105 protein-coding genes, 1 tRNA gene, 1 other RNA gene, 1 pseudogene and 1 riboswitch (2 of these 109 only partly in view) are annotated in these 115,343 nt (G+C 57.5%); of the genes and pseudogenes, 28 read left to right on the top strand and 80 right to left on the bottom strand.

The window, feature by feature from the left end; all coding sequences use genetic code 11:
- From A6764_RS04105 to A6764_RS04050, 12 genes are all read right to left on the bottom strand, one after another.
- Positions 1 to 306, bottom strand: the beginning of a protein-coding gene (locus A6764_RS04105; RefSeq protein ID WP_029098235.1) for a cytochrome c oxidase assembly protein. The gene continues 597 nt to the left of window position 1, outside the view; only the first 306 of its 903 coding nucleotides appear in the window; its start codon is at positions 304 to 306; the stop codon falls past the left edge of the window.
- Positions 307 to 541: 235 nt separating this feature from the next.
- Positions 542 to 859: a cytochrome C oxidase subunit IV family protein gene (locus A6764_RS04100; protein WP_029098234.1), complete on the bottom strand. Its 318-nt coding sequence runs from the start codon at positions 857 to 859 to the stop codon at positions 542 to 544.
- A 3-nt stretch (positions 860 to 862) separates the two neighbouring features.
- On the bottom strand, positions 863 to 1,489 hold the full coding sequence (locus A6764_RS04095) for a cytochrome c oxidase subunit 3 (RefSeq protein ID WP_029098233.1): 627 nt from the start codon (positions 1,487 to 1,489) through the stop codon (positions 863 to 865).
- A complete protein-coding gene (gene ctaD / locus A6764_RS04090; protein ID WP_065067281.1) occupies positions 1,489 to 3,333 on the bottom strand; it encodes a cytochrome c oxidase subunit I in 1,845 nt (614 codons plus the stop codon). Before ctaD ends, A6764_RS04095 begins: the two co-directional genes overlap by 1 nt.
- 42 nt (positions 3,334 to 3,375) lie before the next feature.
- Positions 3,376 to 4,419, bottom strand: a complete 1,044-nt coding sequence (coxB, locus tag A6764_RS04085; protein WP_029098231.1) for a cytochrome c oxidase subunit II — start codon at positions 4,417 to 4,419, stop codon at positions 3,376 to 3,378.
- Between the two features lie 298 nt (positions 4,420 to 4,717).
- A complete protein-coding gene (locus tag A6764_RS04080) occupies positions 4,718 to 5,644 on the bottom strand; it encodes a DMT family transporter (protein WP_065067283.1) in 927 nt (308 codons plus the stop codon).
- A 257-nt stretch (positions 5,645 to 5,901) separates the two neighbouring features.
- A complete protein-coding gene (locus A6764_RS04075) occupies positions 5,902 to 6,258 on the bottom strand; it encodes a hypothetical protein (RefSeq protein WP_413541968.1) in 357 nt (118 codons plus the stop codon).
- A gap of 153 nt (positions 6,259 to 6,411) precedes the next feature.
- Positions 6,412 to 7,869 carry an MDR family MFS transporter gene (locus A6764_RS04070; protein ID WP_065067284.1) on the bottom strand — a complete coding sequence of 486 codons (1,458 nt, stop codon included), beginning with the start codon at positions 7,867 to 7,869 and terminating at the stop codon, positions 6,412 to 6,414.
- A gap of 23 nt (positions 7,870 to 7,892) precedes the next feature.
- Positions 7,893 to 8,069 (bottom strand): hypothetical protein, encoded by a 177-nt coding sequence (locus tag A6764_RS04065; protein WP_176703294.1) that lies wholly within the window; start codon positions 8,067 to 8,069, stop codon positions 7,893 to 7,895.
- 81 nt (positions 8,070 to 8,150) lie between these two features.
- Positions 8,151 to 8,774, bottom strand: a complete 624-nt coding sequence (locus A6764_RS04060) for a SurA N-terminal domain-containing protein (RefSeq protein WP_029098227.1) — start codon at positions 8,772 to 8,774, stop codon at positions 8,151 to 8,153.
- Between the two features lie 125 nt (positions 8,775 to 8,899).
- Positions 8,900 to 9,304: a hypothetical protein gene (locus A6764_RS04055; RefSeq protein ID WP_035299407.1), complete on the bottom strand. Its 405-nt coding sequence runs from the start codon at positions 9,302 to 9,304 to the stop codon at positions 8,900 to 8,902.
- A gap of 175 nt (positions 9,305 to 9,479) precedes the next feature.
- On the bottom strand, positions 9,480 to 10,328 hold the full coding sequence (locus tag A6764_RS04050) for a patatin-like phospholipase family protein (protein ID WP_065067285.1): 849 nt from the start codon (positions 10,326 to 10,328) through the stop codon (positions 9,480 to 9,482).
- A 257-nt stretch (positions 10,329 to 10,585) separates the two neighbouring features.
- Here A6764_RS04050 and A6764_RS04045 point away from each other — a divergent pair, with 257 nt between their 5' ends.
- On the top strand, positions 10,586 to 11,446 hold the full coding sequence (locus A6764_RS04045; RefSeq protein ID WP_065067286.1) for a DegV family protein: 861 nt from the start codon (positions 10,586 to 10,588) through the stop codon (positions 11,444 to 11,446).
- 141 nt (positions 11,447 to 11,587) lie between these two features.
- Here the strand turns inward: A6764_RS04045 and A6764_RS04040 are convergent, their stop codons facing one another.
- The 14 genes from A6764_RS04040 to A6764_RS03975 form a co-directional block, all read right to left on the bottom strand.
- The gene (locus A6764_RS04040) at positions 11,588 to 11,713 is read right to left on the bottom strand and encodes a hypothetical protein (RefSeq protein WP_255309696.1); all 126 of its coding nucleotides are present in this window, start codon (positions 11,711 to 11,713) and stop codon (positions 11,588 to 11,590) included.
- Between the two features lie 130 nt (positions 11,714 to 11,843).
- The gene (locus A6764_RS04035) at positions 11,844 to 12,113 is read right to left on the bottom strand and encodes a hypothetical protein (RefSeq protein WP_065067287.1); all 270 of its coding nucleotides are present in this window, start codon (positions 12,111 to 12,113) and stop codon (positions 11,844 to 11,846) included.
- Positions 12,106 to 13,524, bottom strand: coding sequence for a radical SAM protein (locus tag A6764_RS04030; protein WP_065067288.1), 1,419 nt, complete (start codon positions 13,522 to 13,524; stop codon positions 12,106 to 12,108). The genes A6764_RS04035 and A6764_RS04030 overlap by 8 nt, the downstream gene beginning before the upstream one ends.
- A gap of 3 nt (positions 13,525 to 13,527) precedes the next feature.
- Positions 13,528 to 14,304: a prolipoprotein diacylglyceryl transferase gene (locus A6764_RS04025; protein ID WP_065067289.1), complete on the bottom strand. Its 777-nt coding sequence runs from the start codon at positions 14,302 to 14,304 to the stop codon at positions 13,528 to 13,530.
- 163 nt (positions 14,305 to 14,467) lie between these two features.
- Positions 14,468 to 15,214, bottom strand: a complete 747-nt coding sequence (locus A6764_RS04020) for a DUF418 domain-containing protein (protein ID WP_065067290.1) — start codon at positions 15,212 to 15,214, stop codon at positions 14,468 to 14,470.
- 96 nt (positions 15,215 to 15,310) lie between these two features.
- A complete protein-coding gene (locus tag A6764_RS04015) occupies positions 15,311 to 18,304 on the bottom strand; it encodes a VWA domain-containing protein (RefSeq protein WP_264622406.1) in 2,994 nt (997 codons plus the stop codon).
- Positions 18,294 to 20,153 (bottom strand): VWA domain-containing protein, encoded by a 1,860-nt coding sequence (locus A6764_RS04010; protein ID WP_264622405.1) that lies wholly within the window; start codon positions 20,151 to 20,153, stop codon positions 18,294 to 18,296. The genes A6764_RS04015 and A6764_RS04010 overlap by 11 nt, the downstream gene beginning before the upstream one ends.
- 19 nt (positions 20,154 to 20,172) lie before the next feature.
- Positions 20,173 to 21,054 carry a DUF58 domain-containing protein gene (locus tag A6764_RS04005; protein WP_065067291.1) on the bottom strand — a complete coding sequence of 294 codons (882 nt, stop codon included), beginning with the start codon at positions 21,052 to 21,054 and terminating at the stop codon, positions 20,173 to 20,175.
- Positions 21,051 to 22,034 carry an AAA family ATPase gene (locus A6764_RS04000; protein ID WP_065067292.1) on the bottom strand — a complete coding sequence of 328 codons (984 nt, stop codon included), beginning with the start codon at positions 22,032 to 22,034 and terminating at the stop codon, positions 21,051 to 21,053. Before A6764_RS04000 ends, A6764_RS04005 begins: the two co-directional genes overlap by 4 nt.
- A 29-nt stretch (positions 22,035 to 22,063) precedes the next feature.
- Positions 22,064 to 23,806 (bottom strand): hypothetical protein, encoded by a 1,743-nt coding sequence (locus A6764_RS03995; RefSeq protein ID WP_264622404.1) that lies wholly within the window; start codon positions 23,804 to 23,806, stop codon positions 22,064 to 22,066.
- Positions 23,807 to 23,812: 6 nt separating this feature from the next.
- Positions 23,813 to 24,703, bottom strand: coding sequence for an ABC transporter permease (locus tag A6764_RS03990; protein ID WP_029098216.1), 891 nt, complete (start codon positions 24,701 to 24,703; stop codon positions 23,813 to 23,815).
- Positions 24,700 to 25,626, bottom strand: coding sequence for an ABC transporter ATP-binding protein (locus tag A6764_RS03985; protein ID WP_264622403.1), 927 nt, complete (start codon positions 25,624 to 25,626; stop codon positions 24,700 to 24,702). The genes A6764_RS03990 and A6764_RS03985 overlap by 4 nt, the downstream gene beginning before the upstream one ends.
- Complete coding sequence (locus tag A6764_RS03980; RefSeq protein WP_065067296.1) at positions 25,623 to 27,992, bottom strand: DUF7408 domain-containing protein; 2,370 nt, start codon at positions 27,990 to 27,992, stop codon at positions 25,623 to 25,625. Before A6764_RS03980 ends, A6764_RS03985 begins: the two co-directional genes overlap by 4 nt.
- 205 nt (positions 27,993 to 28,197) lie before the next feature.
- A complete protein-coding gene (locus A6764_RS03975) occupies positions 28,198 to 29,160 on the bottom strand; it encodes a proline dehydrogenase family protein (RefSeq protein WP_065067297.1) in 963 nt (320 codons plus the stop codon).
- A gap of 206 nt (positions 29,161 to 29,366) precedes the next feature.
- Here A6764_RS03975 and A6764_RS03970 point away from each other — a divergent pair, with 206 nt between their 5' ends.
- A complete protein-coding gene (locus A6764_RS03970) occupies positions 29,367 to 30,767 on the top strand; it encodes a MocR-like pyridoxine biosynthesis transcription factor PdxR (RefSeq protein WP_264622402.1) in 1,401 nt (466 codons plus the stop codon).
- A gap of 97 nt (positions 30,768 to 30,864) precedes the next feature.
- On the opposite strand, the gene A6764_RS03965 is transcribed toward A6764_RS03970, so the two are convergent.
- From A6764_RS03965 to A6764_RS03955, 3 genes are read right to left on the bottom strand one after another with little or no spacing between them, the layout of a single operon-like run.
- Complete coding sequence (locus A6764_RS03965; RefSeq protein ID WP_065067299.1) at positions 30,865 to 31,287, bottom strand: YvaD family protein; 423 nt, start codon at positions 31,285 to 31,287, stop codon at positions 30,865 to 30,867.
- Positions 31,284 to 31,664, bottom strand: coding sequence for a DMT family transporter (locus A6764_RS03960; protein WP_035299388.1), 381 nt, complete (start codon positions 31,662 to 31,664; stop codon positions 31,284 to 31,286). Before A6764_RS03960 ends, A6764_RS03965 begins: the two co-directional genes overlap by 4 nt.
- Complete coding sequence (locus A6764_RS03955; RefSeq protein WP_035299387.1) at positions 31,661 to 32,239, bottom strand: TetR/AcrR family transcriptional regulator; 579 nt, start codon at positions 32,237 to 32,239, stop codon at positions 31,661 to 31,663. Before A6764_RS03955 ends, A6764_RS03960 begins: the two co-directional genes overlap by 4 nt.
- 170 nt (positions 32,240 to 32,409) lie before the next feature.
- Here A6764_RS03955 and A6764_RS03950 point away from each other — a divergent pair, with 170 nt between their 5' ends.
- Positions 32,410 to 32,991, top strand: coding sequence for a GNAT family N-acetyltransferase (locus tag A6764_RS03950; protein ID WP_083989826.1), 582 nt, complete (start codon positions 32,410 to 32,412; stop codon positions 32,989 to 32,991).
- Positions 32,992 to 33,033: 42 nt separating this feature from the next.
- Here A6764_RS03950 and A6764_RS03945 read toward each other — a convergent pair whose 3' ends face one another.
- From A6764_RS03945 to A6764_RS03935, 3 genes are all read right to left on the bottom strand, one after another.
- On the bottom strand, positions 33,034 to 33,801 hold the full coding sequence (locus A6764_RS03945; RefSeq protein WP_065067301.1) for a MerR family transcriptional regulator: 768 nt from the start codon (positions 33,799 to 33,801) through the stop codon (positions 33,034 to 33,036).
- A 97-nt stretch (positions 33,802 to 33,898) separates the two neighbouring features.
- Positions 33,899 to 35,200: a ribonuclease H-like domain-containing protein gene (locus A6764_RS03940; RefSeq protein ID WP_264622401.1), complete on the bottom strand. Its 1,302-nt coding sequence runs from the start codon at positions 35,198 to 35,200 to the stop codon at positions 33,899 to 33,901.
- Positions 35,190 to 37,457: a DEAD/DEAH box helicase gene (locus tag A6764_RS03935; RefSeq protein ID WP_218059934.1), complete on the bottom strand. Its 2,268-nt coding sequence runs from the start codon at positions 37,455 to 37,457 to the stop codon at positions 35,190 to 35,192. The genes A6764_RS03940 and A6764_RS03935 overlap by 11 nt, the downstream gene beginning before the upstream one ends.
- A 386-nt stretch (positions 37,458 to 37,843) precedes the next feature.
- On the opposite strand from A6764_RS03935, the gene A6764_RS03930 reads away from it, so the two are divergent.
- Positions 37,844 to 38,326: a hypothetical protein gene (locus A6764_RS03930; protein ID WP_065067303.1), complete on the top strand. Its 483-nt coding sequence runs from the start codon at positions 37,844 to 37,846 to the stop codon at positions 38,324 to 38,326.
- 15 nt (positions 38,327 to 38,341) lie between these two features.
- Positions 38,342 to 38,665 carry a hypothetical protein gene (locus A6764_RS03925; RefSeq protein WP_065067304.1) on the top strand — a complete coding sequence of 108 codons (324 nt, stop codon included), beginning with the start codon at positions 38,342 to 38,344 and terminating at the stop codon, positions 38,663 to 38,665.
- Positions 38,666 to 39,112: 447 nt separating this feature from the next.
- Here A6764_RS03925 and A6764_RS03920 read toward each other — a convergent pair whose 3' ends face one another.
- From A6764_RS03920 to A6764_RS03900, 5 genes are all read right to left on the bottom strand, one after another.
- Entirely contained in the window at positions 39,113 to 40,075 is a 963-nt protein-coding gene (locus tag A6764_RS03920) for a DUF2167 domain-containing protein (RefSeq protein ID WP_065067305.1), read from the bottom strand.
- A gap of 333 nt (positions 40,076 to 40,408) precedes the next feature.
- On the bottom strand, positions 40,409 to 41,263 hold the full coding sequence (locus tag A6764_RS03915; protein WP_065067307.1) for an SDR family oxidoreductase: 855 nt from the start codon (positions 41,261 to 41,263) through the stop codon (positions 40,409 to 40,411).
- Between the two features lie 141 nt (positions 41,264 to 41,404).
- Positions 41,405 to 42,316, bottom strand: a complete 912-nt coding sequence (locus tag A6764_RS03910) for a glycine betaine ABC transporter substrate-binding protein (protein WP_029098204.1) — start codon at positions 42,314 to 42,316, stop codon at positions 41,405 to 41,407.
- Positions 42,317 to 42,318: 2 nt separating this feature from the next.
- Positions 42,319 to 43,167, bottom strand: coding sequence for an ABC transporter permease (locus tag A6764_RS03905; RefSeq protein WP_029098203.1), 849 nt, complete (start codon positions 43,165 to 43,167; stop codon positions 42,319 to 42,321).
- Positions 43,160 to 44,389 (bottom strand): quaternary amine ABC transporter ATP-binding protein, encoded by a 1,230-nt coding sequence (locus A6764_RS03900; protein ID WP_029098202.1) that lies wholly within the window; start codon positions 44,387 to 44,389, stop codon positions 43,160 to 43,162. Before A6764_RS03900 ends, A6764_RS03905 begins: the two co-directional genes overlap by 8 nt.
- A 250-nt stretch (positions 44,390 to 44,639) precedes the next feature.
- On the opposite strand from A6764_RS03900, the gene A6764_RS03895 reads away from it, so the two are divergent.
- Positions 44,640 to 45,185, top strand: coding sequence for a GbsR/MarR family transcriptional regulator (locus tag A6764_RS03895; protein ID WP_029098201.1), 546 nt, complete (start codon positions 44,640 to 44,642; stop codon positions 45,183 to 45,185).
- A gap of 225 nt (positions 45,186 to 45,410) precedes the next feature.
- Positions 45,411 to 46,072, top strand: a pseudogene (locus A6764_RS03890) (formate--tetrahydrofolate ligase); the annotation flags it as partial.
- A gap of 158 nt (positions 46,073 to 46,230) precedes the next feature.
- Here A6764_RS03890 and A6764_RS03885 read toward each other — a convergent pair.
- The 8 genes from A6764_RS03885 to A6764_RS03850 all read right to left on the bottom strand — a co-directional run bounded on the left by A6764_RS03885 (position 46,231) and on the right by A6764_RS03850 (position 57,553).
- Complete coding sequence (locus A6764_RS03885; protein WP_065067308.1) at positions 46,231 to 47,241, bottom strand: LLM class flavin-dependent oxidoreductase; 1,011 nt, start codon at positions 47,239 to 47,241, stop codon at positions 46,231 to 46,233.
- Between the two features lie 206 nt (positions 47,242 to 47,447).
- The gene (locus tag A6764_RS03880; protein WP_065067309.1) at positions 47,448 to 49,025 is read right to left on the bottom strand and encodes a SagB family peptide dehydrogenase; all 1,578 of its coding nucleotides are present in this window, start codon (positions 49,023 to 49,025) and stop codon (positions 47,448 to 47,450) included.
- A gap of 21 nt (positions 49,026 to 49,046) precedes the next feature.
- Complete coding sequence (locus tag A6764_RS03875; RefSeq protein ID WP_065067310.1) at positions 49,047 to 50,990, bottom strand: TOMM precursor leader peptide-binding protein; 1,944 nt, start codon at positions 50,988 to 50,990, stop codon at positions 49,047 to 49,049.
- Positions 50,987 to 52,945: a putative thiazole-containing bacteriocin maturation protein gene (locus tag A6764_RS03870; protein ID WP_065067311.1), complete on the bottom strand. Its 1,959-nt coding sequence runs from the start codon at positions 52,943 to 52,945 to the stop codon at positions 50,987 to 50,989. The genes A6764_RS03875 and A6764_RS03870 overlap by 4 nt, the downstream gene beginning before the upstream one ends.
- A gap of 245 nt (positions 52,946 to 53,190) precedes the next feature.
- Complete coding sequence (locus A6764_RS22345; RefSeq protein WP_413541982.1) at positions 53,191 to 53,400, bottom strand: hypothetical protein; 210 nt, start codon at positions 53,398 to 53,400, stop codon at positions 53,191 to 53,193.
- Between the two features lie 652 nt (positions 53,401 to 54,052).
- Positions 54,053 to 55,270: an ABC transporter permease gene (locus tag A6764_RS03860; RefSeq protein WP_065067313.1), complete on the bottom strand. Its 1,218-nt coding sequence runs from the start codon at positions 55,268 to 55,270 to the stop codon at positions 54,053 to 54,055.
- Positions 55,267 to 55,989: an ABC transporter ATP-binding protein gene (locus A6764_RS03855; protein ID WP_044899914.1), complete on the bottom strand. Its 723-nt coding sequence runs from the start codon at positions 55,987 to 55,989 to the stop codon at positions 55,267 to 55,269. The genes A6764_RS03860 and A6764_RS03855 overlap by 4 nt, the downstream gene beginning before the upstream one ends.
- A 1-nt stretch (position 55,990) precedes the next feature.
- Positions 55,991 to 57,553 carry an efflux RND transporter periplasmic adaptor subunit gene (locus A6764_RS03850; protein ID WP_065067314.1) on the bottom strand — a complete coding sequence of 521 codons (1,563 nt, stop codon included), beginning with the start codon at positions 57,551 to 57,553 and terminating at the stop codon, positions 55,991 to 55,993.
- Between the two features lie 202 nt (positions 57,554 to 57,755).
- On the opposite strand from A6764_RS03850, the gene A6764_RS03845 reads away from it, so the two are divergent.
- Both A6764_RS03845 and A6764_RS03840 read left to right on the top strand, forming a co-directional pair.
- On the top strand, positions 57,756 to 58,430 hold the full coding sequence (locus tag A6764_RS03845; protein ID WP_065067315.1) for a response regulator transcription factor: 675 nt from the start codon (positions 57,756 to 57,758) through the stop codon (positions 58,428 to 58,430).
- Positions 58,423 to 59,811 (top strand): sensor histidine kinase, encoded by a 1,389-nt coding sequence (locus A6764_RS03840; protein ID WP_065067316.1) that lies wholly within the window; start codon positions 58,423 to 58,425, stop codon positions 59,809 to 59,811. The genes A6764_RS03845 and A6764_RS03840 overlap by 8 nt, the downstream gene beginning before the upstream one ends.
- A gap of 221 nt (positions 59,812 to 60,032) precedes the next feature.
- On the opposite strand, the gene A6764_RS03835 is transcribed toward A6764_RS03840, so the two are convergent.
- Positions 60,033 to 61,073: an HD-GYP domain-containing protein gene (locus tag A6764_RS03835; protein ID WP_083989828.1), complete on the bottom strand. Its 1,041-nt coding sequence runs from the start codon at positions 61,071 to 61,073 to the stop codon at positions 60,033 to 60,035.
- A gap of 303 nt (positions 61,074 to 61,376) precedes the next feature.
- Between A6764_RS03835 and A6764_RS03830 the strand changes: the two genes are divergently transcribed.
- On the top strand, positions 61,377 to 62,156 hold the full coding sequence (locus tag A6764_RS03830; protein WP_255309699.1) for a tyrosine-type recombinase/integrase: 780 nt from the start codon (positions 61,377 to 61,379) through the stop codon (positions 62,154 to 62,156).
- Between the two features lie 85 nt (positions 62,157 to 62,241).
- Here A6764_RS03830 and A6764_RS03825 read toward each other — a convergent pair whose 3' ends face one another.
- The 3 genes from A6764_RS03825 to A6764_RS03815 form a co-directional block, all read right to left on the bottom strand.
- Positions 62,242 to 63,045 carry an ATP-grasp domain-containing protein gene (locus A6764_RS03825; RefSeq protein ID WP_264622399.1) on the bottom strand — a complete coding sequence of 268 codons (804 nt, stop codon included), beginning with the start codon at positions 63,043 to 63,045 and terminating at the stop codon, positions 62,242 to 62,244.
- A 173-nt stretch (positions 63,046 to 63,218) separates the two neighbouring features.
- On the bottom strand, positions 63,219 to 64,748 hold the full coding sequence (locus A6764_RS03820) for a methyl-accepting chemotaxis protein (RefSeq protein ID WP_065067318.1): 1,530 nt from the start codon (positions 64,746 to 64,748) through the stop codon (positions 63,219 to 63,221).
- Positions 64,749 to 65,024: 276 nt separating this feature from the next.
- Positions 65,025 to 65,109, bottom strand: a riboswitch (cyclic di-GMP riboswitch).
- Between the two features lie 528 nt (positions 65,110 to 65,637).
- Positions 65,638 to 67,074 (bottom strand): hypothetical protein, encoded by a 1,437-nt coding sequence (locus A6764_RS03815; protein WP_141669694.1) that lies wholly within the window; start codon positions 67,072 to 67,074, stop codon positions 65,638 to 65,640.
- A gap of 740 nt (positions 67,075 to 67,814) precedes the next feature.
- On the opposite strand from A6764_RS03815, the gene A6764_RS03810 reads away from it, so the two are divergent.
- Both A6764_RS03810 and A6764_RS03805 read left to right on the top strand, forming a co-directional pair.
- Entirely contained in the window at positions 67,815 to 68,153 is a 339-nt protein-coding gene (locus A6764_RS03810; RefSeq protein ID WP_065068431.1) for a helix-turn-helix domain-containing protein, read from the top strand.
- Complete coding sequence (locus A6764_RS03805; RefSeq protein WP_141669828.1) at positions 68,057 to 68,974, top strand: IS3 family transposase; 918 nt, start codon at positions 68,057 to 68,059, stop codon at positions 68,972 to 68,974. Before A6764_RS03810 ends, A6764_RS03805 begins: the two co-directional genes overlap by 97 nt.
- Positions 68,975 to 69,701: 727 nt before the next feature.
- Here the strand turns inward: A6764_RS03805 and A6764_RS03800 are convergent.
- From A6764_RS03800 to A6764_RS03780, 5 genes are read right to left on the bottom strand one after another with little or no spacing between them, the layout of a single operon-like run.
- Entirely contained in the window at positions 69,702 to 70,205 is a 504-nt protein-coding gene (locus A6764_RS03800) for a type II toxin-antitoxin system PemK/MazF family toxin (RefSeq protein WP_065067321.1), read from the bottom strand.
- Positions 70,206 to 70,208: 3 nt separating this feature from the next.
- Positions 70,209 to 71,645 (bottom strand): DUF2399 domain-containing protein, encoded by a 1,437-nt coding sequence (locus tag A6764_RS03795; RefSeq protein WP_065067322.1) that lies wholly within the window; start codon positions 71,643 to 71,645, stop codon positions 70,209 to 70,211.
- Positions 71,623 to 75,819: a TIGR02680 family protein gene (locus tag A6764_RS03790; protein ID WP_065067323.1), complete on the bottom strand. Its 4,197-nt coding sequence runs from the start codon at positions 75,817 to 75,819 to the stop codon at positions 71,623 to 71,625. The genes A6764_RS03795 and A6764_RS03790 overlap by 23 nt, the downstream gene beginning before the upstream one ends.
- Before the next feature lie 14 nt (positions 75,820 to 75,833).
- Positions 75,834 to 77,015 (bottom strand): TIGR02678 family protein, encoded by a 1,182-nt coding sequence (locus A6764_RS03785; RefSeq protein WP_065067327.1) that lies wholly within the window; start codon positions 77,013 to 77,015, stop codon positions 75,834 to 75,836.
- A gap of 37 nt (positions 77,016 to 77,052) precedes the next feature.
- A complete protein-coding gene (locus A6764_RS03780; protein ID WP_065067324.1) occupies positions 77,053 to 78,567 on the bottom strand; it encodes a TIGR02677 family protein in 1,515 nt (504 codons plus the stop codon).
- A gap of 178 nt (positions 78,568 to 78,745) precedes the next feature.
- On the opposite strand from A6764_RS03780, the gene A6764_RS03775 reads away from it, so the two are divergent.
- Positions 78,746 to 79,669 (top strand): IS1 family transposase, encoded by a 924-nt coding sequence (locus A6764_RS03775; RefSeq protein WP_141669696.1) that lies wholly within the window; start codon positions 78,746 to 78,748, stop codon positions 79,667 to 79,669.
- 325 nt (positions 79,670 to 79,994) lie between these two features.
- Here A6764_RS03775 and ssrA read toward each other — a convergent pair.
- The 4 genes from ssrA to secG form a co-directional block, all read right to left on the bottom strand.
- Positions 79,995 to 80,351: a transfer-messenger RNA gene (gene ssrA / locus A6764_RS03770) on the bottom strand.
- Between the two features lie 305 nt (positions 80,352 to 80,656).
- Complete coding sequence (gene smpB, locus A6764_RS03765) at positions 80,657 to 81,130, bottom strand: SsrA-binding protein SmpB (RefSeq protein WP_029098170.1); 474 nt, start codon at positions 81,128 to 81,130, stop codon at positions 80,657 to 80,659.
- 97 nt (positions 81,131 to 81,227) lie between these two features.
- Positions 81,228 to 83,684 (bottom strand): ribonuclease R, encoded by a 2,457-nt coding sequence (gene rnr, locus A6764_RS03760; protein ID WP_065067326.1) that lies wholly within the window; start codon positions 83,682 to 83,684, stop codon positions 81,228 to 81,230.
- Positions 83,685 to 83,825: 141 nt separating this feature from the next.
- Complete coding sequence (gene secG / locus A6764_RS03755) at positions 83,826 to 84,068, bottom strand: preprotein translocase subunit SecG (protein ID WP_029098168.1); 243 nt, start codon at positions 84,066 to 84,068, stop codon at positions 83,826 to 83,828.
- A 216-nt stretch (positions 84,069 to 84,284) separates the two neighbouring features.
- On the opposite strand from secG, the gene A6764_RS03750 reads away from it, so the two are divergent.
- The 3 genes from A6764_RS03750 to A6764_RS03740 all read left to right on the top strand — a co-directional run bounded on the left by A6764_RS03750 (position 84,285) and on the right by A6764_RS03740 (position 86,254).
- Entirely contained in the window at positions 84,285 to 84,680 is a 396-nt protein-coding gene (locus A6764_RS03750; RefSeq protein ID WP_029098167.1) for a YqzM family protein, read from the top strand.
- Between the two features lie 77 nt (positions 84,681 to 84,757).
- The gene (locus A6764_RS03745; RefSeq protein ID WP_264622398.1) at positions 84,758 to 85,495 is read left to right on the top strand and encodes an ABC transporter ATP-binding protein; all 738 of its coding nucleotides are present in this window, start codon (positions 84,758 to 84,760) and stop codon (positions 85,493 to 85,495) included.
- Between the two features lie 12 nt (positions 85,496 to 85,507).
- Entirely contained in the window at positions 85,508 to 86,254 is a 747-nt protein-coding gene (locus tag A6764_RS03740; RefSeq protein ID WP_065067328.1) for an ABC transporter permease, read from the top strand.
- A 161-nt stretch (positions 86,255 to 86,415) separates the two neighbouring features.
- On the opposite strand, the gene A6764_RS03735 is transcribed toward A6764_RS03740, so the two are convergent.
- Positions 86,416 to 87,420 (bottom strand): ABC transporter substrate-binding protein, encoded by a 1,005-nt coding sequence (locus tag A6764_RS03735; protein ID WP_065067329.1) that lies wholly within the window; start codon positions 87,418 to 87,420, stop codon positions 86,416 to 86,418.
- A gap of 96 nt (positions 87,421 to 87,516) precedes the next feature.
- Between A6764_RS03735 and A6764_RS03730 the strand changes: the two genes are divergently transcribed.
- From A6764_RS03730 to A6764_RS03710, 5 genes are all read left to right on the top strand, one after another.
- Entirely contained in the window at positions 87,517 to 87,657 is a 141-nt protein-coding gene (locus A6764_RS03730; RefSeq protein ID WP_176703299.1) for a hypothetical protein, read from the top strand.
- Between the two features lie 195 nt (positions 87,658 to 87,852).
- Positions 87,853 to 88,863 carry a FecCD family ABC transporter permease gene (locus A6764_RS03725; protein WP_065067330.1) on the top strand — a complete coding sequence of 337 codons (1,011 nt, stop codon included), beginning with the start codon at positions 87,853 to 87,855 and terminating at the stop codon, positions 88,861 to 88,863.
- Positions 88,860 to 89,897 (top strand): FecCD family ABC transporter permease, encoded by a 1,038-nt coding sequence (locus A6764_RS03720; RefSeq protein ID WP_029098159.1) that lies wholly within the window; start codon positions 88,860 to 88,862, stop codon positions 89,895 to 89,897. The genes A6764_RS03725 and A6764_RS03720 overlap by 4 nt, the downstream gene beginning before the upstream one ends.
- Positions 89,898 to 89,917: 20 nt before the next feature.
- Positions 89,918 to 90,742, top strand: coding sequence for an ABC transporter ATP-binding protein (locus A6764_RS03715; protein WP_065067331.1), 825 nt, complete (start codon positions 89,918 to 89,920; stop codon positions 90,740 to 90,742).
- A gap of 119 nt (positions 90,743 to 90,861) precedes the next feature.
- Positions 90,862 to 91,047, top strand: coding sequence for a DUF4083 family protein (locus A6764_RS03710; protein ID WP_238550937.1), 186 nt, complete (start codon positions 90,862 to 90,864; stop codon positions 91,045 to 91,047).
- A 64-nt stretch (positions 91,048 to 91,111) separates the two neighbouring features.
- On the opposite strand, the gene eno is transcribed toward A6764_RS03710, so the two are convergent.
- The 9 genes from eno to rpoN all read right to left on the bottom strand — a co-directional run bounded on the left by eno (position 91,112) and on the right by rpoN (position 101,387).
- On the bottom strand, positions 91,112 to 92,398 hold the full coding sequence (eno, locus tag A6764_RS03705; RefSeq protein WP_029098156.1) for a phosphopyruvate hydratase: 1,287 nt from the start codon (positions 92,396 to 92,398) through the stop codon (positions 91,112 to 91,114).
- 110 nt (positions 92,399 to 92,508) lie between these two features.
- A complete protein-coding gene (gene gpmI / locus A6764_RS03700) occupies positions 92,509 to 94,050 on the bottom strand; it encodes a 2,3-bisphosphoglycerate-independent phosphoglycerate mutase (RefSeq protein WP_035299342.1) in 1,542 nt (513 codons plus the stop codon).
- 13 nt (positions 94,051 to 94,063) lie between these two features.
- Positions 94,064 to 94,831, bottom strand: a complete 768-nt coding sequence (tpiA, locus tag A6764_RS03695; protein WP_029098154.1) for a triose-phosphate isomerase — start codon at positions 94,829 to 94,831, stop codon at positions 94,064 to 94,066.
- A 14-nt stretch (positions 94,832 to 94,845) separates the two neighbouring features.
- The gene (locus A6764_RS03690) at positions 94,846 to 96,030 is read right to left on the bottom strand and encodes a phosphoglycerate kinase (RefSeq protein WP_065067332.1); all 1,185 of its coding nucleotides are present in this window, start codon (positions 96,028 to 96,030) and stop codon (positions 94,846 to 94,848) included.
- 101 nt (positions 96,031 to 96,131) lie between these two features.
- Positions 96,132 to 97,136, bottom strand: a complete 1,005-nt coding sequence (gene gap, locus A6764_RS03685) for a type I glyceraldehyde-3-phosphate dehydrogenase (protein WP_029098152.1) — start codon at positions 97,134 to 97,136, stop codon at positions 96,132 to 96,134.
- A gap of 31 nt (positions 97,137 to 97,167) precedes the next feature.
- Complete coding sequence (locus A6764_RS03680; RefSeq protein ID WP_065067333.1) at positions 97,168 to 98,520, bottom strand: Na+/H+ antiporter NhaC family protein; 1,353 nt, start codon at positions 98,518 to 98,520, stop codon at positions 97,168 to 97,170.
- A 24-nt stretch (positions 98,521 to 98,544) separates the two neighbouring features.
- The gene (locus A6764_RS03675) at positions 98,545 to 99,564 is read right to left on the bottom strand and encodes a sugar-binding transcriptional regulator (RefSeq protein ID WP_065067334.1); all 1,020 of its coding nucleotides are present in this window, start codon (positions 99,562 to 99,564) and stop codon (positions 98,545 to 98,547) included.
- A 173-nt stretch (positions 99,565 to 99,737) separates the two neighbouring features.
- Entirely contained in the window at positions 99,738 to 100,007 is a 270-nt protein-coding gene (locus tag A6764_RS03670; RefSeq protein ID WP_029098149.1) for a glutaredoxin family protein, read from the bottom strand.
- Between the two features lie 3 nt (positions 100,008 to 100,010).
- Entirely contained in the window at positions 100,011 to 101,387 is a 1,377-nt protein-coding gene (gene rpoN / locus A6764_RS03665; RefSeq protein ID WP_029098148.1) for an RNA polymerase factor sigma-54, read from the bottom strand.
- Positions 101,388 to 101,661: 274 nt separating this feature from the next.
- Between rpoN and A6764_RS03660 the strand changes: the two genes are divergently transcribed.
- A tRNA-Arg gene (locus tag A6764_RS03660) sits at positions 101,662 to 101,739 on the top strand.
- 253 nt (positions 101,740 to 101,992) lie between these two features.
- Complete coding sequence (locus A6764_RS03655) at positions 101,993 to 102,382, top strand: AAA-type ATPase lid domain-containing protein (protein WP_065067335.1); 390 nt, start codon at positions 101,993 to 101,995, stop codon at positions 102,380 to 102,382.
- A gap of 75 nt (positions 102,383 to 102,457) precedes the next feature.
- On the opposite strand, the gene A6764_RS03650 is transcribed toward A6764_RS03655, so the two are convergent.
- The 3 genes from A6764_RS03650 to A6764_RS03640 form a co-directional block, all read right to left on the bottom strand.
- The gene (locus A6764_RS03650; RefSeq protein WP_255309701.1) at positions 102,458 to 102,583 is read right to left on the bottom strand and encodes a hypothetical protein; all 126 of its coding nucleotides are present in this window, start codon (positions 102,581 to 102,583) and stop codon (positions 102,458 to 102,460) included.
- Positions 102,584 to 102,653: 70 nt separating this feature from the next.
- Positions 102,654 to 103,865, bottom strand: a complete 1,212-nt coding sequence (locus A6764_RS03645) for a branched-chain amino acid ABC transporter substrate-binding protein (protein ID WP_035299336.1) — start codon at positions 103,863 to 103,865, stop codon at positions 102,654 to 102,656.
- A gap of 394 nt (positions 103,866 to 104,259) precedes the next feature.
- Entirely contained in the window at positions 104,260 to 104,721 is a 462-nt protein-coding gene (locus A6764_RS03640) for a copper amine oxidase N-terminal domain-containing protein (RefSeq protein WP_065067336.1), read from the bottom strand.
- Between the two features lie 213 nt (positions 104,722 to 104,934).
- Here A6764_RS03640 and A6764_RS03635 point away from each other — a divergent pair, with 213 nt between their 5' ends.
- The 5 genes from A6764_RS03635 to clpP all read left to right on the top strand — a co-directional run bounded on the left by A6764_RS03635 (position 104,935) and on the right by clpP (position 108,286).
- Positions 104,935 to 105,156: a hypothetical protein gene (locus tag A6764_RS03635; protein ID WP_029098144.1), complete on the top strand. Its 222-nt coding sequence runs from the start codon at positions 104,935 to 104,937 to the stop codon at positions 105,154 to 105,156.
- 123 nt (positions 105,157 to 105,279) lie between these two features.
- The gene (locus A6764_RS03630) at positions 105,280 to 105,885 is read left to right on the top strand and encodes an RNA polymerase sigma factor (RefSeq protein WP_065067337.1); all 606 of its coding nucleotides are present in this window, start codon (positions 105,280 to 105,282) and stop codon (positions 105,883 to 105,885) included.
- Positions 105,872 to 106,432, top strand: coding sequence for a zf-HC2 domain-containing protein (locus tag A6764_RS03625; RefSeq protein ID WP_065067338.1), 561 nt, complete (start codon positions 105,872 to 105,874; stop codon positions 106,430 to 106,432). The genes A6764_RS03630 and A6764_RS03625 overlap by 14 nt, the downstream gene beginning before the upstream one ends.
- Entirely contained in the window at positions 106,432 to 107,571 is a 1,140-nt protein-coding gene (locus A6764_RS03620; protein WP_065067339.1) for a bactofilin family protein, read from the top strand. Before A6764_RS03625 ends, A6764_RS03620 begins: the two co-directional genes overlap by 1 nt.
- A gap of 118 nt (positions 107,572 to 107,689) precedes the next feature.
- Positions 107,690 to 108,286, top strand: a complete 597-nt coding sequence (gene clpP, locus A6764_RS03615; RefSeq protein ID WP_029098140.1) for an ATP-dependent Clp endopeptidase proteolytic subunit ClpP — start codon at positions 107,690 to 107,692, stop codon at positions 108,284 to 108,286.
- 248 nt (positions 108,287 to 108,534) lie between these two features.
- Here clpP and A6764_RS03610 read toward each other — a convergent pair whose 3' ends face one another.
- From A6764_RS03610 to A6764_RS03570, 9 genes are all read right to left on the bottom strand, one after another.
- The gene (locus tag A6764_RS03610; RefSeq protein WP_029098138.1) at positions 108,535 to 108,714 is read right to left on the bottom strand and encodes an H-type small acid-soluble spore protein; all 180 of its coding nucleotides are present in this window, start codon (positions 108,712 to 108,714) and stop codon (positions 108,535 to 108,537) included.
- A 24-nt stretch (positions 108,715 to 108,738) separates the two neighbouring features.
- Positions 108,739 to 108,912 (bottom strand): hypothetical protein, encoded by a 174-nt coding sequence (locus A6764_RS03605; RefSeq protein ID WP_176703301.1) that lies wholly within the window; start codon positions 108,910 to 108,912, stop codon positions 108,739 to 108,741.
- 187 nt (positions 108,913 to 109,099) lie between these two features.
- On the bottom strand, positions 109,100 to 109,657 hold the full coding sequence (locus A6764_RS03600; protein ID WP_065067340.1) for an AAA family ATPase: 558 nt from the start codon (positions 109,655 to 109,657) through the stop codon (positions 109,100 to 109,102).
- A 194-nt stretch (positions 109,658 to 109,851) separates the two neighbouring features.
- On the bottom strand, positions 109,852 to 110,109 hold the full coding sequence (locus tag A6764_RS03595; protein ID WP_029098136.1) for an HPr family phosphocarrier protein: 258 nt from the start codon (positions 110,107 to 110,109) through the stop codon (positions 109,852 to 109,854).
- Positions 110,110 to 110,160: 51 nt separating this feature from the next.
- Positions 110,161 to 111,111, bottom strand: coding sequence for a DNA-binding protein WhiA (gene whiA / locus A6764_RS03590; RefSeq protein ID WP_029098135.1), 951 nt, complete (start codon positions 111,109 to 111,111; stop codon positions 110,161 to 110,163).
- 6 nt (positions 111,112 to 111,117) lie between these two features.
- Complete coding sequence (locus A6764_RS03585; protein WP_029098134.1) at positions 111,118 to 112,128, bottom strand: gluconeogenesis factor YvcK family protein; 1,011 nt, start codon at positions 112,126 to 112,128, stop codon at positions 111,118 to 111,120.
- Positions 112,129 to 112,205: 77 nt separating this feature from the next.
- Positions 112,206 to 113,087, bottom strand: a complete 882-nt coding sequence (gene rapZ, locus A6764_RS03580; RefSeq protein ID WP_035299322.1) for an RNase adapter RapZ — start codon at positions 113,085 to 113,087, stop codon at positions 112,206 to 112,208.
- Between the two features lie 235 nt (positions 113,088 to 113,322).
- The gene (gene trxB / locus A6764_RS03575; RefSeq protein ID WP_035299320.1) at positions 113,323 to 114,282 is read right to left on the bottom strand and encodes a thioredoxin-disulfide reductase; all 960 of its coding nucleotides are present in this window, start codon (positions 114,280 to 114,282) and stop codon (positions 113,323 to 113,325) included.
- 75 nt (positions 114,283 to 114,357) lie between these two features.
- Positions 114,358 to 115,343 carry the 3' portion of a tetratricopeptide repeat protein gene (locus A6764_RS03570; RefSeq protein ID WP_065067341.1) on the bottom strand. Its footprint extends 748 nt past the window's final position, so only the last 986 of its 1,734 coding nucleotides appear in the window; its start codon lies beyond the right edge, outside the window — the gene reads right to left on this strand; its stop codon occupies positions 114,358 to 114,360.

The raw sequence follows: 115,343 nt of genomic DNA, 5'->3' as shown, positions 1-115,343 counted from the left end.
CGGCGGCAGCGCAATGAACAGCAGAGCCATCTGCAGCATGTGCATGCTGAACAGGTAATGGTGCCCCAGGTAGTTGATCGGACTTCCCGCTGCCGCGTACAGGATCACCATCGCCAGGACAAAGATGGTCTGTTGTTTCCCGGTCGCCGGCTCTGCGCCGGCAAAGCGGCTGCGCAGCGGTCCGGTCACCAGGAAGTACAGGACGACCAAGAGCAGCGTGATCAGCAGGACTTCCGGATTCCACAGATCGGAAAAAGGGCCGATTCCCGTATCGGACGCGTTGTGATGCTGATGGTGGTTATGCATGAATCCCGTCTCCTTTCCTACTAGAAAGGGTGCCCTTCATTCAAACTCCATTATACCGCTGATTTGCGCTTTCTTCCTCTTGTAAAAATGAACAAACTCGGACAAATATTCGGCTGTTAGCAGCGCGTCAGCCTGTTTGCCACCGCTTGCGCTCCCTTGGTGAACTCGTCATCCCCTTGCGGATGCGCAAAAAAAGGGCAGACCAAGAAGTCTGCCCTTCTTTCTGTTTCTGTTTTTACACCCACACCCAGAACACGAACACGATCACGGCTGCCAGCACGAAGAACAGGCCGGCAAAGATCGAGATGCGGGCAAACTCATGCCCCTTTTGGTCCATGTGCATCCAGAAGAACAACTGGAAGAGCGCCTGGACAAACGCCAGTCCGACGATAAAGGGTACGGTAAATCCGCTCGGCACCACCTCATAAGCGACTGCGACGAAAGCCAGGGCGGTGAGCACGAGGGAAGCGATAAAGGCCACAATGTGGTTCTTCGCGCTTTCCTTTTTCACTTTGGGCTTGCGTACTTCTTCATTGTGCGTATGTGCTCCCATCGCTTATCCCACCTTTCCACCGATCATGCCCATGAGATAGACCACGGTAAAAATGAACACCCACACGACGTCGATGAAGTGCCAGTACAGGCTGGCTACGTAAAACTTCGGAGCGGTCACCACGGTCAGGCCTTTTTTGACGGCCGCCAACTGCAGGGTGACGATCCAGAGAATCCCGAACAGCACGTGGCCTCCGTGGAAGCCAACCAACGTGTAGAACGCCGAACCAAACGCGCTGGACGAAATCTTGTGTCCTTCATGGTAGTAGTGCATGAACTCGTAAATCTCCAGGCCGAGGAAGCCGAGACCGAGCAGGACCGTCACGGTCAGCCAGGCCTGCACCTGTTTCAGGTTTTTCTTGTGCATCGCCAGCACCGCAAACACGCTGGTGAGCGAACTGGTCAAGAGCAGCAGCGTCGCAATCGCCACGAGCGGCATGTCAAAGAGCTGCTGCGAAGAAGGTCCGCCGTTGGTCTGGTCGCGCAGAGCGATAAACGTCGCGAACAGCGAACCGAAGAGAACGGTTTCCCCGCCGAGGAAGAGCCAGAAGCCGAGGATCTTGTTCTTCCCTTCCAGGGTGGCTTTTTCCGGTTCGTCAGGCAGAACCGCGTGTACGTGATGTGTAGCCATTACGCCTTAACCCCCTTCTCTTCGATCTCGTCCGGTTCAATGTGATAGCCGGGGTCGTCTTTCAGCGAACGCAGCAGCATGCACGCAAAGTTGATCGCCAAGCCGATGACGACGACCACGTAGTTGTGATACATGAACCCGAAACCGGCGATAAACAGCCCCACAGACATGACGAACGGCAGGAAGGAACCGGACGGCATGTGGATGGAGCCCAGCGGTTCGGCCGGGGTCATGCCTTTGTTCCCCGCCATTTTTTCTACCCACAGCGCGTCCAGACCGCGTACCAGCGGCGTTTGCGCAAAGTTGTACTCCGGCGGCGGAGACGGAATCGACCATTCCAGCGTGCGGCCATCCCACGGGTCGGCCGGAGCGCGTTTGCCGCTCTTCGCGGTAACGGCGACGTTCACCAGGAACAGAATCGTACCGATGCTCATGCCAAACACGCCGATCGTACTGATGAAGTTGCCCAGTTCCAGACCTTGGCCGGCCAGGTAGGTGAAGACGCGGCGCGGCATCCCCATCAGACCCAGGAAGTGCTGCGGGAAGAAGGTCAGGTGGAACCCGACGAAGAACGTCCAGAAGTTCCATTTCCCGAGCGTTTCGTTCAGCATCTTGCCGAACATTTTCGGCCACCAGTAGTAGAGGCCGGCAAACAGACCGAATACGAGACCGCCTACGATTACGTAGTGGAAGTGCGCCACGACGAAATAGCTGTCGTGGTATTGGTAGTCAGCCGGCGGAATCGCCAGCATCACACCGGTCATACCGCCGATGGTGAAGGTCGGAATGAACCCGACGGCGAACAGGTTTGCCGTGGTGAAGCGGATTTGACCGCCCCACATGGTGAACAGCCAGTTGAAGATTTTGATACCGGTCGGCACCGCGATCAACATGGTCGCCAGACCGAACAGCGTGTTGGCAATCGGCCCCATGCCGGTGGTGAACATGTGGTGCGCCCACACCATGAAGCCGAGGAAACCGATCAGCGCGGTCGCGAATACCATGGAGCTGTAACCAAACAGACGCTTTTTCGAGAATGTACTAACGACTTCAGAGATGATACCAAACGCAGGCAGAATCAGGATGTACACCTCGGGGTGACCGAAGATCCAGAACAGGTGCTGCCAGATCAGAATGTTACCGCCGGCATCCGGGTTAAAGAAGTTGCCCCCGAACAGGCGGTCGAACATCAACAGCACCAGACCGACGGTGATCGCCGGGAACGCGAACAGAATCAAGCCGGAAGTCACGAAGGACGTCCAGGTGAACAGCGGCATGCGCATGAAGGTCATGCCCGGCGCGCGCATGTTGATGATCGTCACCAGGAAGTTGATCCCACCGATCAGGGTACCCAGACCGGCGATCTGCAGGCCGAGCACGTAGAAGTCAATGCCGCGGCCGCTGAATTGGTTGAGGGCCAGGGTCGTGTAGGACGTCCAGCCGGCGTCAGGCGCACCGCCCAAAAACCAACTGGTGTTCAGAAGCACGCCCCCGAAGAAAAAGAGCCAGAAACCGAGTGCGTTGACGAACGGGAACGCAACGTCGCGCGCACCGATTTGCAGCGGAACAACCGCGTTCATCAGGGCAAAAATCACTGGCATGACAGCCAGGAAGATCATCGTGGTACCGTGCATGGTAATCAGTTCGTTAAACGTCTTGGCCCCGACGACATAAAGCTCCGGATACATCAATTGCAAACGAATCAGCAGGGCCTCAATTCCGCCGGCCAGGAAAAAAAGGCCGCCGGCAATCAGGTACAGGATCGCGATTTTCTTGTGGTCCACTGTCGTGAGCCAATCCCACAGCCCTGACCGCTTTGGTGCATGAGAAGCATGTGCAGACACGGTTTTACCTCCTTTTTAGCGTCACTGCCTCATGACGGTCGCTTACTGTTTGTTTTCGTCCTTCACTTCGTCCTTCACACTGAGGGTGTACAGGTAATCAACCAGTGCGTTCACTTGGTCGTCGCTCAGGTTCAGGTTTGGCATGTTGTTGCCCGGCTTCATTTTTTGCGGGTCTTTCAGCCATTCCTCAAGGTATTTTCGCTCGTTCGGCTTGATGCCCGCCACGCGCATGCGGTCAGCAAAGTTGGTCAGGTTCGGACCCAGTTTTCCGCCTTTGCCCGCTACAGCGTGGCAGCCCAAACAGCTCTTTTCGAAAATGGCTTGGCCTTCTGCGGCACTGGCGGTAGCCTTCTTCGGATCGGCAGACTGCACGGTTTTCATCTTCTGTGCCCACTTGTCGAAGTCGGCCTGCTCCATGACTTCCACTTTGAAGTCCATCAGAGCATGGGACGCCCCGCACAGTTCGGCGCATTTGCCGTAGAAGGTGCCGGTTCTGTCGGCCTGCAGCCACATTTTGTTTTCCAGGCCCGGGTTGGTGTCGATTTTACCGCCCAGCGCCGGAATCCAGAACGCGTGGATCACGTCGGCGGAGTTCAGGGTGAATTGAACCTTTTTACCCACCGGCAGCACCAGGTCTTGCGCGGTAGCTACACCGAGATCCGGATACTCGAACTCCCACCAGAACTGGTGAGCGGTTACGTTCACTTGAAGCGCTTCCTTATTGTCGTATTCTTTGGAAAGAGCAAAGCCGGTGGTGACCGTCGGGATAGCCATGATGATCAGAAGCAGGAACGGAATGGCCGTCCATAGGATCTCCAGCGTGTGGCTGCCTTCCACCTGTTTCGGAATGCCCTCTTGTCCCGGACGTTTGCGATAACGGATAAGGACATAGGTCAAGATCAGAATAACAACGATAAAGACGCCGATCATGATGGAGAAGGACAACTTCATCAGATCGAACTGCATTGCTGCAACCGGCCCCTGCGGCTTGAGCGCGGAGAGCTCTTGTATGCCGCAACCGGTTAGTGTCAGCGCCAGCAACCCAAACAGGAAAAGCTGACGCCAAAACTGTTGCCAACTCTTCATACCATTGAACCCCTCTTTCTTTCGTGTTGGTAACATTCCGCCCGCAACCTGCCGTGCAGCCGAATGTTTATTCGTACTCTTTTGTCTGTCAACGATCACTCCGTCTGCTGCTATCCTCCACTATGATACCCAAAGCTGAAAAGTATTAGCAACCGGAGAGCGCGACAAACAAATAGAGTAAGGGCCATTCCCTACACCTACCTCGACTGGTAACCTCTTAAGTATACATAATTTTCTTGGAAGCTCCCATGCCATTTGGAATAAATCTGTTAACAAATTTATGAACAATTTTGTGAAACTATTTTTCAATGGGTTGACAAGCCGATTCTTTTTTGTGAGAGACCCGGCTGTGCAGCGCCATGCCGCCGACGACCAGCAGCATTCCGGCCCACGACCATGCCCCCGGCAGCGGCGCGGACAGCAGGAGCACTTCCAGCAGCACGGCAAACACCACTTCGCCCGCCTGCGTGGCTTCCACCGCGGCCATACGCCCGGGACTGCCCTTGGACAAGTCGGTGGCCTGAAAAAACAGCACCGTCGCCACGATCCCGGACGTCACCGCCACGATCAGGGACTGCACCGTCTGGCTGACGCTGGGCAGTCCCTCCGCCGCCGCTCCCCAGACTGCCAGCAGCAGCCACAGCGGGATGCTGGCCAGCGTCATGCCCAGCACCCGCTGGTAGGCGTCAAGTCGCCCCCGGGTAATTTCCATCATCTTGCGGTTGCCGAGCGGATAGGCAAACGCGGCGACGACAACCGGCACGATCCCGTACAGCGCCTCCTTGACCCCGAGCGCCTTCGCGTGCTCCATCTGCATCAGGGCCACCCCGGCCAGGATGATCAGGGATACGGCCAGTCCCTTGTACGGAATTTTCTGACCCAAAAACGGAACAAGCAGCGAACCGGCGACGATGGTCACCTGCCACGTGCCGGCGATCAGCCAGCCCGGACCGTACGCGGCGGCAAAACTGAGCGGACCGTAAAACAGCCCGAACCCGACGAAGCTCCAGACCAGCCACGCCCACGGTCTGGCCCCCATCTCCCGCCACAGCGGGCGCAGATTGCCGCGCAGCCAGACGATCGCCAGCAGAAACGGGACCATGAACAAATAGCGAAGCGAGGAACTCCAGATCCAACTGCCTCCTGCCAGATCCATCGCCCGGTTGAGCACAAACGTAAAGGCAAAAAAGAAGGAAGCCACAACGCCCAGCACGATCGCCCGCACCACCATCCCCCATTTCTCCCGCCATTTCCTTTTTGCCTCTCCAAGTTGTAGCATATCCCGACCGCCGTCTCCTGTCAAAGCGGCCGCGTCCCCTTTTGGCACCTTCTCCATCTCCCGGGGCGGGATGGATCAAACAGGCGGCGGTTCACACCGGCTGCCGCGAGCGGCGGCGCTTCCCGTCCGACAGGAGGTTTCGGGTCCGACCGGCAAAAAAGCCCCTCGGAAAGCCATCGCGGCATTTCCGGGGGCATCGCATGTCACGCCTTTTCCGCGCGTCCGCTCCTGATCAGCCAGAGGTGCTGCAGGTATTCGGCCACGCCGAGCAGGATGGCGGCAAAACCGGCGCCGATGGGGACGATCCGCGCCCCGGGCAGGACAAAGGCGCTCAGGTTGACGATGAGGAAGGCGGCGATAAAATCGACCGCCGTACTCAGCCACAAGGTGCCGGGCCTCAGCAGAAACAATTCCAGCACGTGTCCGGCGATGGCGAAAAACAGTCCCACGCCGATCGACTGATAGAGGGAGGCGTAATTCAGCTCCGGGAACAGGGCATCGGCGAGGACGACCACCGCCGGGCAGACGAACAGCTTTACGAGCAAACCGGCCACCAGCATCCTTCCTCCTTCTGTTGGACTACCTTCAGTATGTCCGCCGCCGCTGCCGCTTAACCCGCCGGCCCGAGCCTCCGACCCGCCCTGCCGCGCGAACGGCCGCCGGGCGGTACGCGCCGCTTCCCGATCGGCACAGCTCGCCTCGCGCGCCGCAGGCTACGCCGCTTCCTGCCGCTCCTGCCGCGGATACGCCAGCGTCACCACCAGGCTGACGACGGTCAGCAGCGCCAGCACGACAAAGATCTGATGCAGCCCGCCGGCCAGCGCTTCCCGCGCCGCCTGCAGCACGTCCGGCGGGAAGTGCCGGGCCGTCTCCGGGGTGAGGATCTTGTTGACGTCGACGCTCTCCGTCCCCTGGATGCCCTGTACGGACCGATTGAGCATCAGACCGAACAGGGCGATGCCAATCGTCTGCCCCAGCGTCCGGATCAAGGTGTTGGTCGCCATCGCGGCTCCGCGCAGGTTCCAGCCGACGGACAGGACGGCGCCGGTAAACGAGGTAAAGGCAAAGCCGAACCCGAAACCGACGACAAAGGTGATCACAAACAGCATCCCGTGCGGCGTTTCCGCCGAGATCAGCGCCAGCCAGAGCGTCGCCCCGATCAGGGCGATCAGCCCGATCAGCGAGGTGGTGCGAATCCCGATCCGGGCCAGCAGTCGGCCGCTCCACGCCGCTCCCAGCGGCCATCCGATCGACATCGGAATCAGCGTCAGGCCGGAGCCGGTCGCTCCTTGACCGTAGACCCCCTGAATCCACATCGGCAGATAAAAGGAGACGGCCACCAGAACGGCCGCCAGCAGAAAGCCCGCCAGATTGGCTACGCTGATGGCGCGGATGGAAAACAACTGCAGCGGCAGCATCGGTTCGGGCGACTTTTTCTCGATGTAGAGAAACAGCGCCAGGCCGCACGCGGCAGCCGCCAGCAGCCCGACGATCAGCGGCGAATCCCAGGGGTGTTCCGTCCCGCCGCTCAACAGCGCGTACAGCAGCGCGGACATGCTGGCGGTAAACGTCGCGACCCCGGCGTAATCAATATGCTTCCGCTTCTTTTCGATCTGCTCGTGCAAATACATCCCGATCAGGGCGATGGACACGATCCCGAACGGCAGATTCATGTAAAAGATCCAGTGCCAGGAGACGTAGTCCACCAAGAGGCCGCCGGTCAGCGGGCCCAGGATGCCGGAGATGCCCCAGATCCCGCTCATCCACCCCTGCACTTTTCCCCGCTCTTCAAACGGGTAGATGTCCCCGATAATCGTATAGGTAATGGTGATGATGGCGCCAGCGCCCATCCCTTGAAAGGCGCGAAACCAGATGAGCTGTTCCATCGTCTGGGACAGCCCCGACAGCACCGACCCGATCAGAAACAGGCTGGCCCCGACGTTGAACACGATTTTCCGTCCGTACAAGTCGGCCAGTTTTCCGTAAATCGGGGTGGTGACCGCCGACGTCAGCAGGTAGATGGACACCACCCAACTGATCAGATGGAGTCCTCCCAGATCGCTGACGATGGTGGGCATCGCCGTGCTGACAATCGTCCCTTCGATGGCGGCCAAAAAGGTGGCGATCATCACGGCAATGGTCACATTGCGCTTGTTTGAAACGGGTTTCATCGACACATCCTCCACTCCTGCCGTTACCGGCGTTCTTTTCCGCTGGCGCCGTCCGGTTCCGGCCGCTGCAGCGCATCCGCCAGCCGGAACATCAGCCCGGAAAGTTGGGCCGCTCCCCTTCCGCGAATCCGGCAAACGTTTCCCGACTGCTCGCCGCGGCCATTCACCTGCCCGCCGGACAGCGGTGCCGGGCAACGCAATGACGCGGCCACCGACACAAGACGAACGACCTGTGCCGCCGGTAATCATGCGGCCCAGGTCGCCACGTGCACACGCCCTCGCTATTCCTCTTCGCTCGCTTTCTGCTTCGCCAGTACGGGGTCGAGCAGGGTTGGGCCGTACTTTTTCTCCAATCCTTTTATCCACTCGTCTTGGTATTTGGCACGGTTCTTGCCCGCCAGTTTTTCCTTGATTTTCTCCCGCGCCTGTTCCAGGGTGGGCACGGGATTGCCCAGTTTCTCCTTGTTCTTGTCGTAGTACTCCTTGATTTGCTCTTCCGTCACCGGATACGCCTTTTCAAACAGCTTGTCTTTCAGCATCACGATTTTCAGCGCTTCCCGGAACGTCTGCTCGTTGAATCCCTTCTTTTCCAGCGAGCGGCGGAATGCTTCATCCGAGCCCAGCGACTTTTTCAGCGCGTCAACCTGCTTTTCGAGTTCCGCTTCGTCAATCGTGACCCCCTGCTGCTTCGCTTCCTGGGTGATCAGCGCATCCGCGATCAATTGGTCCATGACCCGTATCCCGTACTTGTGTTTCAACGCGTCGCTGAATTGCGACTCGGTGATCGTCACGTCTCCCACCTTGGCGACAGCCGGATCTTCCTTCTCTCCCTCCGAAAGCCCCACCACTGCCAGCGCCAGCAGCAGCACGGCGGCAGCCAGGATGGATACATCAAACTTTTTCATCAGGTCGTCCTCTCTTTCTTCGCACTTCTACGCCATTATGCCATTATAATAGAGAGCGGTTGCGGAAGAAAGATGGAATCACTGTTCCACAACCTTTCCACAATGGTGACAAATTTGTGACAACCCTATAATAAGTACTTGGTAAACAAAGCGGAAATCACGGAGGCAATAACCGGCCCCAAAACCGCCCAAATCTGCAAAAACCGCTCCTGCTTTCTTCCCTTGTCCCCTTCGATCATTTTGGTGAATTGTTCCATGTCGCTTTTGTCGTGGTCCAACAATTGCAGGATCAAGTCCTTCTCCGTCGTGCCCCGTTTCAGCTCCAGTTCCGTCTGCAATTTGGTGATCGCCTGCAGCAGTTCGGCGCGAACCTCCTCCATCCTCTCCAGGCGGTGTTCGATGCGCTCCAGCCATTTGGTCGCCACGGACATTTTTCCTTCCAGTTGGTCGATCCGTTCCTCGAACTTGTCCAGGCGTTGATAGATACGCTGCACGCTGTCCTGTGTCATCTCGTTTTTCCCCGGTGTCATGGCTCCCACCTCCTCCATCTTTCTCTTTACTCCTTATTTATGAGAAGCGGCCGTGCTTTGCTTGTACCACCGCCCCTTGGGGCACCGACAGCAGCAAAACAGGCCCCCGACCAATCAGGAGCCTGTTGACGGGAGCCGCAGGGGAAAAAGGCCCGCACATGGCTGCGGGCTTTCCTCACGATTCGATCCAGCGGCAGAGCGGACCCAGCACCCTGCTCGCATCCTGGTAGCCCAGGGTGTACAAGTCCAGCAGCCGGGCCGGATTGCGTTCCACCCGGCGGATGCGGACCGGTTTGCTCGGCGTAATGACGAAGGCCCGCTTCTCCTCACGCAGCGACCTGATCCGCGCCAGTGTCTCATTGAACCGGCGGTGATGATCGAACAAGACGCGCACCAGATGCTTGTACCGGGGAAACAGCCGCTCTCCCAGCCAGGACAGGTTGACCGGCTGCCGGACGTACTCTTCCGTCCCTGTGCGCACGACAACAATCCGTTCGTTACCGTCCCGAAGCGACTTTTCGATCGGGATCGGGTCGGCCAGCCCGCCGTCCAACAGCGTCACCCCCTGGTACTGCACCACCCCCGACAGCAGCGGAATGCTGCAGGAGGCGCGCACCGCCAGCAGGAATTCCTTGTGCTCGTCTTTGGAAAAGTAGACGCTCTCTCCCGTCTCGAAGTTGGTGGCCGCGACCACCAACTGTTCCGTGGCCTGGGAAAAGACGTCAAACGCCAAAGGACGAATCTGCCAGCGGATCTCGTCAAAGAGACAGTCCAAGCCCAGCATGCAGCCGTGGCGGAACAGGTTGCGCCACGAAAAAAAGCGCATGTCGCACAGGTGTTCAATGTAGATCGACTTGCCCAGTCCTTTTTCCCGCGCCAGATAGGTGAGCGCGTTGCAGGCGCCGGCCGAGACGGCCGCCACGTACGGGGCGATCAGGCCGTGCTCCAGAAAGCAATCCAGTACACCGGCCGTGTAGATGCCTCTCATCCCGCCTCCCTGAAGCACCAGGCCAAACCTGCTCATGCCGTGTCCTCCCTTCCGTCGAGACGGTATCCTTTCGTTAGTATTTCTGGGATGCACACAGACATGCACAGACAAGCGGAGAGCCGGCACCCTGCCGCGGGACGGCGCCTCGCGACTTCTTTCGCCGTCAGCAGGCGGGGCAGCGCGTTCTCGAAGGATGCTCCACGAACTTGTCAAAGAAATCGCGAAAAACGTTCCCCACACCCCCGCCCGTTCCAGTATGATAGGGGTAATGAAGACAAAGGGGGCATTTTTGGTTGAAACAGCGAATTGCTTGGATTACGGACAGCACGGCCTACGTGCCTGATGAACTGCGGGAGAGGCATGACATCCACATCGTGCCGCTGGACGTGATTTTTGAAGACGGAACGTATGAGGATGGGTTCGGGTTGTCCCCCGAGCAGCTCTACGAAAAAATCGACCGCGCCCAAACGGTACCCACAACCTCGCAGCCATCAGTCGGAAAATTCTTGAAACTTTATGAAACATTGGCGGATACGTACGACTGCGCCATTGCCGTCCACCTCTCCAGCCGGTTGAGCGGCACCTACAACGCCAGTCTCAACGCCGCCGGCATGGTGGACTTCCCGATCGAAGTCGTGGATTCGCAAATCGTTTCCTATCCGATCACGGCGTTGATCCTCAAAGGCATCGCACTGGCCGAGCGGGGCGTGGACTTCCGCGCCATCGCCGCCGCGCTGCGCGAAGAAGCGGCCAAAAACGAAAACTACATCGTCATCGGCAGCCTGTCCCAGCTTCACAAGGGCGGCCGGTTGAGCAGCGCCCAGTTCTTCCTCGGCAACCTGCTGCAGATCAAACCGATCTTTCGCATCCGCGGCGGCGTGGTGGAACTGTTTGAAAAGGTGCGAACGGAAAGCAAGGCCGTCAAGCGCATCCTGGAGCAGTTGGAGGCCGCCCGCAAGAAGCACCGGATCACGGAAGTGCAGATTCTGCACGGCAACGTCCTGGAAAAAGCGCTGGAACTGAAGGAATCGATCACAGCCAGATACCAGGACATCCACGTCCTGATCGGCCCGCTCAGCTCGGTCCTGGGCGTCCACGGAGGGCGCGGCACGCTGGCCCTCACCTGGACCAACGAACCGCGCGAACAGGAGTAACCGGCCAAAACAAAAGCACCGTCCGCATCGACGGTGCTTGTCGTTTTCTCCATACGTTTCGGCCCGGCTGCTCCGGACTCCTGCCCCATTCCAGGTCGTTGTGGCCGCCCACCTGTTGGGTGATGAAGCAGGCGCCCGGCTTCATGATCCGCAGACCTCTTCCGGCCGGTACGACTCGTGCCGGTTGATCACCAGCTCAAACATTTCGTCCGCAAACGGAACCGCGGTTTCCGCGTGCAGCCAATCGATCCAGGCTTGTTGATCCATCGGTAAAACTCCTCCCGTCTCATGTGTGTGGGCATGTCTGGTCCGCTCCGTTACACAGGGCGGGCGGAGCTCGAATGGTCAGGCAGCGTTGTTACCTTTCACGGAACAGATGATACACCATCGTCACCTCCTAGTGGGAGAATTGAAAGAGAACGAAGCCGACGCAGGCGGCATTCAACAAAAAGGTAATGCCCATACCGAGCATCATGCCCTGAAGAATGCCGGTTCTGCTTCGAACCGCGATCGCGGTCACGGCGATCACCGGCAGCATGTAGATGAGCTGGGCTACCCCGATAAACAGAAAGCCTTGCGGATAAAAGAACAACAGCAAATGAAGCAGGGCGGTGATACCGATCCCAATCCCCACATCGGCGGCGTGATTCCCCGGTTTGTCAGACATGGCTTCCCTCCGTTTGCCGTTCGTCTCGTATCGCCTTCAGCACCTCTTCCCTGCCGTCCCGATAGAAGAGGTTGTAGGTGTCAAACGGGATGATACGCCCGTCGGGATGGACGATGTGGACACACGACTTCTTGACCGAACGGACGTCAAAATTGTACGGGTCCAAAAACTGCATGATGATGACGCGAAACACGTTTTCGTACCCGATCGCGTCGGGCAGGGCCACCTGCGGCAGACAGCAGAGCAGGCTTTTCAGCGACAGCGCCGACGACTGCGGCGAATGGCTGGTGGAAAACAGGTGAAAGATCCGCTCCTTGAGCGACTGGTCCTGCTCAAACACGATCGTATTGCGGCCCCCTTCCAGCAAAATCTGCGGATCGATCAATCCCGTCAGCGGGGTGACGCTGCCGTTCAGCTTGAGCGCGTACCCCATCGCCAGACAGTCGGGATGACAGGGAACAGGGATGATGTCCTCCGCCGCAAACACGCCGGATTGTTCGACGATCCTCTGCCGCACCTCGCTCAGCGTCAGCCGGTCGCGGGAGGGGTCAAACGCCTCCGTCCGTCCGGCCGCCTGAATCGGCTGAAAGGTGACTCCGCGCACGGCGGGCTGCTCCAGCCCGTACTGGATCACCCGGCCGATTTCCCCGTCGTTCACTCCTTTTTTCAGCGTCACTACCAGCGTGGTGGAGATGTTGAACTCATTCAGATGCTCGACCGCTTTACGGCGAATCTCCCGCAGGTCGGCGCCGCGCAGCTCCATCAGGGCCTCCTTTTCCAGACTGTCAAACTGCAGGTAGATTTCAAACCCTGGCATGTATTCCGCCAGCCGCCGGGCGAACTCCCGATCCTGCGCGATCCGGATGCCGTTGGTGTTGACCATCAGGTGGCGGATCGGCCGCGCCTTGGCCATGTCCAGAATCTCGAAAAACTGCGGGTGAAGCGTCGGCTCGCCGCCGCTGATCTGTACGATGTCGGGCTCCCCTTCGTTGCGGACGACCGCATCCAGCATCTGACCGATCTCCGTGAGCGAGCGCCACGAGGTCCGCTTGGGCGACGATTCCGCGTAGCAGATGGGGCATTGCAGGTTGCAGTGGTCGGTCACCTCCACCAGCGTCAGGCAGCTGTGCTGTTCGTGATCCGGGCAGAGCCCACAGTCGTACGGACAGCCGTAGCGGATCGGCGTGTTCCACACCTGCGGCATCTCCGCCGGTTTGAGAAACTCCCGGCAGCGCTTGTAGTAGTCGACGTCGGTGGAGATCAGCACCTTTTCCCGCCCGTGGCGCGGGCAGTGTTTCCAGAGATAGACCCGCCCTTCCTCGATGATCACTTTGGCTTCCGTCTTGCGCAGGCATTGGGAACAAATGCTGTTGGTCAGTTCGTAGAAGAGATACGGCCTGTTTTTCGGCATGGTTTACTCCTTTCCGTGCAGCGGCACGCTCTTCCGGCGCGGCCACTGCCGCATGAGCGACACATAATAAGCCATTCCCGCCAGACACGCCAGTTGAATGTTGTTCAGTCCCAGGTAGACGTGCGGCGTCGGTTTGATGAAATCAACGAGAAACCGGAAACTCAGATAGCCGAACATGAAGCACTGAAACAGCGCCCCCTCGGGCAGTTCCCATCGGCAGAGCATTCGCCCCCGTTTGACTACGAGAAGAAAGACAGCCAACAGCCCGAGAAAAGCCATTTCGTACAATTGGGTCGGATGTCTGGGCACACCGTCGCCGAAGTCCACGCCGGTGATCCAGCCGGTCGGCGTACCGTGGGTGTGATCGTCCAGGCCCGTCAAAAAGCAGCCGATCCGGCCGATCGCCATGCCGGTGATGAGGGGAAACACCATGTCGTCTCCGGTGGATTGGCGCAGACCGATCCAATTTTTTGTCAACTCCACGCCGATCAAACCGCCCAACAGGCCCCCCACAATCGTCTTGCCTCCCATGACGTACGCCCATTCGTTCCAATGGGCAAGCGTCCTCGCCGGGTCTTCCAGCAAAAACAGCAGTTTGGAACCGATAGCCGCTCCCAGCGTAGCCCCGACCAGCACCCAAAACGCCTGGTTGACGGGAATCCGCCCTTTGCGCCGGGTCAGCAGATAGAGCCGAAAGCCGATAAAATACGCCAGCGCCTCAAAGACAAAGTGCGGATGCAGCCGCAGCGGACCGATGTCGATAAAGACTGGAAAGGTCATGAAAATCATCCTAAAATTTCGTAATTATCTACATTATATCAAAGGAAAGCGATCGACGTATAAAAACTTCCGTCCGCTGTCACTCGCTGGAGCCGGTTCTTCTTACGGCAGAAAAAAGCCCGCCGTCACCTGAAGAATGCGTGACGACGGGGCAGTGGATGTTCTATGCGGACGTGGTAACGCCTCTCCCCACAGCGGCCTTCTCTTTTGGCCTGCCCGAGAACGAAACGTTGGTCCACATGCGAAGCAGCTTTTCAATCGGCCCGCAGCGGAAGCGGCGCATATACCAGTGGCTGCCGGCCGCCTGCACGGCAAAAATCGCGACGGCCAGGAGGATTCCGGCGAGAACGCCGATGTTCCCGAACAAGCCGAGCCCGTACCCGTAAAAAATGGTCGTGCAGATGACCGTTTGCATGAGATAGTTGGTCATGGACAGCTTTCCGACGCTCGCAAACCGGTGGAGCCACGTGGACCATGCCGCCTGCGAAAATACGTATGCCAGAGCGAACAGGTAGCCGAACGCCAACAAGCTGTTCCCCAAGACGTCCGCAGTCCCGCTCCACGCCTCGTCTCGCCAGACGTAGCCGGCGCAAGCCAGCACCACGCCCGGGAGCAGACAAAGAATGGCCCCGTTCCGGTAAAAGGGCCTCTCCCTGTCAGGTTCGTGGAACCAGCGCGCCTTGGCCGCATAGATGCCAAACAGGGCGTACGCCCCAACATCCACGGCGGACGGGGCATAGAGATGAAGTTCGTCCTTTCCCCATATCCCGTATTGAAAAATCAGCATGTTGGCCAAGAGAATGCCGAGCAGGCTGCATCCGCGAATGCCGTCCACGACAGCCAGCCGCTGCCTGTTTTCCTTCATGTTTTTCACCTCGCTGTCATGATACCAGCGCAGGATTATCCTCACGTAAACGCCTGCTTACCGTTTCCTTAATCGCAAATCGCAGCCGAAAAGGGGAACTGCCCGGAACAGGAGAAAACCGCCCGGACGGCGGTTTCCCCCTCATTTCTGTCTTCGCTTTTTCGCGGCCAGCAGGCGGTTGACGGTCTCGCCTGTCTTGTCCGCCTGCGCTTTCCCGCAGTCCGCCTGGGCTTTCCCGCTGTCCGCCTGGGCTTTCCCGCCGTCCGTCTGCTCGGCAGCGGCGCTGTCCGTTGCAAAAGCCCCTGCCGCCGGTCGGCTGCCCGCGCCGGAACGGCTCTGCGCTTCCCCTTGCAGACTGCTGCCGGGTACCTGCGCGGAAAGCGGCATCCCGGCGGGCGAAGCGGCTGCAGCCGACGCGCTTTTCCCCGCAGCGGTCCCCGCCTGCCCTGCCCCGTCGGCCGCTTCCGCCTCTCGCCTTGCCGCCCGGCCTCGCCTCCGCTCTTCCTGCTTTTCTCCCAAGCGGGCAAACACCGACGGATGGCCGGCATTCCCGGCAGACCCGCGCCTGCGGAAGCGGGCCGCAAGCCGTGTCCACCATGCTTCCGGGAGCTGCAGACGGCGGCAGGCAACATCCAGCGGCCAGAGCAGGGCGGCCAGCATCAGCAGCCATTCTCCGATCGGCTGCGTATCCCACTTGGCAGGCAGCCTGCCGGCAAACACTTCGTCCGGACTGGTGATCAGCGCCCCTTCGCCTGCCGCCAGCCATTGGCGCAGTTCGCTGTCCCCGTCCCGGGGCAGACCGTACTCCGGCGAGTACGAGACGGTCAACCCGGCCGTTTCGCTTGCCGTTACATGTCCGCCTGTTTTTTCCGTGATCTGCACCAGGTAGCTGCCCGGTTCGGCGGCGGAAAAACGGCCCTCCAGCGTGCCGGGAGCCACCGGTTTCAGCCGGACAGCCTCCCGCTTCATCTCTTGGTTGACCACCACCGCTTCCAGTTCCTGCGGCAGCTTCTCCCCTTTGGGGACGGTGACCGTCACTACGCCGGTCGTCCCGTCCAGCCGGGTCTCTGCCTTCCAGCGGCCCGTTGTGACCTGGGGCAGCGTCCAGGCCACCGCCTCGTTCCACATCCGGCTGTTGCCCGGCCACGCCACCCAGTCCGGGGCCCATTTGCCCTCCAGATCGCTGGTCCAGGCGACCGACCGGCCCAGTCCGTACTGCCAGCGGATCAGGATCGGATCCTCGTCCCGGCTGGTCAAAAGCTGTTCCGCCGTCTGCTTTGGCGTCGTCGCCACATAGGCGTGCAGCGGCGGCAGGGGCTGGCGGAGCGCGGACCAGTCGGCTCCGCCGGTGCGCGTCGGCACCTGCGGCTGTTCCACGATAAACGTGCGGCTGGCCAGCGCCGTCTCCTTGCTGAAGATTTTCGGCACCGACGTCGCGTCTTTGGCGAAGTAGTAGCGCCCTTTCCCCCATTGGGCGATTTCCTCCAGCAGCGCGGTGTCGGCGTCGTCACCGACGGCCACCGTGGACACGGTGATGTTTTCGCCCGTCATCTGCTGCAGGAGCCCCTGGTAGTCGTCGTTCCGGCCCGACTGCCCGTCCGTCAGCAGGATGACGTGCTTCCGCTGTGTCTGCATCGTCTTGATCCGTTCGTACGCCATCTGCAGCGCCGGGAAAATATCCGTGCCGCCGTCGGCGAAAATGCCGCCGATCTGCCGGTGGATGTCGTCCAGGTCGGTGACGGGCCGGGGCGGAACCACCTCCCAGGGCGTCCCGTCAAACGCGATCACGCCGACCTGATCCTGCCGGTTCAGCATCGAGGTGGCCCGGATCGCCGCCTCTTTGGCCAGCTCCATCTTGTCCACGCCGTGCGCGTCCGCCGCCATGCTCCCTGACTTGTCGATCACCAGCATCAGTCCCAGCGAAGGCAGGTCTTCCTTGCCGCGCAGATCCATATGGACCGGCAGCGCTTCCTCGATCGGGGTCTGCAGCCATCCGCCCATCCCGAAGCTGTCGGAACCGCCGGTCATGATCAATCCCACGCCGAGGTCGCGGACCGCCGTCCGCATCCGCTCCATGTCGGCGTCGCTCAACTGGGTGGCCGCCACGTCGGCGAGGATGATCGACGCGTACCGCTTGTATCCGTCCAGCGCCTTGGGCAAAAGCGACGGGTCCTTCACGTCCGCCTTGATGCTGCCTGCCGCAAGCGCGCTGACCAGGTTTTTCGCCGCGCCGGGATGTCCCTCCAGGACCAGCACGGTCGGGGCGCCTGCCACCTGCGTGTACGCGTGTGCCTGGTTGTTGGTCTGTACCGTGTCACGCTCCGGTTCGATCTCGACCCGGTAGCGCTGAAAGCCCTCCTGCAGCGCTTTTTGCGTAAACAGGAAGCGGTTTTTTCCCTTTTCCACCTGAATGGTCTGCCGGCCCGCTTCCCGGTTCCCCTCGTACAGGCGGAGCGTGGCCCGGGTGGCCGTGGTGCTTTCGACGTCCACCTTGATCGCATACTCCTCGCCCGCGTACAGCCGCTCCGGTACCTGCACGGCCGTGAGAACCACTTCTTCTCCCTGCGGCTGCTGCAGGGAGACCGCTTCGACGGCAATGCCCCGCTCCGCCGCCAGCTTCGCTTCCCGCGCGGCGTCGCCGTGCGTGGCCAATCCGTCCGTCAGGAGCACGATTTTGCCTCGCGCATGGCTGGGGATCATCGCGGCGGCCAGGCGGATGCCTTCGGCCAGATTGGTGGCATGCCGGTTCACTTCCACCCCAACCGGCTGCACCTCCCGCCGGGTCGTCAGCGGCTGGTCCACCGCCGCGTCCGCGCCGACGGCCACCACGCCGAACTGATCCTCGGCCCGCTTCCGCTCCACCGCGTCGCGCATGAACGCGTAGACCCTCGGATCGTCTTTCATCGACGCCGACCGGTCGACGACGAACACCACTGTCTCCGCCCGCACCGGATGGAGAAGCTGCGTCCCGGCGAGCGCCAAAATCAGCAGGAGAAAGACGGCGCCGCGCACGGCGGCGATCACCGTCTTGCGGCTGTTCGGCATCCGGCGCTGGCCGCGCCACCAGGCGGCGATCACCCAGGCGGCGGGAATCAGCAGGAGCAGGAACCACGGCTGCTGCACGTCAATACCCACGTTGATACACCCTCCATTCCGCAAACACCGCCAACAGCGCCAGCGCCGCCAGCCACCCGGTCAGCTCCCGGCTGCCGGCAGCCTGGCCGTCCTGCTGCTTGGCTTCTTCCCTGCCGGACCCGCCGCTTCCGACCGCCAGCGAACGCGGCGCGATGTCCGACTCCGCCTCGTCCATGTGAACGGCAAAGTAACGGACCTGTGCCGTCCCTTCCGCTTCTTCCGTCAACCGGTACAACCCCGTCTGCTCCGGAACCCGGAACAGCCAGGTTGTCCCCTGCGCCTCGACGGCCTGCTCCCGTCCGTCCGGGTAGGTCAGCGTCCGCTTTCCCGCTCCCGGCGTGAGCGGAATCGCCAGCGTCTCTCCCGGAACGGCGGGACCGATCGGAACGGTCTGGGCGGACGACAGCCAGGAGGCCGCATTTTGCATGAAAATCGGGAACGCCGGCCGCAGCGGAAAGTCGGAGTCGTGCAGGTCGAAGCCGACGATGACGGCCCGCCGTCCCGCCATTGACCCGGCCAGGACCAGGTTCGTGTCTCCCGCCTTCACCAGCGGCCGCATGCCCGGCATCTCGTGCACCACGGACGTCCTGGCCACGTGCACGTCCTGCCAATCCACGTACTTCACGAGCGGGTCGTCCGGCCGGAGCGCTTCCGGCCTGGCCTGCACGTCAGCCGCGCCGGCGTACGGCAGCCAGTCCGTTTTCCGGTCGGGAGCGATCACCAGGATGTTTCCCTCCGGCAGCCGGTCGGGCACCACGCCGTCAAACACCCACAAGTCGGCCGCCCCCTCCGTGCCGTCCGGCAGCTCGGAGCGCGTCTCCACTTCCAGACGGCCGACCGTCTGCAGCGCCTGGTGCAAAAACCGGTTTCCCTGCGGACTGACCAGCACCGCCCGCCCCTTTCCGGCGGCAAACGGCACGCTCCACCGCTCGTTGTCCTCTGCCAGCCCGTCCTTTTCCGGTTCGATCACCGCCCGGTAGACAGGGGCGGCGGGCAGGCGTTCAAAGGTAACAGTGCGGGACGACCCGGCCTCCACCGCAAACTCGCTTACGTCCAGCACCTGTTGATCGGGGCCGTAGATCGTCGCCCTGCCCCGCACGGGCTGGCTGCCGTAGTTGTCGATCCTCAGCAGCCCTTCCGTCCCCGCTTGGCCCGGCTGCGTGACGAAGGCGCCGATCGCCGCATTTTCCTTTGCCCGCCCCGCTTGCACGAAGCGAAACGGGCCGGATACGGCCAAGCCGCTCTCCTGTTCGGCCGCGCGGGCGGACCCGCCGTCGCCGAACCACATCACCCCGCTGCCCGGATCCGTCGCCGTGATTGCCGCGGCCAACGAGAGGGCTGCCTGCTGATCGCTCGTCCCCGGACGGGGCGCCAGCGATTGCAGCGCCTGCAGCAGCACCTGCCTGTCCGTGCCTTTGGACACCAGGACCCGCGGCTCCCGTCCCGCCTCGATCAAGGTAATCGCCTGCCCGCCGCTCAGCCGTTCCACGACGCCGCGAGCGGCGTCGACGGCCTGCTGAAACCGGGTGTGCTCCCCTTCCCTGGCCAGCATGCTGCCGGACGTGTCGACGACGAGCACGGTATGGTCGGCAATCGCTCCCGCCGCGGGCACGGCCGGACGGACCAATGCCAGCACCAGCAGGACGGCGGCCAAAAGTTGGAGCAAAAGCAGCAGGTTGCGCTGCAGCTTTTCCCACGGGCGCACCGCTTCCCAGCTCTGCAGCGTCCGCTGCCACAAAAGCGTGCTGGGCACCTCCAGGTCCTCCACGTTTCGCTTGAGCAGGTAGAGGGCGACAATGGCCGGCACGATCAGCAAAAATCCCAGGTTGCCCAACGCCATCCACTGCATGACTGCCTTCTCCTCCTCTCTACCGAATCATCCCCGCCTGCCGGAACACCCGAAAGACGATTTGCTCCAGCGGCGCTTCCGCTTCCACCGCTGTGCAGGCGATGCCCCGTCGGTAGGCGAAACCGGCCAGCTCCGCCTGATAGTCCCGCACGGTCTGTCTGTACTGGTCGACGAGCGGCCGGGTAAGCGACACCTCTTTGAACTGCCGCGTCTCGCTGTCGATCAGCCGCCGCTCTCCCTCGTACGACGGCTCCAGCTCGTCCCGCGCCAATACCTGGACCAGCGCGACCTCCTGCCGGGCAGCCTGCAGATAGGCGATACCCGCTTCATAACCCGTTTCAAACAGAAAATCGGACAAGACGATGGAGATGCCCGGTTTGCCCCGCACCGCGCCCGGTGAGCGGAGCGCCCGGTTGATGTCACCGGTCCCGCCCGCCTGCAGCCCGGACAAAAAGGAGAGCAGGTGGGCCGCCTTGTGTTTCCCCTGCAGATTGCACAGCGACGCCGTCACGTCCCGGTCAAAGGCGTACACCGACACATAGTCGAGGTGGCAGAGCGAGATGTAGCCCAGCGCGGCTGCCAACTGCGCCGCCCGCTCCAGCTTCCGGGGTTCCCCGTAGGCCATCGACCGGCTGCAGTCGATGTACAGCGTTACGTGCAGCTCCTGCTCATCGAGAAATTTTTTCAAAAACAGCTTTCCCGATCGGGCGTAGGCGTTCCAGTCCAACTGCCGCAGATCGTCGCCGGGGGCGTACGGCCGGTAATCGGCAAATTCCAGCGAGCTGCCGAACTGTATGGAACGCCGTTTGCCCGCGTGGGTGCCGCTCGCCATCCGCCTGCTCAACACCTGCATCCGCTCCAGCCGGCTTAGCCACGCCGGGTCCAACAACTGTCCGCTCATGCCTTTTCCTTCTCCAGCGCGGCCAGGATGTCGCCGATAATCCGGTCGGGGCGGATGCCGTTTGCCTCTCCTTCAAAGTTGAGAAACACGCGGTGCCTGAGCGCCGGCAGCGCGACCGCGTCGATGTCCTCGTAGGCCAGGTTGTAGCGGCCGGACAGCAGGGCACGCACCTTGGCCAGCGCCACCATCGCCTGCACGCCGCGCGGTCCCGCCCCGGAACGGACGTACCGGTTAACCGACTCCACCGCCCGCTCGCCGGGATGGGTGGCCAGCAGCAGTTTGACCGCGTAGCGCAGCACCGGATCAGCCACCAGAATGTCGCGCGCCGCCTGCTGGATGTCGGCGATCTCCCGGGCGGACGCCACCTTTTCCACCGCCGCCGGCTGTCCCGCCGTCGTCCGCAAGACGATCTCCCTCAGTTCGTCCTCGCTGGGAAACGGCACGTCGATCTTGATCAGGAACCGGTCCATCTGCGCTTCCGGCAGCGGGTAGGTCCCTTCCTGCTCCAGCGGGTTTTGCGTCGCCAGCACGAAAAACGGCTCCGGAAGCGGCCGGGTGATACCGCCCGCCGAGACGGTCCGCTCCTGCATCGCCTCCAGAAGCGCGCTCTGCGTCTTCGGCGTCGCGCGGTTGATCTCGTCAGCCAGCACGACGTGGGCGAAGACGGGGCCTGGTTGAAACTGGAACGACTGCCGCCCCGTTTCGTCCACGCGCAGGATGTTGGTCCCCGTGATGTCGGTGGGCATCAGGTCGGGGGTGAACTGAATCCGCTGAAACGACAGTTCGAACGCCTGCGCCAGCGTCTTCACCAAAAGCGTCTTGCCCAGCCCGGGCACGCCCTCCAGCAGCGCGTGGCCGCCGGCAAAAACCGCCCAGAGCAGCTGCTCCACCACGTCTTTTTGCCCCACCAGCACTTTTCCGATCTCCTGCCTCACCCGTTCCACCCGGCTGAGGCACTCTTCCACTGCATGTTGTGTCATCGCCACGTCTCCTTGCTTCACGTTATCCGTTACGGTTCGATACTGCTGAAATACGCTTTGACCGCGTCCTGGTAATCGCCCGGAATTTTCCCTTTTTCCAGGCTCTCGCGGGCAAACGCCGCGTACTGGCCGTATACCTCTTCATACGGCCGGGCTCCCCCCGACGACACCTGTGTCGTGGTGCTTGCCCGGGATTGGGAGGGACCGGCTCCGAGCGGCCCGCCCACGGTATCGGTCGGCCCTTCTGCGCCGATGCGGGGCGACGGGACGGTCACCAGTTCATGGCTGCCTGCGCCTAGACCCGCACCCGGGCCCTGGACGCCGCCCTGGCCGGAACCTGCCCCCGCTCCGGCACCGCTGCCGGAGCCCGCCCCGTTCCCGGAGCCATTGCCCGCTCCGGAACCGTTTCCCGCCCCTGCTTGGCTGTTTCCGCCTGCGCTGCCTGCTCCTCCGTCTGCGGGTGTCCCTTGGCCCTGCCGGGAGCCTGCTCCCGAGGAAGCTGTCCCCGCGGCCCCGGAGGCGGGAACTGCCGGTCCCGCGCCGGCCGGTCCCGCTGTTCCCGTGCCGGAGCCCATCCCCGCCTGGCCGCCGCTGCCTGACGGGGAACCGGCCGCCGCCACCATTATCTGCGACTGCTGCAGCGCGGCCATCGCCTGCGCCGCCAGCAGCGCTCCCTGCTGGGCCTGTGCCCCCTGCTGCATGGCCTGCAGCAGGCCGGATTGCAGCAATGCCATGGCCGGCTGCACGCTGCCCTGGGCCAACTGCTCGGCCGCCTGCTTCAACTGCTCCGCCGTCCGGGCCGCGTCTTCCGCCCCGGCAGCATCGGCGGCCTTGGCCAACTGTTCCGCCGCTTTCTGCATCTGTGCGGCGAGAGATTCCTTCTCTTTGGCGGACATCGCCTCCACGGCTTTGGCCGACTGGCGCAGCGCCTCCACCAGCGCCTGCCGGTCGTCGCTGCTCAGTGACGCCGCCGCCTGCCGCAGCCCCGGATGCTGCTCCAGCGACTGCCGCAGACGCTGCAGCGCCGCCTGTTTCGCCTGTTCGGCCTGTTTCCATCGATCCAACCGCTTTTCCGCCGTCTTCAGCGCCTGGAGCCGTTCGGTCTGACTGTCCGCCTCCGCCAGCGCCTTTTTGGCCTGCGCCAGTATCTCTTCCAGCTGTTTTTTCTGCGCGTCGCTCAACCCCTCGGCGGCTTTGGCCTCCTGTTCCAGCTTCGCCACCGCCTCCTGCGCCGCTGCCTGCGCCTCCCGCTCCTGGGCCAGACGAGCCAGCCTTTCATCCTGCGGGTTGGGCCAGAAGAGCAGCAGGAGACAAAGGGAAAGCAGGCATCCTGCCGCGTACGCGGGCCGTTTTGCATCAGGCAGGACGGGGATGCTCTCCAGCACCCGCGGCAGCGCCTCGCGCAGGCGGCGTACGGCGTCCTCCCGCTGCGCGGCGGCAAGCGGCGACGTGTTTTCGCGGTGTTCCAGCGCCGTCACGACCCGCTCCGCCAGCCCCTGACGGTCGGCCAGCAGTGCGCACTCTCTCTCGTCCGGACGGCGAACGAAGGCGACGGCCGCTCCCGCCGCCACTGCGAGCAGGCAGACGGCGGCCGCGATCGCCTTGTAGGACGGGATGGGCACAAGGCGGGCAATGAGGAGAACCAGCAGGCTTCCCCCCAGCCCCCACAGGACGCCCGCCGCGAGCCTTAGCACCAGCTCCCGGACGGTCAGCCGCCTGCGGATCGGCCGGAGCAGCGCGAGCAGCTCATCTTTCTGTTGCCGGGTGGACACGACCCATCACTCCTCACCAGCCGCTTTTCGCAAACGGGGTCGCACCGGCTTGATCAGGTAAACGGCCAGCGCCAGGCAGACCACGGTGACGAACGCCAGAAACAGGACGTACAGCCAGAACGGGTCCACGCTCACGAGCGAGAACCGGTTGCTGATCACCCTGCGCAGATCCTGAACCGGCCCCTCGTTAAAGATGCCCAGCATCCCGAACAGCGGATTGATGCTGTGCAGCAGGTCAGGCCACAGCGGCATCGGCGCACCGGTCGAATAGTACACCCGCCGCTGGTAGCGGATGAACTCGCGGATCACCTCGGCCAGGATGCTGGTGCCCGCGGCGTACCCGAAGACGACCGCGTAGCTCAGCACCGTGGCGATTCCCGTCCGTTTGATCAGCGTCGAGATCAGCACCCCGACGCTGCCCAATCCCAGCATGGTGATCAGGTAAAAGCCGAACACCTTCAGCAGTTGGGCAGGAGAGATGCCGCCGTACAAAAAGACGATCGCGTACAGCGGGATGGTGGCGAACACGAGAAACGTCATGAAGCTGAGCGACGCCAGCCATTTGCCCACAATCAGCTTGGTCGCGCTGATGTTGGTCGTCAGCAAAATGCTCAGCGTCTGCCGCTCCCGCTCGCCGGAAATCACCCCTGCCGTCAGCCCCGGCACGACAAAACAAATCATCGCCAGCTGCAGGATCGAGAGCACCATGAACAGTTCCCGCGAGCGGTTCGGGTTGTAGTGGCCGCCGCCCCCCGTCATCAGGTAGATAAACGTCAGCGTCACCCCGCCCAGCACCAGCAGGTAAAATGTGATGATCCACGGGGAACGGCGCGTCCGCATCCGCAGTTTCCACTCGTTTACAAGCACGGGGTTGCGCAGTCGCTGCAAGAGGTTCATGAGCCCACCCCCTTCGTGATTTCCAAAAAGATTTCTTCCAGATTGCCCTGCGCCTCGTTGAACGCGGCCACCGGCAGGCCCGCCGCCGCCAATTCGCGCAGCAGCTCCACCTGCTGCTCGTCGTTTCCCGTAAACCCGGCCACCACCCAGTTTCCTTCCCGGGTGACGCCCGTCACGGTCGGCACTTCACGCAGCCGGGTCATCGCTTCCTCCACGCGGTCCAGCAGGCGGATGCGCAGCACCCGCTTTTCCTGCATCTTCGCGTAAATCTCGTCCACTCTGCCAAACGCGACCAGGCTGCCTTCCTCGATGATGCCGATCACGTCGCACATCTCGGCCAGCTCCGGCAGGATGTGCGAGCTGATGATGATCGTCTTGCCCATGTCGCGCAGTTCCTTCAAAATCTCGCGCAGCTCGATCCGGGCCCTGGGGTCCAAACCGGAAGCCGGTTCGTCGAGGATCAGCACTTCCGGGTTGTGCACGAGGCAGCGGGCCAACCCCAGTCGCTGCTTCATCCCCCGCGACAGCGAGTCGACGTACGCGTCCCGCTTGTGGCTCAGATTGACCAGCTCCAGCAATTGCGGAATGATCTGCCGGCGCTCTTGGGCGGGGATGTCGTAGTTGGCCCCGTAGAAGTCCAGGTACTCCTCCGCCGTCAAATTGTCGTACACCCCGAAAAAGTCGGGCATGTAGCCGATCAGCCTGCGCACTTCACGCGGCTGCTTCGTCACTTCGTATCCGCCGACGTACGCCTGGCCGCTGGTCGGCTCCAGCAGGGTGGCCAGGATGGACATCGTCGTCGACTTGCCGGCTCCGTTCGGGCCGACGAAGCCGAACACGGTGCCCTTCTCAATCTCCAGCGTCAGTCCTTTCAACGCCTCCGTTTTGCCGTATCGCTTGACCAGCCGATTGATCTGGATCATGGACGCATCACCTTTCCTTCCACGCTGATCACCGGGATGCCGAGGTGGCGGTAATCGTTATACCCGTGCGAAAACCTGATCCGGAGCGTGCCATCGGGCGAGAGGTACACCGGCGTCTTGTCCCCGGTCATCGTGTTGTTGGCAAACGCCTTGTCGAACGGGTCAAACGAATGGGTCTTCCAGTTGTACACCTGCTTGTCAAACCGCGTATTGTCGTTCGACCAGGTGTAGAGGTAAATGTTCGTGATCTTCAGCTTTTTTTCCCCGGGCTCGATCGGGAAGTCAAGCGTGATGTCGCCCGCCTGCATCATGTACCCGTCGCCCTGGTCTTCCACCTTCACCGAACTGCCCGTTTTTACCGGCACAATCGTTCCGGCCGGGTAAACGACGTAGCCGTCCGGGGAGGGCTTCAGCGACAACGGCTGCGTCACCAGCGTCAGGCTGTCCGCCTGAAACCGCCTGTTCTTCACGTCCGTCTCCACCGCGGGGGTCCGCGTCCAGCCGACGAGCATGAGCGATGCGGGCTGGAAGCCTTTTCCCTGCTCCAGATCGTTGATCATCACGCCCTCCCGGCTGGTTTCATACGGGTTGTGCGCATCCACATGCGGAGGGAGAAACACGCGGTTGTTTCTGTACGGGCGGACAGTACTGCCTGTTTGTGCCGGATTGAACGGCAGGTTGACCTGAACGCTCGATCCGGGCGCCAGTTCGGGAACCTTTTGCACCTGGCTGCCCGAGACGATGGCGACGTCCCGCAGCGCATACTTTGTCTTGTTGGTCACCGTCCCTTTCAGAGCGCCGTCGGCGTAGACGAGATCGGACACAAACGAACCGGCATCGGTGACGACCTGCTCCGTCCCCACTTTGCGCATGGACCAAAACTCGACGTCGCGGAACTGCACGAGCGTCCGGTCCGACTGCATCGAGACCCACGCCTTGGGCGACGCTTCATCGCCGTAGCGGTACAGAATCGGCCATACCTTGCCGCCGCCCTTCACTTCCAGCTCATAGTCGCCGCTTGTCGGCACAAACAGCGCCGTGACCGCCTTGATCCGCGCCTGTCCGTCCCCCTGCATCTGGATGATTCCGGTTTGATGCACGAGCGCGCCTGTCCCCCGCTGCAGCGCGCCGTACGAGAAAATGCCGGCGCCGGTGATGACGGCAAACACCGGGACGGCCGCCCACATGTATCCCTGCTTTCGCTTGCGGCGCAGCAGGTAAAAGAAGACCGGCCCCGCCAGCAGCGCGTAGCAGCCAAAAAACAGCGCCATCCACTTCACGTCCGGCAGTTTCAGGGCGGGAATCCGGTCGGCGGCTTCGCTCAACCCCCAGATGCCGTTCATGGGATCGCTGTCTGTCCGCTGCAGCGCTGCGCCAAACGCCCTGGTCAGCGCTTCCGCCCAGAAACGGCCGTTGCCGCTCCAGCTTGCCACCGGCTCTTCCGCCAGGTCGTAGGCCACGTACAGCACTTTGCCCTCACCCAGCGAGCGGACCGCCATCAGCGGAACGCCGCCCTCCGCATAGACCACGCTGCCCGTTTTCAGACGGCCCGCGCTGACCGTAAACGGCTTCTCCAGCACAAGCGGCTTGTTTTTCTCCACGGCCAGGCTGGACAAGGCGGTCAGGCTGGTGACACCGGTCACCTCCACCGGCGAAAGATCGGCGAGCGCCCCCGCCGTCTTGTTGTAGTGGGCACCGCCGGCCAGCACGAGCATGCCGCCCGACGCCGTCCAGTCGCGTATGGCCTGCACCTGCTGTCCGTTTAACCCGTCCAGGGCGAAATTGTTCAGTACCAGGATGTCGATCATCTCCAACTGCACTTTTGCCGCCGGGAACTGCTCCGCCTTCATCGGCACGACCCGCACCGGATTGGGAAAGGCCGTTTGGGGCATCGCCCCGAGGAAGTTGGCCGTGTCCGGGTCGGCCGCCAGCACGCCCACGAACAGCGTGTCCGGACTGTGCCGTCTCCCGCCGATCGACGTTTTGGCCACGATGTCATCGCCTTGCATCAGGGCCACGTATGTGTAGGGATCGATCTCGTCTCCCCGTACGGTGATCGTTACCTGCTTGGTCGCCCCTTTGGCCACGGAGACAGGCTGGTAGTACCCCACGGAGAAATCGTCGCCGTTTCCGCCGTTGGCGGCTACGACCAGATTGCCTTCCACATCCGCTCCGCCGTTGCTGACCGTCACCTGAACCGGGACCATGCCCGCTTCCTTGTACTCACCGCCGATGCCGGCCGTGACGCTCAGTTGGACAGCCGCTTCCGCCTGCGCCGTCGCCGCCCGGCTGTCGGGCAGTCCGGCCAACAGCAGCAGGCAGACGCACATGTGCAACAGCCAGTGCTTGGACTTCGCCGTATTCATTCCTGCATAACCTCCACGAACAAATTCTTGTCGTTTACCTGTAATGACGTATGAAATCGACAAAAGGCTACAAGTTCTTTTACAATTGTCGGTTGTCAAAACATTCTAACTTTATTCGCCTGCCAACGCGCAATAGGCCACCCCGGGGGGGTGACCCACACAAGCGCATGGCTGATCGACGCTGCCGCAGCGTCCCCTGGCACGGTCAGTTTTCGTACGGATCGCGCTGCAACCGGGCTGGATCTGCCATGTCGGCCAAAGCGGTATACAGGTTGGGCGGATGTTCGGCCAGACGGTGGCACAGATACAGGTACCATTCCCTGCCGTACGTGACATACAGGCGTGTGGCGGCTCCCCACTGTCTGGCCGCTTTCGCCAATTCGGGGCGAATGCCGTAGAGCATCTCCACCTCCACGTGCGGCAGGGCGAAATAGCCCCTCTCCTGCGCGATGCGGATGATCGCTTCATCGTGGGTGGCGAGGGAGCAGGGGTGTCCGGCCTCTACGCACGCTTCTGCCATTTGCACGTACCGCTCGTTCAGTTCGCGGCCGCGGGGCAGAGCGATCGACTGCGGTTCCTTGAACGCCCCTTTGACGAGCCGGATCTTTCCCGTCAGCTCCAGCAGCCGGGGCAAATCGGCGAGGGAGCGGTGCAGGTGGGCCTGCACGGTAATGCCGACGTTTCCGTGCCGGACGGCCAGCCGTTCGTACAGCTTCCAAATCGCTTCCGTCTTGTCCGATTCCTCCATGCTCACCATCAGGGATTGACCGCTTTGGCTCGCCAGAAAGGCCAGCTCGTCGGCGTGGGCAAACGCCATCTCCTCGTCGGCCGTCAAGCCGATGTGCGACAGATCGAAGCAAATGTCCGCCATCAATCCCTGCCGGCCCGCCTCGCCAATCAGCGCAGCAAACTCTTCTTTGGCCCGTATGCATTCCTCCCGTTCCCGGGTGTTTTCGCCGATGTATTCGAGCGAAATCCGGTACCCCCGGCCGCTCAGTCTACGAGCCACAGCCACCGCCTCATCCCTCGTTTCTCCCGCCACGTAGCGCTTCGCCGCAGCCGACAGCATCCGGTAAAACGGGGGAGAATCGAGCACATGCGCCTTCAGCCGTTCATCGCGGGCAAACGTCCGAAGCGCGTCCGCCGCCAATTGCTGCTCTGCAGTCATGATGGACCACTCCTTTTGGCGTACTTTCCACTGCCACCATAACATGCTATGCTGACTTCGATTAGGTCCACTTCCCCGCGATGCGGACAGGACCACTTTCGATATGGCAAAGCTGATTGTTCTATCGCGGAACGCAATCCCGCTGGATCAGGAGGTCAGCGGGCGTTTTGCGTTCGGATCCCGTCGAAAAAAGGAGGTGTCTTCTCTTGCTGTGGATTTCTCTCGACCGTTCCAAACCGGTCCCGTTGATTCGGCAGGTGTACACGGACATCCGGGCCAAAATCCTGCGGGGAGAACTTTCTGCCGGCGACAAGCTGCCGTCCACCCGCAAGCTGTCAGAAGAGTTGCGCATTTCCCGCAACGTCGTCCTGGAGGCGTACGACCTGCTGTTGGCGGAAGGCTATCTGGAAAGCAGGCGCGGCTCCGGCCATTTTGTGGCCCCCGGCATCCGCCTCGACGCCCCTGCCGCGGATGCCGCGGGGAGCGAACGTGCATGGACGGCGATTGACCGCGACAGCGATGATGGCGTGATCGACTTTCGTTCCGGCGTCCCGGCGCTGGACCACTTTCCACGCGACGTTTGGGCCAAAGTCGTCCAGCGCGCCTGTCGGGAAGCGCCGCTCTCCGCCCTCGGTTACGGCCGGCCCGAGGGACGGGCGGAACTGCGCCGCATTCTCAGCCGTTACCTGTACCGCACACGCGGCGTCCAGTGCCGGCCGGAACAGATCGTCATCACGTCGGGAGCGACCCAGGCGCTGTCCCTGATTGCCAAGGTGCTTCTCTCTCCCGGCTGCTCCATCCTGCTGGAGGACCCGATCACCCTCGACATCCAGACGATTTTTTCCTCGGCGGGGGCTGTCCTGCACCCGATCCCCGTGGACGAACAGGGCATGATGACCGACTGCCTTCCCTCCGGCAAATTTCCCCGCTTCGTGCTGGTGACGCCCTCCCATCAGTTTCCGCTGGGCGGCACCCTGCCGATTCAGAGGCGGATTCAGTTGATTCGTTACGCGCTGGACAACGACTGCTACATCGTGGAGGACGATTACGACAGCGAGTTCCGCTACGACAGCCCGCCGATCAACGCCCTGCAGGGGCTGGCCGAGGAGCGGGTGATCTACGTCGGTTCGTTCAGCAAAATCCTCTCGCCCGCCCTGCGGATGGGCTACCTGGTGCTTCCTCCCGCACTGGTGGAGCGGTATCAGGAGGCCAAATGGTTCACCGATCTGCACACGCCGTCGCTCGATCAGTTGGCGCTCGGACTGTTTGTGGAAGAAGGCCACCTGGAGAAAACGATCAACCGCGTCAAAAAGGTGTACAAAAAACGCCGCCAGGCCCTGTGCGACGCCCTTTATGCCCACTTTCCCGAACAGGTGAGCACCCTGGGCTCGTCCACCGGCCTGCACATCGCGGCCGCCTTTCGAGGCACATCGTTTACGCCGGAACTGCTGACCTCCCTCCAAACCGCCGGGGTCCGGGTCTACCCGGTGGAAGCGCACGCCATCGTCAAGGGCAGGCACCACGACAAGATCATTCTGGGATACGGCAATCTGACGGAAGCGGACATCGCGGAAGGCGTCCGGCGTATGAAGAAGGTGCTGGGCTAGCGAGAAGGCAGCAAAAAGACACCGCCATAAAGCGGTGCCGGAGGGTCGAAAAGACCGTATGGGGAAAAACCGGAGCAACCGACTGCTCACGCTGCCTTTACGGGGTGTGATCAGACTTGCCCGCAGCCGATACGACTGGCTGTTCCCGAAGAAAACGGGGCAGAAAGAACAGCGGATAGATCAGCAGGTACAGGTTGGGAATCCACCAGACTGGATCGAAATCCCCTTTCAACAGCCAAAAGGTGATCGCCTGCAGGCCGGAACAGGACGTCAGCACCAGCGAGATCAGCGCCAACGGCCGCCAGCAGCCGTTTTTCCTGTGGTACGCGTACAGACTGGCAAATCCGGTGATCGAGATGAGCAGATCCAGCGGGAAAAACGAGAGATTCCACGCCACCAGATTGGCGTCGGTGTAGTCCTGGTACCGATACTCGATCGGGATACGTCCGAGAAAGCTGACGATCCAGTAGAGAAGAAAGCCGAGATCAGTCGCCCAAAAAAACCCTTTCAGCCGCTTCATCTGGCCTCGTTCTCCACCGCGACGCCGCTTTCCGGCCCGGCCGATGCGCTTCCCCCGTGCGCATCGCCGCTCAGGTTCAGCATCACGCAGCCGACGATGATGAGCACGATGGCGATGATTTTTTGCACGGTGAGCACGTCCTTGAAAAACAGGAAACCGATGACGGCAATCGCCGCCGTCCCCACTCCCGACCAGATCGCGTATGCCGTGCCCACCTCGAGCTGTTTGAGCGCCATGCTTAAAGACGAAAAGCTGATGACGTAAAACACGAACATCAACACGGTGAAAACAGGCCGGCTGAGCCCGTTCGACAGCTTCATGAACGTGGTTCCCGCCACCTCGAAACAGATGGCCAAACCTAGATACAGCCAGCTCATACGCTCTCCTCCTGACGTTTCCGGGCGCTGACCACTCCGCCCAGCAAAATGTCGATCACCGCGTCCAGCGCCTCGTGAATGGTCATCCTGTCTCGGGACGAGGCCTGCCGGTTGATCATCTGCTCCCAGGCGCCCACATACATCTGAATCAGGATGTCTGCGTTCACCCTGCGAAACACGCCTTGGCGCATCCCTTCTTCCAACACGGCCCGGACCTGGTCCCACTCTTCCTGAAAGCATTTGTCGACGAGTGCCCACTGGGCGGGATAGTACCGCTTCAACTCGTACCACAACCGCAGGTCGGTGCCGCCAAACCCGCTCGGCACGTAGGCCAGCAGCCGGCGCAGTTTCTCCGTCACATCCAGATCCTGCCGGTTCACGATGGCCTCCATGCCGTCCCGCACGTCCCGGTTTCCCTGTTCGATCAGGTGACGAATCAGTTCTTCCTTGGACGGAAAATGGCCGTACAGCGTCTTCGTGCTGATACCCGCACGGCGCGCGAGATCCGCCATCGTAAATTTGAGGCCTTTGGACTGGATTTCCTCGATCGCCGCCTGAACAATGCGTTCCTGCATGGGCATCCCACTCCTTTTACGCAGAAACGAAGGAAAAGAATTTGTTTTTTATATTTTCCTCACATCTGCAGTATAGAGGAATGCGAGCGGCGTGTCAATCCTTTCCAAAACCACACATTTTCAAACATGCACAATTTTGCTATTGTTGAGAGAAAAACAGGAGGATTCCCATGCACAATCAGAACACCCCCGCTGCACCCGTGCGGTTTCTCGAGGGAAACCGGGTGTACTTGCGTCCCATCGGCCTTGACGACACCGATCTCTATTTCCGGATGCTGTTTCACCCCGAGGTGCGGAGACTGACCGGCACGCAGAAAAGCTTTACCCGTGAACAGATTTCCCGATACATCGAAGGAAAGACGCAGGACCCGTCGTCTCTTTTGCTGTTGATCGCCTTGCGGGAAACGGATGAGGTGATCGGCGACATCGCCCTGCAGAACATCGACGGCATGAACCGCAATGCCAATATCCGCATCGCCATCACCTCCCGGGAACACCAGGGCCGGGGGCTTGGCACGGAAGCCATGCGCCTTTTGCTCGACTACGGATTCGGAATTTTGAACCTGCACCGGATTGAGCTGAACGTCTTCTCCTACAACGCGCGGGCCATTCGCGCCTATGAAAAGCTCGGCTTTCAGCGGGAGGGCGTGCAGCGCGAAGCCTTGTACTACAACCACCAGTATCACGACTCGATCATCATGAGCATCCTGGAAGACGAATACCGAGCGAAGCACCTGAAGAAACACGTCTAGCCGCCATAAAAAGAGGTTGGGCATCCCCCAACCTCGTTTCCGTCAATTCGCTTGCAGGCGGTCGCAGTAGAGATGGATCGCTGCCCGCAAAAAGGCGGCCAGCCCTTCCCGGTACTTGTCGAACGTGGACGTAAAGCGTTCGTCGGCCACGTACAGCTCGCCCAACCCCCTGAAAATTTCCGGCGTGCACTCGTAGTAGTAGCGGGTGATATGCTGCCGCAGCTCCGCGACCCCTTCCTGAACCTGCGGGTCGGCCGGTCCGTTTTCCATGGCGCCGGCGATCTTGCGGGTAATGGCTTCCCATTCCCCCATGATGCGCGCCCAGTCGCTCTTTGTGTAGGCGTTCGTCCGTTTTTCCGTCTCGTCGACGATCGCTTTGCCGTACTTCTCTCTGGCCTCCGCCGCGTATTTCTCCTGGTGTTCCTTGATCGCTGTCATGTCAAAACCGCCAAACATGTCCTGTTTGTCCATTTCGATTCCTCCTTCAATGGAAGAGAGGGTTTTGTCCACGGTGCGGATGATCTCTTCCAGCCGTTTCTTTTTTTCCAGCAGCAACTGCTTGTGGGCTCTCAACGCCTGCGCACGGTCAAATCCGGGACTGTCCAAAATCTGCTTGATGTCCTGCAGGGGAAAGCCTATCTCTTTGAAAAACAAAATCTGCTGCAATCTCTCCAGATCCTTGTCGGTGTACAGCCGATATCCGGCCGGGGTAATCGACGCCGGTTTCAGCAGCCCGATCTGGTCGTAGTAATGGAGTGTCCGTACGCTCACGCCCACCAGTTCGGCCACTTCCTTCACCTTGTACGGCACGTCATCACCTCCACCTCGATCATAATGGCTGACGCAGCGTGAGGGTCAACAAAAAAGGGAACAGGAATGATCTGGTCCTGTCCCCTCATTGTTTCCGTTACGCATGCTGTTCCAACCGCTGCTCCAGCCGTTCGATCCGCTTGCGGTAGGCAGCTTCCTCCGCCTTGGACTTGCGGCGCAGCAGGCCGCTTTTTTTCTTCCACAGGTCAAACGCCCGCAGCGTGCAGTGAAGCGCCTGTTCATAGTCTTTGACGTGATGCTCGTAGATTTTGGCCAGCTCGACATACACTTCTTCCGGCACGTAGGTGCCCGACCGGACGACTTCTTCCCACAGCCGCATTGCCTGTTTCCAGTCTTTCTGCCGCTTGTAGCAGTGGCCCATCGCGATGGCCGCCTTCACGCCCAGCGGATGCCCGCTTTCCGCGACCGATCGGTAGGCGCGGAGGGCGCTCTCGCCGTCGCCCAACGCTTCATACCAGCGGGCGATGTTGAACCGCTCCTCGGCGGAGACGTCCTCCCTGTCCCAGGCGAGCAGCAGGGAGGAGAGGCGGATGTACAGCGTGATCAGGGAGAGCACGTCCGTCTCGTTGTGAGCAAGGACACCCTTGATCGTATCCGGGTCCTTGTCCGTGAGGTAGTCAAAGTACCGGATCGGCGCCAGATAGCCGGGAATGTCGTTCTCCCGCTGGACGCCCAGCTTCTCCCGCTCGATCAGCGACAGCCGGCAGGACTCCAGGTCCTCCCGCCACAGCCTCCTCGCCCCGTGCAGCAGGTCGTAGTGGCCGAACGACGGCAGCCGGGGAACCAGGTCGCGCAGCAGCGTATGCCGCGTCTTGACCTGCGGCCAGTCAAACGACTTGCCGTTGTACGTGACCAGATCGGTCGCCGTCCGCGCCGCTTCCAGAAACGAGTGGTAGAGGGCCGCCTCCGCGTGAGGGGCGGTCAAAAAGTGCTGGCGGACGACGACGCAGTCTCCCTCGAAGCGGCTGTGCCCCAGCAAAAAGACGGCATTGCCCGCCCCGCCGTGCAGACCGGTTGTCTCCGTGTCAAAAAACAGCAGGTCCTCCGCCGTTTTGCCCGCCGCCGACAGCGGATGGAGGATGCCCGCCTGCTCCCAGGCGTCGATCGTCTCGTACAGTTGGGCAAACGTGTAGGCCCCATGCCGCGCGGTGACCGGGTAGCGGACCTCCCGCACCATCACGTACTCGCCGTCGAGCACGTACGGTTTGGCCTGCAGGCCGACCCACTTTTCCCGGTACGGGATGTCCGGAAGCGGCGCCGTGTCGGAGGCCGCCGGCGAACCCGCAGCCCCGCCGGGTGCCCCGTCCCCGTCCGGCTGCTTGGGCGCTTCCCGGGTGAGATGCGGTTTGAGGCGGTTCAGCTTCGCTTTAAGAGACATGCAGGCTTCCCCCCTGGGCGACCCGCAGCAAGGAGAGCGCCAGTTCCTTGCCGCCTCCTTCTTCCGCCGCGCCGACGCAGGACGGGCAGCCAGACTCGCACGGGCAGGAGCAGATCAGCTCCTCCGCCCGGGCCAGGATCGTCTCCATCTGCTCGTACACCTGCTCGCTCAATCCGATGCCGCCCGGATAGCGGTCGTACAGGAAGATGGTGGGCTGGCCGGAGTGTACGGCCTTGCGCTGCGGAATCACGTGCAGATCGAGCGGATCGCACATCACGAACAGGGGCGCGACGTGCTGCAGCACGTGAGCCACCCCCACCAATCCGCGCTCCACCTCGCTTGTCCCCACCTCCTCCAGCAGCGCTTCCGAAAATCCGATCCAGGCCGCGTTGGTGTGCAGTTCTTCCTCGGGCAGGTGGATCGGACCGGAGCCGATGTTTTCATGGGTCTCAAACTTGATTTTCTTGAAAATGGTCGCCATGGCGTGGACCGACACTTCCCCGTAGGCGTATTCGATCCGCGGCCCGCGGCGGGACTGGTCCTGCTCCAGCACCTTGAGCTGGACGGCCAGGTTGGCGTCCGTGTAGTAATCCACCTGCACTTCCCGCACGTACGCTTTCTTCTCTTCGTAGTCCAGCTTCTCCACCTGATACTGAACTCCCTGGTGCAGGTAAATCGCTTCGTCGTGCAGGAGCGTCAGCGAGCTGAAGCGGTCCATCTCCCCGATCACCTTTTCGTTGCCCCGCTCGCTGATGTCGATGATCACCACGTTTTCCTGAGAAGCCGAACGCAGGCTGATGTTGTGCGCCGGAAACGAGTCGTTCATCCAGAACCACTTGCCTTTGGCGTGGTGCAGAATCTGCTCTTCCGTCAGAAACTCCAGGATTTCCGTGATCTCCGCCCGGCCGAAGCGGTCCCCTTCGGAAAAGGGCAGCTCGTAGGCGGCGCATTTGATGTGGTCGACGAGGATGATCAGGTTGTCCGGGTTGATCCGGGCCGACTCCGGGCTGCGTTCAAAAAAGTACTCGGGATGCTGAATCACGTACTGGTCCAGCGGCGTGGAGCTGCCGACCAGGACGACGACCGACTCCCCCTGCCGCCTCCCGGCCCGGCCCGCCTGCTGCCAGGTGCTGGCGACCGAACCGGGATAGCCGGTGATCACGCACGCCTGGAGCTGGCCGATGTCGACGCCCAACTCCAGTGCGTTGGTGCTGACCACGCCCATGATCTCTCCCTGGCGCAGCCCCTTTTCGATCGCCCGCCGCTGGCTGGGCAGATAGCCGCCGCGATAGCCCTGGATCGTCTTGGGCCCCAGCTTCCGTTTGACCAGCTCCTGCAGATACTTGAGCAGAATCTCCACCCGCACCCGGCTGCGCGCGAACAAAATCGTCTGAATCCCGTTGGACAGAAACAGTTCCGTGATGTCCCGGGCTTCCAGCGTGGCGCTGCGCCGGATGTTCAACTGCCGGTTGACGACGGGCGGATTGTAGAACAGAAAATGTTTTTTTCCGGTGGGCGCGCCGTTGTTGTCCACCAGCACCATCGGCTCTTCCGTCAACTGCTCCGCCAGTTCCCGCGGGTTGGCGATGGTGGCCGACGTGCAGATGAACTGCGGACGGCTGCCGTAAAACGCGCAGATCCGCTTCAGCCGGCGGATGACGTTGGCCACGTGGCTGCCGAACACGCCCCTGTATGTATGCAGTTCGTCGATGACGACGTATCGCAGGTGTTCAAAAAAGGAGACCCATTTGGTGTGATGGGGCAGGATGGCCGCATGCAGCATGTCCGGGTTGGTGATCACGATGTTGCCGGCCTTGCGGATCGTCTGTCGGATTTGGGCGGGCGTATCCCCGTCGTAGGTTTCCGACTTGATCGGCAGGCCCGATTCGTTGATCAGCTCGTGCAGCTCGCTTTTCTGGTCCTGGGCCAGCGCCTTCGTGGGAAACAGGTACAGCGCCCGCGCCTCTGGGTCTTCCGCAAGCGCCTGCATCACCGGCAGGTGGTAGCACATGCTCTTGCCGGAAGCGGTAGGCGTCACCGCCACGATGTGCTTCCCGTCCCGCACGTGGCGAAAGGCCGTCTCCTGATGGGTGTACAGCGAGGAAATCCCCCGTTTGACCAGCGTTTCCCGAATCCGCCCGTCCAGGTCAGGGGGAAAGGGAACCGTTTGCGCCTCGCGGGGTTCGATGGTTTTCCAATGCACGATGTTTCGCGCAAAGCGCTCGTCCTGGCGTAACCGTTCCAGCACGTGCGCCATGTCCAGCTTGATTTTCACGTCGAACACCACCTTCTTCCCCTATTCTACGAATGTACGTTCGACAAGTAAATGGCTCGCGGGAAATTCACTCCATGCGATGGACGCGGGAGGGGAATCCGCCGACAAATACGGACCGGCTTCCGTTACTATCGTCTTGCTTTTCAAACCAAATCTTTCGCGTTCACCCCTGTACCGATCATGTCAAAGCGTTACATTGCAGGCCAATCATATAGACGTTTTGGAACAGCCGAGCTGTATGTTCATGCTGTTGTCAGTAAGGGAGTTTTAAAAAATATTTACCTCTTGTAAATTTTTATTGATCATCAATCCCACTAATGTTAATATATGTATATCTTTTGGGAAAAATTCGATAAGGAGTGAATTTCGTGAAATTTTTAAAGAAAATCCTTTCCAGTCTGTTCGCACTAGTGTTATTGTTTGGATCTATATTGCCAAGCGCATCGGCAAAAACTGTTGAGAAACAGACAGAAAGCAATATCGACAGCCAAAAGAAATACAATCGTGTAGAGCTGAAAATGAAAGGCGACGGCGATGATGCTTATGAGCTTGCTTTGTTTATTAAACTTGGTTTGTTAAACAATGATGACGTGTATAAGTGGCATGAGGGTGGCTTTGATTCTATAATTGAATCGATTAATTACCACTACGAAAAACATGCGAAAGAAGTTGGGGCAACAGATGCTGCACAGTATCTGCGGAAAGCAATAGCATTTGCTCAAACTGCAAAAAAAGGTGTAAAACCAACACCTGTATCTGGACCGGTAGATGGTGTAAAGAGGTATCGAAAAAATGGCAGATACATTGACCTGGCTCCAGATGGTCGAATAGTCTCTTTTGGAACAACGTAATTTGGAGGGATACTTTTGTCAGACTGGAAAAATATCAGAATAGATGGTGTAGCGAAGATACAAAAGTGTGTAGGTGAGTTTCTGGTTTATGAAATTGGCCGAATCCCTTCGACCAATTTCAGAGTAAGGGTGTATGAGGATCAAAATGGTCGGTTTACAGGGGTAACGAATCTTGGAATAAAGAGCCCACTAGATGGAGCCCCTGAGTTTGCTGCGGGTTCTGGAAAGAGCGTAGAAGAAGCTCTAGAAGATACCGTAAAATATTTTATGAGTGAGCTGAATAAAAGAACTGACCTAACCGAAGAAGACTTCGAGTGGGCTGATCCTGACGATTTCTAATATGACATTCACTGAAACATAAGCCTTAGACTAAGAGAAGACCAATAGGTAACTCTCCCTACATAACAATCCCCCTTCACAAGTATCTGTGCGGGGGATTGTTATATTAGACAAGACTAACTTAGGAGCAGCCCAAGAAAAACCCTAACCCTCCATCTCTTTCCGCTTTTTCTTCACCTGCCGCTGACAGGCCATATCATCACGCTTCAGCTGGTGCCCCGTCGCCGAATGTGCGGAAATTCTGCGCGGCAGCTACTGGGCCAAGGACAGCTCGCTCGCCGCTGTCCGGGAACTGGCCGAAGCCACCGCAGCGGGCGAGGCGCAGCTCGAATTCGTCCGGCTGGTCAAAGACGCCATCGCGATCCGGGGCAACTAACCGCCCGTCCACGACAAAGGCACCGCTTTTCTCAGCGGTGCCCTTGTTTCAGCCATCGTGAACCGGTGCCGTTACAATGCCGGCGGCGCTTGCCCCGGCGGGGTCTGTTCCTTGGGCTCTTCTTCCGCGTCCGGCTGTTCCGCGGACGGTTGATCAACCGGCCCGCTCTCTGGCGGTGCCGGTTTCCGTCCAAACCGCTTTTTGAAAAACGCGGCAATCGCGCCGAACAGAACCAGAATCAGCACCCATCCTTTTTTCAGGAGTCCCGCCAGCAGGAGCAGGAAGCCCGTTTTTTTCGCCACGGCGAGACCCAGACCGCCCAGGACCAGGCCGGTCAAACCGTATTCCGCCACGTTGTCCGTCGCCTCGTTGAAGTCCTCGTAACGGTTGCCTTCTTTTATTTTGAAGTTGGCGAGAATCTTCTCATGCAGAATGTTCTTGTCCTGCGGCAGGTTGGCCGGGTCCGTGATCAGGACGAACGAGACGTAGCCCTTTCTCGTCAGAAGCTGCACGTTGTAGTTGATCAGCGGATGTTTTTGCGCGTCTTCCCCGAGCATGGACCATTCCAGCTTGTGGGTCTTTTCGTCGTAAAACGGCTTCACGTCCCAGCCGACAACGTGAATCTGCTCTTCCGGTTTCCGGTCCTTGTTGGCCTCTTCCGTTCCCTCCTTGTAGCTGTTCAGGATTTCGTCCGCGTCGATGTCGTTCTTTTCTTCGTCCTTGATGTACCCCACTTCCTCGTATTCCACGATGACCATCCAGTCCTCGTTTTCGTTCGTCGGAAAAATGCTGCCGATCTCCCGGGGGGACGGGGCGGCACCGGCTTGCTCCTTCAGTTTGGCCGTGTCTTCCTTGTTCAGGTACACGTGATCTTCGGCCAGATCCAGCGTTGCCAATCCGTCGCCGATCTCGACGGACCTGCCGCCTTCAATCCAGTTGACCTGCGGCTGCTGCTCTTCCGCTCCTGCCGTCGGGATGACGCCAAACATCATGATCAGGACGAGAAACAAATGAAGTCCACTACCCGTTTTCATACAATTCTCTCTTTTCTATTCTGTAAAACGAACCACACCATTTTACCACAATGAACCATAATATGTAATAAAATTCCATAAAACAAGACTTTTTGACCAGAAAAAATTGCTTTCCCTCAAAAATGGTTCTTTTTGCCTGGTTGTTTTGCACAAAAAACGCCCGCAGGGGGCGTCGGCATGTGTGAACAGGCGGCGGCCGGGAGAGCGGCATGTCCCGCCGTCTCCTCCATAACGATACTCCTCCGGGCTGCTTCTACACAGCCCGATGTGACCGCCGCTGCCGCGGTCAAAGACCTCGTCCGCTCCAGCGGTCCGGCTGGAGGCTGCCTCCGCTCACCGATGGAGCGCCCACAACACGATCCGCTCGTACCATTTCCAGGGCAGCAGGCTCCTGAGCAGGCTCATCGCCGCCGTTCCCCGTCCCAGGGGATAACGCAGACGGGGCGCGGGAGCGAGCGCCGCTTTCACCACCGCCGCCGCCACTTCCTGGGGAGGCGGGGCCGTTTCCGCCGTCCTTCTGGACATGCGCAGAACGGCTTCCAGCATGGGCTGATAGGGGGAGTTCTCCCGCATGCGGATGGTCGCAAACCCTTTGCGCCAAATCTCCGTCTTGTACGCCCCCGGTTCGATCAGGACGGCGTGGATGCCAAACGGCAGGACCTCAAGCCGCAGCGCTTCGGTAAACCCCTCGACGGCAAACTTGGAGGCGGCGTAGGGGGCGTACCCCGGGAACGCTGTCCTCCCGCTGACGCTGCTCATGTTGATGATTTTTCCCCGCCGCTGTCTCCTCATGTGCGGCAGGACGGCCCGGGTGACGGCGACTGTCCCGAAGAAGTTGGTCTCCATCTGCGCACGCCACGTGTCTCCGTCCACTTCCTCGACGACTCCCCCGGCGGCAAATCCGGCATTGTTGACCAGCACGTCGATCCGGCCGTACGCCGCGGCGATCTCCTCGACGGTTTGGACAATGCCCGCATGGTCGGTGACATCCATCCGCCGCACGTCGATTCTCTCCCGCACTCCGGCGGTCTCGGCCGTCTGCAGCAGGTCATGCCGCTTCTCAGGGCTGCGCATCGCGGCGACGACACGAAACCCCGCCTGCGCCAAGGCCACACTCGTGTGCAGCCCAAACCCGCTGGAGGCTCCCGTGACCAGGGCGACCGCTCGTGTTTCCCGCTCTACCGTCATGATCGTTCCTCCTTTGCGGCGAGTGCCGTCCGACTGACCAGCCAAGCAATCGAACGGTTTCTCTCATCATATCCCACTCGCCGAGCGCAAACCAGGGCAAAAACAAGGACGCCGCGTTTGCGCGGCGTCCCGACTCTTCATTTACTTCTTCAGGTCTTCGATCGATGTGATGTCCATGTAGCTCGGCACCACCAGGCCGATCTTCGTGCCGTTCAGATTGGGGCCGAGGTCTTCGATGTCCTTGCCCAGTTTCTCGTAGTAATCCGCATGCGTCGTCGGCAGCCAGGCTGCCACCATGCCGTCCACGTCGCCGTTGGCCACGCCGGCCCACATCGGCCCCGCCTCCACCTGGTTCAGCTCTACCTTGTAGTTCAGCTTCTCTTCCAGCACCTTTTTCACCACGTGGGTGCTGGCGATCTCGGAATCCCAGGCGACGTAGGCCAGGGTGATGGTTTCGCCGCTGCCCGGCTTGATGCCCTGCACCCATTTATTGACGATCTCCTGGTTGTTGTTCACCCATTCTGCCGCTGCTTCCTCCGGCTTTTTGCCGTCGGCGATGGCCAGCATCACTTTTTCCATATCGCTCGGCGTCCAGGTGAAGTTGTCCAGGAACGCATACGCGCTCGGGTGCTCTTCCTTCAGTCCCTTGCGGACGATCGTGTGAATCTGCTCCTCTTTCCCGTACACCCCTTTGGGGTCTTCCAGATACTTCAGGTCAAATTTGGAAAACATCCAGTGCGGCGTCCAGCCGGTCACGATAATCGGCTTTTTGTTTTTGACCGCCTCGCTGAGCGCCGCCGTCATCGCGGCGCTGGAGCCTTCCACCAGCTCCCAGTCCTTCAGCTCGTACTCCTCGATTGCCTTTTCCGTCGCTTTCATCAGGCCGGCGCCGGGGTCGATCCCGATGATCTTGTAATCCACCTGCTTGCCGACACTCTCGCCGCCGGCGTTCTGCGACGGCTGCTCCGTCGACGGCGAGACGCCGGAACAACCGGCCATCAGCATGCTGATTCCGAGGAGAACCGCCCATCCTTTGCCCCATCGTTTTTTCATGATTACCCCTCCTGCACGTTCTTCTTTTTCCCCATGTTTTGGGTGATGCGATCCAGCAAAATGGCCATGATCACGATTGCCAGCCCCGCTTCGAAACCGGTGCCGATATTGATCTGCGTGACCGCCCGGTAGACGTCGGCTCCCAGCCCTTTGGCACCGATCATGGACGCGATCACGACCATGGACAGCGCCAGCATGATGCTCTGGTTGACGCCCGCCATGATCGTCGTCTTGGCGAGCGGAAGCTGCACTTTGAACAGCTTTTGCCAGGAGGTGGAGCCAAACGCGTCCGAGGCTTCGATCAATTCCTTCGGCACCTGGCGAATGCCCAGATTGGTCAGACGAATCGTCGGCGGCATCGCGAAGATAACGGACGCGATCACGCCCGGCACCTTGCCCAGTCCGAAGAAAAAGATTGCCGGAATCAAGTAGACAAAGGCCGGCATGGTCTGCATGAAGTCGAGCAGCGGCGTGACCACGTTGCGCACCGAATCGTTGCGGGCGCACCAGATGCCGGCGGGCACGCCGATCACGATTGAAATCAACCCGGCGGTAAGCACCAGCGCCAGCGTTTCCATCGAATGTTCCCAATACCCCAGATTGGCGATCAGCAGCAGGCCGACCAGCGTAAACAGGGCGACGCGCAGCCGTCCGACCTTGTAGGCCAGAAGCGTGAAGCCGATGATCAAAAGCCAGTCGGGCAGACTGGTAAAGATCAGCGAAAACAGATCCACCGTGCTGCCGATGCCGGCCGAAATCACGTCAAACACCAGGCCGAAATGCTCATCCAGATACTGGACCAGCCGCTCCACCCAGCGGTCGAGCGGCAGTTTCGGAAACAGCTCACTCACCCGCCATCACCTGCCTTTCTTCTTCAGCATCGGACGGCGTTTTCCGGTTGACCTTGCCGGCCAGTCCGCCCAATACCGCCCCTTTCACGACGACACCCAGCAGGCGGTTCTGCTCGCCGGTGACGGCCACGGGGATGTCGGAAAACGCCACCAGGTCGAACATTTCGTTCAACAGCGTATTGGCCGAGACGGTCGGCACCTCGCGATCCATCACGTCTTCCAGCGTCTTCGCTTCCCGCGAGGCGGCATTGACCGCGTCCGCCTTGACCACGCCGATCAGCCGTTTCTTTTTGTCCACCACGTACAGGCTGGAGACGCCTCTGTCTTTCATCAACTGCAGGGCGACCCGCGGCCCCTTGTCGAGGGTGATCGTTTCCGCCCGCTTCATCACGTGTTCCGCCGCCAGCACTTTGGAGCGGTCCACGTCTTCCACGAACTTCTCCACGTACTCGTTGGCCGGATTGGTCAGAATCTCTTCCGGCGTGCCGATCTGGACGATCGCCCCGTCTTTCATCAACGCGATCCGATCCCCGATTTTCAAGGCTTCGTCCAGATCGTGGGTAATAAACAGGATCGTTTTCTGCATGGTCGTCTGCAGTTCCAGCAGTTCATCCTGCATGTCTTTGCGGATCAGCGGGTCCAGGGCGCTGAAGGCTTCGTCCATCAGGAGGACGTCCGGATCGTTGGCCAGCGCTCTCGCCAGCCCGACCCGCTGCTGCATCCCGCCGCTCAACTGATCGGGCATGCTGTTCTCCCAGCCGCTGAGGCCGACCAGCGCCAAGGCGTTTTTGGCCTTCTCTTCCCGCTCTTTTTTTGGAATATTCTGCACTTCCAGTCCAAACTCCACGTTCTCCAGCACCGTTCGGTGGGGAAACAGGGCGAATTTCTGAAAAACCATGCCCAGCTTTTTCCGCCGGACCTGCTGAAGCTGTTCGGCGTTCATCCCGACGATGTCTTCCCCGTCGATCAGGATGCGGCCGGCCGTCGGTTCGATCAGCCGGTTGATCAGGCGCACCAGGGTCGACTTGCCGCTGCCGGACAGACCCATGATGACAAAAATCTCTCCCGCCTCCACCTCAAAGCTGACCTGATTGACCCCCACGGTCAGGCCCGTTTCCTTGAAGATGTCCTGCTTGGACCGTCCCTGCTTCAGGTAGTCAAACGCGCGATGAGGCTGACGTCCAAAGATTTTCGTGAGATTTTCCACCTTGATTTTCGGCATAACGTCACCTCCAACGTTTTGTACGGACGCAATCGCTCCCTCTCATTGTATCGAAGGAGGATGGTTCCCACAAATTTGGTAATCAGCGATATTTACGAATATTTGGCGTTCAGAAAAAACTTTACGTACTTTTTTAACTTCATGCTAAGAATATCTCGTATATACTGTATGATATGATCATTTACTTCTGATGGTTTCCTTAGTACAATTCGAATCAGGTAAAACGGATAGAGGAGCTGCTTGGTTTGCTATGGATGCCAAACATGAAGAAATCCTTCAACGGGCTCAGGAACGGGTGATCGAAGCTCTCGCCAAGAACATGGATCTGTACGGAATCACCATGTCCACGGGGTTGCTGTACGGAACCCTGCTGTTTCAAGACAAGCCGATGACCCTCGATGAAATGGGCGAAGCGCTGGGCATGAGCAAGACGAGCATGAGCACCGGCGTGCGAACCCTGATGGAATTGAAAATGGTGGAAAAAATCTGGAAAAAAGGAGCGCGAAAGGACCACTACGAGGTAAACCTCGACTGGTACCAGAATTTCATTGACTTGTTCTCGCTCCGTTGGAGAAGCGCCGCCGAGTACAACGTGCACGCGATGAAAAAATCGCTGCAGGAGCTGCGCGCCCTTCTCCAAAGCGAAGAGCTGTCGGATGAGCTGAGAGAACGCGTGCAAACAAGCATTCACCGCATCGAAAACGGCTTGGAATACTACGACTGGCTCTCCCGCTTGATCGACTCGTTCGAAACGCACGAAATCTTTCAATTTGTGCCGAAGAAGCCGATGAGCTAGGCACGTCCCCATCCGCTTTTCACACAAAAGCACCCGTGATGCTGCGATACGGCAGAACCGCGGGTGCTTTTTTCGTGCCCGTCCGGCCGCTTTCCATGCTCACCGCCGCTTCTCCCCGCCTCGCCGCCCCATTCTTTTCGCATTACCCCTCAAGGACATGTGGACAGCCTGGTGAACGTATTTAAGGAAGGAGAAAAAACGAAAACGGGATGGAGGCATCCGGCCATGAAACTGATCACCGACGTAGCCAGACAGGCGGGCATTGCGGAAGAAGATCTGGAGCTGTACGGAAAATACAAGGCAAAGCTGTCCCGCGACCTGTGGGAAAAGGTTGCGGACCGTCCGGACGGCAAACTGGTGCTGGTCACCGCCATGAATCCCAATCCGGCGGGGGCGGGCAAGACCTTGACAACCATCGGGCTGTCCCAGGCGCTGAACCGCATCGGGAAAAAGACGTTGCCGCGCTGCGGGAACCTTCCCTGGGACCGTGCCTGGGCATGAAGGGAGGCGCGACCGGCAGCGGAAAAGCGGAAATCCTCCCGTCCGATGAGATCAACCTGCACTTTACGGGCGATCTGCATGCGATTACGGCGGCCCACAACCTGCTGGCCGCGATGATTGACAATCACCTCTACCACGGCAATGCCCGGCGGATCGATCCGAAGAAAATCGTGTGGAAACGGGCGATGGACATGAACGACCGGGCGCTCCGCCAAATCGTGGTCGGCCTGGGCGACGGAAACGGACCGCTGCGGGAAGACGGCTTCCTGATCACGCCCGCGTCGGAAATCATGGCCATCCTGTGCCTGAGCGAACAGATGGACGACCTGCGGGAGCGGCTGGGGCGGATCATCATCGGCTACGACCAGGACGGCCAGCCGGTCACGCCGCAAGGAATGGGCCGCCACCTTTTCCCCAAAAAAACACGCGCGCCCCGCTGCTCCCGCATGGAACCTGGACCATCGGGCGTGCCGCATGCTCATGGGACGCGCGTGAAACGGGCCGCCTCGCGACCGGCCGTTTCCCTGTTTGATTCATTGGGCGTCTACCGGCCCGACAAGCCGAATGCCTCCGCCAGCAGCCGGAACGACTTTTGCTTCGCTTCGAAATCGTGCGTAATGGTGACCACCATAAACTCCGTCGTGTTGTACCGCTCGCTCATCTGCAGGATTCGCTCCTTCACCTGTTCCTTGGTGCCCACAATCATTCGCTTGCGGTTTTCCTGAATCCGGTAGCGGTCATAATCGGTATAGGGATACCGCAGCGCCGCTTCGACGGAGGGGGTACCCTGACTGCCGCCCCCTTTTTCCAGCAGCAAGAGGGACAGGTCGAGACTGGAAGCGATTCGGTTCGCTTCTTCCTCGGTTTCGGCACAGACGACAAAGATCGCCACCATCGACTGCGGCCGATCACTTACGAGGGACGGCTGAAAATGTTCCTGGTACCACCGCATGGCCTCTTCGCCGCCTTCCCCGTTGATAAAATGGGCAAAGGCGAACGATGCTCCTCGCTGGGCGGCCAGTCTGGCGCTCTCCCCACTGGAGCCGAGCAGCCACAACTGGGGCGCGGTGGGCACGATGGGCGTTGCCCGCAGCCCCGGAAACTTGTGGTTCTCGTCAATCGTGTCGTACAAATAGCCGATCAGATCATCCAACTGCTCGGGATACCGGTCGATGCCCGTTACTTTTCCCTCCTGCAGCGCTCTCGTGGCGAGCGGCATGCCGCCGGGTGCCCGGCCTACCCCCAGGTCGATCCGGTTGGGGTGCAGTCCTTCCAGCACGCGAAACGTTTCCGCCACCTTGTACGCGCTGTAGTGGGGCAGCATGACACCGCCCGTCCCTATTCGCATGTTCGTGGTGACCGCGGCCAGATGGGCCACCAGAATTTCCGGGCTGGACCCGGCCAACCCCAACGTATGGTGATGTTCCGATACCCAAAAACGATGATACCCCAGTTGGTCCAGTTCACGTGCCAGGCGGACGGTCTGGGACAGCGCCTCCGGGGCCGTGCTGCCCTGGGCAATCGGGGATTGGTCCAGTACGCTCAAGCGAATCATCTTGCTTCTCACCTCCCCCTTATGATTTCATGTTTTCCCTCCAAAAAGCAATGAACCAACTGCACCCGCTTGCAGTTTCAGGGCGCAAAGCAGAAGGCAGGCGCCACCCCCCGCCCGCTGCGTCAGGGCTTGAAAAAAACAGCCCTGCCCGTCTCCGCGCATACCGCGAAAACAAGCAGGGTATCGGTCAGCACAAACGGCGAACGCTAGGCGTGCAGGCTCCCCTCCAGACGGGAGGCGGGGCGGTAGGGACCTACCGGGAGCTGGATCAGGCAGGTTTGGCCGCGTGAGGCAATCCCATAGATCTCGTCGCACATATTCGCGTCGTATCCCAGAAGCGGATGCCCCGCCATCCCGAGGGCCGATGCCGCCAGCAGCACATGCTGCACGAGCATGCCGGCCTCCATTTGTTGAATGCGGTATCCCCTGTACCCCAGTGCCGTTTGGAGGTGATCCCGTCCCCCCGCCGGATGCAGGCAGAGCGGGGTTTGAAGCAGATTGACATTGTCGAGCGTCATGGCCTGCTGGAGCGACAGCCGATGATCTCCGGGACGTTCCATCTGCAGGGCATGCGCGCCGCTGTCATAGCGGTAGGCGCCGTCCGGGATGCCTTCCACATGATGCAGACAGAGATACAGCGAGACGCGAGGTTCGGGATTCGCTCGCACCCCGTCCAAATCATTCCGGTAGGCGAAGGAAGCGGTCGCTTCCCGCAGCAGCGCGGCGAGCTGCTCCTGGCTTACCCGGCCCAACACGAAGTCGATCCCCGGCGAATGCCGCTTCTTGCAGGCCGCTGCCAGGTCATACGACAACCGGTTCACCGGGGGCAGAGGCATCGCCCGACCCTTTACGTTTTCGTGCGTCTCTCCCTCCACCTGCCGAAACGACCGGGTCGATTCCAGCAGGGAGGCTTCGTTCATCCTGACCAGCATCGGGTACGGCCGGACCCGCCGCGACCGGACGTAGTGCTCATGCGCAACCGGCCTCAACTCCCGGCACAGTTCGCTGGCCGTGATCGCCTCGTCCCTCCCCCTGTCGGCAAACCAGGTCATCCCCGGTTCCACTGACAGCGGAATGACTGCATACACGCTCTCGTCCTGTTCGGACAGGCCGAGCAGATGGTTGACGGCCCTGTCAAGAAACTGGAAGTACACCCCCGACGAAAAGCCAAACCGTTTCGCCACCTCCAGCAGATGCCCGATCAGCACCCCGGCATCCAACCCCTGCAGCCGGTAGGAAAAGTTATAGTATTTAAAAAAATTTTTCCAAAACATCGTCGAGACAAACAACGTGCCGAAACAAGCCGACACGTCGCAGCGATTGCCGAGAGCCCTGGCGACATAGGAATCGAAATCGCCTTCCCGCAGCAGCACCAGGCGGTGGTGTGCGGTATCGTAATGGTAGATCCCTGCGGGCAAATCCTTTACTCGCAAATACAGGTACAATTCGCTGGGATACAGCGCCCCGCCGGAAGGAAGAAAGCGCCGGAACGAATGCGTTACGCCGCCTTCTTGTTCCGCTCCATCCCCGACAAGCTCCCATTGGCAGACTTTCGCAAGCCCGAACGCATACCAGAGAAAATGGCCGATGTCGGAAAGAGCGGGCGTTCCGGGCACTTCCCGTCCTTCCAGCGTCAGCGGCACTTCCGCAGAAAGCGGGACGACAGGCAGGCCGCGGTAAAGCTTATACGGGAGGGGGGCGTCGTTCCAATCCACCTCCCAGTCCGGCGGATCAAGCCTGTCAATGTCAAAGTGCAGATTGTGCAAAAATGAATCCAGACGCATACTTCTTCCTCCCGTCCGGGATTATGGAAACGGATGCGGATGGGGATTGAGCTGTTCACGTGTCAACGGCTGCCTGGCATATCCCAGTTCCATGGGGACCCGCAGCACCCGTTCCAACCCTTCCAGGCGGGTCAGGTGATACCCGAACGTCATCGGCAGCATCCCCGGAATCAGCACTTTCACGCAGTACAGGCTGTTTCGCCTCATCTCCGGTGTCGTTTGGTCCACCACGATCACGTCGAGGTTCACACGGCGAAAAGCCTGGAGAATGTCTTTCAAATCATCAGTCAGGTCGGCCGCCCTCTCCTTCCGCTTGAATGCCTCGTCAAACGTTAGCAGCGGACGGTCCTCATCCAGCAAAAAATCCAGGCGCTTCTCCGCTTGCGGCAAGCCGTACAGCATGGAGTGGTCTTCCATCTCCTGCACCAGGAACGGATCATCCAGCATTCGCTCATACTTCTCCCGGTACGCTTCGAATTTGTCGTCAATCGTCAGCATCATGTCAGCCAGCTCGTGAACCGCGCCTTTCACCGCCCGTACCGGGTCCGGATGAGCCCCGGCCGCACAGATGAGATTCACTCCGGTTTCCTTTCTGTTCTTGGCCAACACCCACACGCTTGGAATTCCGTTCTCCATCGTCGCGTTGTAGAAATGCAGGTCGTATCCGCCCACCGCCTTCGCACGCTCGATCATCAATCGCAGTTCCGTATCGTCGACGGAACCAGGGTCAAGACGCGGGAGAGGCAGTTGGGCGTACCACGTCATCAGGAACGAATCGCGCTCCACCACTTCCAAAATGCCGTAGAAGATAGCTTCCTCCAAACTTCCGCCCAAGGCGCATCCGTTAGACGTTTCATAGACGAAGCCGTCCCCGTAATCCAGACTGTAATAGGCAAGCAGTTCCGGAACCAGAATCGGACGCTCCTGCATAAAGGAATAGCCCCATACCCAATGGATCGGGCGGTCAGGATCAAACGGTTTGAACGGAAAATCGGGCCGCGCATACTGTTCCTTGGCGTGCACCCCTACCGTAAGAGGGTTGAGTGCCTGATCGGCAAGGTTGCGATAGCTGTCGTGTACGACCGTCCGTTTGCCGCGGGGTTCCAAACCGCAGTACCGCTCCAATCCCTCCAAAATCGCCAACAACTCGCTTTCCGCGAAGGAATGAGTCCGACCCGCCGTCGATTCGTCCCCCGTAAACAGCGGCAGATTGACGCTGACAACGGCAAACGGCGACTCGAAGTTATTCCGTTTCCCATTGACCAATCCCGTCCGGGAATCCAGATAGTCCTTGCCCAGAACGTTCTTCAGCTCATCCATCGGACGGCAGCGGTAACTGTCGGCACTGATCTTCGGACTGGGCGCGAGCGAAATCCGCGCCGCCATCGGCGAATCGTCGGGCAATCGACCGCATACCGGACACAGCGGGTCGGGGAGAAAGAAGTGACGCGAGCTCTCCAGCGTTTTCAGGTTGATCAGGCAGACGCTTTCTTCCAGGTGGGCCTGCCTGCCCTGCAGCACCCTTTCGGCCTCGGCGACAAGCAGGTGAGCTGTCTGCAGCATCCCGGTCCGCGACGCCCACGGGTCACGCGGCATCCCCCCGTGTTCCGCCAGCGTCCGTTTCCATTCCCACATCTCGCTGCGGTCCCTTCTCGCCACGACGCGCCGCAGGTCCGCACACTGGGAGCACCCCGGCGTACCCGGGCGCACCAGCGGTCCGACCACACCCTCGCCACATGCGGCAAAGCCCCGCAGCCAAGGGATGCCGGTCGGTGGAAACAACGCTTCCGCCTCGTAATGAACGGAAGGCTCCCAGGTATCATGCAAAACCAGCGCCAGGTCCGCCGGTTCCGGCATCCCGGTTTTCACGTCGGCATGACGAACGATCCGGTATCGGGAGGACAATTCCCTGCTCACGAAGTCGGCCAACAGCCCTTCTCCAACAACAACCACACCAGCACTCACCGGGACTCCTCCTCTCGCACCAGCACGCCAAACACCCCTGCCAACTCCTCTTGCAAGAACGGCTCCCGCGCCAGATCGCAGACCAGAAGCCGCTTGCGGTTTCGTTGTAACACCTGCAGAGCGGACTGCACAACCTCGACATGATCGTCCGCTTCACACGCGGGGATCGCAAGACTTTGCGGTGCCTTGTCTGCCAGCAGCACGGCTGAAACCTCCACCGCCTGCATCCCGGGACGCGCCGCTTGGTTTTGCGCCTTCAGCAGCGCCTGCTGCAGCGACTGCCGCAGCGCTGAAGTCACTTGGAATCCCACGCTGCCATACCACCGGCCGTTCATACCGGCCCACACCACAGGGAACCCATAGACGTCCTCTCCCAAGCCGATCAGCGGAGCTCCCTGCATCGTGGTCAACGCCTGCAAATAATACCGGCAGCGCTCATCTTCGACCGTCTCCACCCGCACCAAAGAGATGCGCGGCTTCTCATCCGCGTGTCTCTTCCTCAGTGCCTCGGTCAAACACTTCTGCAGTCCCCGGCTTACGCCTTCTGCAGCCGTTTCCCCCGCTCCGACGCCGACCCATTCATCCGGTTGGATCATGCTCCTTCCGGCCTCCTGCTCGGCGGGAAGCGTCGACGCGAGCCGATCAACCATTCGCGACACGTACGTTTCGATCCCGGCCAGTCCCGCTTCCCGCCGCGCCTCCTCATGCGTCAACCCTGTACAGACAACCGCCGGCAGCAGCCGAGCCGGTCCTTCCGACAGCGGATCGACAGCCTGAACCACGCACTGTGCCAACGGAATCTGCCGGGTGTCCAACGGATCCCACACATGCAAAATGCCGGTTTCCGGTGATGCAAGCCGGCTGAGGTACGGAATCAATCCGTCCGATTCCCGCCTTGTGGAATCCCGTTCGAGCCGCAGATCTGAAACGTGGACCCAGTGGATTGGTTCGCAGCCGGTCACCAGCGGATGGGGCAGGAACGAATGCCAGCTTCCTTCCAACGTCTCCAGGTTCAAGAGAAAGAATTGCGGTTCCCGTTGGAATACGCCCGTTGCCGTTTTGAACCATTCGAACACCATGACATTCGCCAGCATGGCTCCCGCGGTGGAGGAGAAGGCGTGCTGCTTCGGGTCTTTGCGCACCGCCGACAGGTGCAGGCGGCGCCACGCCGACTCCCAACATCCCGCACTGTCCGGATGCACCAGCGGACCGGCCATCCCTGTCTCATGGATGCACAGGGCCGGGAGGAACACCTTTTTTTCCTGCCTGCAGACGTCATGCAGAACCCGCAGTTCCTCGACATCCCCCTTCTCTGACACGTACAGGATCGCATCGAACGGCTGCACAAACTCCCGCCAGGAAATGACGCCCCCTTTTTGCAGCGAAATGTCCTCCAGCGATACCTCAGGGTCCTCTTTTCGGGCATGTTCCGCCAGTTCCGCCAACCGCTGCCGGTTTGTGACTGCCTCATCCGTGACCAGTACGTGCAGCCTTGGCAGTCCCGATTCCAACAACGCCGCTACCAGCGAGAGCAGTAACGGGCCGGCGCCCACCGCTGCCACCCTGGACTGACGATACGTCTGAAAGCGGTAGGCACCCGAATCCCCGAAACTGTTCAAAAATTCGATTTGCTCCGCATATCGTTTGCGTATCTCTTCCGGCAGTTGATGCGGCCGATCCCGGCTTACATCCCGGACAAAGCCGTTTTGGTACAGCACCTCTGCAATTTCATACACCCGGTCCCGGTATGGGGCCGGCAATCCGTCCGTCAACTCCTCCAGCGTGTGCTCGCCGTTTAACACCGGCATCAGTTTTTCAATCCACTGCAGGATCGTCCTGCCTTCCATGTGAAACGAGCCGATGTTGTTCCGAAAATACACACCGCCGGATGGATCGGGGAGAAAAAACGTGTCTCCCTTCACTTTCAGACGCATCGATGGCTTCAAACTTGTCATACCATGCTTCCTCCCGTCAGCTGTTCTGAAATCCGCAACCATCCCTCAACACACTCCGTGTTAATCATATGTACCGCTATTTGTCCCTCTTGCCTGCTTTGTTGAGAAGTCCCCTCCACGCCGACAACTTCCGTGCCACGAGACAAACAGACCGGTCACATGCAGCCGAAAAAAAGCCGAAACCCTTGCAATTGAAGGGTTTCGGCTTTCCTGTCAAACGATCACAAACCTCTGTCTTCACCAGGTTAAAAGCATCGTCCGCACCGGGGGCCAAAGCAATTGTGGCAGCGTGGGAAAAAGCAATTGTGGCAGCGCGGGAAAAAGCAGTTGTGGCAGCGCGGGAAAAAGCAATTTCGGCAGCGTTGAAAACAATTTCTACAGTTTCTGCCGCGTCCCCCACATTGCCCGCAATTGAATTGGGCGTAATCGTAGTCCGGATTCTCATAGGGAACCATCTCGCTCGCATGAAACTCATCCGCTTCTACCTTTTTGATTTCTTTTTTAAAATCGTCCAATTTGATACCCTCCATTCATGAATTGATCTGGATGTTTCATCACCGAAAACGTGTCCGTCAGCGCACCGGACGCTATGCGGCCGCTGCGGACGTGCAGCGCTCGCGCTCCCTGCCGCAACCGTCAGGAACTGACGTAATCAAAGCTGTCCTCGTAGGTGTCGTAAAAAACGTCGTAGTAGTCTCCGTACGAGTCAACATAATCAACGTAGTCCAAATAATAGTCATAGAATGGCTCCTGGTAGACAACCGGCACGTAGGACAGATAGGGCGGATACGGGACATGATACGGGTGGGGCCATTGATACCATTGCGGAGAAAACGCGGCTGTGCCGTAAGACTTATGGCCATGGTGGCTTTCAACGGGTGTGCTGCTCAATGAAACCTTTCCCCTTTCACCATCATTCTGTTTTTCGCTACAGTGCACATTATTCCGGTTCCCCGAATTGGTTGCTTGCCCATACCAAAATGGGCGGTTCCCTATTGGAAGAGGAAACAGCCTTGTCCATGAGTAAAAAAAGCCACTCCAAAACAAGGGAGTGGCTTTGAATGGAATCAATGATGCGGGAACACCGAACGGCGCACCCGCTGCGCACTACTCGTAACGCAGTGCGTCAATCGGTTTCAGCCGTGCGGCTTTTCGGGCCGGGTACACCCCGAATATCACGCCGACAAGCACGGAGGAAAGGAACGCGTACAGCATCGGAGACACACTGACCGACGTCGCTATGCCGGCGAATTGGCGCAGGGCGAAAGCCGCCCCGATCCCCAGGAGAATGCCGATGATTCCCCCCAGCAAGCTGATGGTCACGGATTCGATCAAAAACTGCCGTTGAATGTCCCAACGGGTTGCCCCGAGCGCTTTGCGGATGCCTATCTCACGCGTTCGTTCCGTCACCGAAACCAGCATGATGTTCATGATCCCAATTCCCCCGACCACCAGCGAAATCGCCGCAATGCCGGACAACAGGGTGGTCATCACACCGGTAACCCCTTGGGCCGTACTGAGGATTTCCGATTGGGACCGGATTTGAAAATCGTTTTCCTGGTTCGGCCGCAGGTTGTGCTGGGCCCTCAGCGTCAGCTGAACGTCAAACTGCGCCTGGGGCAACGCCTCCGCGGAGACGGCCGACACGTAAATGCTGCCCACGTGCCTGCCTCCGGTCAGCCGGTTCATCGCTGTCGTAATCGGGACAATCACTTTGTCGTCATTGTTGGTCATTCCCGTGCTGCCCTGACTTTTCAAGATGCCGATGATTTGAAACGGAATCCGGTTGATCTGGATGGTTTGCCCGATGGGGCTGGCATTGCTGTCACCGAACAAATTGGCGATCACGTCCGGGCCCACAACCGCCACGTTTGATTGTCTCTGCACTTCCAGCCGGTTAAAGAACCGGCCCTGCTGCACCTGAACGTTCCGCACCTGGGGATACGATTCATTGGTGCCTTCGATCGAGGTCGCGTAGTTTTTGTTCCGCCAGACTACCTGAGCCCGCCCCGTCACACTGGGCGCAACCGCCGCGATGGAGCTGTTTTGGGCGAGCGCTTCACTATCCGCCAGCGTCAAGGTGTTTAACGAACCGGCGCCCAGATTGATTTGCCCCCGGGCAGTCTGGCCGGGTGTCACAATGAGCAGGTTGCTCCCCAAGGCGTTGATTTGCGACGCCACGTTGGCGGAAGCGCCCTCCCCGATGGCCACCATCGCAATGACGGCGGCCACCCCGATCACGATGCCGAGCATGGTCAGAAACGAGCGCAATCGGTTTGTTTTGATACTGCGTAAAGAGACGCGCAGGCTTTCCGCGAAATTCATACCTTCACATCCTCAAGGTTGGCCCGTCTTCGATGGTCAACCGCTTCATTTGAGATGATCTGCCCGTCACGAAAGCGAATGATTCGCTTGGCATGTTCCGCAATGTCTGGTTCGTGCGTAACCAGCACGATGGTCTTGCCTTCCTCGTGCAGCTGCTGAAAGATGCTCATGATCTCGATGCTCGTTTTCGTGTCCAACGCGCCTGTCGGTTCATCGGCCAGGAGTATCACGGGATTGTTGACCAACGCCCGGGCGATCGACACCCGCTGCTGCTGCCCGCCTGACAGTTCATTCGGCTTGTTGTACAGCCGATTGCCCAACCCCACGCTTTCCAGCGCCTGCACGGCTCGTTCGCGCCGTTCCTTCGCGGGAACGCCCGCATACAGCAGAGGCAGCTCCACATTTTCGACCGCGCTGGTTCGGGGGAGCAAATGAAACTGTTGAAACACAAAGCCGATCTTCTGATTCCGAATAATGGCCAGCTCGTCGTCATCCGCTTGCGACACGGGGTAACCATCCAGGTACAGCTCGCCCGAAGTCGGTTTGTCCAGACAGCCGATCAGATTCATCATCGTCGATTTGCCGGAACCGGAGGGACCCATGATCGCCGCAAAGTCCCCCTCCTGGATTACCAGGTTTACCCCGCGAAGCGCTTGAATCTCCTGATCGCCGATAACGTAGGTCTTCGTTACCTCTTCCATTTGAATGACCGGTTTCATCTTATCGATTCCCTCTCATGCCGCCGCCGAATCCTCCGCCGGGGCCTCCCATCCCGCCAAAGCCCGGGAATCCCCCCATGCCGTTTGGCCTGCTGCTGCTGGAGCCGGAGGAGGCGGTGTTCTCAAAGGTCAGAACCACTTGATCCCCTTCCTGCAGACCGGACGTGATTTCCACCCGATCGGAGCTAAAGTAACCGATGGTGACCGGCTGGAAGCGGAAACGGGGAGCGGACCTGCCCGATTCTGCGCTTCCCGTTCGGGTCGCGCCGGCCTCTCCCTTCGCCGATGCGAGGTACACGCCATCTTTCCCGTTCTGGGTTTTCAAGGCCGCCGCCGGGACGTACAGCACATTTTCGTGCGTGCCCACTTCGATGCGCGCGTTCACGGTCATACCGGTTTTCAGCAGGCCGTCCTTGTTGTCGACGGACAGGAGAACCTGATACGTGGTGACCCCTGAGTCGGTCGTCGCTTCCGGATAAACCAGCTTCACCTTTCCGGCAAAGGTTTGATCGGCGTAAGAAGTGGTGGTGAAGGTGGCCGGCAGCCCCGCCTTCACTTTGCCGATATCGCTTTCGCTGATTTGCGCCAGGACCTCCAGATTGCCGGAGTCCGAATTATCCATGACGATAAACGGATTGGACGGACTTTCCCCCACATTTCCGTTTATCTGCACAATCACCCCCTCCATGGGCGCTTTCAGGGTTACGTCCTGCAGGGCTTTTACCTGCTGCTGCCACTGCGCCTCCGCCTGTGCCACCGCGGCTTGTGCAGACTGCACGGCCGAGGGGTCCGGCCCCGCTTTGGCTTCCTGCAGGTCGGCTACCGCCGTTTCGTACGCGGCCCGCGCCTGTTCCAGGTCACTCCTGGATTTCGCTTGTGTCTGGCTGCGGGCCAGCACGGCGCTGTTGTACTCGAGCTGCGCCTGGTCCAAACTGCTCTTGGCTTGATCGAATTCGCTCTTCGAAATGATACCCTGATTGTACAGGGCGCTTTGCGTGTTGTAGGTCTTTTGCGCGTTTTGCAGGTTGGCTTTGGCCTTTTCCAGGTCGTAATCGGCCTTTTTGGTGTCGAAACCGCTTTGAGCAGCGTCCAATGCGGCCTTCGCCTGGTTTACCTTCGCCTGCAGCGCGTTGATTTCCGCCGCGGTCCTGGGCTTTGTCACTTCGGCCAAATGGGCCTTGGCGGACAGGAGGTTGGCTTCCGCATTCTTCACCTGTACGCGGGCTTCGGAATCGTCCAGCTCGGCCAGCACTTGTCCGGCCTTGACACGGTCGCCAATTTTCACGTGGATCGATTTGATGACCGCGCTGCTGCTCGCAGCGGATAGCGAAACGCGCTTGGAGGCCTGCACGGTTCCCGATGCAAAGACCGTTTCCGTTACGTTCCCCCGCTTGACGGTTTCCACTCGCATCACGGAGGCGGCGCTTTGCGGAGACGTCCATTTCTGGTAGGCAAAGATTCCCGCCCCGCCCAACAGGACAGCGATCAAACCGATCACCACGATGTGTCTTTTGTTTTTTCTGGGCAAGAACAGCGCCAGATTTCTCTTGGCATACTCACTCACGCGGCATTCCCCCTACACGTATCTGACAAGTCCTACCCGCTCATTATAGGCAGCAACGGTGAAAAAACGGTGAAAAGGGAGACGCCGTCCTGATCCGAAGCGGCCGGAAGCATTTTTTCACCCATTTTTCATTGAAACCGTGTAGCATGGAGAGATAATGAAAACAGACACCATTTCATGTTTTTGGCAAGGAGTGTCTCCTTTGAATATTTTGCTGGCCGAAGACGACATTCGACTGGGTGAACTGATCGTGTACATGCTGAAGAAAAAAGGAGGCTATCAGGTTGAATGGGTGACACAGGGAGACGATGCCTTCGACTATGCCCTGCACGCCCACTTTGACATCCTGATCCTGGACTGGATGCTGCCCGGGGAAGATGGGGTGCGTGTAGCCAGCCGGCTGCGCCAGCAGGGGTACGCCGGCGCCATCCTGATGCTGACGGCAAAAGACGCGCTCCAGGATCGCATCGAGGGGCTGGACTCCGGAGCCGACGATTACCTGGTAAAACCGTTTGAAATCGAGGAACTGCTCGCCCGCTTGCGCGCATTGGCACGCCGCAATTTTGCCCCGATTCAGGAGCAGATCGTGAACATCCACACGATCACCGTCAATCTGACCAACCGCACGGTCCATGATGGCGAAAAGGAAATTCACTTGACGCCGCGGGAATATCAGCTGCTGGAACTGCTGATCCGCAACAAGGGACAGGTATTGTCGCGAGAGGTGATCTTCGAGCGCATCTGGGGATTGAATTCCGACGTGTCCATGAAAACGATTGACGCCACCGTCAAATTGCTGCGGAAGAAGCTCAACGGCGACGGCGAGACGGAGATTATCCAATCCATTCGCGGGGTGGGATACAAACTTGATGATTGACTGGTTCTCGCGTCGTCGTTTTTGGAAAAAGGATCTGTTTGTGCATACGCAAAACCGGCTGACCGTCCAATACAGCATTTTGCTCATGGTCTTCCTCACCCTGTTTATCGGCATCGTTTACGTTCTCGTCGACATCGGCATTTCGTATGAACAAAAGAGACAACTGCGGATGATCACCGAACAGGAAGTCAAGCTGATGGAAGAGGCGCTGCGAGACGGCGTCCTGAGTCAGGAAGAGTACGACAACCTCAACCGGATTCGGGAAAGCCGGAATCAATTCTTTTACTATGTGGTGGACGCAAACGGACAGCTCCTGTTTGGCGACGAATTCATCCCCCGGGCCAAGCCGCAGATCCTGGAGCTTGTCCGGGGATGGATTCCCGCCGCCAACGAAGTCCGGTACGGGACCGTGACCGTTCCGCCTCCACCCCGGCGCGGAAAGCCGCTGCCGCCGATGGACGGGCGGCTCGAGCTCATGATGACGGGCCGCCCCGTTTTTCAGGGCGTGCAGATGAAGGGGATCTTCTACACGGGAATCGACATCTCGTTTACCAACCATCTCCTCAAACGGCTGCTCACCATATTGACGGCCTTGGGTATTTTGTTTCTGGGGATCGCTCTCTTGCTGAGTTACTTTATGTCCAGGCGAGCCATGATCCCGATTCGTCAGTCCTTTCAGCGTCAGCGAGAGTTTGTCGCCGACGCTTCGCACGAGCTGAGGACCCCGCTCAGCATTTTGCAGTCCTCTCTGGATGTGTTCGAAATGGAAGAAGGCGAGCAGCTTTCCGCTTTTGGGCGAAACGTCCTGTTCAACATGAAAGATGAGGTCAGACGGATGACCAAACTGGTGAGTGATTTGCTGACGCTGGCGCGTTCCGATTCCGGCCACCCCGATCTGCAGTGCGAGTACGCTGACGTGGTCCCTGCTGTCCAACAGATGATCCGCTCCACTCAAACCGTGGCCGCCTCGAAAAAGATCGCCCTGAAGCTGGATGCGCCGCCGGCGGTGATGGTGTACGGCGATCATGAACGGATCAAACAACTGCTGTATATCCTGCTGGATAACGCCATCAAGTACACGCCCGGCGGCGGGGAAATCCAGGTCACCCTCTCCGTTGACGAAACGGAGAATCCCCCCGTCTTGTGCCTCTCCGTCCGTGACACCGGCATCGGCATCCCGCCTGAGGAGCAGAACCGCATCTTTGATCGGTTTTACCGGGTCGACAAAAACCGGTCGAAACAAATGGGAGGAACAGGCCTGGGGCTGGCCATCGCCAAATGGATTGTGGAAGCCCATCACGGCACGATCACCGTGGCGAGCTGCCCCGGAAACGGAAGCACCTTCACCGCCAAAATCCCGCTGCATACCCCCAAAGCGTAACGGCTGCGTTGCGCTTTTTCTTTTCATACGGCATCACAGCCGGCGGAAAAACGATTCACGCCCCAAACAGCGGCCCCGACGACGAAAAAAGTTCACGCCCTTGTTCCCCCGGAAACAAGAGCGTGAGCGTGGGCATGTTATTGAAGCTGCGCCGGAGCGTCTTGCGATGCCATTACCCCGACAACCGGTTGACAATCACCACATCCAGATTTTCCTGCAGGTCAACCTTGTACGGGAAGGGGACGACCGAACCGTCCGCTTCCTGAATAACGGTGACCACGGGCCTGTGGGCCAACCCCGAATGCACGGAAGAGACGACGCCGATCTGGCCATTGCTCAGCATGACCTTGCTTGCTACCGGATAAATCGAGATGTTTGACCAGTTCCAGGTCAAAGAAATAGTTCCCCGCGGCAGCCAAATATTCGCTCGCTTCGGCGGGCGTGTACGGCTTCCGATGGTACCGCGGCGAGATCATCGCATGGTAGACGTCGGCAATGGCCACAATCTGGGCGTATTCGTGAATCTCCCCTTTTTTCAGTTTGTGGGGATACCCGCTGCCGTTGTATCGTTCGTGGTGCTGGAGCGCGCACAGCGCCGAACGCTTGGGAACATCCTCCCGCTTCACCAGCTTGTTGTACCCCGCCGCTGTATGGTACTCCAGCACTTTCTTTTCCTCCGGCGTGAGCGGACGGTTCCTTTTGATCAGTTCGGCGGGAACGTCCAGCATCCCGCAATCAAACAGGAACGCTCCAAAAACGAGTTCATACAGTTTGTGGCGATCATATTGCTTTACCGTCCCCAGCATCCCTGAGAGCACCGCCACATTGATGGAATGGTCAAACAAGAATGGGTCCTTTACGTACATGTCTGCCAACTGCCCGAGCAAAAATTCATGTCGGACCAGCTCCTCCAGGATGCTTTCGAATACGTGCACAAAACGCGCTTCGATCACGGGAACGGACATCCATCCCCTGACTTTGTCGGAATTCGCCAAATGGCTCAAGGTATGATACACCTTTTGAACCGGTTCCGAACGGTCGTGAACCTGCACCGCCGGGCGTGGACGTTGGGGCTTTTCTTCCTGCTCGTCGATGACGACCACCGTTTTGATCCCCATCTTCCTGATCTTTTTGATGTACCCCTCTGTCAACTCCGTTCCTGCCTCAAGCAGTTTCACCCCATTCGGCAGCGTGACGGGTTGAGCAAGAACACTGCCGATCATCAGTTGCGAAACCGGAATTTCCTTCAATGGCCGCATCATCCATCCCCCTCGCTCCTAACGAAACCGCGAAATTCGACAAAAAATCACAAATACCAACAGTACATGTTAAAATTTGTCGTACAATGTAGATAGTCTGAAGGAGGAAATTTCCATGTCTGTCAATTCGCTTTCGTTCTCGGCAAGAAACCGGTCGGCCAGAAGGGCGCACGGTTATTCGGACAACCAGCTCATTCAGTTGTTTTTGTCGGTCAATGACCGTTCCAAACACACCATCAAGAATTACGCCTTGTCCTTGAGGCGTTTCCAGGCCTTCATTGCCCCGAAACAGTTGGGGGAAGCGACATGGAGGGACATCGAGAATTTAAGCAGCAGCTCATGGTGGGAACCTTTTCAAAAAACGGGCGGCCTCTTTCTCCTGCAACCGTCGCCACCCAGTTGTCCTCCATTCGTTCGTTCTACAAATGGGCAAGCGACCCGAACATTCGCTTTATGAGCCATAATCCTTCCACATGCATCCGTATTCCCCGCGTCAAGGTAACCAGCATGAATCATTACCTGACAAAGACAGACCTCTCGAAACTGCTGACGGCACTGAGAGAGCAGGGCATACGGGATTACCTGATCGGCCTCATGCTGGTTCTCCTGGGGCTGCGGGTGTCAGAGCTGACCGCTGTCAAATGGGAGGATTTTTATACGGATCCGTCGGAGTCGTCGGTCTGGCTGACGATCCCCAACGGGAAAGGGGGAAAATCGCGGGAGGTCAAGGTTCCGGCTTTGTTGTGGCGCATGATCAACGCCAACCGAAACAGCCTGTCCACGGGCAGCAGACTGTTTCCCATCACAAGCCGTCAAGTGGAGCGGATTATCGAAAAGGCACGTGTAAAATGCCGGCTGCACAAACGCGTTACGCCCCATTGGCTCCGGCATACCAATGCGACGTTGGCTCTACTGAACGGGGCCACCCTCCAACAGGTGCAGGAAAACCTGGGCCACTCCCAGCTCAACACAACGCAGCGGTATTTGCATACGATCAAGCTGTTGGAGAAGGCCGCCCCGGATTTTGTCGAAAAAGGGATTGCCGATATTATTCAAGGCACGGATTGCGAACAATGGGGATGTTAGGGGAAACTGTGTTTGACATATAGCCAAATGTCATGGGTCCATGGTACTATAAAAGTGTCGTATAATCTACATTGTACGACATCGCCTAGTATGTCCTTATTGTATTGGAAAATAGACCGGAGTGCCTTTCCAGGTCAGTCCATCCATCCTTTTCCTCCCCCCGGTCCCATGCGGGGGGCGCATCGGTACATGCACGAGTCCCATGTTTCCCGCCTTTTTTCGACAAACACCATGCTTCATTCGCTTCCTGCTCCCTGCCCTCTTCCTTTCTCCCTCGTGCGTTATCTCGTGCGTCATGCCGACGATGTTGTTTAATCCATTCCCCTCTTCTCGGTTGATTCCAATAAAAAAACCCTGCTTGCAAAGCAAGGCGCTGTGCGAGGGCCTCCTGCAGCACGCTCTTCCCCGTGAAATAAATCCGATCGGACGTGTCGGCTTCGTGCGCAAACATCCGCTTGAACACGTTCAGGACGACAGGTTCCCCCTCCGCATCGTAAAACGCATCGACCGCGTATTCGTCTCCCTGGATCCACGCTTCCAGGATGAAGCTGCTGGCGCTCACGACCGACTCGGGGTAAATCTCCTTGGCCGCTCTCATGTCCGCCTGCAGCTGCTTGCACATCGCCGGCCATTCGTCCGGTTTTTCCACCAGGTAAACGCCGACGCTGCGAAAGCCTTTCGTCGGCTTGACCACCAGGGGAAACGGGAGTGTCTCCACAGGCAGGCGGAAAATCTCCTCATAGGAACACTCGCGGAAAAAGAAGTCGGATACAGCTTTCGCAAGGTCTCGCGAAACTTGATCTTGTTTTTGAACAGCTCCGCCTGTTCCATGAGCGGCGTTCCCTTCAGAAGCGGATACACGGACGCCACCGCATACTCGGAATTGCACAGAAGAGCAAGGTCCTGATCGCGTACACGATCCGCAACCTCGTCCAACTGCCGTATCTCCAGCGTTTTGTCCAGCGGAATGCGGATATCCCCGCACTTCACCGCCGGAACGCCCAAATTCGCAAGAGTCTGGGACAAGAGCAGAGATACGTACGGTTTATCCAAACACCATCATCATGCCGATTGTTCCTCTTTACCGGCATCGCCGCGCACCACAAACTTTTTGACCAGCTCATTGAGCTGTTCGGAGGTCGCTTTCATCTGACCGGCAATCTGTCTCATTTCAGACTGGAGCTCGGTTTGATTTTGAATGTTGTTGCTGATCGTCACCAGAGCCGCCGTCACTTCCGCGATGCTTTCGGTTACCTGACCCAGATTTTGGGACGAAGCGTCTGTTCCGTCAGCCTGCGCGTCCATATTCGCCTCGAACGTCTTGATCTGCTCCGTGGAACTTTCAATCGACGTTTTGATCTCTTTCATGTGTTCGGAACCGGATACCTGAATGCGTCCCGTCAGATCCCCGCCGCCCGGGGCGATGGCAACCAAACTGTCGCGTACGTCCGCCAGCACGTTCAGGCGTTTGGATATGTACGCGAAAACGATCACAATCCCCACGATGAACATGAAGATGATCAGGCTGACCAGCATCACCTGCTGATCGGACAGTTTTTCAATGCTGCTGACGGGAACCCACAGGAACAAATACCACCCTGTCGCCTCAATCTTATTGGCAAACACGAGTTCGTTTTGATCGGTATACAGATCGCTGGCTTTCTGTTCGTTTAACACCTTCACCATCCACGCCTTCAGCGTGTTCTGTTGGTTTTTCTCCACCTTTTTGGCGGCGCCCGTCAAGATGTTTTGATGGGGATCGACAACCATGGCGTGCGTGCCGTCGGCCAGCGACAGCGAATTGGCGATTTCCGCCACACCCGTCAAGGAAATGTCGATGGAGAAGACGCCCTGGAACTTGTCTTGTGCATAAATCGGGATGGAGGCCGTCACCATCATTCCCGTTCCCAGATCGTCCTTGTAAGGCTTCGTCCATTTAATCTCCCGGTTGGGGTTGTTTTCGGGAACGGCAATTTGGAAAAATTCATTGGCCATGGATTTGGCGGTTGTATAGGTGCCTTCCTTGTTCTCTACGAACGGATAAATTTTTTGGAACTTGTTGACGGATGTAAAATAGTACCATTGCGATTCAGGAATCGTCTTCTTAATCGTCGCAAACAGACCGTCAAAGCTCTCGGACGCCAAGATCTGCCGTTTTTGCTCTACGGTCAGCGGTCCTTTTTCAATACGCGCATTCCCGATGTTCGCCTTTGTTTTGGCGACAAATTCGTCCAACGAGTACAAACCGTTGCTCATCCGATACTTGCTCTCAAACAACTGGTTGACCAGATCATCGGGATATCCGCGCAGTTCCTCCAGCTTTTTCTCGTAGGAAGAATTGGCCAGCTTGCTGACCAACCCGATTTTGTCGAACTCTTCTCCGATCAGTTGAATCTTGGACTGCAGGAGGCTGCTCGTTTTGCTGATCTCCTCCTGCTGAATGTTTTGTTTGGAATAACTGATGGCAAATGAGGAAAGTCCCAATTGCAGGATGAGAATGATCACAAATAAGCTGAGGATGCGGGCTTTCAAACTGCGCATCTGCAAACCGCACCATTGGAAGCCGCGCCATTTTTTGCTTGTCGCGTTCATGTTTCTACCTCCGATCGTTTCTTGTTTTGGAGTGGAATGAAAAAGCAGGTTTTCATCCTAGAGCACAACTGTAACCCCCTTCCGCCCATTCGAAAGGTTGGACTGGCAAAACCCGGTTACCGATGAGCGGCAGGCGATACCAGAGCCGCGGAAACATTTTCCCCTTGCTCGAAGTCTCGCTCTGTTGCACTGGCGTAATCGGGGAAGGTACATGTTCACAAAAAAGACTATTCGGTCACCCGAATAGCCTCTATTCCGGAAATAGAGAACATCGGTTTCGGCAACCCGGCGATCATAGTTTGACAACCTTAGACCCGTGGCTTTGCGTCCTTATCTTTCGATAAGTTTGCCATTAACGAACCTTGTTGAAATTTAGTATGTCTTGATGAATTCTGTAATATCTTGTGATTTTTTGTCGCTTTTTATGATATAACGAAAATGTTACTGGTTAATATTTCCTATCCGGAGAAAGTTTATCGGACTATGTACATGCCTAGTCTTTTCAGATGGCATGGGAGTTTTCTCATAGGGGAGTGATGGGATGGAGGGGCTTTGGGCGGTGGGCGGGAGTACTGTTGGGATTTCGTGACATGGTGGGATTTTTTGCTGGTCTGGAAAAAATAAAAAAGCCGCCCTGCAGGCGACATTGCTCATTATATATTTTCTAAATATATTTTCTAATATAACCTATTTGCAACAAAAGTTCCTCTTATCGGATGACTTTAAGCCTCGTAGAGACGGAGAAATCACCCCGAGTTGAAAAACGGTGATACAATGAATTTCTCTACGCTCATTCGATCTATAAAAGTTTGAGTAGTAAATCTTTTTAGGAACTTATACCAAACTGCCACCTAACTTGATTTTGTTCATTTGTAGCCTTAATAGTATCCTAAGGTTTGGCTAATCCATAGTTAATAGAGTATTCTTTAAGTTTTTCGAGTATATAAATTGCAATTTCATTATTTTTTGTTTCCTTGGCACTTTTATGGTGGAATTCAAGGTTTATTTTCTTACCATCTTCCTTTCTGAGACATACAGCATCCACAATAAGCCCTTTTCCTTGAGGTACTTCATATTGTACATTTGAGAATCCACCATTAGCCTCAATTAACAATTGCATGACTGCACTATTTATTTCTTTGTGTCTTGTCTTCGATAGAGATTGTATGAAGCTATAGGCATCAACAGTTTCTTGTTTAACAGACGATCCGTACTCTCGATTGTCAACTTCAGACAGAATTGAATACTTGTATAGTTCAGACGATGTTATAACCCTCTTTGCGTTTCCAATATTGGCCTGTACACCTGTAATCTGAGCTTTTATATCAAGTGGTCCATAATTAAGCATTGCATGAACAACAGAACTCCCAGAAAGAGATAACAACTGTGCATTGAAAAGAGAGATAACAAATGGTAAAGCTGTACGAAGGTTTTTATTTCTTTCCTGCCACCATTCAGCAACATTTGAACGTTTTGTATACATTAACAAACGAGAAGCTTCAAGATAATAACTATCTGCTCTGCGGACATTTCTACAGATTTCCCGAATATTCGTTATACCTGATGATAATACAAACACAACTTCCGGGAATTGTACGCCTAAATCGCTTGTATCAAATCTCTCGGTAATTAAAGCTTGCACATCGTCTAAGAAGTCGCCCACCCTAATTGAATTATTCGCTATTTCCTCCACTTCTTCTCGCGAAATTGCTGCATCTTCCAATTTCCAATTACCAATCTGCATTATTCGATCAAGAACACCTACATATTCTCTCTGATCAAGTCCTTTTAAATTATAAATAGGCTCCGAACCAAAGGGACTTTTCCCACCAACAACGTACATAATGTCTACTAGTTTTTTTGCAAAATTCTCATCATTAACAGGCCACAATAACAATAGATCATTTCTTGTACGAATAATTGAGTTGAGTCTACCAAGAAAGGTCTGATACTGATCCTGATTGAAAAAAGGGGCTTCTCTTCCATCAAAGTTTATAACTTTTATTGAATTATCTCGCTTTATCTTCATTAAATAATCCGGGATTTTGTCCACTGGAAGTTCTGAATCAGGCGGTAAGCGTTTAACACTTGAAATCTTATCAGCGAGGAATACTTCTAAACTATGTATGAATGTTGTTTTGCCTGTACCACTTGGTGCAAGCACAAACATTAACTTACTTTGCTTTGAACTTTCAATTCTAGATGCTAATTTTTTTATCACCTCTAAGTCATGATCTTGTCTAACGAAAGTTGTCTTCGCCGTTTCACCAAAAGTTGTTATAAGGGGTTCATATCTAGTGGGTAACTCAGAAATTTTTTTAAACATACTTCCTCCCAAAAAAACTCTCTCTATTCGCAACTTATAGACTACTCTATAGTAAATAATAACTAATTTTATTAGTAACATCAAATATTATGCACTTCAAAATATCAAAGATAGGTCATCGCTTGTATGCTTTACTGCTTGACTCATTTAAACAGCGTATTTTCTCACACATTGGATCCTGAATGTTGGCTAGTTTTAAAACTCCCCTCCTTAGGTAGCTATAAGAAGAGCCGGGGATATAATCGAAATCCTTACAATTCCTCCGACGCCCCTCTTTCAGTATCTTCAATAAGGAAGAATTTCCGAGTAGCTTCACTCCTCGCTACCGGTCGGGAGACTAGACTTCATGAACGATAGTTGGATAACTTTCACCTCATGGTTAAGAATTTAAGGATGAAAATTAGACAAATTTTAATTATTTATGTTATTCGGTATAAAGATGATTGATCATTGGGGGGTGAGTATAAGAATATTGAACCCAACAATTCCAATGTGTATCTTATTACACAATACAAAACAAATTCTTTATAATTTGAATTATTAGATTGAAAGAACATGAGAAATTTTCAAATTGAAAGAATGGATTATTGAACAAAGATTAGATGGTGAACCTCTAGAATTGATTCTAGTGTCACCGCCGGGATATAATTGACCCAGGTTCGCTGAACTGCTCCCCAAATGGTAGACAGAGGAAATTGACCCATTTGGTCGAATTTCGACTTAAAGGGGAGTGAGCGATAATGACTTATGAAAATCATACGATTGAATGTAAGCTGGAAGTTGTAAAATCTATATTGGAAGAAGGTTTGTCCTATCGAGAGGCAGCCAAACGGTTTGGCTTTAAAACTCACTCTAACGTGAAAAATTGGGTACATGCATACAAAATCCATGGAGTAGAAGGATTGAAAGACCGGAGAGGACAGGGGCTTAAAAAGGCTTTGTCAAAAATCCCTTCTAATCTCACTTTGGAACAGGAAAACAAGTGGCTACGAGCTCAAAATGCATTTTTAAAAAAGTTATTGAAAACCGAAAGGAGAGATGCTCCAGACACGGAAAATACGCCGTTATTCAAGCACTAAGCAGCCAATTCCCCGTATCTTTGCTGTGCGCTGCCGCAGGAATTGCCAGGAGCAGCTATTATAAATGGCTTAAAACTGGGATAAAGCAAAAAGATGCTGCTGTTTGTGAAATCATATCCTTTGAGCATCGAAGACTGGGCGGCATTTATGGTTATCGTCGTATGAAGGCTATACTGCTCACAAAATACGGTTTGCATCTCAATCGTAAGCGTGTGTATCGGCTGATGAAGCAAATGAACATGCAGGCGATCATACGGCGTAGACGTTATCCACGGATTCAATACAAAAGACATACCCTGGCGCCCAATCTTCTGGATCGGCATTTTCAAGCAGCTCATCCCAATCAAAAGTGGGTTACTGACATCACGTATTTGCAAGCTGGAAAAAAACGATATTTTCTTTCCGTCATCTTGGACCTTTTCAACAATGAAGTGGTCTCATACCGCTTAAGTGACAGTCTTGACGTCCAGTTTGTGCTAGAGACGGTACAAGAGGCCGTCCAAAACCGTTCGACGCATCAACTGCTGATTCACAGTGATCAAGGAATGCATTACACAACAAAAGCATATTACCGCTTGCTGCGAAAGCATGGGATTATTCAGAGTATGTCTCGAAAAGGGAATTGTCTGGATAATGCCTGCATCGAATCCTTTTTCGGCCACTTGAAAGCAGAACTGCGCCCGCATTTGTTTGATGAAGCCGTCGATGTGGGAACAGCAATCAAGAAGTATATTGAATTTTATAACCACGAAAGGCCACAAATGCGATTGAACGGCATGTCGCCAAGCGAATTCCGAAACCTTTTCCTCCAAAGTGCCTGATGGGTCAAAATCAATCAGTCCACAAAATGGGGGTCAGATCACGCCGGAATAAAAATGACCCACCCTTAGCGATATATCCCCTTCATAATTAAAGGCCAAGTCAATCTTCGGAGGGAAACACATGCTAAGGAATGGGATAGTGAAAATACGTTCGCCGCATTCCCGGGGTGAATTCATTCCCTAAAAGGGAACCCGAAAATCTCGAGGTTCCAAGCTTTGAATACGTTGGGGGTATCCCCAAAGTGATGCTGACCGATCAGATGAAAACAGTCGTACTGCGCATGGGAAATGATCCCTCGCTGACATCCGCTTTCTGCCGACTTTGCTGCGGCGATTGGTCTTGTTCCAAAAGTTTGTGAAATTCGCACCCCCGAAACAAAGGGAAAAGTGGAACGAGGCGTACAATATGTAAAAAACAACTTTCTTCCTGGCAAATGCTTCGTTGTTTTACTGGAGGCAGTTCGTGGCAAATTAAATCCACGATCCACAGAGAACATGTTAAGAAGACCCCCTCTTTCGCAAGGAGGTCTTCCGGGGATTTCCCCTAGATCAATCCGATACACAGCAATTGCTATGGGATCAATGTAATGATATTGTATGCAGTAAACCCCAAAATATGACAAAAGAGCAACTTTAATAGTTGCTCTTTTGGAATCAATTAGGTATACGTGATCACTCACGGGATCAATGCTTTCAATATGCATTATTGCATGACAAAAAGCTTCTGTCAAGTTTCATTATGCCTTGTAGTAAACAATTTTCTAATCGCATCATCAATCTTGACTATGTCTTGATGACTTACGGAAGCTACCCTTCCCTTTGCTCGTAACGGATAGGTGATTCTCCTTAAGCTTATAGTTCGAATCTGCTCAATTAGTGCCGTGTTATTAAAGTGCTCTAGATCTATATGGAAAAAGTACTCATCGTTCAAGCGCTGCGTCGTTAGTGGCACAACTACGGCGATTGGAGCTTCTTTTGTGCTCCAAAGAAAAACAACTGGCCGGTGCTTATTTTCTTCGCTACCTACATTTTCCCCCAATTCTGCCCAATAGATTCCCTTTCGGAAAATTGGAAATTGAAAGGATGGTTCTGAACCAAATGCTAGGCTAGCTTTCAGTTTCATCCATTTTACAAATTTCACAGCTTTTTCACGATCCGTTTGTATGGTGAGTATCTCTTTTATCTCACTCCACAATTTATCAAAATCCTCTTCTTGCGATCCCTGAAACAATCCCTACACCTCCGACCCGTAAGCTTCTACCCAATCATGCAATAGCTCTTCAACAAACACTTCCTGATAAACCTTTGAACCAAGCAAGGACATACGGGTACAAAGGCTGTCATCCCAATCAACCGTCATTTTTTGTAATTGCTCTTTCTCTTGATCCGACAAAGTCAAACCGTAATGAGCGAATCTTTCGTAATCCGACACATTCATCCGCCACGGCACAAAGTGCTTCCCATATCTCCGTGCAAGTCCTTGTGCAATAGTCAAGCCTTTTACATCGAAATCTCCGGAATAGTGAAGTCGTACGTCATTTTGGTTACTTGCCTCCAAACAACAGTCTAGGAATCGAATGGTTGCCGCACTCGCTTGTCCGTTTAAACAGATCAAAATTGGAGCGACATCATAGGATAAGCGGATGCTAAATTTCTCATATTGCGTTCCATCCAACAAAGTCGCAAACACCGAAGGATTTTCAACTACATACAGCCCGGAGAATTTTGGAATGGCAGACAATCTCTCTACTTGTCTCAGTGTTAGAACAAGCTCTTCATTCTTTTCTGTCAGTTGCGGCGCAAAGAGAATGACTTGGGAAGAGATATCATCGTCAGCTATGCCAGCGAATCGATACGTTTTTCGAATTTCTAAGCTTCTGACTGGATCAGCCACATGAATCCCGTCCATGTCAATTATGCCGGACGACTCCCATTCATTGTCAGCATCCATTGAGTCGAGTGAATCGTTTGACTTGTCATCCGATACCTCTGAAAAAATCTCTCGAAGACCGTGCCACAGCAATCGTCCGGCAGGATTTTTGAAATCAAACGCGTGGGCGTCTCTTGCAACCTTCGCAGCCAGCACGGGGAGGCGAATCAAAATGCCGGAAACTTCACCGTCATCCTGTACAAGCTTTTTTTGCTTCCTCTCCCACACACGGCTAAGCGCATCAAGGCAGTATACAAATTGTTGACGGGCATCTACCGGATTTTGCACATGTAGTCTACGCAAAATCCGGCTCCCTTGTGCTGCTCCTATACGCAATCGTTCCACCCATTCGACGATCCGTACCGGCAATTGGACACACCTCATTGCCTTCAACGACTCATCGATAAAGTGATTCCAATTTCTCTCAGCTTGTTGTTCCCTTTCGGCTCGCGTTAATACCTCCTTCCCATCCAAACAAGCAAACAACTCCTGAATCGTGAAGCCGCTTTGGTGCAAGATGTTTTCCAATTTTCGTATTGAGAATTTCAAATCTTCCCCAGGCTTCTGAAGTTCTCCCAGTAGTCCTCCTAACACATCGCATTCTTCGGAAGTAAGCTGTTTCACTCGAATGAATCCGGACAAGCCTCGCGCACGATAAGTGGCTCGAACAGCATCTATAAATCGCCCAAGCCCAGGCTCGGAAAAAAATGCCTTAATCTCATTCATCCGTTGTTCGTCCATATCCATTCTCCTCACTTGCAGCCGCCGCTTTATCAGTGGGAAGCAATTCGAGTCGCTTTCCATTCCAGCGATAGCGGAACAACGTGACAAAGTCGGCATCATTGGGGCGATAGATTTCCACCACAGACAGACTCGGAACCGTGTCATAACAACCCCAGAGTACCTGCGAAGTCATCATATAGTCGAAATCCATTTCGGTCAGGAGCTTGAACAAGTCGCGGATATTTTCTTCGTCAACACCGGCAAACGCCTCGTCCAGAGAGATGATTTTGGGCGCTTCGGGACTGGCATCTGCGTACCGTGAATACGTAGCGGCAAACAGCGGGATGTACATCGACATCGCTTTTTCGCCACCACTCATCACGTTGAATCTCGAGTCGGTCAATTCCCGGTATCCTGCCTCCCCGCCCTTTTTGTACCGGAGCATAAACTGGAACCACGTCCGGTAATCCAGGATCTCGTAAATGTGTTTGCGAAGCGACTCTCTCTCTTCCTGTGCCCCTTGTTTCGCCCACTGGATCCGCGAGCGGAAATGCTGGATCATTCGTTCAACCTCGTCTTCTCGCAGCAGCCGCGCATCTCTGCGCAAAAGATCCACCAATTGCTCCGCGTTCATCTCTTTTTCCGACTGTGCGGCTTTGGGGACCCATTGCAACTGCAATTTCAATCCGCTTGAGGTGTTGCGCTCTGCCATCAGCCGGTTCATTTCCTTGATCCACTGTTCGGCACGCATAATGCGCTGGCGAACCGTTTTGCCTACGCTGCGCAAGATAATTTCTTCGTAAAGCTGTCGATCCTTTTCATCCAGCAAACCGGAATGCTCTATAATCAGGGCGTTAATCTCCTCAAGCAGGGTAGATGGGGTTTGCGGTCGCAACCGATCGCGCATGGATACAACTGTTACCCGCCCGGTCTTGTCATCAACCACGGCTTCCAGCGCATAATCCATTAATAATTGGCGGACCGCATTAAACTGATCGAGCAACGAAGTAGTCACACTTTCACGGTTTCTGCCCGCCGAAGAAGGCTGCAATTCCTGATAGATCTCTTTACATAGGCGAAAAACTTCGACATCGTCCCATTCCGATCTGGATACATCCACCCAGTCCGCTACAAGCCCCAAAGAAATTTCCCCATTCCATCGTTGCAAAGCACGTTCTACCGCCTGTTGCAATTCGTCGAATTGACGTTTTCTTGTCTCGAGTCGCTCTGCTAACCGCTCTTGAATTTTTTCAGCCTCTCGTATGTTTTCATCTTCTTTTTCGATTTGCCGTCCCAATTCCCGTTTTTCCTCATTTAGCCGCGAGATGCGTTCATACAAATCGTGGATGCCCAACTCCTGCATGTGGCGACGCAGGCTCTCGACCTTTACTTTCAAGGAGTGATATTTCTCCTCCAACTCTTCCGCCAGTTCTGTTTCATTTTCAACTTCCGCTAACAATTCCTCTGCCTCTTCTTGCAACCTACGAAGGGTTTGGGTCGTCTGTCTGTACTGTCTCCACTCCGCATGCAAATCGGACAGACCGTTCAAATAAAACTGGATCGTTTCTCTCGCCGCTTGCAACTCTCTCAGGCTTTTGAGGCGAGACCATTGCTCAGTGCTCGCTGCCAACTCGATTTTCAGCTGCTGCCAAAGATTGTTCTTTTCCCTCACTCGATCGGCCATCCGCTGCGCATGAGCCATCACCGCATTGAGCCGGTGCACGGCATCGGCCAGCGCGTCCAATCGCTCCTGAACCAGCTTGTCATCCGGAAACGCCTGCACATCCTCATCCACCTGAGCAATCGCCATCTGGATTTCACTTACTTGCCTCGACAATTCCCACAGTTGTTGATCACATGCCTCTATCTCGCGCTGCAATCGTTCAATTTCCGCTAGCTTAAACCGGCGGCGGGCTTCCTTGCCAATATAGCGGGCTGGCTGGGTATCCGTCACACACCCGCGAACCGGCCCAAATTGAAAGAAAGTGGAGCCGATCCAGATCGACGTTGTGTCCACCTCTTCAAATTGCGGCGTATCGTCTACCTCTTTCCAGGCAAACGTCCGCAATACAGCATCGATCATTGCTTCATCCAGACCGCTTTCCGGCGAAGGAACAGGTTTCAGCACATCGGCGAGGGTATATCCCCATTCCACTGGCGCAGGTGCAAGCCATACTTCTTCCCCTTCTTCGAGTCTGCCAATACGTCCATCAGGGGTTATCCATGCGTCAAGCAGACCGCAAGCGCTCAGTACTCCTTCGATGCGGGCTCGCTCCTCCTCGGTCCAATGCCCCAGGAAATCGCACACCGCATAAAGCGGTGCCCCTTCTCCTGCACCTCGGCTAACACGCGCCGCAGTTCTAGCGTCGCTGCGTTCCGGCTCCGGTTCACGGCTCTCCCGCCAAGCCTGCTGCTCCCGCTTGAGATCAGCCCTCACTTCTTCGATCCGCTGAATGTCGTGGCGGAGTTGCCACTCCTGTTCCCTCCATTGTCTTCGAATCTCTTCTGCCGTTTCGATTACGGGTTGCTTTACACTGTTGTAATTCCTGTTTGTAATACAAATGGCAGAAACTGCTTGCAAAATCTGCTGGAACGCCTTTTCTTCAACAGCAAGCCCTTTCACCCGATGTTTCCACTGAACAATCTCCTCTTTTAGCTGCTGTAGGGCCGCTTCTGTCTGTTTTTCAGACTCAACCTTGGCCAGCTCGGCTGCGTCACGTTCCTGCCGAATGGCCCCTAGTTCCTTCTCCAGTTCTTGCAAACTGTTCCACGCTTCCCGCTCTGCCTGCGCAATCTTCCATGCATACTCGACCGCTTCCCGGTGGCGGGCCACATCCTTTTTCCACTCAAGAACAAATCTGTCATCTTCGGGAGGATGAGGGTGCCAGTAACGATGATAGACATCGTGCTCGGCAAATTCCATCTCCCTTGCCAGACTCTCCAGTTCCAGCAGCAGTTCTTCCTGGGCACGCAAATACTCCGTCATCAGACCATTATTCTGCATGATTTCCAATTGCATACGGTCATGACGCTGTCTTAGTCCTTTGATGCGTGCACGAGATTTGTCCAAATACTGCCCAATTTCGGCGAAACTACCCTCCAACGCTTGCAATTCTCTCTGCTTTTCAATGGCTTCATGCCTGTTTAATACATCCAGATCTGCATCAACTTCTTGCAAACGGACGCGGAATCCCTGCAACCTATCATGGGAATCCGATAATTTTCGTTCAGTTTCGATGCACTGAGCTTGAACCTCTTCAACATGCTTCGCAACATCGTCCGCTTTTGCTTTGGCATCAAGCACCTCTTCTGATGCCTGGTAGAGGAGAAAGCGATTATAGCGGTCATATGATTCCTCCAGCTTTTCCAGCTCGCTCTGGTGCAGCTTCAGCTCATCCAGACGATCCGCGATCTGGTCCATATCTTCCAAAACCTCGGATAATGGACGCAAGTCATCTTCCTGGAGAGGAGGTAGCGCTTCTGTCAAGATATGATAAATAGCCGATGGTTTGAAATCTTTGGACAACTTCGGGCTACGCAACTGGATGATCAAATTCATTAAATCGGCAAAGGCCTCACTGTCGTAAAAGCCAAACAACGCTTTGTTCACCAGATCGCGGTACGCTTTTTGTTCCTGTACCACCTGTCCCCCGGCACCGATCCTCGCTTCCAATTCACGTCGATCAAGGGGGTATTTTCCTTTCCCCTCCAACCAGGCAACCCGGTCATACAACCAGAAATCCTGGTTCACCCGGCGGCCGTCATCCAGCAGAAACCCCCAAAAACTTACCTGGGAAGCAGCCCTGCGCGCACGCAACCCGATGCCGATCGTTTTGTATATGCCTTTTTGCGGATGATGGAACTCCATCCATAAATACCCGATACGGTCGATATGTTTACCATCATCGCCCAGCAAATAATATTCAATTCGCCGGTCCCGTGAGCCAAACGGGTCCAAACGTTGCGGCCGCTTGTCGCCATCCAGCACAAGCGGGAGAAAGCTTTGCATCGTCACTGATTTTCCTGCGCCGTTTGTCCCACGCAGGATGAGACGCCCTTCCTCCAGTGAAATTTCTTCATCATCGTACACCCAAAAATTGAAGATGCCTGCCCGTGCCATCTCCCAGCGGTTTCGTGTCTGATTTCCCGCAACAGCAATAGGCTCATTCAGCGATTCATTTTCAAACTGCATGGATCTCCCTCCCCTTACTCTGAATCTTCTGCTTGGTAGTTGCCATTCCAGCGGCCCAACACCGGAGAAACGGCGAACCGGTTTTCATCCTGCCAACGTCCCAAACCCCATTCACTCATATGCCTAGTCAAAGCTTCAGCCAATTCTGCCGCTGTCATCTCCTGATGCTCCTTGCTCCAGTATTCTTTGTAGCGTTGGCGCAAAACTAGCAACAGATTTTCCAAATCTGTGCGACCAAGCACCATCTCCCCATTTTGTTCCACATACCAAAGCGACGACTCAGCATGCAGCAGCCGCCTCAATTCTCCCGCCAACAGCAATACCAAATCGGATAAAGCCGACATGGTGGGAAAAAGATCTCCATCACTGGTGGAGTCTGGATGGAAAAACAATAATCCTTCCCGATACCGGCTTCCTTCCCAGCCAAACATGGTACGGAGTTGCTCGATTAACGACCTGCGCTGGGTAATGACATAGTACAAATCGTCCGGATCCCAATCCTGATCCAGGATAACCGGCTCCAATAATAGCCTCCTGTAGACACGATGCCGACGCCTTCTCATTTCTCCGTCTGCGGTGTCCGTATAGACCATCTGGACATTGAGCTCATGAATGTCAGTAAAGCGTGTAAGCTCCTCCGGGAAGTGACGCAGCACATATCGGGCATTCGGGGTGCATTCGTAGAGAACGTTGTTTTCATCGTTGTGGGCCCAATCCTGCTCATCACCATCCACCGCGACCAGCACCCCTAGCTGTTTGAGCTTCTTTAATGCTCGCACCATCGACAATCGGTGATGGTAGAGTTCCCAATCGACATGCAGTCCTGTCCCAACCATTTGTTCTCGGATTTGCACCACCATGTCTTTCAACAGGAATTGATCCAACTCCGTTTTCCCTTCCAAAAACCATAATCCATAGGTAAAAAACGCATAATCCCTCGGCTCACGAAATTCCTGGATGCCCATCCACGGATATGCCCTTAACGGTGCCTTATCCAATTTTGCCATAGCCCTGGTCAGGATCAGGGAAAATCCGGCGTATTCCGCAAACCAGTCCCTCAGTTCACGGTACTGGTCGCGAATCCAGTAAAACAACTCCGGATCTTCCTCCTTGGTGATCCACGGTCGGTTGAGCAGAGCAAGGGCGCATGCCCTGCGTCTATCCCTCCACACATCGTCGCCCGCTCTGCCCTGCATCCGCATACGCCGCAGAGCCCACGACCGAGCACCGCCTCTACCCATGAACCGTCTCCTCCTTATATGACTCGTCAAACCATAGCGTATAGTCGGGCATGTCCAATTTACCGTCTTCACACAGCAACGTTGTCATTTCGCCTGACTGCGGCAATCGCAATCTCACTTTGATTCCCTCCGCTGTAACAAACGAACGGGAAGCATTTCCCATGCAACGACCGATCCAATGCAATAACCGCAAACGCGTCTTTGCATCAACTACACCCAATTCAGAGATACGTACCTGCTTCTTCCTGGCCATCCGCTGGACAAACTCTCGCTCCTCCTGAAGCTGCTGCTCAATGACGGCCCTTGTAGCCTTCTTTCTGATCTCCGATTGTCTAACCGGTTCCGTTTCCGAGCGCGATAGCCTTTTCCGGCTACGTGAGCGAACCCCCCGAATCTTGGGCACTTCATTCCACATGGAAATATCGGCAAGATCGGTCGTGCGTTCGTCCTCGCCTTGCAGATGCCTGCTGGGGAACAGGCCAAACGCATACGCAGCAAGGCAATGTGCGTCATCCAACGAAGTCAGGCTGTCAAACCATTGTGCCAAATACTCCAATTCTTTCTTCCGGCTGATTCCGGCCCGTTTTCGCTCTTGCAGCCTCAATGCGCATCGAACCACTTTTGCGATCGTCTCTTTGGTTGCCCGTTCCAGTAATACAAGCTCGCTCTGTTCGCTTCCCTCTCCTAAGAACCATCTTCTGAGATTCTGCCAACCTTGTTGCAAGGAATTGGCCATCTCTTCACGTGAAAAGCTTTCTTCCAACCGGGGCTTTCGCATCTCGTCACCCACGACATGCTCCATAAACATTTCAGCTACAGTAGGGGAGATTTTCTGCAGATGCCCTTCAATTAGATAGGCTTTTTTCTGCAGACCTTTGATAAAATGCTGCAAATAGTCGGTCAGTTTGTCTTTCATCAACAAAAACGCTTCAGTAGCCATCATCTGTTCAGCTTGGATTGAATGCACGCTGGCAATGAAGTCAGCGGCATTCTCATGCATGGTTTTAAAAGCTTGATACAGTTTTTCCCAACAAGCCGATGCTTCCCCTTCCTGAAACAGTCCGCCGCTTGCCCGTATAGCTACCAGACACTCCGCAATCGTATCAAGATAAGTCGTCTCCAACGACCCACCGTACCCCTTGATGGTTTCAAGCGTTTCTAACATTCGTTCGATTTCAATTGAATATGGTGTCAGTACATACTGACTCTTCTTTCTCATATACTCTTCCACGGTTTGCGCACGACCGCCATCGTGTCTCGATGCAAGATTGCGCCATTCTTTTAGTTGCTCCAGATCTGCTTGGCACTGTTCAACCGTATATCCTTCCAGTATCCCCCACTGTTTCACCCCTTCGAATACCTCTTCTACCCGGAGCCAGTAGCGAAGTCGCTGGTATTCCTGATAGAAATAGCGCATCACTGCCCGATAGCGAGCGACATTGTCTGCGTTTAAATAACGAAATTCAGGAACACCTCTCAGCATCGTAGGTGACATGGAATGATCCATGAAGCTGATCCTCCCGTCCTATTTTTTCTTATCGAATATGGTAAATGTGAATTTGAAAAAAATCTACATTTGTAAATTTTAGTAATTTTCTCTCTCTTTCATTAATTAAGTTAATTGTGGTCCCAATTCATCTCAACATGATAGAATTAAAGAAAGATTGGAGTACGGAGGTAAAAATATGACTCGGCGAGGATCTAACGAAGAAAATAGAATGATAGAAAACCAACATTTATTGGCCGATATTCAAAGAAATTGGAAGAAGTATCAATCATACGCCCAATATAGAGGCCTCCAGTGCCGGAACTGCAAAAGAAAGGACACATTTGCTTTTCATGCCCATTATCGCGGCCGCAAACGCTATAAATGTAAAAATTGTGGAGCTACTCTTAATGATTTATCCCAATCTCTCATGCACCGCAGTCGCCACCCGAAAAAATGGCTTGAATTTATGGAAATGACGGTTAAAGGAGCAAGTTTAGGGCAACTGTCAAAAAAATTAGGGCTAAGTAAGGTAACCCTTTACCGCTGGAGAAAAAAGTTTTTGCAACTCGCGACTGATTTTTATCAACAGCGATTGCAAGGGATCATTGAAGTCGAAGAAGTAGCGCTTACTAGTCAAGGAAGATCCAAATTTATTCGAGATTCAAATAAAGAAGGGAAGGATAATGAACAAATCTTTCTTATAGTCGCCAAGGATCGACTGGGTAACTACCTATTCCGGATGAAGCGTAACCGTTCAAAGCTTTGGAGAGCTTTTTTGAATCAAGTTCAAAAAAACTCAAGTATACATTCGAATGTTCCTAAGTCTGGCCTTCCGAACAACATTGTTACTAAACATGTACAGTTCTTCGGCCCATCTGAAGGACTGACGACAGTAGAGAAACGAGATTGGAATAGTCCGGTTTCTGAGTTCCTACGCCTTTTTGCTCAAGCAAGTTTGGTTCATCGGGGCCTATCAATCAAATATCTGAAAGGTTTTCTAAGCGTATTGGCATTAAAACATAAACTGCATAAAATCTCCATGGAACAGCAAAAAGCATTTTTTATGTACACGCTTCTGACGAATAATATGAGAGCTGCAAATGAACTTGTTTTCAACTGAAATCAGCTCAACTACTGAGAAGTAAACGAGCAAATTATTGTGTCCAATTTGTGAACTTTTTTATCCTTGATATTCACCACATTTAAGTTATATAGTTGATGTTTTAGTTTAATTGATTTTTTTGAAACATATTTAATAAAACTTAACAAAATAAAAACAGCCATCACAGAGGACTCCCTGCGACAACTGTTCGCTACCTTCAAAGATTATGTAACTCAGAAAAACATTCCCGAAATTAAGAGTTCATTGGCAGTTACGTTGAAAAAGTAATTGTCTACATAGAACACATAGACATTATATTCAAACTCAAAATTGTGGATATGTATGGTGGAGGCGGGGGGATTCGAACCCCCGTCCGAAAACGGCGACACATAAGCATCTCCGAGCGCAGTCACTCTATTGGGAATTCGGCGGCAAACCTGCGGAGTGACACGCTAGTTTACTGCCTAGCCTGATTGGTCTTCTTCCTTTGGCCCCAGGCGGAGACCTCCGGCGTAGCCCGTTAGAAGTGAGCCCTAATCACGCCACACGGGCCGATGGAGTGTTAGAGCCTCGCTGGTTATTAGGCAGCGAGAGAAAGTTGTTTGTTGCCAGTTATGGCTTTCCGCGTTGTTGACGGGGTCCGCAGCCCCCCGGCTCGCTTCTTATGCTCTACCATTCCCGTCGAATCCAGAACGCCCCCAGGATAGAATGAAAAAGGTGAAAAAAAGTCTAGGCGAAGATGGCAACTGTTCCGCACCTAGACTGTTGTTTCGGGGTTCATTGCCTTCTTACTATAGCACACGCGGCATCCAAAACTCAACGTCGATTTGTGCCAGTCCTGCCATCGTGCACCAAGCGCGGGACCTGCGAATAACGGCTTGTCGGCCACCGCTCGGCTGCGGGCAGCATACCTTTGCCTGCGAGTACCCTGCCAGCAGACGCAGCGGCCATTCTTAACGATCCGATGCCGCCGCGGGAAACAGGATGAGGTCGTCTCCCGCCTCGTTACACCTTCTGCCGCTCGCGCAGCGCGCGCTCCACTTCCCGCTGGGCGTCCCGCTTCTTGATGTCCTCGCGCTTGTCGTAGTTCTTCTTCCCTTTGACCAGCGCCAGCTCCACCTTGGCCCAGCCGCCCTTGAGGTAGAGGCTGAGCGGCACCAGCGAGTACCCTTTCTCGCGGGTGAGGCCGTTCAGTTTGAGGATTTCCAGACGGTGCAGCAGGAGTTTGCGCGTCCGTTCCGGCTCGTGGTTGTAGCGGTTGCCCTGCTCGTACGGGCTGATGTGCATGTTGTACAGGAGCACTTCGCCGTTGTGAATGCGGGCGAAGCTGTCCTTGAGCTGTACGCGTCCGGCCCGCACCGATTTGATCTCCGTGCCGGTCAGGGCAATGCCGGCTTCGTACACGTCTTCGATGTGATAGTCGTGACGCGCTTTGCGGTTTTGGGCCAGCGTCTTCACACCGGTTTTTGCTTTCGACATGGGAGATCACCTCGCTTGCCTGGTTTCCGGACGGCTGTACAATCCGCCAATATCGTACCTGTTAGTCTAGCAAATTTTGCGCCGTGTGACAAGATGGTTACCGCCGCTTCCGTTTCGTCTGCCCGGCCACGTGTTTCTTTTTCGACTTTTTGGCTCGGATCAGGTCTTCCCAAAACGCCTTTTGCCGGGTCGTCGGCGATTCAGCCGCCTCGTCGAGCGGCACGACATCGCCCTCGGACGCGTCCGCTTGACCGGCACCGGTCTGCCGGGCCGCTTCGGTCTGGCGGCGCTGCTTGCGTTGCTTGCGCAGCACGGCGGGATGGGGCTTTTCCTGCTTGGCGGCGCGTTCTTTGGCGCGCTTGCCTTTGCGCTCGCCGCCGCGCCCGTCGATCACCTTGGGGGTGCGTTCCCGGCCGCGGAAGGTGTTGGGCTTCTTCATCCCGACGATCTCAAAATCGATGGCCCGCTCATCCACGTTGACGTTGGAGACGCGCACCTGCACCACGTCGCCGATGCGGAACTGCTTGCCCGTCCGCTCCCCGATCAGGGCGTACGCCTTTTCGTGGTAATGGTAGTAGTCGTCGGTCAGATAGCTGATGTGCACCAGGCCCTCAATCGTGTTGGGCAGTTCCACGAAGATGCCAAACGACGTGACGCCGGAAATGACGCCTTCGAACTCCTCGCCGATCCGCTCCAGCATGTACTCCGCTTTTTTCAAATCGTCCGTTTCCCGCTCGGCGTCCACGGCGATGCGTTCGCGCTGGGACGCGTGTTCCGCAATGATCGGCATCTGCTCCACCCAATAGGCCAACCGCTTTTCGGACAGCTCGCGGTTCTCCAGCCACTCGTGAATCCGCCGGTGGACGATCAGGTCGGGGTAGCGGCGGATCGGGGAGGTAAAGTGCGTGTAGAAGTCGGTCGCCAGGCCGTAGTGACCCAGGCTTTCCGCGTCGTAGCGCGCCTGCTTCATCGAGCGCAGCATCACCGTGCTGATGATGACCTCCTCCGGCGTCCCTTTCACCTCCTCCAGAAGCTGCTGGAGGGCGCGCGGGTGGACGGAGTTGCCCTTGCCGCGCACGGCGTAGCCGAAGTTGGTGACAAACTCCATGAAGGCCATCAGTTTTTCCGGGTTCGGCTCCTCGTGCACCCGGTACATAAACGGCTGTTTCATCCAGTGGAAGTGCTCCGCCACGGTTTCATTGGCCGCCAGCATGAATTCCTCGATGATCGACTCGGCGATGGATCGCGTGCGGAAGCCGATCTCCGTCGGGGTCCCCTCTTCGTTGACGTAAATTTTCGCCTCGCGGAAGTCAAAGTCGATCGCGCCGCGGTGCATCCGCTTGGCGCGAAGCTTGCGGGCCAACTCCTCCATCAGGCGGAACATCGGCACCAGCTCGCTGTACCTTTCGATCAGCGCTTCGTCGTTCTCTTCCAAAATCTTGCGCACATCCGTGTAGGTCATCCGCTCGTTGGTGCGGATGACGCTGAGGTAGATGTCGTAGGTGACCAGGTTGGCCTCCGCGTCCAGCTCCATGTCGCAGGTGATCGTCAGGCGGTCCACCTTGGGGTTGAGGCTGCAGATGCCGTTGGACAGGCGGTGCGGCAGCATGGGAATCACCCGGTCCACGAGATAGACGCTGGTGCCGCGCCGATATGCTTCCTGATCCAGCGCGGAATGTTCCCGGACGTAGTAGCTGACGTCGGCGATGTGGACGCCCAGCAGGTAGTTGCCGTTGGGCAGCTTCTCCAGCGAGACCGCGTCGTCCAGGTCCTTCGCATCCGCGCCGTCGATGGTTACCATCATCCGGTCGCGCAGGTCGCGCCTGCCCTTGATCTCCTCCTCGGAGATTTCGTCCGGCACCGCTTCCGCCTCGGCCAGCACGTCGGCGGGGAACGCTTCCGGCAGGCCATACTTGCGGATGATCGAGAGAATGTCCACGCCCGGGTCGTTTTTGTGCCCGAGGATCTCGATCACTTCGCCTTCCGGGTTGGCGCGTCCTTCCGGGTAGCGGACGATCCTGACGACGACCTTGTGCCCGTCCACCGCCCCGTTGTAGGCCGTTTTCGGGATGAAGATGTCCCTGCCGATCCGTTTCTCATCGGGAATGACGTAGGCGTAGTACGTTTCGTCCTTGAACGTTCCGACCACTTCCGTCACGCCGCGCTCCACGATGCGGATGATCCGCCCCTCCAGGCGGTTGCCGCCCGTTTTCTTTTCCACCCGCACCAGGACCGTATCGCCGTGCATGGCGCCGTTCATGTCGTTGGCATGGACGTAAATGTCGTCCTCTCCGGGCGTGTCAGGGATGACAAACCCGAACCCTTTGGGATGGCTTTGCAGCCGGCCGCGCACCAGGTTCATTTTTTCCGGCACGCCGTAGCGGTTGGTTCGCGTCCGCACGATTTCGCCCCGCTCTTCCAACGCGTTCAGCGTTTTGACCAGTTCTTTAAACGCCTCGGAGTCGGCCAGTCCAAACGCCTCCTCCAGCTCCTTCACGGTCATGGGGTGATACGCCTGTTCCCGCATGAACGCGAGGATGTCCTGTTCTTTCATTCCGTACCCTCCTTTGCCGCGCATACGTTGCCGCGACTTTTCCTCTTCTATGTAGTATTCAGTATTCTCCGATTTCACCGTAGGCAATCCTAATAGAAAAAAGACAGCAAGTCAAACTTGCTGCCTTTGGCGAGTCGTATGTTACGCACCGCTTCTCAAGAAGTACCCGAGCAGAATGGCAAACACCATGAACAACACGGCAAACACAACCGTCAGTTTGCCGAGCAGGGCGTCAATTCCGCGGGCCTTCTGCTTGCCCATCAGTTGTTCCGCGCCGCCGCCGATCGCACCGGAGAGACCGGCGCTTTTTCCGGACTGCAGCAGCACGACAAGAATTAAGCCAATACTTGCGATCACAAGTAAGATTTTCGCAGCCAATACCATGTGTATTCACCTCAAAGCGAATTTCCCATACGTGAAGAAACCATTACTTCCACTCTACCACAGTTGGATCGGATCAGCAACCCTGGTTGATTGACCGTTTTTTATCCAAAAATTGTGTACGTTCTTTGTCTGTTTTTCCGTTTCCTTGCAACTGTCACGATTTTGCCGTAAAATTGCAGTTGTACCGTTATACTTGCCGTAGGAGGTCCTAGTTACATGGCTGGTTCCAACAAAAAAGACATGAATCAAAATGACGTGGTTGACTCCGCGAAGGCCTTTTTTACTTCGTTTGGTATCTTGTTTCTCGTTTTTCTTATTGCTCTTGTCGGTTCCGCCATTTTCCCGCCGAAACACGGCGAAGAGGCCCAAGGTGGCGGAGCGCCAACGGCCAACATTGACGCGGAAGCCGTGTACAAGCAAAACTGTGCATCCTGTCACGGCCAAAACCTGGAAGGAATTGTCGGCCCGAACCTGACCAAAGCAGGCAGCAAGTACAGCGCGGACGATATTGCGAAAATCATCAAGGACGGGAAAGGCGGCATGCCCCCCGGCATCTTGAAAAAACAACCGGAAATCAAAGCAGTTGCCGAGTGGCTGGCTCAGCACAAGTAAATACATAGGCAGCCACGGGCGTTACACACCGGAGACTTCTCCGGTGTTTTCTCATTTCTCGAGAGGAGGAACGGCAGATGGCCCCGCTGCTGGAACTGGAACAACTGGGCAAACGGTCGGCGTCGCGGCCGGACGGCTGGCTGTTTGCCGACCTGTCGGCCGTGGTGGAAGAACCGGCCATCATCCACATCCTGGGGAAGTCGGGACAGGGCAAAAGCACCCTGCTGCGCATCCTGGCCCTGCTCACCCGCCCGGACAGCGGGACCGTCCGGCTGGCGGGAAAACCCCCGGCACAATGGACGCCGGAGCGCTGGCGCATGACGATGAGCTACGTCTCCCAGCATCCGGTCATGCTGCCCGGCAGCGTGGAGGACAACCTGCGGACGGTCAGCCGCCTGCACCAGCGCCCCTTTCCCGCCGATCGGGCCCGGGAATGGATGGAGCAGTTGGGACTGGGCGGACTGGATTGGGCCAAACCGGCCGACCAGCTCTCCGGCGGGGAAAAACAGCGCGTGGCGTTGGTCCGCTCGCTGCTGCTGCAGCCGGCCGTACTGCTGCTGGACGAAGTGACCGCCTCGCTGGATGCGCTCAGCAAACAGGCGACCGAGCGGCTGCTGGCCGACCTGCACCGCCGTGAGGGCACCACGCTCATCTGGATTACGCACGACTGGGAGCAGGCGCGCTCCGTCGGCCAGCGGGTCTGGTTCATGGCAGACGGCCGGCTGCTGGAGGATGCGCCGAGCGATCGTTTTTTTAACGCTCCCCGCACCGAGGAGGCGCGCCGGTTCTTGGCCGCCGCCATTCAAGAGGGATAGGAGGAGATGGGAATGTCATCGATGTCGCTGTGGCTGTCGTTCTCGTTTGTCCTGATCGCGCTGCTGCTTTCCCTCTGGCAGAAGCTCGGCCTGGAAAAGGAGATCGCCGTCAGCACGGTCCGCTGCGCCGTCCAACTGCTGGTGATCGGGTACGTGCTGCAGGTTGTGTTTCACGCCGACCACCCCGTCTACCTGGCGCTGGTGCTCGTCATGATGATCGCCGTCGCCTCCTGGAACGCCTCGCGCCGGGGGGACCGGCTACCGGGGGTACTCTGGCGCATCGCCGCCGCGCTGACGATAACGGCGACGGTGACGATGGGGCTGCTGCTGCTGTTCCGTTTGGTGGAACCCTCACCGCAGTACCTGATCCCGATCTCCGGCATGATCATCGGCAATGCCATGATGGTCAGCGGCCTGTTTCTCAATCACATGAAGCGTGAAACGGAAACCGCCCGCGGTGAGATCGAGACGTTGCTCTGCCTGGGCGCAAACAAGCGGCAGGCGATTCACGACGTGTTGAAACGGGCGGTAACGGCCAGCATGATCCCCACCTTCGACACGATGAAAACGATCGGGCTGGTGCAGCTTCCCGGTACCATGACCGGCATGATCATCGCCGGGGCCAATCCGATCGATGCCGTCCGCTACCAGATTCTGATCATGTTCGCGTTTTCTTCGTCCGCGGCGATCTCGGCCGTGCTGGTCAGCCTGCTGTGCTACCGGCTCTGGTTTACTCGCGAATCCATGCTGCGTCCGTGACGCGTTCGGCGCAGCGATCGGGAATGGCTGTTACCGCATGGGGAGCGTGGCTGCCGGGGAAGACGTCACGAATGCAGCATCTGTCCGAATCACCGGGCAAAAAGGAAACAGGCTGCCGGGAATGATCCCGGCAGCCTGCCGTATGTCACATGCTGCTCTCGTTATTGTTGGAGCAGGTATTTCTCCAGTTCGTCCACCACTTTGTTGGCGCAGATTACGCCGCCAGAGGTGTTCCAAATCGTGTCGTCCACCTTGAACGCCTTGTTGTTTTTCACCACGTTCAGGTTTTTCCACAGCGGATCGTTGGTCCACTCTTTTTCCAGCTTGGTCGCTTCGCCGTCTCCCGTCTCGTAGGAGAAGTAGAACATGATGTCGCCGTCCATTTCCGGAATCCGCTCTTTGGTCACTTCGGCGGCGAATTCGTCTTTGTTTTGCGATTCCGGACGGGCTACGCCCAGGTCTTTCAGGATCGTGCCGGCGAACGTGTCATTGTAGTAGATGCGTACACGGCCGGGCATGAAGCGAACGAGAGAGACTTTGGTCTTCGCCTTGTCGCCCACTTTTGCCTTGAACTCTTCGATGCGCTTGTTCCAATCGGCCAGCACTTTTTCGCCTTCCGCTTTCTTGTTGAGCGCTTCCGCGTACAGCATGAAGTTTTCTTTCCAGTCGCCGCGCGGTTCTTCCACGAAGACGGTCGGCGCGATGGCAGTCAGCTGCTGGTAAATCTTTTCGTGGCGGAACTTCATGCCGAGGATCAGGTCCGGCTTCAGCGCCGCGATCGCTTCCAGGTTCGGCTGGGATTCGGTACCAACCGTTTTGGTGCCCTCGAGCTGTGGTTTTACGAAATCGTAAAAGGTGGTTGGGTCAGTCCAGGAACCGACCGCACCCACAGGCTTAACACCCAGGGCCACCAGCGTTTCCACCCCCTGCGAGGTGAGGACGACTACGCGCTGCGGGGTGCCTTTGATCGTGGTTTCCCCCATCGCGTGTTTCACGGTGTAGGATTGATCGGAGCTGCCTGCTGCCTGTTCGGCGGGCTTTTGGTCAGCCGGCTTTTGGTCAGCTGCCTGCTGTCCGCCGCCGCAGCCGGTAACGATCAGCAGGAGGGCCATCAGCAGGGCAAAAAACGCTTTGCCGCGTACCGTTCGGTATGTACGAGAAAACATGCAATTGACTCCCTTCCATGATGATAATGAGAATTAAAATCATTTACACCCAATATCCTACTACCACGGTCGGACGAAGTCAACAGGAAAATGATAATGAATCTCACCATCATGTATGTGCCTGTTTCCGATCGCATCGTCCGCCCTGAACGCCTTGAGGCTTTTACCGCGTTCCGTTTTTTCCCGGCATTGCTCTTTCCCGCTTTCTCCCGCCTGCTCGCCTCAGGCCAGACGTGAAATTCCATTTCCGCTGCCGCCCGAGCGGCCGACTGCCGGCTGCTGTGCCGGAATGTCTCCTTTCCTATATATACACACTGACTTTTTTCCTGCACGAACGGTGATAATGAATCTCAAAATCATTGACAATGCACTCCTGCAAGAACTACACTGGAATGTGAAACGAGTAGAAATCGTCACCCAAGGATGAAGATCATGAAATCGTTACTGCACAACAATCCGCTCAAAATCGCTGGCGTCTGTATCGGACTGTTCCTTCTTTTATATTTGAGCTACGCCAGCCTCGTCTTCGGCGTCATCGACACCAGTTGGCAGACGGCGATCGACGCCTACACGCACTTCAACGGCTCCAATGAACACATCGTCATCAAGGAAGTTCGCGTCCCGCGGGTGCTGAATGCCCTGGCCGTCGGAGCCAGTCTGGGCATCGCCGGCGCGCTGCTGCAGTCGCTGACGCGAAACCCGGTGGCCGACGTCGAACTGTTCGGCCTCAATGCCGGGGCCGCCCTGTTCGTCGTGTTTGCGGTGACGTTTGTCGGCATCAGTTCCCTTACCGCGTTTACTTGGATCTCCTTTTTGGGAGCGGCGGTCAGCGGGCTCGTCGTCTATCTCCTGGGATCGCTGGGACGCGACGGCGTGACGCCGGTAAAGCTGACGCTGGCCGGCGCAGCCATCACCGCATTGGCCGCATCCGCCCGGCACGGCATGCTCGTCCTGAACGAAAAGGCACTGGACGAAGTGCTGTTCTGGCTGTCCGGTTCGGTGGGGGGACGCAAGCTGGAGTTTTTGCAAGCCGTCTTTCCGTACATGGTGGCGGCCTGGGCGGGAGCCTTCCTGCTCGCCCGTCCGATCCAGACCCTGCTGATGGGCGATGACGTCGCCAAGGGACTGGGGCAGCGGACCCTGCTGGTAAAAGTCATGACCGGCGTGGTGATCGTCCTGCTTTCCGGCAGTTCGGTCGCCGTGGCAGGGCCGATTGGCTTTGTCGGACTGGTCACGCCGCACCTCGCCCGCTATCTGGTCGGGCTGAACACGCGGTGGGTGTTCTTGTACAGCGGCATCCTCGGTTCCGCCATCCTGCTCGCAGCGGACATCGCCGCCCGTTTCATCGCCAAGCCTGCAGAGGTGCCCATCGGAGCGATGACCGCTCTGGTCGGCATCCCGTTCTTCATCTACGTGGCGAGAAAGGGGCTGGAGAAGAAATGAAGTCGTATCTGCCGCTGCGCAACAAGAAAGGCTCCTTTTCCTTTCACATTCACAAGAAAACGCTGCTGTACGCCGCTGTCTGCCTGCTGCTGACCGGAGCCGTCACGGTAGTCAGCCTGGGGATGGGCGAAATGAACATCTCTCCCCTCAACGTCCTGAAGGCGTTTCTGGGGATGGGAGAGGAACAGGATGCGCTGATCGTAATGCAGTTCCGCCTCCCCCGCGTCGTCATCGCCCTGTTGGTGGGGGCCGCGCTGGGAGCGGCCGGGGCCATTCTGCAGGGGATCGTCCGCAATCCCCTGGCTGCGCCCGACATTCTCGGGGTAACGGGAGGTGCTGCGGTTGCGGCCGTCGCCTTCCTGCTCTACTTTGAATCGGCCAGCATTCAATGGCTTCCCCCCTTCGCGTTTCTGGGAGCGACGCTGACGACGTTCATCCTGTACGCGCTCGCCTGGAAAAAAGGGGTGACGCCGCTGAGGCTGGTGCTCATCGGCGTGGGCATCAAAATCGCCGCCAGCGCGGTGATCACGGTGCTGATCCTGTTCAGTCCGTTTGTCCTGCAGAACAAGGCCACCCTGTGGCTCACCGGCAGCATCTACGGCGTCGACTGGAACGACGTGAAGATGATCGGCCCGTGGGTTGTCGGCCTGATCGCGCTGGCTGCGCTGCTCGCCCGCCGCGTCAACGTCCAGCAGTTGGGCGACGAGGTGGCGACGAGCGTGGGCAGCCTGGTTCAGTTCGACCGCTTTGCGCTTTTGATCATCTGCGCCGCGTTAACCGGGGCGGCCGTCTCCGTCGGCGGGGAAATCAGCTTTGTCGCCCTGCTGGCGCCGCACATCGCCAAAATGCTGGTCGGCCCCTCGTTTGGAGGCGCCCTGCCGGTTTCGGCCCTGGTCGGCAGCCTGATCCTCTTGATTGCCGATCTGATTGCGCGAACGGCCTTTTCCCCGATCGACATCCCTGTCGGCGTCTTTACCTCGGCGGTAGGGGCACCGTTTTTCATCTACCTGCTCTACAAAAACCGAAACCGGTAAGCTGAAAGGAGAGAAGCAGCGTGCATGCCTTGGAAACCCGTCAGTTGACGTTGTCCTACGGAGAACGGAATATCATCGAAGGGCTCGATCTGCGCATCCCGCGCGGGCAGATCACGGTCTTCATCGGCAGCAACGGCAGCGGCAAATCCACCTTGCTGCGCTCGCTCGCCCGGCTGTTGAAGCCCAAGCAAGGGGCGATCCTGCTCGACGGCGAGTCGATCGCCAAGCAGTCGACCAAGGAAGTGGCCAAGCGGCTGGCGATCCTGCCGCAAGGGCCGACAGCGCCGGAAGGCTTGACCGTCCTGCAGCTCGTCAAGCAGGGGCGCTATCCGTACCAGAGCTGGCTGCAGCAGTGGTCGGAGGAAGACGAACGGATGGTGACCAAAGCGCTGGCAGCCACCCAACTGACCGAACTGGCCCACCATCCCGTCGACTCGCTGTCGGGCGGACAGCGGCAGCGTGCCTGGATCGCCATGACCCTGGCCCAGGGGACGGAGACCATCCTGTTGGACGAACCGACCACCTACCTGGACATGGCGCACCAAATCGAGATCCTCGACCTGCTGTACGAGCTGAACCGGACGGAACAGCGTACGATCGTCATGGTGCTGCACGACTTGAATCTGGCCTGCCGCTATGCCCACCACATCGTCGCCGTGCACAACCGGAGCGTGTACGCCGAGGGCAGCCCGGACGAGGTCATGACGGAAGAAATGGTCCGCCACGTGTTTCAGATGGAGTGCCAGATCACTCACGATCCGCTCTACGGCACGCCGATGTGCATCCCGTTCAGCAGAAGCCGGTTGACCGCTGTCGCCGAGCCGAGACAGATGGTTCACGCGTAGGCCCGGCGCCGAAAAATCGGCACAAAAAAACGGCATGACACCCGCCAGCCGAAACGTTACAATGAAGGACAAACGGTACACATTCGCGAGGCGGAAAGGAGATTCTCCCTTTGTCCAGTGTGGGTTTTCCCGGGTTGCTGCTTTTGCTGGTCATGTTTGCGCTGATTGCCCTGTTCGGCGTTGCGCTGGCGCTGTTTATTCGCAAGCTGCTGCAGCGCCAGGCGGACAAACGCGACAGTCTCACGCGCATCGAACAAAAGCTCGACAAACTCATGGAACAACAAGAGAATCGACAGCGGCGATAAGCGAACAAAAAAGGTGCCTTCCCTGTCAGGGAACGCACCTTTTTTGCATTTCCGATTGCTGCGCTTACTTCTTCAGGTTGTAGAAAGCGGCGCGGCCGCCGAAACGTGCAGTGTCGCCCAGCTCGTCTTCGATGCGCAGCAGTTGGTTGTACTTGGCCACGCGGTCCGTGCGGGACGGAGCCCCTGTCTTGATCTGGCCGGCGTTGGTCGCAACCGCGATGTCGGCGATGGTGGAGTCTTCCGTTTCGCCGGAGCGGTGGGAGATGACCGCCGTGTAGCCGGCCCGTTTCGCCATCTCGATGGCGTCAAAGGTTTCGGTCAGCGTACCGATCTGGTTTACTTTCACCAGGATGGAGTTGCCGGTCGCATTTTCGATACCGCGCGCCAGACGCTCGGTGTTGGTCACGAACAGGTCGTCGCCGACGAGCTGCACTTTGCCGCCGAGGCGCTCGGTCAGCACTTTCCAGCCGTCCCAGTCGTCTTCGGAGAGACCGTCTTCGATGGAGATGATCGGGTACTTGCTCACCAGGTCTTCGTAGAAGGCGATCATTTCTTCCGTGGTCTTCACGACGCCTTCTCCTTCAAAGTGGTACTTGCCGTCCTTGTACATTTCGGTAGCGGCCACGTCCAGCGCCAGGAAGACGTCTTTGCCCGGCTCGTAGCCAGCGGCCTTGATCGCTTCCAGAATGGTGGTGATCGCTTCCTCGTTGGACTTCAGGTTGGGAGCAAAGCCGCCCTCGTCCCCTACCGCCGTGTTCATGCCCTTGGCGGCGAGCACCTTTTTCAGCGAGTGGAAAATCTCCGCCCCCATGCGCAGCGCTTCCTTGAACGATTCGGCTCCGACCGGCATCACCATGAACTCCTGGATGTCTACCGTGTTGTCCGCGTGCTTGCCGCCGTTGAGGATGTTCATCATCGGCACCGGCAGCGTCTTGGCGTTGAAGCCGCCCAGGTAGTTGTAGAGGGAAACGCCCAGGGACGCGGCTGCGGCGCGGGCGACTGCCATGGAGACGCCGAGAATCGCGTTGGCGCCCAGTTTGCCTTTGTTCGGGGTGCCGTCCAGTTGGATCATCGCCGTGTCGATGCCCACTTGGTCCATCGCGTCCATGCCGATCAGCTCCGGCGCGATGATCTCGTTGACGTTCTCCACCGCTTTCAGTACCCCTTTGCCGAGGTAGCGGCTCTTGTCACCGTCGCGCAGTTCCACTGCTTCGTACGCGCCTGTGGATGCGCCGGACGGAACGGCGGCGCGGCCCATGGAGCCGTCTTCCAGAAATACCTCCACTTCCACGGTCGGATTGCCGCGGGAGTCCATGATTTCGCGTGCGTAAATGTCGGTAATCATCGTCATTGTGACCATCTCCTTTATTATGATGGAGAACCCCGCACCAGCCTGGGACTCGCGGGTGCGGCGTTCGTCGTTGGCCTAGCGGGTGCGCCTTGCTCATCACTCGCTGCCGTTTACTTGGCGAGCAGCGATTTCCCGGTCATTTCCGCCGGCTGCGGTAAGCCCAAAAGCTCCAGCATGGTCGGCGACAAGTCGGCCAAAATGCCGTCCTCCCGCAGCGTCACGCCTTCCTTCGTGACGATCACCGGCACGGGGAACGTGCTGTGGGACGTAATCGGACGTCCCGCTTCATCCAGCATCAGGTCGGCGTTGCCGTGGTCGGCCGTGATGATCGCCGCGCCGCCCTTGGCGAGAATCGCGTCCACCACTTTGCCGAGGCACTCGTCCACGGTCTCCACCGCCTTGATCGTCGGTTCCATTTTGCCGGAGTGACCCACCATGTCGCAGTTGGCGAAGTTGAGGATGATCGCGTCGAAACGCTCCGCTTCGATCTCTTTCAGCACCGCCTCGGTGACTTCCGGCGCGCTCATCTCCGGCTTCAGGTCGTAGGTGGCCACTTTCGGCGACGGAATCAGGATGCGGGTCTCGCCGGGAAACTCCTGCTCCCGCCCGCCGCTGAAAAAGAAGGTGACGTGCGGGTATTTTTCCGTCTCCGCGATGCGAAGCTGCTTCAATCCGTGCTGTGCCAGCACTTCTCCCAGCGTGTTGTCCAGGTTGGTCGGCTTGTAGGCCACATAGCCGTTCACCGTCTCGGAAAAATGCGTCAGGCAGACGAAGTGGAGGTTGCGCGGATGCCCTTCACCCCGGTCGAAGCCGCGGAAGTCGTCGTTGGTAAACGCCTGCGAAATCTGGATCGCGCGGTCCGGACGGAAGTTGAAAAAGATGATGGAATCGCCGCTCTGGATGGTGGTGACCGGCTTGCCCTGCTCGTCCACGATCACCGTCGGCATCACAAACTCGTCCATGATCGACTTCTCGTACGATTCCTTGACCGCCTGAATCGGGTCGGTGTAAGCCGGCGCGTCCGCGTACACCATCGCCCGGTACGCCTTTTCGATCCGCTCCCAGCGCTTGTCGCGGTCCATCGCGTAGTAGCGTCCCTGCACCGTGGCAATCCTGCCCACGCCGATCTCGGCGATTTTGGCCTGCAGTTCCTCGATGTAGCCGACGGCGCTGTCCGGGGCCACGTCACGCCCGTCGAGGAAGCCGTGGATGAAGACGCGGTCGACGTTCTGCCGTTTGGCCAGCTCCAGGAGCGCGTACAAATGCTCGATGTGGCTGTGCACGCCGCCGTCGGAAATCAGGCCGAACAGGTGCACCTGCTTGCCGTGTTCCTTGGCGTGGCGGAATGCGCCAATCAGCGTTTCGTTTTCGAAAAAGGCGCCTTCGCGAATCTCTTTGGTGATCCGGGTCAAATCCTGGTACACCACGCGGCCTGCCCCGATGTTCAGGTGGCCGACTTCGGAGTTGCCCATCTGCCCTTCCGGCAGCCCGACAGCCAGTCCACTCGCCTGCAGCGTGGCGTGGGGATACTGCTGCCAATAGCGGTCAAAGTTGGGCTTGTTGGCCTGCGCCACGGCATTGCCGTAGGTTTCCTCCCGCAGCGCAAAGCCGTCCAGAATGATGAGTGCGACCGGTTTGGGTCGATGTGCCATCTGACTCCCCTCCTTACGACTGACGCTGTCCGGCGGCTCCGGCCACCAACTGCAGGTAGCTTTCCGCCGTCAGGCTGGCGCCGCCCACCAGCGCTCCGTCAATGTCCGGCTGCGCCATGAAGCTGTCGATGTTCTCCGGCTTCACGCTGCCGCCGTACTGGATGCGCACGGTCTGGGCAGCCGCCTGGCCAAACCGCTCGGCGATCGCGCCGCGGATGATCGCGATCGTCTCGTTGGCGTCTTCCGCCGTGGACGATTTGCCCGTACCGATCGCCCAGATCGGTTCGTAGGCGATCACCACGTCCGCCATCTGCGCGGCATCCACGCCGGCCAGCGCCGCTTCAGTCTGCCTGCGCACGACCGCAGCGGTCTCGCCCGCCTCCCGCTGCTCCAGGCTTTCGCCCACGCAGACGATCGGCTTCAGGCCGTGCTTCAGGGCGGCCAGCACCTTTTTATTGACGGTCTCGTCCGTTTCATTAAAATACTGGCGCCGTTCCGAGTGGCCGATGATGACGTAGCGGACGCCGATCTCCTTGAGCATCAGCGGGCTGATCTCGCCGGTAAAGGCGCCCTGCTCCTCGAAGTGAACGTTTTGCGCCCCCAGGGCGATCGGTGTGCCCTTGAGCGCCTCCGCCAGAGCGGCCAGAGCCGTAAACGGCGCGCAAATCACCTGTTCCACGCCAGCCGCAGCGCTGCCCGCTTTCGCCTCTTGGACAAAGCGGACGGCTTCGGCAATCGTTTTGTGCATCTTCCAGTTTCCAGCGATAATTGGGGTTCGCAGAGGAATCTCCCTCCTTATTCGTTGTCCTGCAGCACGGCCACGCCGGGCAGCTCCTTGCCTTCCATGAATTCCAGGGAAGCGCCGCCGCCGGTGGAAATGTGCGTCATCTGTTCCGCCACGCCCGCTTTCTCCACGGCCGCCACGGAGTCGCCGCCGCCGATGATCGTCGTGCCGGAGCAGGCGGCCATCGCCTGCGCCACGCCAATCGTCCCCTGGGCGAACGCGTCCATTTCAAACACGCCCATCGGCCCGTTCCACACCACCGTGCGGGAATCGACGATTACGCCGCGGAAGAGTTCCACTGTTTTCGGACCGATATCGAGCGCCATCCATCCGTCCGGAATCGCGTCGACGGAGACGGTCTGTTTCTGTGCGTCAGGCGCGAAGCGGTCCGCCACCACCACATCCACCGGCATCAGCAGTTGGACGCCGCGCTCCTCGGCCTGTGCCATCAGCGAGCGGGCCAGATCCAGCTTGTCGTCCTCGCAGAGGGAGGCGCCGATGCCGTACCCTTTTGCCTTGAGGAAGGTGTTGGCCATGCCGCCGCCGATGATCAGATGGTCCACCTTGGTCAGCAGGTTTTCAATCACGGCAATTTTATCTTTAACCTTTGCGCCGCCGACAATGGCCGTAAACGGACGCTCCGGACGGGTCAGGGCGCCGCCCAGGAAGCGGATTTCCTTTTCCATCAACAGGCCCGCCACCGCCGGTATGTACCGGGCGATGCCCGCCGTGGACGCATGGGCACGGTGTGCGGCCCCAAACGCGTCGTTGACGAACACATCGGCCAACTGCGCAAAGCGCTGTGCCAACTCGGGATCGTTCTTTTCCTCACCTGCATGGAAACGCACGTTTTCCAAGAGGATCACGTCGCCGTTCTGCATGTTGGAGACGGCCGCTTCCACGTCCGGTCCGACGGAGTCGTCCAGCTTTTTCACCTCTTTGCCGAGCAGCGCGGAAAGAGGGGCGGCAACCGGCGTGAGGCGCATCTCCTCGACCACCTGCCCTTTCGGACGGCCGAAATGGCTGGCGAGAATCACCTTGGCGCCTGCGTCCAGCAAGAACCGAATCGTCGGCAGGGCGGCACGGATACGCGTGTCGTCGGTAATCACGCCGTCCTGCATCGGTACGTTGAAGTCGACGCGGCAGAAAACGCGCTTTCCTGCCAGGTTCACATCGCGGATAGACTTCTTGTTCATGAACGATCCTCCCCACAAGAATGGCTTATGTTCGGAAAATAGCGTATGGGAAAAAGGGAGAGGACGCTCTCCCTTTTTTCACAACAGTTCTATTTTACTTTTTACAAGCCACGTTCTGCAACAAATTGGCACAAGTCTACGACGCGGTTGGAGTAGCCCCATTCGTTGTCGTACCAGGAGACGACTTTGACCATGTTGCCTTCCAGTACCATCGTGGACAGCGCGTCGATTGTGGAGGAGGCCGGGTTGCCGTTGTAGTCGGAGGAGACCAGCGGTTCTTCCGAGTAGCCGAGGATGCCTTTCAGCGGGCCTTCCGCCGCTTCCTTCAGCACGCGGTTGACGTCTTCGACCGTCACGTTGGTTTTCAGTTCGGCCACCAGGTCGACGACGGACACGTTCGGCGTCGGTACGCGCATCGCAAAGCCGTTCAGCTTGCCTTTCAGCTCCGGCAGCACGAGCGCCACTGCTTTGGCCGCCCCGGTCGAGGTCGGGATGATGTTGGTCGCAGCCGCACGGGCACGGCGCAGGTCCTTGTGCGGCAGATCGAGGATCTGCTGGTCGTTGGTGTAGGAGTGAACGGTCGTCATCAGGCCGCGCACGATGCCGAACTTCTCATGCAGCACTTTGGCGAACGGAGCCAGGCAGTTGGTCGTGCAGGACGCGTTGGAGATGACCGTGTGCTTTTGCGGATCGTATTTGTCCTCGTTGACGCCCATCACGATCGTGATGTCCTCGTTGGTCGCCGGCGCGGAGATGATCACCTTTTTCGCGCCGCCTTCCAGGTGCTTCGCCGCGTCTTCCCGTTTGGTGAAACGGCCGGTGGATTCCACCACGATCTCTACACCGTAATCCGCCCACTTGAGCTGCGCCGGATCGCGCTCCGCCAGCACCTTGATTTCCTTGCCGCCGACGATCAGCGTGTTTTCCCGCGCTTCCACGTCCAGGTCCAGCACGCCGTGTACGGAGTCGTACTTCAGCAGGTGTGCCAGCGTCTGCGCGTCGGTCAGGTCGTTGACGGCGACAATTTCCACGTTCGGGTTGTTCAGCGCCGCGCGAAACACGTTGCGGCCGATGCGGCCAAATCCGTTGATACCCACTTTTACCATAACAATACCTCCTGCTCGCTCATATAGCTTTCTACTTAGTTTTTACAAAAACGCCCGCCGTTTGAAAGGAACGGGCAGTGACTATCGTTACAATCGGCAATAACAGGGGAAAGAACAAATACGGCAGCGTCTCGACGGTGGACACGCCCAAGGTGACGGCCATCACCATCGCCAGGCCGTTCCAGGGAATGAGCACCGGCATCACCAGCGTCGAATCCAGCATCGTCCGGCCGAGCAGCACCTTTCCCGCTTCCAGCCGGGAGAACCGCTCCAGCAGCGTCGAGCCGAGCACCAGCAGCGGAATCGTCTGGTTGCAGCTGATGGCGACTACCAGCAGGGACAGCAGTACGGCCTTGCCGGCGAAGACTGCCGGCCGCTTCGTCTCCCCCATCAGGCGGTCGACCAACGGGGCCAACAGGTTGGCCTTGTTCAGGATGCCGTTCAAAAAGCCGGCCAGGGTGATCAGCACCAGCACGTTCAGGATGGACGCCATCCCGCCTCCGTGCACCAGTTGGTCCAGCGGCGTGCCGGAATGCAGCTCGTATCCGCTCAGGACGGAGCGGACGATGGTCCCGGCGTCCAGCGGCGAGGTCGCCAGCACGAGCGCCGCAGCGGTGGCGATGCCAGACAGCAGGGCCGGGATTGCCCTGACCCGCAGGGCAAACGAGCCGATCAGCACAAACAGCGGGATCAGCGGCAGCCAGCCGACGGAAAAGAACCGGCGCAGCAGCTCCTGGTAATAGCCAATCATTCCCGCTTCGCCCGTCTGGCTGCGCAGCAGGTCGAACAGCAGGAACAACAGCGCGCACGCCCCCACCGTGAACAGGGCGGGGCGGTTGGTGCGGCGCTCCTCCTCTTCCGTCATGCCGGCGCTGCTCAACACCAGCAGTCGGCTGCTGGAGATGGGGGAGAATCGTTCCCCCACCATCGCGCCGCTGATCAGCGCGCCTCCCACGATCCCGCCCGGCACGCCGGCCGTGTGGGCGATCCCCATCAACGACAGGCCGATCGTGCTCAGCGTCCCCACCGAGGTGCCCAGCAGGAAGCTGGTCGCCGCCGTCAGGAGAAAGGAGAGAACCAGCAGGCAGCGGACGTCGACGACGGACAGCCCGTAGTAGATGATGGCGGGAATCGTGCCCCCCATCATCAGGAGGGGGATGAGCAGCCCCACCAGAAACAGGATGAGCAGCACCGGTTTGGTCTGCTTCACGCCGTCCCAGCCGAACGCGAACAGCTCCCTCCAGGAATAGCCAAGGCGATTTACACTAACAAGTGTGACCAAGATGGCGAAAACCATCCCCAGAAACAGCGGAAAGCCGAAACTCAGGCTCAGCGCGATTCCGGCGATCAGCGACAAGACGGGGAGCACTGTCATCACGTTCATGAAGCGCTTTTCCTTCCGCTGCAGTCATGCGGACAGAATGGCCCGCGCGGCCCCTTCGTCCGTAATGAGTACATTCTGGCACGACTGTTTGGCAAAGGAAAGGATCGCTTTTGCCTTGCTCTCGCCGCCCGCGATGGAGATCACCGCCTCCGCCTTTTTGACGTCCTCGAGCTGAAGGCCGATTGTCGGCATGCGGTGAACCGTCTCGCCCGCTTCGTTAAAGTAGTAGCCAAACGCTTCCGACACGGCCCCGGCCTGCTCCAGTTCGCGCAGCTCCGCTTCGGAGTAGCTGCGCCGCCTCGCCATCGTGACGGCGTCGCCGATGCCGTGCAGGACGATCCGGGCGTGCTTCAGCAGGGCCAGAACCTCTTTGATCTGAGGTTCCCGCAAGAGGCTCTGCAGCGCTTCCGGATGCAGCCGATCCGGCACGTGCAGCAGCCGGTAGGTTCCGCCGGTCTTGGCCGCCATCGCTGATGCCAGCGTGTTGGCCTGCAGCTCCACCCGCTCGCCCAGGCCGCCGCGGGCCGGGACAAACTGGACGCCTTTAAACGCGGGGGCAGGCGTCAGATGCTGGGCCACGCTGGCAATCGACGTTCCGCCGGTGACGGCGACGATGTCCCCTTCCCGCACGTACTGCTTCAGCACGCGCGCTCCGACGCGTCCCAGCTCCTGTTTGACCCAGGGCGAATGGTCGGCGTTTCCCTGGACGACGATCACTTCGGCGATGCCCAGCACGCGCTGCAGCCGCTCCGCCAGCTCGGTCAGGCCGAACAGTTCGCCGACCAGCGGTTCCAGCTCATCCAGCACACGCTGTCCTTCTTCGCTCAAGCTCATCCCGGCTGTCGTGACGTGAAGCAGCCCGGTCTCCTTCAGCAGATCCACCTCGGCGCGCAGGATGCGCTCCGTGCTTTGGAGCTCCTGGGCCAAAGCGCGCCGGCCGATCGGCTGCAGGTGATCGATCGAGCGAAGCAGCATGTACCGCTGCCGCATCACGTCAACCAGGTCGGGCAGCAGTTTTTGTTGCATCTCGATGAAACGCCGCATCTGCCTTCTTCCTCGTCTGCTTGTTTTTGTTCCGGGACGATTTTTGTCCCGGTATATACATTTTTTGTCCCGGTTGGAGCAAAAAAATAATCTCACTTCCCTTTGAATGTAGCACACCTGTAAAAAACATGCAAGGTCCCTCAGCCCGCCAGAGCCGAGGGACGTGTTGCCGGTTACTTCGAGCGGCGAACCAGCTCCGCTCGCAGTTCTTCCCAGGTGACCACGCTGGTGACGGAGCGGAATGCCTCCTGCCCGTCGATCTCCACGACGGGGATGACCAGCATGTACCGCTCGTGCAGCACGTCATCCGCCTCGATGTCAACCACGGTCAGGCGAAGCGGAAACTCCTGCTCCAGAAGGCGGATCGACTGCTCCACCTGCTCGCACAGATGGCAGTGTTTCCGCCCGTACAGCACGATTTCAAACGGTTTGCCTGCATGCATCTCTCAAAACCTCTTTCGCTTCGCCGACGAGGGGATCATCATCTCTTCCCGATATTTGGCCACTGTCCGGCGGGAAATCTCGATCCCTTCCTGCAGCAGCATCTCGGCCAGCTTCTGGTCCGACAGCGGCTGTTTCCGGTCCTCCTGTTCGATCAGCGCCTTGATCCGGCGCTTGACGCTCTCCGACGAGGCCGCCTGGCCGCTGGCCGTCGACAGCGCCGACGTAAAGAAGTACTTCAGTTCGAAAATCCCCCGCGGCGTCTGCACGTATTTGTTGCTGGTCGCGCGGCTGATGGTCGACTCGTGCAGGTTGACCCGCTCGGCGATCTCCTTTTGCGTCATCGGCTTCAGGTAGTGGACGCCGCGATCGAAGAACTCCCGCTGCATCTCGACGATCGCCTGGGTGACGCGCATCAGGGTCAGCCGCCGCTGCTCCAGGCTTTTCGCCAGCCACATGGCGGCGTTCAGCTTTTCGTGAATAAACTGCCGGGCGTCGTCCTGGCTCTTTTGCTGGCGCAGCATCTTCTCGTAGAAGCTGTTGATTTTGATCCGCGGCGTCGCTACGTCGTTGACCAGCACCACGTAGTCGTCGCCCACCTTTTCCACGGCCACGTCGGGGATGACATAGCGCGTCTCGGCGCGGGAAAAGGCGGCACCCGGACGGGGGTTGAGCGTGCGCAGCAGATCCGCCATCGCCTGTACGTCCTGCACCGTACAGCCGACCTTCTCGGCGATCCGCTGGTAGCGGCAGTCGGCCAGATCGTGCAGATGATGGCTCACCACCTGCACGATGTTGTCGTCGTCCAAGCCCAGGTGGCGGAGCTGCAGCAGCAGACATTCTTCCAGGCTGCGGGCGGCCACCCCGGCGGGATCAAAGTGCTGCAGGACGGCCAGCACGTCTTCGATCTCGTTCAACGCCACGCCCAGGCGCTCCGCCGCTTCCTCCAGCGGGATTTCCAGATAGCCCTTTTCGTCCAGATTGCCGATCAAAAACAGGGCGATCTTCCGCTGCAGCGGCGTAAAGCCCTTGACGTAGCCAAGCTGCCGTTCCAAATGTTCGTACAGCGTCACCGTCTCTTGATGCACAAAGTCGAGCGGATTGTAAGTGCTTTCATTTTTGCCCGCGGAATATTCGCCTGTAGCCCGATTTCCCACGATCTCCTTCCAGTCGATTTCCGGAGCCGGCCGCTCCTGTTTTACAGGTGCCGCGTCCACCGCCTCTTCCTGCAACTCGATTACGGGATTTTCGTTTGCCTGCTCCTGCAAGTAGGAGATCAGATCGACGGCCGAATACTGCAAAATGGTAATCGCCTGCCTCAACTCCGGCGTCATCACCAGCTTCAGCGTCTGCTCCTGATAAAGACCCAGTCCCATGTTCATCGAGTTCGCCCCCCTTCTTCCCATGCAGCAGATTTAGGCACTTCTGTCTTTTCTCATTATATTCGCTCAGTCATGCAATTTTCCTGCCAATATTTTATTTTCGATATGTCCGCTCGCCCAACGGACCGCCATTGATTGCTGTGCGATCCGTTGAAAAACGTGAGAAACGCAGCAGCAGCGGCGGGACTTCCCCGGCCTTCAAAAGATTTTTTGTCATTTTCCATTTTTTGCATTTGCATATGCTTAAAATATGTTCTATAATAAAGATCGTCACGCGCCCGTAGCTCAGTGGATAGAGCGGCGGTCTCCGGAACCGCGTCTTGCGTAGGTTCGACTCCTACCGGGCGCACCATACGTGGCAACAAGGAATAAACGCGATTCTCTGCCAGCCGGAGGGTCGCGTTTTTTTGTGTGTGCATGCCCCCTGCCCCGTTCCGGCGTTTTGGTTACACCGCCCTGCATGCCGTGCGCACCGATCCGTATGGGTACGGCTCAAGGCGGATTTTTTGGACAAACTTTCGCCGGTTGAAAATCGTCCCTCCCCGGCCCATAAAAAAAGCCCCAAGCACCTGCGCGAGGCAAGGAGTCAGGAGCACCATGCACACATGTTTCCTTCACAATTGAAGTTCAACAAGAAGTACGGCGTGGATCGTTTGATTTCACAGGAGACGCTGGAGATTCTCTCCGGTTACGCCTGGCCGGGCAACGTGCGCCAGTTGGAAAATGTCATCGAACGCCTGGTGATTACGACCGACTCGATCATCCATCCGCGGCACCTGCCTGACTTGATTCACCAGCACACCAAGGAGCGGCTGCCCGACCCGCCCTTTTCGTCACTGGATGAAGCCCTGCGGGAAGTGGAGCGGCAGATGGTCGTGCGCTCCTACCAGAAATGCGGCAGCTCCCGCAAAGTGGCCGCCGATCTGAACGTGAGCCAAACTCGCGCTTCCAGGCTGATTCGCAAATACTGCGGTCATCGTGCCGATTCGGAGTAAGCGGAATCCTTGCAGCGCATCCGCCGACAGCAAAACGCCCTGGAGATTACTCCTCTCCAGGGCGTTTTGCTGTATTCACTGCGGGTCCTGTTTGTTCAGGTTGCGGTCCCGTTCCGACTTTTGCTTTTGGGACGTCTGCGACTTGCTGCTGTGTCCCTGATTGCCGCCGTATTGGGTGCTGCGGTTGTTGGACATGCGCATCCCGTTCCTTTCTGCAGATGGTCTTCACGCCACCTGTAGTATGTCCCAACCGGCCGGACTCAACCGCCTGTTACTTCGCTTCACCCACGTACACTTTCTGGCCGTTTTCGTATTTGTACACGTAGACGGAAGCAAACTCGTTGTCGCCTTTTTCGTCGAACGCCACTTTGACGAACTGGCCTTGGAAGTCCCTGATCTTGTGCACCTGCTCCAGCACCTGCTCGCGCGTCGGCTTTTGGCCGTTGTTGGCCTTGATCGCCTCTTCCAGACCGTGCAGCAGGACGTTCATCGAGTCGTAACCGAAGGACGTGAAGATCCCCACCTTGTTGCCGGTGGCCTGCTCAAATTCGGAAATCCACTTCTTGCCTTCCTCGGTCGCCCCGATGTCGCCAACGACGGATGTGAACACGACGTTGTTGGCATTGTCGGCGCCGGCGATTTTCACCAGATCGAGGGAGTCGTAGCCGTCGCCGCCCATCACGATGCCCTTGAAGCCTTTGTCACGAAGCTGCTTGATGAGAACGCCGGCGTCGGAGTAGTAGCCGCCGAAGTAGATCATTTCCGGTTTGGCGGCGATGATTTGGTTGATCACGGCGCTGTAGTCCTTTTCGCCGGCGGTAATGCCTTCGTAGCCGACCACCTGGACGCCGTCCTTTTCAAACTGCTTCTTCACCTCGTCGGCCAGCCCCTGGCCGTACGCCTGCTTGTCGTGTACGATGTAGGCCGTCTTGACGCCCAACTGGTTCTTGGCGTAAATGGCCGCCTTGGACCCCTGCTGGTCGTCGCGGGCGCAGATGCGGTGCACCACTTTTTTGCCTTCTTCCGTCAGATTGGCCCCGGTCGAAGACGGCGATACCATGACCAGTTTTTCCTGTTCGTACTGGGCGGATGCCGTAATCGACGCGCCGGTGGTCACGTGGCCGACGACGCCGATGACATCCGGATTGGAGATGAGCATCTGCGCGACCGCCACGCCCTGTTTCGGGTCGGCCTGGTCGTCCTGGGCGAGCAGTTGAACGTCAAAGCCCAGTTTTTTGAAATCTTCCTGTCTCTGCTTCAGGGCGTATTCGGCCCCCGCCTTGGCGGTGCTGCCGTAATCGGAGTACTGGCCGGACAGCGGGCCGACCGAAGCGATCACCAGTTTTTGCAGCGAACCGGAACCGGAGCCGGTGCTGCTGCCGCCATTGCTCGACTGCTGCTGTCCGCCGCCTCCGCAGCCGGCCAGGGCGGTGCCCAGGGCCAAAACAGTTGCAAGAAAAGCAAATGTTTTCTGTTTTTTCATCGTGAGAAATCCCCCTTTTACTTTACGAGCAAACCATTACAAGAAAACAGTGCCACTTGCTCATATTTTAAAATAAATACGAAAATTTGCAACAGATAAAATAGATACAAGATATAGGCAATACCTATAGGAACGATTACATGATGATGAAAAAGGAAAGCCGCCCCCGGCCGGGAAGCGGCGCATTCGCGTTCGGCATCTTTGTCTATTCCTTGTATTTGCGGGAGTACGCTTTGCTCGTGACATAGAGCGTCAAGGCGATAAACCCGACAAACATGACGACACTGGCCACAATGACCGTCGTTTCCATCTGCGATTCCCCTCTCCCACTGCTTTCTGCCTTATTATACGGGAAAAGGACGAGCGGTTACAACGGATGAATCCGCCAGGCCGCTTACTTCTCCGTCTTGATGGACAGGTTGTAGGTCAGATGCTTGGCGTCGTAGGAGACAGTCGCCCCCAGCTCCTTTGCCACGAACACCAGCGGCACGAGCACGGCGCCGGTCGTCACGCGCGGGGGATGCGGCACGTTGGTCTCCTTGCCGTTTTTGTACGCGAAGGTTTTGTTTTGGTACATGCGCAGCGCGTACTTGTTGTTTTTGGCGATCAGCACGGAATGGGTCATGCTGTCCCAGGCGGCCGTACCGTCGAGGGCAATGGCAAGCGTGCTGGCGTTGACGTAGGCCACACCGTTTTCCGTCACCACGTCCTGCGGGAAGACCAGTTCCTTTCCGTTCAGCACGACTTTGATTTTTTGCTGTTGGACCGGTGCCGTCTGGGCAGAGGCGGCGGCTGCCGCGACGCTTCCGGTCAACAGTGCTGCCGTCAGCAGCATGGCAGGCATTTTGCGAAGCATGGTAACACCCCTTGACCAACGAAATTATTACCAATTTGTAAATATTTGACATGAATCGTTTTATTCCTTCTTTTTTCTCCCAAAAGTTCCCTATGAGCCTTCCTGCCCCAACATGCCACACTATGAAGAAACGGCACATATCCCGCGAACAAACGTTTTTGTGCACAACCTGTTAACAACTCTGTGGATAAGTCCAAGGAGGGAGCGGCTCTCGTGGCGAACGAGCGATTGTACCTCATCTACCAGGAAGCGAACGACGAGGAATGTCTGCTGACCATTCAGCCGTTCACGGACGAACAGGCATTGGCGGAGGCCATCAACAAGCTGCAGGCCCGGCAGGTGGAGGAATACACGATCATCAAGGGGCGGAAAATGAACGCGACGCTTCGCCTGGCTGTCGAGCTTGCCGAAGCGGAAGAGGCGGAGGAAGCCTGAGTCCGCCTCGGGACAACCCTCTTTCCGGCGATCGTTTCTCCTGCTATGTTGGAGAAGGGACCCCGTCTGTTGAAATTTTGGCGGAGGCGATCCCGTATTGTTGTACGGGAGGAGGGATGCGTGATGGACCAGGAACTGGCGCGAATCAACAGCGAGGCCGCCCGGTTGGCCGAGCAGTTTGTGAACGGACAGCCACGGGCGTTTCACCGGCTGGTCCTGTTGTTTGCGCCGCGCGTGATGCGCATCGTCCGAAAGCTGGTCAGCGGCTATCACGACGGCGAGGACCTGTACAACGAAATTTGGCTGAAGGTCGCGCAGAATTTGCACAAATACGATCCCGCACTGCCCTTTCACTCCTGGCTGTACCGCATCGCCTCCAACACGTGCATCGACTTCCTGCGCAAAAAACGGGAGATCGTGCTGGAGGACGAACAGTTGTTGCTGCACGTACATAAACACCCCGCAGCGCCTGTCAAAAGCCCGGAGCGGTTCCTTGTGGAAAAGGAGACGCACACCGAGCTGACCGCGCTCATGGACACCCTGAACGAAACCGACCGGCTAATACTGACCCTCCGTTTTGTCGAAGACATGAGCTATGAAGATATCGGCAGCATCGTGGGGATGAACAAAAACACCGTGGGCACCCGGCTGTTCCGGGCCCGCAAGCAGTTGAAAGAATTGCTGGAGAAACATCGGGAGGAAAGGAGAATGGCCGATGCCGCATATTGACGATCTGACACTGATGATGTACGGGGACAACGAGCTGTCTGCCGAAGAAGCGGCCCGCGTGGAAGATCACCTGGCCCACTGTTTTCACTGCCGGCAGTCGTGGGAGCAGATGGCCGGCGAGCAGCGTCTGCTGGCGGAGACATTTTTCGCCGCGGATACGTCTCTGCCGCCGATGGAGCTGGACTCGCTGACGGCGGCACAGATTGAAGGCATTGCCATCCTGCACAGACGCCATCGACGCCGCCTGCTGTGGCGGGCGGTGCTTGGGACGAGCGCTCTTCTGGCTGTTGCGGCAGGTTACCTCATTTTTTGGCAGAGCGTGTGGTTTCACTGGGTTTCCTCGGCGTGGAACTCCTGGACATCCCGCTTCTTTTGGGGGTCGGCCCTGTGGCTGAAGGACAACGCCGGAGACCTGTTCGACGTCCCCGGCGCATACGTGGTGGCACTGCCGCTGCCGCTGCTGCTGCTGATCGGTCTGCTCCTGCTGGTGAACATACGCTTCCATCCCTTCCCTCCATCCCGGCTGCGGAATCGGGAGGTTGACTGATGGGACGGTTCAGACAAATCGTATGCCTGCTGCTGTCTGTTTCCCTGCTCGTGCCGGCAAGCGCGGTCCATGCGTTCGGTGCGGTGTCGAGCCAAAGTTACGTGCTGCCGGCTGACGCGGTTCACGACGGCGATCTGGCCGTCAACGCCAGCACGGTCACGATCGAAGGAACGGTGGACGGCGACCTGTACGTGTTTGCGGAAAACGTGCAGGTAAACGGACGCGTCACGGGAGATGTCCTCTCGTTCGCGGCCGCCACTCGGATCGGCGGCACCGTCGAGGGGGATGTGCGCGCCTTCACGCAAAACCTGTCGATCTCGGGCAGGGTGGAACGAAACGTCACCGCCGGTTCCAGCCATATCGTGCTGGAACAAAGCGGCCAGGTGGGCGGCAGCCTGCTGATGTTTACCCCCCATGCCGACCTGTACGGCAAAGTGGCCCGCGAAGCCAACGGCAAGGCGAACACGCTGCGCATCACGGGGGAAATCGGGGAAGGCATCTCGCTTCTCCACTGCGGCTCCCTGCGGATTGACGCGCCCGCCGTGATCGGCGGCGATCTGGTCTACTCCAGTCCGCAGCGGGCTGTGATCGGTTCCGGCGCCGTCCTCAAGGGCAGGGAGCTGTATTCCCCCCCGGCGGTGAATTCCGACCAAAACGTCTTTTCCTATTTCCCCATTCTGCTGGGCCTCTCGTCCCTGCTCAGCACGCTGCTGCTCTGGCTGGCCGTGCGCTTTCTCTTCCCGGCCGGGCTGAGCTGCATCTATAGCCAATTGGACCGGCGCCCGGGACAGGCGCTCGCCTGGGGAACCGGCTTCGTGCTCGGCCTGCCGCTCCTCTCGCTCGTGCTGCTGGTGACCGTCGTCGGGATTCCGGTGGCGGTGACGCTGCTGTTGGCATTCCTGCTCCTTACCTGGTCGGCAAAGGTGTTTGTCGGCTCCTGGATCGGCATCCGCCTGGCCGAGCGGTTCCGCTGGCGGCTCTCCCCCCTGCTTGCCGAGCTGCTGGGCGTGGTGGCGCTGCAGTGCCTGCTGATTATCCCGTTTGCCGGCTGGCTGTTCGCCCTGCCGGTCTGGATGGCCTTCCTCGGGGCGCTGGCCGGCGCGGTCCGTCAGGCGAATAAAACATTTCTGACGCCATAAGGTTTAGGATAGGCGGGATTGGGAGAGAACTGAGAAGAGGGTTGCAGTTACCTGTTTGACCTTTACTGACCTTTCGTGTATGATAATCTTACCAAGAGAGGAGGAAGGCTCAATGCATATGAACTTGATTCCAACCGTCATCGAACAGACAAATCGCGGTGAACGTGCATACGATATTTATTCGCGCCTGCTGAAGGACCGCATCATCTTTCTCGGAACGCCGATCAACGACACCGTCGCCAACATCGTCGTGGCGCAATTGCTGTTCCTGCAGGCGGAGGACCCGGACAAAGACATCCACTTGTACATCAACAGCCCGGGCGGTTCGATTACCGCCGGTATGGCGATTTACGATACCATGCAATTCATCAAACCGGACGTGTCCACCATTTGTGTCGGCATGGCCGCGTCCATGGGGGCCTTTTTGCTGGCGGCGGGCGCCAAGGGCAAACGCTTTGCCCTGCCGAACAGCGAAGTGATGATTCACCAGCCGCTCGGCGGCGCGCAAGGCCAGGCGAGCGACATCGAAATCGCCGCCAAACGCATCCTGAGAATGCGCGAACACCTGAACAAAATCCTCGCCGAGCGCACCGGTCAGCCGCTGGAGCGGATTCAGAAAGACACGGACCGCGACAACTTCCTCACCGCCCAGGAAGCGCTGGAGTACGGCCTGATCGACAAAGTGATCACACCGGAATCCTCTTCGAAAAAATAATCGGCTTGACGGGATATTCCCCTCGAAGCGCGGCACCCGGCCTGTACGCCGGGTGTTTTTTGTTTGTGGCCTTTTCCTGCGAGATGCTGCCCTTGTTCTTCCTCCTACAGACGGCTTAGATAACGGCCGATCTGTTCGGCATCCTGGCTGATGTCGAGCCAGACTCCCCCGATGGAAAACGCAAAATACGGAAAGCCAGACATAACTCGAGGGGAAAGGCCGTCATGCCCCTCCCCTCGTTTTTGCAATTACTTCTCCACCAACTGTCCGACCTCGACCGTCATGCTGTTGGCCGGGTTGCCTTCGGCGTGTACGCGGGCCGTCGCGGTTCGTTCATCCACACCGTCGATCCAGACCGGCTGCCCCTTGTACTGGACTTCGATTTTGTCCGAGGAGCGCAGGATTTCCTGTGCGCGCTTCACATCCATGCGTGAATCCCTCCCTTGGTGCTGTCAGCGGTTGTCGCGGGCCGTGCTGGCTCCGGTCATGGTCTCGGTGGTCGTCTCCTCGATCAGTCCGTTCTGGTCGGTCACCTGTCCGCCGCCGAGCCCCTCGTTTACCATGCGGTCAATGTCCATGTCAAACTGGTCGCGTCCTTCGTATTGGGCGTCACGGTTGTTCTCCACACGTCTTCCTCCTTCAGCGCGGCTGTGTACCGGGTGATGGAAGCTCCCATTCGCATGCGGTTGCGGGTGGAAGCCTCTCCTGTTTCATCTGTTAGCATTTCCCCGTCCGGCGGGAAAACATGCAGCCGTCCCGACCGAAAAGACACGTTCCGGGAGGTTTTTATGCGGCTGCGCCAAATCCCCCCGATTAATCAAGGCCCCTCTCTGCAGTCCTTGCCAACACATCGATGCGTTTTCTCACGTAATCGACTATTTCCTCTACCGGTACCCCATCCGTCATGATCTTCTCTTCAAAGCATGTGTCCTGATAGGCCTCCACACACGTTGGGATCTGCCGGTAACACCAGTTCCCCTCCGCTTCTCCTCGCCTTCTGAGCCGTTCATAGAGGGTTTCCTGGTTGGCGATCAAGCAAAAATGGTAGGTTTGTTCATCCAGTTCCTTGAACCCGTTGAACATGTATGAGAAGTATTCCTTATGGATAATCGTCATGGGGACAATCAAATGTTTCCCGTAGGTCATTTTCAGCAACCCGGCGACCTTTACCGTCAGTACCTTCCACAATTCCAAATCCTGAAAATTATCTGTCTTTTCCTCGCGCTGCCTGATCTCTTCCGGAATGATGCGGCGCAGCATAAAGCCAACCTCTTCAGGGTCGAACAGCATGCTGTTCGGTATGGTTGCAACCAGCCTGCTGGCAACCGTCGTCTTCCCGGCGCCATACGCACCGTTTATCATTACAATCATGGTCGATCGTCCTTTTGCAAGGGATGTGAAACAGCCGAGCAGAGAGCCACCGTCGTACGGAACGGAAAAGAAAAAGAGGCACCGGCAAAGAAAGAAGTCGCTTTGCGTTATGCCTCAATTCCATGAAAGGGGCAGCATTCCAAACGGGACTGCGCTGCATGGAGTCAGAATCGATAGGGAGTGTGCGCTGCGGCCTATTCTTCTTTGCTGACCAGATTGGCCAGGCTGGTGACCGCCTGAGACGCATCCGGGCCTTCCGCCGAAATCGTGATTTCCGTTCCCGAACTGATGGCGAGGCTCATGATGCCCATGATGCTTTTCGCGTTTACCTTTTTGTTTTCTTTCTCCACAAAGATTTCCGATGCAAAGCGGTTGGCCTCCTGCACGAAGAATGCGGCAGGGCGGGCCTGCAAACCGGTTTTCAGTTTGACCACAACCTGCTGTTGAACCATGGATGGACCTCCTCACACAGTGTACTCGTTACCGATTAGTATACCATGCCGCTAGACAGATATATTTTGTTTTTCTCGCAATTTGTCAGCGATTTCGTTGATTTTTCTCAACCGGTGATTGATGCCTGATTTGCTGACCGGACCGCTGGGGAGCATTTCCCCCAGTTCCTTCAGATTGATGTCCGGGTGCATCAGGCGCAGTTCCGCCACTTCCCGCAGCCGCTTCGGCAGGTTTTCCAAGCCGATCTCCTGCTGAATCAGCTTGATGTTCTCCATCTGGCGGGCGGCGGCGTTTACCGTCTTGTTGATGTTGGCGATTTCACAATTGTGCAGGCGGTTGACCGAGTTGCGCATGTCTTTGACGATCCGCACGTCCTCGAAGTACAGGAGCGCCTGATGGGCGCCGATGAGGCTGAGAAACTCGGTAATCTTCTCCCCTTCCTTGATGTAGAGGACATACCCCTTTTTCCGCTCGATACACTTGGCGTTTAGTCGATAGCGGTTGGCCATCTTGGTCAGCGCCTCACAAAAATCCTGGTAGGAAGTGAAAATTTCCAGGTGATAGCTGGACGCCTCGGGATGATTCACCGAACCGCCGGCCAGAAACGCCCCGCGCAGATAAGCCGCCCGGCAGCACGAGGTTTTGACGATCCCCGGCGAAATGCCCTGGACAAAGGACATGTGTTGATCCATAATGCCGAGTTCCTGCAAAATCTCGTGCGCCTTGTGCGGAATCCGCACGATGTAGACGTTGTTTTTCTTCAGCCGCATTTTCTTGCGCACCAAGAGTTCGGCATGTATATGAAACAGCCGCTTGGTCAGGGTGTAGATCCGTCTGGCAATCGCCGCATTTTCCGTCGTCACATCCAGCACCAGCCGTCCCGCGCCGAATTGCAGGCTGCCGTTCATCCGGATCAAGGCGGCCAATTCCGCCCGGCTGCAGCATTCGGGGCTCTCCAGCATGGTCAGTTCCTTTTTCGTCAGTGCGGCGAATGATGACATAGACCCTCACTCCTTCTCTATCTTCTGCATCCTGCGCTTGCGCCTGATCAGGGATACCACCTGTTTGCTTACGGCGTGCGCGTCGTGACGCAGATAACCGTCCTCGAACGTTACCAGCGGCTTCGCCACGACGTGAAGCCCCAGTTGACGCAATCGCTTCAGATCGCAGATGACCGGAGCTGCCCCCTTTTCCGCGTACTTTTCCAAGACATGCGCGGGAATGTCAGCCGAGTTGACGATAACGGTGTCCAAAAACGGACCGCCCACATGACGGTACATCACTTCCACGTGCGCGGACGCGGTATACCCGTCCGTTTCGCCCGGCTGCGTCATGACGTTGCAAATGTATAGTTTCGGTGATGGCGAACGCTTCACGGCATCAAACAGCCCGCGCACCAGCAGGTTGGGCAGGATGCTGGTGTACAGACTGCCGGGACCGATCAGGATCGCATCCGCTTCTTCTATGGCCAACAAGGCCTCGGTTAACGGTACGGCGTCTTCGGGATCGAGGAAGACGCGCTTGATCCGCTTGCCTGTAAGCGGTATCTGCGACTCGCCGACGACGATCGACCCGTCCTCCATTTCGGCCAGCAGCCGAATCGACTGGGTGGACGCCGGCAGCACGTCGCCGCGCACGGCCAGGACACCGCTCAGCTTTTTCACCGCTGTTACGAAATCTCCCGTAATCTCGTTCATCGCTGCAAGTAGTAGATTTCCCAAATTATGACCGGCTAATCCGGTGCCGGTGGAAAAACGGTACTGCATCACTTTTTCCATCAACGGCTCGGTGTCGGCCAGGGCGGTCAGCACGTTGCGAATGTCGCCGGGCGGAAGCATATCCATCTCTTCCCGCAGTCTGCCTGAGCTCCCTCCGTCGTCGGCTACGGTTACAATCGCCGTGATGTGGACCGGTTCATGCTTCAACCCCCGCAGCAGGACAGACAATCCCGTTCCCCCGCCGATCACGACAACCCGCAACTGCTTGCCGGGCTGTGTTCCCATTCTCCTCGTCGGCATATGTCACCTCGTTATATGCTGATACACACAGGCGTTCCTCGCGGATGGCCCTTTTGATCCTTCCTGCCATCCTATGCTCACTTGTTTTTGTCAATGTCTCGATGGCTGACGCGAACCGTGAAGTCTTTGCTGAAGACGTCCCCGATGTGCTCCGCGATCGCCACCGAGCGGTGCTTGCCGCCTGTACAGCCGATGCCGATCACCAACTGGCTTTTCCCCTCCCGCTGGTAATGCGGCAGCGTAAAGGACAAAAAGTCGACCAATTTGTCGACAAATTCTTTTGTCTCCTTACGATTCATGACGTATTCGGCCACTTCCGGGTCACATCCCGTTTTCGGGCGCAGTTCTTCCACGTAGTGGGGATTCGGCAAAAACCGCACGTCAAACATCAGGTCGGCGTCAATCGGCGTGCCGTATTTGAAGCCAAACGACAGCACGTTGATCGTCAGCGGCGATCCCTGCTGCGCGTATTGGCTGATAATCTTTTCACGCAGTTGGGCCGGTTTCATCTGGCTGGTATCGATAATCTGATGCGCCCGTCCCTTCATTTCCTGCAGCAGGCGGCGCTCGGCGTGAATGCCTTCCAATGGCGAACCGTTTGGCGAGAGCGGATGGCGTCGGCGTGTCTCTTTGTAGCGGGACACCAGCGTCTGGTCACTGGCATCGAGATACAGGATATGAAACGAAATGCCCTCCATCTGGTTCAGGCTGTCGATCGCTTCGGACAGGCTTTCGAAAAACTCTCGTCCCCGCAGGTCAATCACCAAGGCAACCCGTTCGATGCTGCCTCCCGACTGTTTGATCAGCTCCGCGAACTTGGGAATCAGCACCGGCGGCAGGTTGTCGACACAAAAGAACCCCAAATCTTCCAAGCTTTGCACGGCTACGGTCTTGCCCGCACCCGACATTCCGGTGATGATCAGCAAATTGATGGCTCTTTCTTTACCCACTTCCGTCACTCCACTCGCCTCCTACGATTCTGACATAAGCATACCATAACCACTGCCATATTCGTACCCTCTCTACCGCCAAACCGGCCGGACTGCATCGCGCTTGCCGCAGGTTGTCCTTTCGGATTCGGTAAAAAAAAGACGCGGCTGAATGCAGCCACGCAAGTTTGGTTCGTATAGATAAGGGGGTCAATTCATCGTCTCTAGTGTACCGCCCAAATGTTTCACTCATGTTACAAGGAAGTTAAGACATTGTGACATTTTCTTCCGCCAGACGTTCATTCAGCTCTTCCACGTAGTGCTGAGCCGATTGGGCGGCGATGGAACCGTCGCCGGTGGCTGTCACGACCTGGCGCAGCATTTTTTCCCGCACGTCCCCTGCGGCAAAAATCCCTTTTACCTTGGTGTGCATGCGCTCATCGGTCAAAATGTACCCGGCTTCGTTGGTGATGCCCAACCCGCGCACGCACTCCGACAGCGGGTCCATGCCGACGTAGATGAACACGCCATCGGCCGGGAATTCGCGCTGCTCGCCCGTTTTGACGTTTTCCAGCAGCACTGCCTGCACTTTGCCTTCGCCGCGGATTTCCTTGACGACCGTGTCCCAGATCACGTCGATTTTTTCATTGTCAAACGCCCGTTTTTGCAGGATTTTTTGGGCGCGGAACTGATCCCGACGGTGTACGATGGTCACTTTGGAGGCAAACCGGGTCAAAAAGACCGCCTCTTCCACAGCCGAATCGCCGCCGCCGACCACGACCAGTTCCTTGCCGCGGAAAAACGCTCCGTCACATACGGCGCAGTAGGAAACGCCGCGTCCGGACAGTTCTTTTTCTCCGGGTACCCCGAGCAGGCGGTGTTCCGCACCGGTAGCGACGATCACCGATTTCGCCAGGTATTCCTTGTCGCCGGCAATCACGCGCTTGTACGGGTATCCGTCCTGGATTTCCTTGATTTCGCCGTAAGCGTACTCGGCGCCGAATTTTTGTGCGTGCTCAAACATCTTGGTGGACAGGTCGGGGCCGAGAATCGACCCGAAGCCCGGATAGTTTTCAATCTCTTCCGTATTGGCCATCTGTCCGCCCGGGACGCCGCGCTCCAGCATCAGCGTGCTCATGTTGGCGCGGGAGGTGTATACGGCAGCCGTCATTCCGGCGGGGCCGGCTCCGGCAATGATGACGTCGTAAATTTTTTGGTCGCTCATGTCCACTGCCTCCTCATCATGCACGATTGTGCCTTTCTCTCATTCGCTTAATTAAACTTATTATAAAATGAGAATCTATTTCAGATCAAGTGCTGCCAATGCTTTGACACACTTGGCTACCGTTGCCGGAGAAATCCCGTATTTTTCGGCGAAAAACGCCTGGGATTGCTTCTGATTGTTCACCGTTCCGTATAGATATTCCAGCGCGGCCACCCACGCCACCGTTTTCCGCACCTGAACCGGTTTGGTGACGCTCTCTTTGTAGCGGCGCCAGACCTTGAGGCACCATTCGCCCAAGTCGGGCCGGCCGTTTTCCGTCAGGCAGCGGCAGATGCAGTCTTCCACGCTCTCCATCCCCAGCTGGGTCGGGACACTGTTCGCGCGTCTCGCCGCACCGTTCGTCGTACGGTTCGCCTCGCCTGCTTTGACGGCATCACGCTCCGCTGTGTTCGGCTTGCCCTTGACGCGTTCCGCCGAGGTGCCGGGGAGGCAGTCCGGTAACGCCGCTCCCATGTCGGCCAGCGCCAGCAAGGCCAGCTTCTGCAGCTGCGGATCGTCGGTCTGGTGGTAAAAATGGCGCACGGCCGCTTCCGCCTCGTCATCACCGATCAAGGCAAGCGTTTGCAGGACGGCAAACTTCACTTCATCCCGTCCATGCTGCAGCGCCCACAGGAGCGAGGCGCGGATCATCGGGTCCCGCTTGAGGTGTTCGACACCGTCAACCGCCGCTTTTTCCCAGGACACCTCACGCTGCGGCGGATGGTACTGATACGGGATCAGTAGGTTATTCTCCCCTTCTTCCTGCGCTTTTACCATCTGAATGTAGTGGTCCGCCACTCCCGCGTCCGGGTCCAACTGCTTGGCCTTCTGCCACCAGCGCAGCGCCTGCTCCCTGCGGCCGGTCATGTAGGCGGAGATGGCCGCATAGTGGTACGTGCAGGCTTCGTGCGGACGCCCCGTCTTCAGCATCCGGTAGTACAGGCGGTACGCTTCCTCATGCTGCCCGAGCACGCCCATCGTCGTCGCCAGCTTGTACATGTGCTCCGGGTGATACGGGACCA

The sequence above is a fragment of the Brevibacillus sp. WF146 genome (assembly GCF_001673705.2).
GTDB lineage: Bacteria > Bacillota > Bacilli > Brevibacillales > Brevibacillaceae > Brevibacillus > Brevibacillus thermoruber.
The sequence above is the reverse complement of the archived record's forward strand: the minus strand, read 5'-3'. Positions and strand labels throughout refer to the sequence as shown.

What these genes read in the sequence shown, in the direction of transcription:
- A6764_RS03630 (WP_065067337.1), top strand. Translation starts at nt 105,280, where the DNA reads ATGGACCAGGAACTGGCGCGAATCAACAGCGAGGCCGCCCGGTTGGCC.
- A6764_RS04000 (WP_065067292.1), bottom strand. Translation starts at nt 22,034, where the DNA reads ATGACACAACATGCAGTGGAAGAGTGCCTCAGCCGGGTGGAACGGGTG.
- A6764_RS03720 (WP_029098159.1), top strand. Translation starts at nt 88,860, where the DNA reads ATGAAGTCGTATCTGCCGCTGCGCAACAAGAAAGGCTCCTTTTCCTTT.
- whiA (WP_029098135.1), bottom strand. Translation starts at nt 111,111, where the DNA reads ATGTCATCATTCGCCGCACTGACGAAAAAGGAACTGACCATGCTGGAG.
- A6764_RS03680 (WP_065067333.1), bottom strand. Translation starts at nt 98,520, where the DNA reads ATGAACGTGATGACAGTGCTCCCCGTCTTGTCGCTGATCGCCGGAATC.
- A6764_RS04095 (WP_029098233.1), bottom strand. Translation starts at nt 1,489, where the DNA reads ATGGCTACACATCACGTACACGCGGTTCTGCCTGACGAACCGGAAAAA.
- A6764_RS03810 (WP_065068431.1), top strand. Translation starts at nt 67,815, where the DNA reads ATGACTTATGAAAATCATACGATTGAATGTAAGCTGGAAGTTGTAAAA.
- A6764_RS03600 (WP_065067340.1), bottom strand. Translation starts at nt 109,657, where the DNA reads ATGATTGTAATGATAAACGGTGCGTATGGCGCCGGGAAGACGACGGTT.
- A6764_RS03955 (WP_035299387.1), bottom strand. Translation starts at nt 32,239, where the DNA reads ATGCAGGAACGCATTGTTCAGGCGGCGATCGAGGAAATCCAGTCCAAA.
- A6764_RS03855 (WP_044899914.1), bottom strand. Translation starts at nt 55,989, where the DNA reads ATGAAACCGGTCATTCAAATGGAAGAGGTAACGAAGACCTACGTTATC.
- gap (WP_029098152.1), bottom strand. Translation starts at nt 97,136, where the DNA reads ATGGTAAAAGTGGGTATCAACGGATTTGGCCGCATCGGCCGCAACGTG.
- A6764_RS03985 (WP_264622403.1), bottom strand. Translation starts at nt 25,626, where the DNA reads ATGATCCAGATCAATCGGCTGGTCAAGCGATACGGCAAAACGGAGGCG.
- trxB (WP_035299320.1), bottom strand. Translation starts at nt 114,282, where the DNA reads ATGAGCGACCAAAAAATTTACGACGTCATCATTGCCGGAGCCGGCCCC.
- A6764_RS03640 (WP_065067336.1), bottom strand. Translation starts at nt 104,721, where the DNA reads ATGCTTCGCAAAATGCCTGCCATGCTGCTGACGGCAGCACTGTTGACC.
- A6764_RS04035 (WP_065067287.1), bottom strand. Translation starts at nt 12,113, where the DNA reads ATGTCTGACAAACCGGGGAATCACGCCGCCGATGTGGGGATTGGGATC.
- clpP (WP_029098140.1), top strand. Translation starts at nt 107,690, where the DNA reads ATGAACTTGATTCCAACCGTCATCGAACAGACAAATCGCGGTGAACGT.
- A6764_RS03830 (WP_255309699.1), top strand. Translation starts at nt 61,377, where the DNA reads ATGGAGGGACATCGAGAATTTAAGCAGCAGCTCATGGTGGGAACCTTT.
- A6764_RS04040 (WP_255309696.1), bottom strand. Translation starts at nt 11,713, where the DNA reads ATGGATCAACAAGCCTGGATCGATTGGCTGCACGCGGAAACCGCGGTT.
- A6764_RS03900 (WP_029098202.1), bottom strand. Translation starts at nt 44,389, where the DNA reads ATGCCGAAAATCAAGGTGGAAAATCTCACGAAAATCTTTGGACGTCAG.
- A6764_RS03950 (WP_083989826.1), top strand. Translation starts at nt 32,410, where the DNA reads ATGCACAATCAGAACACCCCCGCTGCACCCGTGCGGTTTCTCGAGGGA.
- A6764_RS03585 (WP_029098134.1), bottom strand. Translation starts at nt 112,128, where the DNA reads ATGCCGACGAGGAGAATGGGAACACAGCCCGGCAAGCAGTTGCGGGTT.
- A6764_RS03775 (WP_141669696.1), top strand. Translation starts at nt 78,746, where the DNA reads ATGACTCGGCGAGGATCTAACGAAGAAAATAGAATGATAGAAAACCAA.
- A6764_RS03725 (WP_065067330.1), top strand. Translation starts at nt 87,853, where the DNA reads ATGAAATCGTTACTGCACAACAATCCGCTCAAAATCGCTGGCGTCTGT.
- A6764_RS04030 (WP_065067288.1), bottom strand. Translation starts at nt 13,524, where the DNA reads ATGCCGAAAAACAGGCCGTATCTCTTCTACGAACTGACCAACAGCATT.
- A6764_RS03835 (WP_083989828.1), bottom strand. Translation starts at nt 61,073, where the DNA reads ATGATGCGGCCATTGAAGGAAATTCCGGTTTCGCAACTGATGATCGGC.
- A6764_RS03935 (WP_218059934.1), bottom strand. Translation starts at nt 37,457, where the DNA reads ATGGCGCACGTGCTGGAACGGTTACGCCAGGACGAGCGCTTTGCGCGA.
- A6764_RS03915 (WP_065067307.1), bottom strand. Translation starts at nt 41,263, where the DNA reads ATGACGGTAGAGCGGGAAACACGAGCGGTCGCCCTGGTCACGGGAGCC.
- rnr (WP_065067326.1), bottom strand. Translation starts at nt 83,684, where the DNA reads ATGAAAGAACAGGACATCCTCGCGTTCATGCGGGAACAGGCGTATCAC.
- A6764_RS03650 (WP_255309701.1), bottom strand. Translation starts at nt 102,583, where the DNA reads ATGCGCATGTCCAACAACCGCAGCACCCAATACGGCGGCAATCAGGGA.
- A6764_RS03735 (WP_065067329.1), bottom strand. Translation starts at nt 87,420, where the DNA reads ATGTTTTCTCGTACATACCGAACGGTACGCGGCAAAGCGTTTTTTGCC.
- A6764_RS03940 (WP_264622401.1), bottom strand. Translation starts at nt 35,200, where the DNA reads ATGTCTCTTAAAGCGAAGCTGAACCGCCTCAAACCGCATCTCACCCGG.
- A6764_RS04070 (WP_065067284.1), bottom strand. Translation starts at nt 7,869, where the DNA reads ATGAAACCCGTTTCAAACAAGCGCAATGTGACCATTGCCGTGATGATC.
- A6764_RS03655 (WP_065067335.1), top strand. Translation starts at nt 101,993, where the DNA reads ATGTTTCCTTCACAATTGAAGTTCAACAAGAAGTACGGCGTGGATCGT.
- A6764_RS03895 (WP_029098201.1), top strand. Translation starts at nt 44,640, where the DNA reads ATGGATGCCAAACATGAAGAAATCCTTCAACGGGCTCAGGAACGGGTG.
- secG (WP_029098168.1), bottom strand. Translation starts at nt 84,068, where the DNA reads ATGGTATTGGCTGCGAAAATCTTACTTGTGATCGCAAGTATTGGCTTA.
- A6764_RS03610 (WP_029098138.1), bottom strand. Translation starts at nt 108,714, where the DNA reads ATGGATGTGAAGCGCGCACAGGAAATCCTGCGCTCCTCGGACAAAATC.
- rpoN (WP_029098148.1), bottom strand. Translation starts at nt 101,387, where the DNA reads ATGAACATGGGACTGGGTCTTTATCAGGAGCAGACGCTGAAGCTGGTG.
- smpB (WP_029098170.1), bottom strand. Translation starts at nt 81,130, where the DNA reads ATGTCGAAAGCAAAAACCGGTGTGAAGACGCTGGCCCAAAACCGCAAA.
- eno (WP_029098156.1), bottom strand. Translation starts at nt 92,398, where the DNA reads ATGACGATGATTACCGACATTTACGCACGCGAAATCATGGACTCCCGC.
- A6764_RS04100 (WP_029098234.1), bottom strand. Translation starts at nt 859, where the DNA reads ATGGGAGCACATACGCACAATGAAGAAGTACGCAAGCCCAAAGTGAAA.
- A6764_RS04060 (WP_029098227.1), bottom strand. Translation starts at nt 8,774, where the DNA reads ATGAAAAAGTTTGATGTATCCATCCTGGCTGCCGCCGTGCTGCTGCTG.
- A6764_RS03910 (WP_029098204.1), bottom strand. Translation starts at nt 42,316, where the DNA reads ATGAAAAAACGATGGGGCAAAGGATGGGCGGTTCTCCTCGGAATCAGC.
- gpmI (WP_035299342.1), bottom strand. Translation starts at nt 94,050, where the DNA reads ATGGCACATCGACCCAAACCGGTCGCACTCATCATTCTGGACGGCTTT.
- A6764_RS03785 (WP_065067327.1), bottom strand. Translation starts at nt 77,015, where the DNA reads ATGCAGGGCAGAGCGGGCGACGATGTGTGGAGGGATAGACGCAGGGCA.
- A6764_RS03690 (WP_065067332.1), bottom strand. Translation starts at nt 96,030, where the DNA reads ATGAACAAGAAGTCTATCCGCGATGTGAACCTGGCAGGAAAGCGCGTT.
- A6764_RS03815 (WP_141669694.1), bottom strand. Translation starts at nt 67,074, where the DNA reads ATGTTTAAAAAAATTTCTGAGTTACCCACTAGATATGAACCCCTTATA.
- A6764_RS03980 (WP_065067296.1), bottom strand. Translation starts at nt 27,992, where the DNA reads ATGAATACGGCGAAGTCCAAGCACTGGCTGTTGCACATGTGCGTCTGC.
- A6764_RS03595 (WP_029098136.1), bottom strand. Translation starts at nt 110,109, where the DNA reads ATGGTTCAACAGCAGGTTGTGGTCAAACTGAAAACCGGTTTGCAGGCC.
- A6764_RS03880 (WP_065067309.1), bottom strand. Translation starts at nt 49,025, where the DNA reads ATGCGTCTGGATTCATTTTTGCACAATCTGCACTTTGACATTGACAGG.
- A6764_RS03645 (WP_035299336.1), bottom strand. Translation starts at nt 103,865, where the DNA reads ATGAAAAAACAGAAAACATTTGCTTTTCTTGCAACTGTTTTGGCCCTG.
- A6764_RS03990 (WP_029098216.1), bottom strand. Translation starts at nt 24,703, where the DNA reads ATGAACCTCTTGCAGCGACTGCGCAACCCCGTGCTTGTAAACGAGTGG.
- A6764_RS03790 (WP_065067323.1), bottom strand. Translation starts at nt 75,819, where the DNA reads ATGCAGTTTGAAAATGAATCGCTGAATGAGCCTATTGCTGTTGCGGGA.
- A6764_RS03745 (WP_264622398.1), top strand. Translation starts at nt 84,758, where the DNA reads ATGGCCCCGCTGCTGGAACTGGAACAACTGGGCAAACGGTCGGCGTCG.
- A6764_RS03960 (WP_035299388.1), bottom strand. Translation starts at nt 31,664, where the DNA reads ATGAGCTGGCTGTATCTAGGTTTGGCCATCTGTTTCGAGGTGGCGGGA.
- A6764_RS03780 (WP_065067324.1), bottom strand. Translation starts at nt 78,567, where the DNA reads ATGGATCATTCCATGTCACCTACGATGCTGAGAGGTGTTCCTGAATTT.
- A6764_RS22345 (WP_413541982.1), bottom strand. Translation starts at nt 53,400, where the DNA reads ATGGTTCCCTATGAGAATCCGGACTACGATTACGCCCAATTCAATTGC.
- A6764_RS03620 (WP_065067339.1), top strand. Translation starts at nt 106,432, where the DNA reads ATGGGACGGTTCAGACAAATCGTATGCCTGCTGCTGTCTGTTTCCCTG.
- A6764_RS04055 (WP_035299407.1), bottom strand. Translation starts at nt 9,304, where the DNA reads ATGACACCGGGGAAAAACGAGATGACACAGGACAGCGTGCAGCGTATC.
- A6764_RS03860 (WP_065067313.1), bottom strand. Translation starts at nt 55,270, where the DNA reads ATGAATTTCGCGGAAAGCCTGCGCGTCTCTTTACGCAGTATCAAAACA.
- A6764_RS03870 (WP_065067311.1), bottom strand. Translation starts at nt 52,945, where the DNA reads ATGACAAGTTTGAAGCCATCGATGCGTCTGAAAGTGAAGGGAGACACG.
- A6764_RS03740 (WP_065067328.1), top strand. Translation starts at nt 85,508, where the DNA reads ATGTCATCGATGTCGCTGTGGCTGTCGTTCTCGTTTGTCCTGATCGCG.
- A6764_RS03795 (WP_065067322.1), bottom strand. Translation starts at nt 71,645, where the DNA reads ATGGACGAACAACGGATGAATGAGATTAAGGCATTTTTTTCCGAGCCT.
- A6764_RS03885 (WP_065067308.1), bottom strand. Translation starts at nt 47,241, where the DNA reads ATGATTCGCTTGAGCGTACTGGACCAATCCCCGATTGCCCAGGGCAGC.
- A6764_RS04075 (WP_413541968.1), bottom strand. Translation starts at nt 6,258, where the DNA reads ATGCTGGTGGCCGGTTTGCTCGTAAAGCTGTTCGTCTGCCCGGCGGTG.
- A6764_RS03975 (WP_065067297.1), bottom strand. Translation starts at nt 29,160, where the DNA reads ATGACTGCAGAGCAGCAATTGGCGGCGGACGCGCTTCGGACGTTTGCC.
- A6764_RS04050 (WP_065067285.1), bottom strand. Translation starts at nt 10,328, where the DNA reads ATGAGCAGGTTTGGCCTGGTGCTTCAGGGAGGCGGGATGAGAGGCATC.
- A6764_RS04025 (WP_065067289.1), bottom strand. Translation starts at nt 14,304, where the DNA reads ATGACCTTTCCAGTCTTTATCGACATCGGTCCGCTGCGGCTGCATCCG.
- A6764_RS03670 (WP_029098149.1), bottom strand. Translation starts at nt 100,007, where the DNA reads ATGCATGCAGGCAAACCGTTTGAAATCGTGCTGTACGGGCGGAAACAC.
- A6764_RS03675 (WP_065067334.1), bottom strand. Translation starts at nt 99,564, where the DNA reads ATGCGGCGTTTCATCGAGATGCAACAAAAACTGCTGCCCGACCTGGTT.
- A6764_RS03750 (WP_029098167.1), top strand. Translation starts at nt 84,285, where the DNA reads ATGGCTGGTTCCAACAAAAAAGACATGAATCAAAATGACGTGGTTGAC.
- A6764_RS03920 (WP_065067305.1), bottom strand. Translation starts at nt 40,075, where the DNA reads ATGAAAACGGGTAGTGGACTTCATTTGTTTCTCGTCCTGATCATGATG.
- A6764_RS03730 (WP_176703299.1), top strand. Translation starts at nt 87,517, where the DNA reads ATGAATCTCACCATCATGTATGTGCCTGTTTCCGATCGCATCGTCCGC.
- A6764_RS04010 (WP_264622405.1), bottom strand. Translation starts at nt 20,153, where the DNA reads ATGCAGTGGATGGCGTTGGGCAACCTGGGATTTTTGCTGATCGTGCCG.
- coxB (WP_029098231.1), bottom strand. Translation starts at nt 4,419, where the DNA reads ATGAAGAGTTGGCAACAGTTTTGGCGTCAGCTTTTCCTGTTTGGGTTG.
- A6764_RS03965 (WP_065067299.1), bottom strand. Translation starts at nt 31,287, where the DNA reads ATGAAGCGGCTGAAAGGGTTTTTTTGGGCGACTGATCTCGGCTTTCTT.
- A6764_RS03625 (WP_065067338.1), top strand. Translation starts at nt 105,872, where the DNA reads ATGCCGCATATTGACGATCTGACACTGATGATGTACGGGGACAACGAG.
- A6764_RS03820 (WP_065067318.1), bottom strand. Translation starts at nt 64,748, where the DNA reads ATGAACGCGACAAGCAAAAAATGGCGCGGCTTCCAATGGTGCGGTTTG.
- A6764_RS04005 (WP_065067291.1), bottom strand. Translation starts at nt 21,054, where the DNA reads ATGAGCGGACAGTTGTTGGACCCGGCGTGGCTAAGCCGGCTGGAGCGG.
- A6764_RS03840 (WP_065067316.1), top strand. Translation starts at nt 58,423, where the DNA reads ATGATTGACTGGTTCTCGCGTCGTCGTTTTTGGAAAAAGGATCTGTTT.